Source organism: Amycolatopsis vastitatis (assembly GCF_002234595.1).
In the GTDB taxonomy this organism is placed as follows: domain Bacteria; phylum Actinomycetota; class Actinomycetes; order Mycobacteriales; family Pseudonocardiaceae; genus Amycolatopsis; species Amycolatopsis vastitatis.
This window is the reverse complement of the sequence record NZ_NMUL01000010.1, coordinates 173,015-270,701: the sequence shown is the minus strand read 5'-3', so window position 1 is coordinate 270,701 and position 97,687 is coordinate 173,015. Positions and strand designations below refer to the sequence as shown.

The window sequence follows — 97,687 nt, the reverse complement described above, 5'->3', positions numbered from 1 at the left end:
CCTACTGCTTCGAACTCGAACCGTGTGCTGTCCGCCGATCCGGCCCGCCTCGCAGAAGCGACGGTCCAGCAGCGAACCCCGGTGGCGCCGGCCACCGCGTTCCGGCCGGCGGCCGCGAACCCGGCCCCCTGTGCCGCAACGCCTGCACCACGACGAACGCACCGCGCACGTCGACCGCGAGGTACGGGTCTCCCGACGTCCGGCTGTCGATGGCGGTCATGCGGGTTTGACTGCCTCGATGTGCTCGTCGAGCCAGGTGCGGAAGGTCTGCAGCCGCGGGTTGAGCCTCCGCACCACGTCCAGGTCGCGCGCACCGACGAAGTCGCGCTCGCCTTCGACGTAGAACTGGAACATGTTGCCGAACTCGTCACCCGCAGGCAGGCCGAGCGAGCGGAACTCCTCGTGCGTGAGCGGCCGGTAGTCGACCGGTTCGCCCAGCGCGTCGGCGAACGCGGCGGCGTACTCGGCGCCGGTCAGGTGCTCGCCCGCGATGCTGACGGTCTTGCCCACGTACTCGTCGCCGGCGGCGAACACCCCGTAGGCGGTGCGGCCGATGTCCTCGGCCGCGATGCCGGACAGCATGGCCTCGCCCATCGGCAGGGTGAGCACGAGCCGGCCGTCCTCGCCGCGCATCGGCCCGGAGCCCTGGGTGAATCCTTCCCAGTAGAAGGTGCTCCGCAGGTAGGTCGTCGGGACACCCGAGTCGCGGAAGAACGTGTCCGCCTCGGCTTTGGCGTCGAAGTGCGGGACCGTGTAGCGGTCCTGCAGCACCGGGGCCCGCCGGGCGGACACGGGAATGACCGCGCGGGTGTCCTCCAGGGTCGACCAGACGACGTGGGCGACCCCGGCCGCCTTCGCGGCACGGGCGGCTGTGGCGGCTTGTGCCAGTTCGACGTCGGCGGACATGGACTCCCAGAAGTTGGTCACCACGTAGGCGCCGTGGGCGCCCTCGAACGCCTTGCGCAGCGACTCCTCGTCGTCCAGGGTCGCCTCCACCACCTCGGCGCCACGCTCGGCCAGCGCACGGGCCTTCGCCGAGGCCGCGTTCCTGGTGACGGCGCGCGCGGCGAACGGGCCGTCGGGATCGTCCAGAATCGCCCTGATCAGACCTCCTCCCTGAGCGCCCGTCGCACCCAGCACCGTAATGATCTTCTTGTCGCTCATGAGCAACTTCCTTTGTCGTGTCGCCGCAACCTGGCGGCAGCTTGCTTGGTCGAATCTCGCTTGAACTATCAGATCGACTTGAGGACCCGCACCCGGTCGGCGATGGCCCGCCGGGCGACGTCGGAGTCGAAGGCGATGGAGTCGAACTCGTGCGGGGCGCCCGGGTGGAGGTGGAATTCCACCGGCACGCCGGCCCGGCTGAGCTTGGTCGCGTAGGCGATGTCCTCGTCGCGGAAGACGTCGAGCTGCCCGACCTCGATGTAGGCCGGCGGCAGATCCGACGCGTCTTCGAGCCGGGCCGGGGCCGCCGTGGCCGGGACGTCCGGGCCGCCGGCGGTGTCGCCGAGCAGGGCAGGCCACGCGGTGAGGCTGTCGTCGTAGGACCAGAGCACGTACGGCGCGATGTGCGGGTCGGGGGTGGTGGTGCGGTCGTCGAGCATCGGCATGAGCAGGATCTGGCGGGCGATCTTCGGGCCGCCGCGTTCACGGGTGAGGATCGTCAGCGCAGCCGCCATGCCGCCGCCTGCGCTGTCGCCCAGCACGCCGATCCGCTCCGGATCGACGCCCAGTTCGGCGGCGTGCTCGTGCAGCCAGCGCAGCGCGGCGTAGGCGTCTTCGAGCGGCGTGGGATAAGGGTGCTCGGGGGCCCGGCGGTACTCGACCGACAGCATCGGCACGCCGCTGGCGGAGACGTAGCGGCTGACCGGTCCGTCGAACAGGTCGATGTGGCCGAAGATGTACCCGCCGCCGTGGAAGAACAGCACCGCCGGACCCGGCGTCGCACCGTCCTTGACGTACCAGCGCATCGTGATCTGCGCTCCGTCGTCCGCAGTCGCGTAGTACTCGCGCGTTTTGACGTCGGCCGGGATCGGCTGGGCCGTTCCCGCGGCGCCGATGATCGGCTCCCACATGGCGCGCCGCGCCTCGATGTCGCCCACCGCCGGCGGTGTGGCGTCCGCCATCGCGCCGGCCATCGGGGCCAGCGCCTCGGCGATTTCGGGATCCAAGCTCAGTGACATGGTCGCTGCCTTTCAGACTGGGTGGGGGGTCAGGCGGTGGGCGGGACGACGACGACCTTGCCGTGCACGGCGCCTTCGGCGGCGCGGGCGTGCAGCGCCGGCAGCTCGGCCAGCGGCACCCGCTCGGCGACCTCGACGCGCAGCTTCCCACCGTCCACCAGCGCCACCAGCTGCGACAGCTGCTCGGCGTCGCTGCGGACGAACAGGTCGATGCCCCGCACGCCCCGCTCCTCGTCGCTGGGGGCGGGCATCCACACCGTCGTGTTCACCACAGCGCCGCCGGCGCGGACGAGGGCGGCCAGCGCGGTGAGTGCGGCCGGGTCGACCGGGGCGAGGTTGAGCACGAGGTCGACCTGCTCGGTCACCGCCGCGGCCACGTCGGTGGTGGTGTGGTCGATGATTTCGTCGGCGCCGGCCGTTTTGACCGTCTCGCTGCTGCCCGGGCCGGCCGTGGCGATCACGTGGGCACCGGCGTTCTTGGCCAGCTGCACGGCGTAGCCGCCGACCGCGCCGCCGGCGCCGTTGATCAGCACCCGCTGCCCGGCCGCCAGCTTGCCGTGGTCGAACAGCGCCTGCCAGGCGGTCAGCCCCACCAGCGGCAACGCGGCGGCGTCGGACAGCGGAATGCTCGTGGGTGCCGGCGTCAGGATGCCGGCCGGCGCGAGAACGTACTCCGCGGACGCGCCATCGTCGGTCATCGGCAGGAAACCGATGACCGTGGCACCGACCTCGAGGCCGTCCACACCGTCACCCAGCGCGTCGACCGTGCCCGCGACGTCGCGGCCGGGAGTGTGCGGAAGCACCACCGGCATGGGGCCGCGCATGTTGCCCGCACGCACATTTGCGTCGATGCCGTTGAACGACGTCGCGGCGACGCGGATCCGGACCTGTCCGGATCCGGGAACCGCTTGCTCCACGTCCTCGTAGTGCAGGACGTCCGGGTTGCCGTACTCGTGGAAACGCACTGCCTTCATCGGTGGATCTCGCTTTCGCTTCCTGCGGGTTGCTTCGAAGTTGAAGCAACTAGAGACAAGGTATCTTTGATTCGAATTCAAAGCAAGTGAGGTCGCTCACCGCGCCCGGGAGATCAGCACCGCGGCGAACTCGGCGGCGGCTTGGTCGATGCGTCCGCGCAGCCGCGCGGCAACGCCGTGAGCCGGCGCCTCCCAGTCCTCAGGGCCGGCGACGACGACAGTGGCCACGGGTTCGGCGTGCAGGCCGGTGAGGCGTCCGCGCAGCACCTGCCCGATGTCGGGTGGCTGCCAGCGCGAGCCGCTGTTGGCCGCGAGAAGCACAGGCATGCCGGACAGGACCCCGCCCCGCAGGATGTCGAAGAACGAAGCGAAGACGTCGCTGGGGGAAGTGGCGACCACCGGTGTGGCCACCACGAGTCCATCGGCCGCCACGACCACCGCGATCGCCTCGCGCAGATCAAGGCTGGCCTGCCCCCGGGCGACGCGCTGGGCGAGGTCGGGCGCCAGCCGGCCCAGCTCCAGCACCTCCACCTCGACCTGCACTCCGCCGGCCGCGAGCACCCCGCAGACGGACTCCGTGATCCGGTCCGCGAGCCGGCGGGTGGGACGCGCGTAGCCGGCACCGGCACACAGGACGGCCAGCGAAACCGGGCTCCACACGGACCGGCTCACCGGGACTCGCGCGGGGCGTGATCCGCGTGGCGAACCATCTCTTCCGGACTGAACTCACTTTCCCCGATCCACTGGAGCTGCTGGTGGTCTTCCCGGTGCGCGAGGTACGGGATGCTCATGGCGGTCCCTCGATGTCCGCGGGCGGCGGCACCGCCCCGCTCCCCCGATCCTGCCCCGCACCCCTGCCCGGTCTCCACGTCCGGCACTGCTCACCCGGGCCCAGCACTGCCCACCGGACTCGAGGAGAAGGTTCAACCCTGCTGCCGTGGTGCGCGCTCACCCGCGTTCGCCGCCGCCTCGCTCGGCAGCGTCTCACCACGAACGCGGAGCGGCCCACGGAACGACCCGATGGCCGGCTGTTGCAGCAGCTGCTCGACGAGGCGTTCCTTGGCCAAGGCGAGGTGGCGCCGGTAGGTGCCGTAGGGCACCCCGAGTCGTCTGGCGGCGCCCTTGTGGGTGCGGGAAACCGCGATGTACCTGGTGGTGAGCGCCTCGTAGGCCTTGACGCCGACCGAGTCGACCTGCAGCGCCTCGAGCGCCGCCGTGATCGCGCCGCGCAGGTCCGCCACGGGATCGGCCGACCCCGGCGGCACGAGGTGCGAGCGCAGCAGGACGCTGGTCGCGAACTCCCGCGGCGTGTGCCACGTGCGCAACGCCTCGAGCAGGGCCGCCTCGAACGCGGCCCGCGGCAGCTCGTCACCCGAACCACCCGGCGACGGAGCCGCGGTCCACCCCACTTCGGGCACGACCCCGGCCCGGACCCGGTCCTCCACCCACTGCTCCACCGGTTGCCGCCGCCAGTCCCGGCCGAAGAGGTGCTGCCGGTGTCCGCCGACATCCACGGTCGCGACCTCCAGCAGCCCCGCGTGGGCGAGGTAACGCCGCCACCGCTCGCCGTCCTCGAAGACGGTGAAGGTCACCGCGCGTCCCCGGGTCCGCATCTCCTCGGCGATGGTGCGCCGGCTGACCAGGTCCATCGCGGGCGACGGCCGCTGGTGCCGGCCCGGTTGCACCGCGAACCGCCGGATGCCCAGGTGCTCACCCGGCCCCACCGAAGCGGTCGCTTCCACGTGGTCCCAGACCGCCGCGATCACCGGGTCACCGGCGCAGTCTTCCGGCAGCGGTGTCTCCAGCCGCAGCATGGCCATGAACGCCACCGGCGCGGTGGAGCCCGCGTAGCGGTAGACGCGGAAGGCCTCCGGCTGGCTGCGCACCCAGTGCGCGGCTGCGGCCGCCGAGGCCGGGCCCTCGGCCTCCTCGGCCATGCGCAGCACCTCGGGCACGTCACCTGGCTGGAGCGGGGTGTCCTCGACCTGGGGATGTGCCCGCCACTCGTAGGCGGTGCCCGCACTGCCCTGGTTCCGGAAGAGGAACATCCACTCCGCGACGCGCATCAGGGCGTCGTCCTCGGACGCGGAGCGCACCGCCTGCAGACAAGCGACCGAGATGCGGACGCGGACGTCGTCGTAGCGCTCGGGGTCCCGCCAGCGCAGGTCGGCTTCGAGCGTGGCACGCACGGCGTCGTGCGGGTGCAGTCCCTCGGGACTGGCTTCGATGTAGGGCTGCTGACGCAGCCAGGAGAACGTCGTCGCGGTGTCTTCGTCACCCAGTAGCGCGCGCAGAAGCGGCTCGCGGGTGACGTGGGCCTGCGCGACGACCTCGAGGGCGCGCCGATGAGCCGAGCCGGGCAGGTCCCCCACCAGCCGCTCGACCAGGGTCGTCAGCACGTCCCCGGTGGGCACCCACGGCGCGCCGGGTGCCGCGGTGGGCACGGAGGCGGCAAGGGAAAGGGCCAACGGGCTGCCTCCGGCAAAGGTGACGAAGGCACCGCGCTGTGGTGCCGGCACACCGCGGGCAGCGAGGAGGGCGTCGGATTGGGCGGCGTCGAGCGGCCGCACGGGCAGTGCGGTGAACAGCTGCTTCCAGCCGGGGTCCAGCGACCACTCGACATCGGGCGGAACCCTGCTGGCGAGCACCACGAGCGCACCCTCGGCGAGCCGCAGCAAGAAGGTGTCCCGCAGCCACGACTCCAGCCTCTGGCAGTGCTCGAAGGTGTCGATGAGCAGCACCGCGCCGGGCTCGGCGCACGCGACGGCGGCGGCCTCCTCGAGCCGCCGGGGATCGGCGTCGAGCAACCGGGCATCGACGGGCACCACGCGCCGGCCGGCGAGCTCCGCCTGCCCGGCTGCGTAGCGCACCAGCGCGGACTTGCCGATGCCGCCGGGGCCGTGCAGGTACGCCACGACCGGAGCGCCCGCCGAGCCCGAGAGCATCCGGTCCAGCTCCGCCCGCTCCGGTTCCCGGCCCACCAGCGCACCGGCTCGTGCCGCTGCCAGGCGGGCCGCCAGTCCCGTAGCGCTCACTCGAGCCTCCTGTTCATACAGTCCATTGTGGTGTACGACCCGATCGGAGTAAGCCGTCCGACGCGGGACAGCGCCGGGGCCGGACGACCATCCAGGACGCCGAACCGAGCAGCGGTGCGGGCGGCCGGCCCGCAACGCACGGGTCCGACTGCCGCACGCAGGCCGCCGGCTCGGCGAGTTCCGTCCCGCCGGAACCTACAAGCCCGCCGCGCGCCCTCCGGCAGCGGCGAGCTGTCCGCGGACCTTGTCGGTCACCCCGGCCGCCGGCAGCCTCGGCTCGTTCCCGGAGAAGCCCGTCGTCACGTCAGCGAGCCAGCAGGTCCCGGATCGCCGCCGCGATCTCGTCCGGTGCTTCCTCGGCCATGAAGTGCCCCGCGCGGGTCAGCCGGTGGTCCAGGTCCGGTGCCCACGCCTTCCACACCCCGGCGGCGTCGTACCCCAGCTGTGCGCCCCAGTCCTGCTGGACGACCGTTACCGGCATCGCCAGCTGCGAACCGGCGTCCAGGTCCGCCTGATCGTGTGTGACGTCGATCCCCGCCGAGGCCCGGTAGTCCGCGACGATCGACGGCACCGCAGCCGCGCTCGCCCGCAGGTATTCGGCACGCACCTCTTGAGGGATCGCGGCCGGGTCGTTGGCCCAGGCGTCGAGGAACGAGCCGAAGAACGCGTCCGCGCTGTTGGCGATCATCGTCTCCGGCAGGCCGGGCGGCTGCGCCATCAGGAAGAGGTGGTAGCCGACCGCCGCCGGGACGCCGTGCAGGACGTTCCACATGTCCAGTGTCGGGACGACGTCGAGGATGCCCAGGTGCGAGACGATCTCGGGGTGGTCCAAGCCCGCCCGGAAGGCGACCAGTGCGCCCCGGTCGTGGCCGACGAGGGCGAAGCGCTCGTGCCCGAGTGCCGCCGCCGAGGCCACGACGTCGGCGGCCATGGTGCGCTTGGCGTACACGTCCTCGCCGGTGGCCGTGGGCTTGTCGCTTGCGCCGTAACCGCGCAGGTCGGGGCAGATCACCGTGTGCTCACCGGCGAGCCGCTCGGCGACGTGCCGCCACATCAGGTGCGTCTGGGGGAAACCGTGCAGCAGGACCACCGGGCTGCCGCTGCCGCCGACCGCGGCGGCCAGCTCGGCGCCGCCGGCACCGGGCAGGCGGACGTGGTCGAAACCGGGAATGGAGAGTGTCATCGAAGGCCGTCTTCCGGGTCGGGAACTTGACCTGGCCAAGCGTGGGCGACGGCGATCAGCAACCGATCAGTGCGCCGAGGCGCACCCGGTCGCGGGCACGGATGATGGGCGCATGCGAATCGACGTGCTCGGCGCCGTGCGGGCCTTGGGCGACGACGGCACCCCGGCCGACCTCGGCGGTCCCCGCCACCGCGAAGTGCTTGCCCGGCTAGTCGCCGCCGAAGGGCGGATGGTCCCCACCGACGTCCTGGTCGGAGACATGTGGCTCGAGCCACCGGCCCGCGCGGTCGGGGCGCTGCGGACGTTCGTCGCCGCGCTGCGCCGCGCGCTCGAACCCGACCGGCCACCCCGCACGCCGCCGCGGGTGATCGTCACCGAAGGTCCCGGTTACGCGCTGCGCCTGCCCCGCGAGAACGTGGACGTCCACCGGTTCGAGGACGCCCTCGCCCGGACCCGCCGGTCCCCCGCCGCGGTCACCGACCTCGACGCGGCGCTCGCGTCCTGGCGCGGGCCCGCCTACGCCGACGTGCCCGACTCGCCGTGGGCGCAGCGTGAGCGGAACCGGCTGGAGGAGCTGAGACTGGCGGCGCTGGAACTGCGCGCCGGCATCCTCCTCGACTCGGGGGAAGGCGCCGATCTCGTCGCCGACCTCGGCGCGCACGTCGCCGAACACCCGTGGCGCGAGCCGGCCTGGGGACTGCTGGCCCGCGCCCTGCACCGCGCGGGCCGCCAGGCCGACGCCCTCGCCACCCTCCGCCGCGCCCGCCACCTGCTCGTCGACCAGCTCGGGCTCGACCCCGGAGCCGGCCTGCAACGCCTGGAGGCCGACCTTCTCGCCGGCCCCGCCGACGGCACACCGGCCGCGTGGACCGGCCCGGGGGCCCGGCTCGGCCCGCGCACCACCGTGGACCTGGCCCGCACGCTCGCGCTGGCCGGCGGCGACGCCCTCGTCCACTCCCGGCGCGACCGCCTCACCGCGATCCAGGCGGCCGAACGTACCGGAGACCGCTCACTGACCGCCCGGATCATCGGCGCCTACGACGTGCCCGCCCTCTGGAGCCGCGCCGACGACCCCGGACAGTCGCGGGCCGTCGTCGCGGCCGCCGAACGCACGCTCATCGCGCTCGGCCCGGACGGCCCGGCCGACCTGAGAGCGCGCCTGCTGGCCACGATCGCCGTCGAAAGCCGCAGCGCCGACCTGGGCGCAGCCGAGCTGAGCCGCGCCCGGCAGGCAGCAAGCCAGGCCGAGGCGCTGGCCCGGGAGCTGGCCGATCCCGCCCTGCTGGTGTTCGCGCTCAACGGCGTCTTCCTGCAGTCCTTCACCCGCCCCGGGCTCGCGACCACCCGAGACCGGATCGGCACCGAAATCCTCGCCCTGGCGACCCGCCACGACTTGCCGAACTTCGCCGTCCTCGGCCGGCTCGTCCGCCTGCAATCCGCCTCGGCCCGCGGCGACCTCGACGCCGCGGCCGCGCACGCCACAGCAGCCGAAGAACTCGCCGCCACCACGGAGGCTCCGCTCGTCGCCGTCCTCACCGCCTGGTTCCGGGCCCGGGTGACCGCCGCCCGCAGCACCGAACCCGGCGGACCGACGCCCGCCGCCGCGGCGGCGGAGTACCGCGCCGCCGAGGAGGCCCTTCGTTCCGCCGGAATGCCCGGACTGCACCGTGGCCTGTTCCCGGTGGCCCTGCTGGGATTGCGTCTGCTGCACGGCCGTCCCGCGCCCACCGACCACCACCTCGACTGGGGACCGTACCTACCCTGGGCCCGTCCCCACACACTGCTCGCCCAAGGCCGGGAAAAGGAAGCGCGCGCCGCCCTCGCGGCGGTGCCGGAACCACCGCACGACCACCTGCAGGAGGCGATGTGGTGCCTGACCGCCCACGCCGCGGCACGCCTCGGCGAACGCAGAGTCGCCGCGCAGGCCGCGACGGCCGTGCGGGACGCCCGCGCGGAAGACGCCGGCGCCGCCAGTGGAATGCTGACCCTGGGCCCCGTGGCGCGGTATCTGGCGCAGGCGGAGGAGGACCACAGCACGTAGCAGGGAGCAGAACGATCACGGCCGCCGCGGCCGGGTTCTCGGCCAGCTCCGCCACGGCCCCGCAACACCGGCGTGCCCAGCCGGCGCGTGGTGACAGGAACTCGTGACTGTTCCGGCCGGGCGCAACTTCGTCGGCGAGTTGCGGCCGGTTCCGGTCTTCGGCTCAGCTCACGCCGAAGTATCGCGTCGGCAGGGGAAGCCGCTCGAGGACTTCGATGGCGTCGCGCTGTGCCACGCGTTCCTGAGAAACCAATTCACCGTACATATCTTCAGCGAGTTCATAGCAGGTAGCCAGACTATTGGTTTGCTCACCACGCTCGGAACGCCGTTCCGCCAGGCGCGATTCCGGCAGATGGATGCTCAGGTCATCGATACGCTCCTGAAGCCGGACGACTGCCGCGTTTTTCGGCAATCGCTTCTCGATGAACGTCTCCATGAGACTACCGAATCGCCACAGGAGCCAGATCTCTTGAGATTCCGACAGGACATCACGAACAACCCGCTCTCGCACCGCCCAATCGGACCTCGTGAAGAACTCGTCGTTCGCCGCACCGCCGGCATACTCGATCGCAGGGCAGATCCACACCGGACGCTCACTCCCCGAAAAGAAGTCCCGGCGGTCTGCTTCGGCGAGTTCGACGAGATCGTCCTCGCCGAGCTCCACCCCTTCAGCGACCTGTGCGACCATCGCCAGGTCGTCGGCCATCAGCGGCGAGTAGATCAGGTTGAGCGCTCCGAGAACGGCCACGCGGGTCTCGTCCGAGTTCACAGCTTCTCCAGGAATTCCGTCGACGACTCGGAAACACTACCGGGTTGCTCAGTTAGGGTGGATCGTTCCATCCTGCCACGCTCTCTGAGGCACGGTACCGTCACTTTGTTCTGGCTCCGGCCGCTGACCCCGGGCGAGCACGATGGCGACGACCACCGTCCACACCATCGACAGGATCCGGCCGATGGGCAGCAAGGCGGTCGCGTAGGAGAACGCCAAGGACAGCACTGAGAGTGTCGCGAGGGTCCCGGCGACATAGCCGAACCAGCGGGACGGTGCACCGAGGAAACGGCCGCGGGCGAGCACGGACGCGGCAGCCAGGACGAACAGGCCCAGTGTGGCCACATTGGCGACCCCGCCGGCGTAGAAGCTGCCCAGCCGGAGCGTCTGGACGGTGGTCGAGGACGCCGAGGCAGCGTTGATCGCCAAGGTGAGGGAGAGGGCGCACGACACCAGCATGGCCATCACGGAGATCCCGGCGGTCCCGGCAAGCAGTCGTGCCTTGGCCGGTTCGGCGGTCGAAACCCGCACGATGGCGCGGGCGAATCCGGCAAAACCGAGGACGGAGACGGCCTGCAGCAGGGCGACGACCACCGCGGCCGCGAGATTGGCGGAGTAGTACGCCGCAACGTCGGCCGCCGGGGCGTCCGGAAGGGGCAGGCTCCGGTCGCTGAGTGCGCCGCCGACGAAACTCACCGACAGGTACGCGACCAGGAACACGATCGCTCCCATCAGGGCCCACCACGCCGGGGTGCGGCGGCGTGCCTGAACGTCGGATGCTGGTGTGGACGCCATGATCCCTGCTCCTTGGAAGGGTTGACAGTCTGCCGCGGACGACTTCCCGACTGTGCCGCAGATCTGGGTTTCCCGCGTCGGCACGAGAGCGACCATCGGCGATACGTACGCTGACGTATGGAGATGCGGCGCGGCCATGGCCGACGTGCTCCGCTTCGCGCAGCGGTGAGTGCACCCCACGCACGCTGAGGGACGTGGTCTCGGAGTCCTTGGTTGGTGGCCTGGAGACGCCTTGACGACCTGCCGCCGCGGCGGGACGACGCACGGGCCTGGATCTTCGGCATCGCCCGCGGATCATCCTCGACACCCACCGCGGTCCGGCTTGTGGCTAGCGCAGGGTGTGCTTGTAGAACACTGCAGAGTCTTCGTAGCCGAGGGCGAGGTAGAAGTGTCCTGCTCGTCGACTCGCGAGTGCGATAGAGGCGGCGTCGGGGGCCGTTCGCGAAGAACGTTCGGTGACTGTTGCCGAGGAGGTAGCCGATGATGTCGCCGTTGACGGTCTCCGCAACGAGTACCAGCGTGTGGGTAGCGGCCACCGCCTGTTGCCAAGTCGCGTCGAACGCCGTCCGCTCCGGCGTGAACGAAGTGGCGAATTCTCGGACAAGGGGCCAGACACCCTCGGCGTCCTCAGGCCGGGCTGGACGAATCAGCTCGTGATGCTCGGGCACCCGATCAGCGTGCCAGTCACCGGGTACAGGACGCCGGGCCGCACCCCGGATCACCCCGACGGCTGCGGGATGATCGCGGGCGCTGCCGCTACCGGCTGTAACATCGGCTCTCATGAGCTGGCTGCCTGACGACTTCGTCCACCCTGTGCACGTCCCGGTGCCCGACACCGCGCTGCACCTGCGGCCGATCCGGGAGGCGGACACCGCGCTCGACTATCCCGCCGTGATGGGCTCGCAGGAACGCCTGTGGACGGTCTTCGGTCCGGCTTGGGCCTGGCCGAAGAAGACGATGACTTACGAAGAGGACCGCGTCGACTTGCTGCGGCACGAGAAGGAGATAGCCGCGCACCAGTCGTTCAACTACGCGCTGCTGGACGAAGAGGAAACGGCGATCTTCGGCTGTGTCTACATCGACCCGCCCGAGCGCACCGGCGCCGACGGCGAGGTTTCCTGGTGGGTGGTGGACGATCTCGTCGGCGGCGAGGTGGAGCGGGCGCTCGACGCGCTGGTGCCGCAGTGGATCGCCGCCGACTGGCCGTTCCGGCAGCCCCGTTGCCCGGGCCGCGACATCACCTGGCAGGACTGGCTCGCGCTGCCGCGCGTTTCGTGACACCCGGGGTGTGCGGATTGCCGTCGCCGCGCGCGAACCGGAACGGGGTTGGCCAGGGAAATGCCCAATAGTCCGGGGCAGGGCCGTGGCGCCGCGGCAGTGCAAGACCGCCGGCGGGCATCGTGGGGACCGCCGTCCGCCAAGCCGCGGCCGGCTCAGCGGTTGAGGAGCGCGTAGATCTGCTTGGCGCCGTCGGCCACTTTGGCGATCGCGGCCGGTCCGGTGATCTCGTGCGAGGTGAGGCTTACCCGGACCATTGTGCGGCCGACGTGGAAGCAGACGGTGGCCCCGCCGGTCACAGTGTTCCCCCGCACACCGCAACTCACGTCGCCGACGGGCTGCGGCAGGGGGCTGTTGTCCTTTGTGGTCGCCTCGTAGGCGCACATGCGCTGGACGTCGTCGGCCGCGACGGCCGGGCCCTCCGCGTAGATCGTCTGCTGGACGGACAGGCTCGCCGGATCCCGTTCGGTCCGGTCGAGCAGGGACACGCGTTCGCAGGTGATCTCGATCGCGCGGTTGTTCACCACGTCGTGCTCGTCCACCCCGAACAAGTCCTTCTGGAGGCCGTCGGTCGGCAGGTCCGTGACCGCGGTGAAGACTTCGGGTGGCATGGCGTCGCACGGCTCGGCGGTCAGGCCGTAGGGCTCCGGGTAGCTGTGCTCGGGCATCGGCCGGGGGCCCGCGGCGATGTTCCTGGTGACGCCGTCGATGAGCTTGGCCAAGGCCTTTTCGCCGTCCGCGATCGCCGAGAAGTGGCGCAAGTTGAGGGTGAAGGCGTTGGCCGAGCCGTGACCGCCGTCGTCGAAGGCCACGGTGACTTCGTCGTCGCCGCGGTCCGGGAGACGGTGGTACCCGACGCCGTTGGCGGCTCCGGCCTTCTCCGCTTGCGGTGACGTGGCGAGACGCCAGGCGGATGGGCTGGAGAGCTTGGCGTTGAGCGTCGTGAGAATGACTTCCGGCTCGTCGCGGCCGGCGGCTCGTCGGAGGTAACCGCGGCAGGAGATGTCTTCGAACGTGGTGCCGGCCAGCTCGGGACGATCGGCGCCCGGGCTGAGGCGGGTGCCGCCGGCGAGAGTGTGGTCGGTGTACGCCAGCCCGGCGGCGGCGATGACGTCGTCGGTGAGCACGGCGCACGGGTAGTACACCGGCGTGCCCTCGTATTCGGCCGCCGGCTCGCTGCCGGGTTTCTCCACCAGGATGTTCGTCCGCAGGGCGCCCGATCCGGCCGGCTGAGCCTCCGGCGCGGGCCGGCAAGCGGAGAGCCCGAGCATCGTCACCAGAACGACAGCGGCCCGAAGACGCCGGTGGGTCATCCATGCCTCCCCAGAACGATGGTCGGCAAACTATGGCACCAGCGGACCTGCCTGAGAAACACGGGGTATGTCACCGACTCCGCGGCCGCAGCACCCGGAGTTGGCCCCTGGGACCGGAATCGAGCAGCTCACTGGTCTGGAGATCAGCGGTCCCGGGCCACCTGGCGTCCGTGACCTGGCACCGGGCTGCTTCAGCGTTCGGAGTCCGCCTGCGCCGGCAGGGCCGCGGAGAGGGCCCGCAGATCGTCGAAGGCTTGGCAGAGACGCGTATCCAACCCCTGCGCGGGGTCGTCGACCCATGCTTGCACCGCGTGCTGATAGGCGGCCCAGCCGGTCCGGGCAGCCAGGTCGGCCATCCCGGCGCCGACACCACGCTGCCGCAACGCCTCCGCGACAGCGTCGGTGAGCCGAGCATGCTTGGCCAGCTCCCGTTCGCGGAGCGCTGGTGTGACGGCGATGACCTTCCACCGTGGCTCGGAGAACGGGCGGTTGTCCTCCAGGTTCCGCGCGGATTTCCGGAACGCGCACAGCAGTGCGTCGAACGGCTCCAGACTCTCGGGCGCCTCGACCACCGCCTGGATCAGCGTCGCGCGCAGGTCGGCCTCGCCGTCGAAGAGCACCTCGCGCTTGTCGGGGAAGTGCCGGAAGAAGGTGCGCCCGTTGACCCCGGCCCTGGCGGCGATCTCCGCCGCCGTGGTCTGGTCGAATCCCCGTTCCCGGTACAGCTCCAAGGCCGCCTGTTGAAGACGGCGGCGCGCTTCCGCTCCGCTTCGTGGCACCGTCCGAGAATACCGCAATGCGTCAGTGACTGGCGTCACGTTGCGCCAGTGAGTGGCGCTACGCGTAGAGTCACTCACTGGCGCTAAGTAGCGCCAGTGAGTGGCGTTACCGGAGGTATTCCATGCGTGTTTTTGTCACCGGTGGTACCGGCCAGACCGGCCCCACCGTCGTCGCGGAGCTCGTCGCCGCCGGTCACACCGTGACGGGCCTGGCCCGCTCGGACGGCGCGGCCGCCCGGCTGAAGTCACTGGGCGCCACACCGCACCGCGGCAGTCTGGACGACCTCGGCAGCCTGCGCGACGGGGCCGAGCACGCCGACGGCGTCCTGCACATGGCCTATGGCGGCGACTACGCCGATCCGGATGACCTGATCCGCCGGGACCGCGCCGCGATCGAGGCGCTCGGCCGGCCCCTGGCCGGATCCGGCAAGCCGTTCGTCAGCACGTCGGGCACGTTGGTGACCACGGCCGGCCGGATCAGCACCGAGCAGGACGCGCCGGATCCCGGTTCCGTCGCCGCCTTCCGCATCGCGGGCGAGCAGGCCTGCCTGGCCTTCGCGGATCAGGGCGTGCGATCCAGCGTCGTGCGGCTTGCCCCGACCGTGCACGGACCAGGTGACCACGGTTTCGTTCCGGCTCTCATCGCAGCCGCGCGCAGAACGGGCGTCTCGGCCTACATCGGCGACGGCACCAACCGCTGGCCGGCGATCCATCGGTCCGACGCCGCCGTCCTTTTCCGGCTGGCGCTGGAGAAAGCCCCGGCCGGCGCCGTGCTGCACGGCGTGGGCGAAAGCGCTGTCACGATCAGGAGCATCGCCGAGCAGGTCGCCCGGACGCTCGACGTCCCGACGGCCTCGCTGACCGTCGAGCAGGCCTCCGAGCACCTGGGGAACCCCTTCCTGGCCCGGTTCTTCTCCCTCGACGTGCCCGTCTCGAGCGAGCACACCCAGGCACTGCTGGGCTGGGCGCCGACGCACGCGACGTTGCTCGAGGACCTCAAGACCGGCGACTACTTCACCCCGGAGGCCGGCATCCGCGCCGAGAAGATCTGGACGCCGCACCGGCGCGAGCGCAGCCAGGGCTGACGCCGACGTGGCAGGCTGCGCTCAAGGCCGTTCGCCCGCATCGGGTTCGGTGAACACGTCCTGGTTTCGCCGTCGGCCCAGCATCGTCAACGCGATGAGGGCGGCCGCCGCGGCGGCGATGCCGCACACCAGGTAGCCGATGGCGTAGGCGTGGGAGAGTGCGTGGAACGCGACGTCCTTGAGGGGGTTGAACGGGATCGGTGTGCCGTCGGGCCCCGGAACCTGCGCCGGGACGCCGTTCTGCCCGAGCGGGCCGGACTTCACCGCGTGGACGGCGGCTTCCACCGCCGGGCGTTGTGCGGCGGGGACGTGCTGCGGTGCGGCGTAGAAACTGTCCAGTGCGGACTTGAGGGACGGGGACGAGGCGATTTCGGCGTTGATCGCGTTCGCGGCGTTCGTCAGCGCGATCGCGCCCACGATGGCGGGCCCGAGCGTCAGGCCACCGTCGCGCAACATGCTCGTCGCCCCGCTGGCCATGCCGGCTTTGGACGTCGGGACGCTGTTCACGGCGACGACGGTGATCGAGGTGACGGCCAGCTTGAACCCGGCGCCGACGACCAGCAGCGGAGCCGCGACCGCCCCGATGGAGAGGTTCGTGGCCGGAATGGCGGCGAGCACGAAGTCGCCGATCCCGATGAGCGCCATGCCGGTCCCGAGCACGACGCCGGGGCTGAAGCGCTCGACGACCCGGGTGCTGACCGGGAACAGCACCACGCCCATCACGTTCAGGCAGAAGAAGCCGAGGGACGTCGCGAGCGGGGTGTACTCCTGGATGGCCGACAGCCGGATGCTCGTCGCGTACGCGGTGCCGAGGTAGGCGAACATGCCGACGACGGTCACCACCGCGGAGACCGTGAACATCCGGTTGCTGAACAGGTCCAGGCGGATCAGTGGCCGGTCCACCCGGCGCTCGATCGCCACGAACAGCGCCATGAACACGACGGCCACGACGAACCCGCCGATCACCGGAACGCTGCCCCAGCCGTCTTCGGCTCCCTGGATCACCGCGTACAGCAACGCGAACAGGGAGATCGCGATGGTGATCTGGCCCGGCCAGTCCAGGGACCGGCCCAGCGGCGCGGCGGAGTTCTGCGCACCCACCAGGGTGATCGCACAGCTGACCACGGCCAGGACCGCCATGGCGAGGAAGGCGTACCGCCAGCTCGCGTACTCACCGCCCGAATGGGGGATGCGGGCCAGCAGGCCCGCCAGCACCGGGGAGATGAAACCGGCGCCGGTGAGGGCGGCGGCCCAGATCGAGATGGAGTGCGCGCGCTGCCGGACGCTCTGCGTCCCCGCGGCGAGCATCGCTATCGACGTCGGGAAGATCGCCGCGGCTCCGATGCCGGAAACCACCTGACCGGTGATGAGCACGCCGGTACCGCCGCTGGGTGTGAAGAACCCGAGCAGCCCGCCCACGGCCATCAGCGCGGCGCCGGCGGCCAGCAGCCGCTTGCGTCCGAAGAGGTCACCGACCACGCCGAAGGACAGCTCGAGCAGCGTCACCGGAACCAGGAAGGCGTCGGAGATCCAGGTCAGCGTCGTCGACGTGGTGTGCAGGTCCTGGTTGATGAAGCCGTTGATGACGGCCGGGATGGACAGGCCGATCTGGGCGATGGCGACGGCCGCGGCCGCCGCCACCAAGGTGCCGCGCCGGAGTTCCACGGGCGCAGCCGGGCCGGAAGGGGCGACGGTCTCACTCACGATTGTGAAGCAAACCACACCGAAAACCAGATGTACAGGTTTCCTGACTATTGCCGGGCGGAGGGCTTCTACCGGGGATTTTCGTCCGCCGGGCGGGGTGGTGGGTCACTTTCGACCCGGTCCTCGAGCAAGGCGCGACGGCACAGTTCCAGCGAGCGTTGCAGTTCGACGGCCTGGCCGTCGGAAAGCAGCGAGAGCATGTGGTCCTGCAACGCGGCCACCTGCGGCCGGAGCCCGTCGAGCAGCCGCTGCCCGGCGGGCGTCAGGGCGATGACGAGGCGGCGGCGGTCGGCGGGGTCGCGATGGCGCTCGATCAGTCCCCGGTTCAGCAGCGTCGTCACCATGTCGGCCATGCTCTGGTCGGTGACGAACGAGTGCCGGGCCAGGCGCGCGGCGGTGAGGTCGGGGTGGCGTTCGAGGACGGTCAGGGCGGTGTACTGCAGCGTCGTGATGTCCGCCGGACGGACGAGCGCGTCGAGCCCGGCGCGCACGGACAGCTCGACCTGCTTCACCAGGTACAGCAAAGTCGACGGCGGCGACGCCGGATCGCCTGAACCGGCCCGGTGCGCCTGTGTGTCACCAGTCTTCATGGTCAGCCAGGACCTCCCTGGACAACCATCGTAGGCGTCTGCCCGGACCCGGACGGCGCGCCGAGCCTGCGATCGATGATCAGGACCGGCCTCGCGGTCCTCCGCATCGATCTGCCCCGCGCGGACCAATCCGTTGCGCGTCCGCGCCGTAGCCGACGCTCCCGCAGCCGAGGTCGGTTCCCCCCTCGTCATCCTGGAACCGGGCCTGGGCTTCGCCGCGCCGCAGTACACCACGATCGCAGAAAACCTCGCCTCGAGCGGCTACAGCGCGAATTTGACCGTCCTCGGCGGCGCGACGCGGGAAATCCGTGCGCGATCGACACCGACGATTCGCACACGGGAGCGGCACAAGCAGCGGGCGACAGGCTCGTCGAAGTCTGGGCCGGCGACGCACGCTTCGCCCGCCACTCAGGTCGCGGCACAGCCGAAGTTCGCCGGCCACGCCGACCTCGGCAAATCGTCTACATCGGACACTCTTTCGGGCGGCGCCGCTCAACCTCGACATCGGGCTGCCACTGACCGAGCTTCGGCCGGCCGTTCGCGACGCGCTGGCCGACGCCGGCTTCCAGAGCGAGCTGACGGTGAAGGCGATCAACCGCCGGGGCCGGCCCGCGGTCGTCCGGCTGCTGTGCAGCGCACCGCGTTCCGCCGGCGGCCAGAGCCAGGGCGCCCTGCTGCGCATGGAAGAGACTCCGGCCGCCTCCCAGCCGGTATCGCGGTGACTCGGCGGAGAGTAGCTTGAGGCGGTGGAAGCCCGACCTCGATCCGGCCCTGTCAGCAAGGGACCATGACCGGACGCCGTGACCGAAGTGTCACGCTGGAGCCCACAGCTCGGCTCGCCAGCACCCTGGTCACCGTTACCGGGGAACTCGACCTCTCCGGCTACGGGTTCCTGCGCGACGGCCTGCTGAAGGTCGCCGCCGACGGCCCACCCGGATTGATCGCCGACGTGGACGGGCTGCGCATCGGCGAACTGTCCCCGGCCGCCGTGTTCCCCCTGGTCGCACGCCGGATCGGCAACTGGCCCGGCATCCCCTTCTCCCTGGTCACCCGGCAGCCGGTCCACCTGGACACGTTCCACCGCTACGGCATCGACCAGTTCGTCGCCGTGCACGCCGACGTCGAGGCAGCCGAACGACGGCAGACGATCCCGGTCCGTCGCTGGGCCCTCCGGGTGTTCCCCCGCACCGACAGCGCGACGACGCTCGCCCGCGCGTTCCTCCGGGAGTTCATGACGGACTGGGACGTACCCGAGCTGGTCTACGACGGCACTCTGATCGTCGGAGAGCTCGTCGGCAACGCGCTTCAGCACACCACGTCCTCACCCGAGGTGCGCCTCGACCTCCGCCGAGGCCTGCTCACCATCGCGGTCGCCGACGACAGTCCCCGGCCCGCGACCCTCATCGAGCGCACCGACCTGCGCGATCCCGGACTCGGCCTGCGCATCATCGCCCAAACCGCCCAGGCTTGGGGCAGCAGCCGCCGCTGGTCCGGCGGCAAGGTCGTCTGGGCGACCCTCACCTCCAGCCACGCCTGAAACTCGCGCGGCGGCGTTCTCTCCCGCTCGGCCCAGGCAGGGTCGAGGGAGATCACGCGATGTGGTTGGTGTAGTTGGCCGCCGCGGGCAGCGAGGCGGCCTGGAACTACTGGACCAGCAGCTCCGGCGGCTCAGCCATCCGCGATCGGTCCGTCCCGTTGTCCGTCGACTTGGATCGATCGTTCCGTTCCCACGGACAACGATGCCGCGGCGCCACCGTGGGCGGGGCGTCGTCGAGAGTCCAGCCGAGCGCGGCAGCGGTTCGCAGAGCACAAGTGCGGCACGGGTCCTCGCCGTTCACGTCACACTCCGGCCCCGACCGCCGACCGGCGGGTGACGAGGTAGTCGCACAGGAACGCGGCGGCCAGACCGCCGACGAGCGGACCGGCGAGGTAGGCGAAAAGCTGCGACCATGCGGCACCCTCACCGGCGAGGGACAGCACCGCGTCCGGGCCGAACGTGCGGGCCAGGTTCACCGAGGCACCCGTGAGCGGACCGAACACCATGATCTGGGTGGCCAGCGCGAGCCCGATCCCGATCCCGGCCACGCCCCTGGGCGCGTTCGGCGCGACAGCCAGCGCGAACACCGCGGTGACCAGGATGAACGCGCCGATCGCCTCGGCCACCAGCGCTTGGATGTAGCCGGCACCGGTACCGAAGGTCGTGGCGCCCAGTCCCGCGGCGAGGGCTGTGTCGGCGTAGGTGGCATAGACCAGCGCGGCACCGAGCACGCCGCCGGCGAGCTGCGCGACCACGTACGCGGGGACCTCCCGCCAGGAGAACCGGCCACGCGCGGCCAGCGCGACGGTGACCGTCGGGTTGAAGTGCCCACCCGACACCGAACCGAAGGCGTAGATCGCGACGGCCAGTGCGAGCCCGTGCGCCAACGCGATGATCAGCAGACCGGGCCCACCCGCACGGGCCGCCGCGACAGACACCGCGGCGCCGATGCCGAACAGGCACAGGATGGCCGTGCCGGCGAGTTCCGCCAACAGGCGACGAACCAGAGACGTGTCCATGTACTCGTCCTTTCCTTGTGACACAAGGGAAAACGGGACGGCGGCACAGACAGACGTTAGAGACTCCGCACCTCGGGAGACACCGCCGACCGGCCTCCGTAAGCGAATGTTAAGAACCGGCGGCAAAATGAACTCGAACTATCCGTTCCAGGTTTGCAGGTGAGGCCTGGTCGGACATTCGCCGTACTCGCCTGACAAACGAAGAGCCCCGTTTGCAGAAAGCACAAACGGGACTCCTCGTCGGACGAAGCAGCTTACTACCACACAAAAGACCAGGTCAGAGCCCCCGGGTCAGCTCCGAGAGAAGTTCCCCGGCCTCGAGACGCCCGAACCTGCGGCTGCGTCGCACCGGCGAGTCGATGATCCGCACGCTTCAACGGGTGGTTGCCGGAACAGCGGGAGCCTCAGGACTTGTCCGCGGCGTCGGCGGTGAAGATGCCGGTTTCCAGGAAGGTTCGCCACTGGGCGGGTGATTCACTCTGCAGGGCTCGATATGCGGCAGCCTGGACCTGAGTGCCGGGCTTCGCTCTGGTCCAGATCTCGCGGACCAGGGGGCCCTCCTGGAGATACCTGGCGTACCCAGCGTCGATACCGACGACCGCGGCGGCGCGAACCTTGATGTTGTCCACCTTGTCCTTGGCCGCAGCCTCGAAGATGCCGGTGTCGATGAACGTTCGCCACTGCTCCGGCGTCCGGCTGGTGTAAGCCTGGTAATACACCTCGGAATCCCGAGGTGCCAGGCCGTGGAACCAGATGGCCTCCACGAAGTCCTTGTCCGTCAACTGCGCGGCCAGCGCCGGGTCCATGCCGACGACGGCGGCAGCCTTCACCCGTGCGTCACGAAGCTTCTTCTCGGCGGCTTCCTTCTCGGCCGCTTCCAGGTCACGCTGATGCTCGACGAAGATGCCGCGGAGGATGAACTCTTTCTGCTCCGCCGGCGTTCCGCTGTAAACGGCACCCGCGGCGGCCTTCACGAACGAACCCCCGGCGGCCCGCTCCCACAAGGCGAAGACGAAGTTCTTGTCGTCCTTGGCCAGCAGGATCGAGGTCAGCTCGAAGCCGAGCAGCGTGGCCGCGGGCTGCCGCTCCGTACGCCGCGCCTGGTACACCGCCTCGCGGTCCAGATCCCGCTGGTGTGCCTCGTAGATCCCCGCCGTGAGAAAATACGACGTCCTCTCGTAGAGGTAGGCGTCCAGCGCCTCGAACTGGACCTCCTGCGCGATTTCGCCCTGCTGCGTCGCGGCCCGGTAGATCTCGTAGACGAAATTGCTTTCGCTGATCCGCAGCAGTTCCGGAGTGACCGCGAGCCCCACGACGGCGGCGGCGTTGATGCGCAACTCGTCCGGCGTCTGCATCACCGCCGCCGGAGTCCCGGCCGAAGCGGCACTCGCCACCGGGGCGAGGACCCCGGTCATCACGGTCACCGCGGCGAGAACGGCGACAGAGGACGCCAGCAGGCCGCGAATTCTTGCGCTACCCATAGTTGTCATATGTTCGGTTGTCAGTTTCGTTCTGCTCGCCCGTGCGGTCGAGCACGAGGAACCCCACCCAGACGACAACCCGGTGCTCCCCAGCCATACACCATATATCCCCATGATCAGCGAACGTTACCGATCGCTGGGATGACTTCGCCGCCCCGGATCTTCCCGGCCGCGGCGAAGTCGCCGGCGGCGAGGTACCGGCGAGCGCGGCGTCCGTGCTTCAGTTCCGCCGCTCGGGTGGCACGTACTCGAAGGTCGGGCCCGCGGTCGTCGTCCCGTCGCCGGTGGGCAGCTTCATCAGCGCCAGCGCCTGCTTGCGCAGCCCGAACATCGTGCCGACGGCGTCCTTCAGCTGGTCCGGGCTGCCGTTGAAGGCTTCTTCCAGCTGGTAGAGCAGGAGGCTGTAGGTCTGGTTGAACGCCTCTTGGGCGACGCGGATGGGGCTGCCTTCCGGATAGTCGGCGGTCCGCGGGTTGGGCCGCATCGGCAGCACGCCGTCGAGGTCGACCGTGATCTCCTCGCCGGTCGGCCCGGACTGTGGCGTGTCGCCGGTCCGGTAGCGGCGGCCGAGCCGGAGCTCCTGGAAGCGGTAGAAGTGCGCGACCTCTTCCCGCTCGGGGTGGAAGACGTCGTGGTCGCCGTCCCACACGTCCGTGCGGGCGGCCCCTTCACCCTGTTCGATGATTTCCGCCAGCGCGGCCGACGCGGACTTCAGGTCGCGGACCGGCATCACCTCGCCGCCCCCGCCCCGGAGGTGGTACTCGCCGATCTGCCGGGCCGGGTCGCCGCTGAACACCTCGTCCTCGCCCAGCTTGTCGCACAGGGTGCGCAAGCCGGCCTCGACGGCGGCGTAGAACTGCCCGATCGTCCGGTATCCGTCGCCCTGGGGCGGGTCGTCCGCCGACGCGGGCTGTTCGATGCGCAAGAACAGCTCGAGCGCTTCGGGGCCGAACGGGACCAGGTGGACGTGCACGGACCGGTCGCCGTGCGGCAACGGATGCGGGTACGGCGGCAGCAGCTCCGGCGTGTCCAGCTTGGGCGTGCCGCCGACGGCGTTGAGCAGGTTCGCGGCCAGCGCCAGGTGGATCATCTCCTCGGCGAGGACCGTGCCCACGACTTGGGTGGCTTCGGGATTGCGGACGGGGTCCAGCGAGTACAGCGCGCACAGGTACGGGGGAATCGTCGCGTGCTCGAGTTCGATCGCCCACTGCAGGTGGCGGCGGAGATCGTCGATCGTCTCGATGGCGTGGGCGCCACTGGTGTCCATGCGGTACCTCGGTTCGTCAGGTCGGTGTCCCCAGCCAGGACAGGATGCCGCCGTGGTTTGTGACATCCGGGCTGTCACAAACGCGGTCCCCGCGTCACCCGACTCGGGCGTGAACACGCTGACCGAGGGGAACACCGTGCGCCTGCCGGACGCCCGCATCCAGCCATGGCGGCCGAAGACGTGGCCGCCGAGGTCGGCCGGGTCGCCGTCGGCACACCGCTGAACGGCGCGCGGCTCCCGCAACCGCGCGGACCAACCCGGAGATCGCCGCGGTGCCCACTGCGGGCAAGCTCGTCGAATGACACCCGGCCACGTGACCGGGACCCGCCGGCAGCCGATCTCGTAGAGTGGTGGGGTCGGGCGGCGCTCGCGAGACGACGAGGGGCGTGAGGTGGCGGATTCCGGGGTGGGTGCCGAACTCGGCGGCGCGGACGGTCTCGAGGCGGCCACGGCGGTGTTCACGCAGCTGCGGCCGCGTCTGTTCGGAATCGCCTACCGCATGCTCAGCAGCGTCACCGAGGCCGAGGACCTGGTGCAGGAGGTCTGGCTGCGGTGGCAGGCGTACGACCGGTCCACAGTGGCCAGTCCGGAGGCCTTCCTGGCGACCACCACCACCCGGCTGGCCATCAACGTCCTCCAGTCGGCGAGGAAACGGCGGGAGACCTACATCGGGCCGTGGCTGCCCGAACCGGTCGACACCGCCGCGGACCCGTACCTGGGCGCCGAGCGCGGTGAAGCGCTGGAGTTCGCGGCACTGCTGCTGATGGAGAAGCTCACCCCCGGCGAACGCGCGGCCTACGTGCTGCGGGAAGCCTTCGACTACTCCTACGCGGAAATCGCCGGCATCCTCTCCTCGACCCGAAGCCGCGGTGCGCCAGCTCGTCAGCCGGGCACGCAAGCACCTCACGAGCGAACGGCACGCGTCGGTGCCCGCGGCCGAGCAGCGGGAACTGCTCACCACGTTCCTCGCCGCCGCGCGGTCCGGCGACATGGCCGAGCTGGAGCGGCTCTTCACGCCGGACGTCACCAGCCTGTCCGACGGCAACGGCCGGAAAGGTGTCGCCCGCACGCCGGTGGTGGGCGCGGCGCGGGTGGCGAAGTTCCTGCAGGCGATCTCCACCTGGTTCTGGGACGAGGTCGACGTGCGGTGGGCGATCACGAACGGGCAGACCTCCGCCGTGCTCCTCCAGAACGGCGTCGTGTACGGCCTGCTCACGGTCGGCGCCACCACCGAGGGCATCGACCAGGTGCTGTGGCTGGTCAACCCGGAGAAGAACAAGGCGGTCTCCACCGCGGGCTGAGCCACCGGCGTCACAGACCCGCGGGCTACCCGGTCTTACCGGCGACCGCGCAAGAGAACGGGGCACCGTGTGCGCGAATCCCGTGCTCGGCACAACCAGGTCGTCCGCGGATTCGCCGACGCCTGCCGTCGGGGAGACGTCACCAGGCTGACCGCCGTCCTGGCCGTCGATGCCATCGTGACGTGCGACGGCGGCGGCCGGGTCCCCGGCCCGGCCGGACCGGTGCACGGCCGGGCAGCGGCCGCCCGGCTGGTCATGGCGGTGCTGTGCGGGCGAGCGGGTGCCGAGCTGACCGTCGAGTCCGTCAACGGTCAGCTCGGGCTCGCCCTGCGCCTCGCCTCGCGCGCCGTCGCGGTCGTGGGCGCCGAGACGGCCGGGCCCGAGATCACCGCACTCTGGATCGTGCTCAACCCGGCCAAGCTGAGCGGCTGGCACCGCGGTTGACCGGGCCCGCACCACGTCCGCCGTGCGGGCCCGGTCCCCTTCAGCGCGCCAGCCACTCCCGATAGGTGGTCTTCGCGATGACGGCCCCGTCCTGGGCGATGAGGGCGTCGCCGGAGGCGGCCGCGAACAGGCCGGCCTGGTCGTCGGTGACGACGGGGCGCCGGTCACCCTGGGCGGCGAGGGTGATCCTGCCCAGCTCGTCGAGCGTGAACACCTCGGGCCCGGCGATGTTCCGGGTACCGCGCAGCGGGGCACCCATGCTGACATCGGCCACCGCGCGGGCGACGTCGTCCGCGGCGATGGGCTGGACGCGCGTCGCGGGCAGGCGGACGGCGTTCTCGTCGGAGGTCCAGGACATCGTCGGGGCCATGAACTCGAAGAACTGCGTGGCGCGGACGATCGAGTACGGCACGGGCCCGGCCTTCAGGATGTCCTCCTGCAGCACCTTGGCGCGGTAGTAGACCAGGTCCGGCACCAGGTCCGCGCCCACGATCGAGAGGATGACCGCGTGGCCGACCCCGGCCGAGTCCGCCGCCTCGAGCAAGTTGTCCATGGTCCGGCGGAAGAACTCGGGCGAGGCGTCGTCGAACGTCGGCGAGTTCGTCAGGTTGACGACGACCTCGGCCCCGGCCAGCGCCTCGGGCAGGCCGTGCCCGCTGAGCAGGTCCAGCCCGGTCGACGGCGAATGCGGGACCGCTTCGTGCCCGCTCTTGGTCAAGATCGTGACCACCCGGGAGCCGATGAGCCCGGTCCCGCCGATGACGGCGATCTTCATTTCCTCGACCATCCTTTCGCCCGGAGTTCTTCTTCGGCCACGAGGTCGACCATCGGCCTGCCCGGTTCACAGAGCATGGTCACGGTGAACCGCACCGGGATGTCGGCGCGGTTGTTGCCGTCCTGGTAGTGGATGACGTCGCCACCCGGCTCCCAGAACGCCTCGCCGGCGCGCACGACACGCGGCGGCTCACCTTCGAGCTCGAACACCATCTCGCCCTCCAGCACGTAGCCGAAGGCCGGTCCGGGGTGGCGGTGCGGCGGGGTGCCGGGGTCGCCCGGCGGGTACTCGATGACGATCGTCATCGCATGCGCCCCCTCCGGGATGAAGGGCGGTTTCGCCTCCTGCAGCACGGTCAATGACATCGAAAGACCTCCTCGACGAACGCGTACACCCGCTAGGACCGGACAGCCGCGCGATTTGTGACTCCCGGGATTTCACACCGGGCTGTCACACGCCGCAGGGCTGTCCTGTCTTCACTCGCGCCGGGATCACCACGATGCCCGGCGGACAGGAGGTATGCCGTGACGACCGTGGTGACAGCCATCGCGGAGGCGGAGGCCGGGCACCCGTCGCCGGCCGACCCGAGCCGATACGGGCGCATGTTCCCCGGCCTCGCCCCGCTGGTCACCGACCCGCGGCTGCTGGCGCACGCGGGCGGTCATGGCGGGATCTGCGACGCGGCGGCAATCCCCGGACCGAGCGGCGACGACGCGGCCGAGTCCGCCGGGTGGCCGTTCTTCGGCCAGTTGATCGCGCACGACATCACCGCCGACCGCTCCCCCATCACCAGCGACCCGCACCCGGGAGCGCTGCGCAACGCCCGCACGCCGAAGCTCGACCTGGAGATGCTCTACTCCGACGGCCCCACCGGTTCGCCGTTCCTCTACGACACCGGGGATCCGGCGAAGTTCCTGCTCGGCCACCCCGACGGGTGCGACGTGCCCCGCAACCAGCAGGGGGTGGCCCTGATCGGCGACCCCCGCAACGACTCGCACCTGTTCGTGCTGACCCTGCACGCGGCGCTGCTGCGGGCGCACAACCGCATCGTGGATCTGTTGCGGGACGACGGTGTGACCGATGTTTTCGACCAGGCGCGGCAGGCACTCACCTGGCACTACCAGTGGATCGTGGTGCACGACTTCCTGCCGAGGCTCGTCGGGCTCCCCCTGGTCGAGCAGGTGCTCGCGACGGGCGGCCGGTGGTTCGCGCCGCCGCCGGGGCAGGCCTGCATCCCGCTGGAGTTCTCCCACGCGGCCTTCCGTTACGGCCATAGCCAGATCCGCCACACCTACCGGCTCGTCCACGGCGGTCCCGAACTGCCGCTCTTCCCCGACCTGGTCGGGTTCCGGCCGGTGCCCGCCGACCGGCGCCTCGATCTCGCAATGATCTTCGACCTGCCCGGTCACCCACCGGCGCAACGAGCGAAACGCATCGACGGTCGCCTGCCCGCGAGCCTCATCGCGCTGCCCGAGCAGGTCACCGGCACCGTCGACGCCGCCGCCCACCGGTCGCTCGCGGTCCGCGACCTCCTCCGCGGCGGGATCACCGGACTGCCCAGCGGCGAATCCGTCGCCCGCCACATCGGCGTGCCACCGTTGCCCCCGGACGAACGTTCCTGGCCGCACAGCACTCCACTGTGGATCTACATCCTCAACGAAGCCCAGCACCACGGCGGCGACCGCCTCGGCCCGGTCGGCGGCCGCATCGTCGCGGAAGTCCTGATCGGACTGCTGCGCGCCGACCCGGCGAGCTACCTGAACCGCGAACCGGGCCGGCGACCGACCCTGCCCGCCGCGGGACCGGCCTTCGGCCTGGCCGACCTGCTCACGCTGGCCCGCCACGCGCAGCCGGCAATCTGAGGTCATAGCGCAGGAGCAGACGAAGGGGCGCCCCTCCCCCTTTGTCGATGAATCAATACGCCACAGTACGCCGAAGCCATTTACGTGGGCGGTACCGAGATCCACTGCGCGTACATCTCCGGGTGGGTGAACATCGACGGCATCGTGTACGACGGCGACCTGCCCGGCGGCGAAAAGAAAGTCTGTTCCTGACCTCCCGCTTCTGGTGCGCCGTGATCGCGGCCACCAGGAGTGACAGACTCGCCGGATGGGGCGTAGAGCCCGGCAAGACGGGGGCGTCGTCGAAGCCGAGTGTTCGGCGGTCTTCGCGCACAGCGAGCCGTACGTACTGGACGGCTTACTCGCGGCGGTCGGACTCGATGTCGATATTCGCCGTGCCGTGCTTGCCCACCCGCTCCGGCGCCAGGACCAGCTCGAATAGCAGGTTCCGCCTGGCCGGCCACGCGTGCCGCGCTGAACGCACAGCGCACCGAAGAGACGGCAGCTACGAGAGGTCCCCTGTTCGCGCGGCAGGCCGGAGTATCGAACTCGCGCGACGAAAATTGACGGCGCAGTCGATCCAGGTCGCGTGGAAGCACTTCGACCAGGTTCGAAGGACCCTCCCAGCGCGTGGCGGTCTTGGCATACTCCACGTCCCGCACATCAATCTCGAAGGGGGCAAGATGAGAAAAGCACAAAGAACACTTGCCATGCTGCTGGTTGTTTTCGGGGCCTTGGCCGTCCTGGTGAACACCGCCACCGCCGACACCGCCGCGGCCCAACCCGCCACGAGGGGCTTGGCGCAGACGCCCGACCCCGGCTTCGCGCCGCAGGCTCTGGACTGTCCCTCGTCCAACCTCTGCGTCTGGCCGGTCACCGATGGCAGCCGCAACCGCTGCACCTGGCTGAACCGTGACAATGACTGGTGGAACACGCCTGTCGTGTGCAGCTGGTCGTCCAGCCAGACGGTGAAAGCCATCTACAACAGGGGCACCAGCTCGAGTTTCAGCGGTGTCTGCCTGTACGCCAACGCGAACTACAGCCACTGGCTGCACTACGTACCCCAAGGCCAATCGTATGTGCCCGGCACCCAATACATCGTCCGGTCCCACCGCTGGGTGAGTTCTGGCAACGAGTGCTTCAATTCCTAGTCGGCGCCGTGGAGGGCCATTCCGCCGCGCCGACAGAGTGCGCTCGACGCGGCGGGGTGGCCCTCGGTCGACACGGACGGGCCGGGCTCGACTCCACGTCGACCATGACATCGGATTGCCGGCCGATCTCCGGACGGAGGCGCTGCGACCGGGTCGACAGAAACGGCCTCGACGCACTGCTCCAGCATGTCCGCGCTACTGGGCCGCAGAGTCACCGGAGGGGCCCGAGGGCCCCATGCGCCGACAGCGGCCGGCCTCGCACAGCAAGAAGTAGAGGTCCGATGACCGGAACATCAGAGCGTGTGAATGCCCGATTAATACCATTTCTCCGAATGAATCATCCGATCAATCGTTGACAGTTCCTCATTACGCCCGTCAAACTCTGAACCGCCCAGAGCCTCCAACGAAGGACGGTCATCGGTGCGTACACGAGTCAAGGCGGCACTGTTCGCGAGCGGCCTCGCGCTGACGGCGACCGGGGCGCTGGTAACCCCGGCGACGTCCGCGCCGCAGCAGGTCGTCCACGTCGCGCCGAACGGCGACGACAGCCACGACGGCACGAGCGACGCGCAGTCCGTCCGGACACTGCAACGCGCCCAGCAGCTCGTGCGCGGGCTGATCCCGGGCATGACCGGCGACGTCTCCGTCAGCCTCGCCGGCGGCACCTACACGCTGAGCGCGCCGCTGCAGCTGACCGCCGCCGACTCCGGCACCAACGGCCACCGCGTGCTCTGGACCGCCGCGCCCGGCGCCCGGCCGGTCATCAGCGGCGGCGTCCCGATCACCGGCTGGAAAGTAGCCGACAGCAACAAGAACATCTGGTCCGCGCCCGCCCCCGCGACGCTGCGGACGCGCCAGCTCTACGTCAACGGTGCCCGCGTCCCGCGTGCGACCGGCACCCTTCCGGTGACGTTGACCAGGATCACCGGCGGCTACACGACGTCGTCGGCCGCGATGGACAACTGGCGCAACCCCAAGGACATCGACTTCGTCTACACCGGCGGCCTCGGCGCGTGGACGCAGCCGCGGTGCCCGGTGAACACGATCTCGCCGACGACGATCAAGATGGCGCAGCCGTGCTGGGACAACTCGACGAAACGCGTGATGCGCACCGACGACTCCGGCCGCACCGTGGAACTGGTCGGCCGCCAGGCCATCACCGAGCTGCCCACCGCGGTGGAGAATGCCTACGAGCTGCTCTCCGCCGGTGAGTGGTACCTCGACAACACCGCGCACACCGTCTTCTACGTGCCGAAGCCCGGTGAAGACATCACCAAGGAGACGGTGACCGCGCCCGCGCTGGAAACCCTGGTGTCCGGCATCGGCACGGCGTCGGCGCCAGTGCACGACATCACGTTCAACGGCCTCCAGTTCTCCTACGCCACCTGGAACTTCCCGAGCACACCCGAAGGATTCTCCGAGATCCAGGCGAACTACACGCTGACCGGCGCGCACGGCTTCGACCAGCAAGGGCTGTGCCAGTTCATCGACAGCGGGAAGTGCCCGTACGGCAACTGGACCAAGGAACCCGGCAACGTTTCCTTCGCCTATGACAAGAACATCAGCTTCACCCGGGACGCGTTCGTCCACCTGGGCGCAGCGGGACTCGACCTCGGCACCGGCTCGCAGAACGACCTGGTGCAGGGCAGCGTGTTCACCGACATCTCCGGCAACGGGCTGGAGCTCGGCGGCGTCGACATCACCCTGCCCACCGCGGCCGCGCAGCACACCAGCGGCAACCGGCTGCTCGACAACCACGTGTTCGCCACGTCGGTGGAGTACGCGGGGGGCATCGGGATGGACATCGGCTACACGGAGCACACTACGGTCTCGCACAACCAGATCGACCACGTCCCCTACAGCGGGATCTCGATCGGCTGGGGCGGCTGGCCGGACAAGGTGAAGATCAAGGCGGAACCCAACTACAGCAACAACAACACCCTTGCGGACAACCTGATCTTCGACCACATGCAGCTGCTCGCCGACGGCGCCGGGATCTACACCAACGGCAACACCGGCCCGAACATGGCCGGCGGCGAGAAGGTCACCGGCAACGTGATCCACGACCAGAAGGGCGCGGGCAAGGCCGTCTACACCGACAACGGCGCGGGGAACATCACGATCACCGGCAACGGCCTCTACAACGCCGATCTCGCGTGGGGCTCGAAGCACACCGACTACACGCTGAACAAGGGCACCTACGACCCGCTCGACATCGAGAACAACTACTGGGAGAACGGAAGCGCGGACTACAACCAGAAGTCCGTGGTGATCAAGAACAACCACGCGATCACCGACGCCGCCGGCATCCCGGCGAGCATCCGCACCAACGCGGGCCTGGAAGCGGCCTACGCCGACATCCTCAGCTGGACCCCGGCCGGCTGACTCGTGGACGAGCGGGGTCGGCCACGCCGGGAATCGCCGAGCGAGGCCGACGCCGTGCACGAGCTGGTGGATCAGCACACCGGCGCTACGAGCGGATAAGGCAGCCAGCATAGCTTCGAACCGTGCGGCCGGCATCGGTGGCCACGCGGCGCGCAGCTGATCGCCCGGCAGGACACGGTCGACAGGCCGTCGACGAGTTCGCTTTCGCCGGCGACCCGCGGACCGCCGCAGACCCAGTGGGAACTCCCCGTCCAGGTCACGTGAGTGGGCCACCCGCCGCATCGCAGGTGGCCCACTCGACCATGGTCAGCGGAGGCCGATCGCGGTGGTGAACGCGTCCTGGTCGTTGGCGATCGACGCGTTCGGCGCGCCGGCCTGGCAGGTGCGCGGCGGGGTGCCAGGCGTGCCGGTGCCGGGACAGAGGAACAGGTCCGGCGGACGGGTGTCCGACCAGACCGGGTACGCGGTGCGGGCGGTGACGGCGATTCCGGCGTAGTCACCGTAGAAGGTGCCGGTGAACTGGGTCGGCGGCGGCATGCTGCCCGACGTCGCCCGGGTGTGGGTGAACCCGGTGGAGACCGTGATGTCCGAGAACCCGGTGGTCTCGTCGGCGCCGTACTGGCGGTCGTAGTAGCTGACCGCGAAGGTGCCGTCCGGGCTGAACGCGGCGCCTTGCCAGAACTGGTCGGTGCGGGCCTGCCCCGCGGCAGTGGTCACCACCGGCAGCTGCCGAACGTCGGTGGTTCCGCCGGTGAACGAGGCCCCGGCGTTCGTCGATGCCGAGAGGACGATGTCGTTGTTGCAGCTGCCGTTCTTCACCCCGGTGTAGGTGTTGATGCCGGTGGCGGGGTTGAAACCGGTCGGCGTGCAGCCGTTGGCCTCGTTGGAGTTCCGGTTGATGTACGAGCCGTAGGTCACGAGGATCCGGCGCGGGTTCCGCGGGTCGACGCCACCGATCGGGTAGTTGCTCGCTCGGAACACCGAGTTCGCCGATGTTCCCTTCTCCGGAACGCAGGCGCGTCCCGGGTCCTGGCCGTTCTGGTAGGTCGCGCAGTCCGGCAGCTCGTGGTAGTTCCCGACCGGCACCGGCGTCGAGAAGCTCTGCCCGCCGTCGGCCGAGCGGGCCAGCAGGACCTGGTTGTGGTTGTCGGCCGCGTTCACGGTGGCGTTGTTGAAGTTGTTGAACACCACGTACAGCGCACCGTCGGGACCGACGAACGGCTGCGAGTCCTGGTTCTGGTTGCACCGGCCTCGCGGCGTCGGGAAGCCGAGGGCGTTGGCGCACAACGGGGCGTCGGAGCTGACGAGCACCGGAGCGGAGAACGTTTCGCCGTAGTCGGCGGAGTAGGCCTCGTAGATGTAGCCGGTGCCGTCGTCGGCGAAGGTCGTCCACGACACGTACACGCGGTCGCGGAACGGGCTGCGCGGATTGTTGTCGACGGTCAGCAGCTGCTTGTCCAGCAGGAAGTTCCCGGCACCGGCGGTGTCGTCGTGGGTGGCGACGGGACGACCTGGGAAGTTCCAGGACGCACCGTTGGTCCCCGTCGAGCGGAAGACGAGGAACGCGCTGGACTGGTCCGGGTTCGGCGACACGGCGCTGCCGCGGTTGAACACCTGGCACGACAGGTATACGTTGCCGCGCGAGTCCCACGCCACCGAGGTGTCACCACCGGACTGCCAGTATTCCCTTGGCACACCGCCGAAATCGGTGCCCCGGCTGAACCCGTTCGGCGTCGTCGCGTCCGCCCACGAACGCGCGCCGTCGAGGGAGTAGCTGACGCCGCAGGTGCCGTCGCCGCGGCGGTAGTCGTTGTAGCTGGCCACGATGTGGTCGGGGCGGTTCGGGTCGGCGGCCGCCCAGGTCTCGTTCTGCGCCTGGGCCCGGCCCTGCAGGTCCGCGTCGGTGAGGTTCAGGCAGTTCTGGTTGACCTTGACTCCTCCGCCGAACCGGTTCGGGCACGGCGACGCGGCCGAAGGGGTGACCCGGTTCGGCGCCAGTGTGCGAGCGGCGTTCGCCGGGTCTTCGCCGTTGAGTACCGTGGACAGCAGGCCGGAGACATGGCGCTGCTGCACCGGGTTGAGCTGCTGGTAGCCGAACGGCTGCGCCGTCGCCGGGGACACGGCGAACAGGCCGAGCGCGGCGGTGCTGAACACTGTCACACTGATTGCGGAAACAGTACGGGGACGCGACACTGCGTGCTCCCTTGGTTGACCGGGGTTTCCGGTGCGCGGCCAGCCACACGGCACATGCCGCGCCTTGGTCCGCCGCTGGGACCGTCGCCGCGACGCGCGGGATCGTTACCCACTTGTCAACTATCCATTCCGGACAAGGTAAGCGCACGGCCAACTCGTCCCCCACTCGGCTGCCGACGAACGTACTGGATCGGTCGAGCACGGCGCCGACCTGCGAAGGACAGGTCGTACCGGGAAATCACGCCGCCGAACTCGTCCCACATGCCGGCAGAACTGCCCATATCCGTCTCAATGAGACAGTTGATCAGCCGGTGGCCGGTCCCTCGCGGCGGGCTCCTCCACATGGCGGCTTTACGGCGCTCGATCCAAGTGGCTGGATCGACAGTCGTCATGGCCCGCAGTGGCGCCCCCGCTGCCCGCCTCGTTGCCGCACCCCTCAACGGAGAAGGTGACCGCGCCATGCCGCTGTCCCGAAGAATCGTCACCGCCGCCTTCCTGCCGGCCGTCGTGATCGGCGGACTCCTGGTCGGGGCGACGTCCGCGTCCGCGAACGTCGCCGTGACCCAGGTCAGCACCGATCCGTTCACCGACGCCCAAGCCCAGCACCGGACCGAAGTCGAACCCGACACGTTCACGTTCGGCTCCACGGTCGTCTCGGCCTTCCAGGTCGGCCGTGTGTCCGGCGGCGGCTCCTCCGACATCGGCTTCGCCACCTCCACCGATGGCGGCGCCACCTGGACCCAGGGTTTCCTGCCCGGCACCACCGCCAACACCGGTGGACCGTGCGGCCAGATCAGCGACGCCGCCGTCGCCTTCGACGCCAAGCACAACGTGTGGCTGATCTCCTCCCTCGGCGTCAACTGCCCGAGCGGCACCCCCGTGCTCACCAGCCGCTCCACCGACGGCGGCAAGACCTTCGGCAACCCCGTCACCACCGCCACCGGCTCGCTGGACAAGAACTGGATCGTCTGCGACAACACCGCGAGCAGCCCGTTCTTCGGCAACTGCTACACCCAGTACGACATCACCAGCTCCGGCGACTCCATCCGGATGAAAACCTCCAGCGACGGCGGCCTCACCTGGGGCCCCGCCCGCGCCCCCGCCGGCACCCACACCGGTCTCGGCGGCCAGCCCGTCGTGCAATCCAACGGCACCGTCGTCGTCCCCTACCTGTCGCTCAACGACCAGATCCGCAGCTTCCGCTCCACCAACGGCGGCGGCAGCTGGACCTCCACCGTCGCCGTCGCCACGATCAGCCACCACGACGCCGCCGGCGGCCTGCGCGAAGAAGCCCTGCCCACCGCCGAAACCGACAGCACCGGCACCGTCTACGTCGCCTGGTCGGACTGCCGGTTCCGCACCGGCTGCCCCAGCAACGACATCGTCCTGAGCAAATCCGCCAACGGCACCACCTGGACCACCCCGGCACGCGTGCCGATCGACGCCACCACCAGCACCGTCGACCACTTCGTCCCCGGCATCGGCGTCGACGCCTCGACCTCCGGCTCGAGCGCCCGGATCGGCCTGACGTACTACTTCTACCCCACCGCCAACTGCACCGCGGCGACCTGTCAGCTCGACGTCGGCTTCATCTCCTCGACCAACGGCGGCACCAGCTGGAGCACCGCCACCCAGGTCGCCGGGCCGATGAACCTGTCCTGGATCCCGAACACCTCCCAGGGCCGCATGTTCGGCGACTACATCTCCACGTCAGTCCGCCCCGGCGGCAACGCCTTCCCGGTCATCCCGATCGCCACCGCACCGAGCGGATCCACGTTCAACCAAGCCATGTTCACCCCGGCCGGCGGCCTGCCCGTCACCGGTGGCACCCGCCGCGCGACCGACACGCCGGAGCACACATCCGCGACGCAATCGGCCGCCGCCGTGACCGCCTTCTGAGATCGCACAACGAACACGCGAAGGGAAACAATGGGAGCACGCGGAGCCAAGCCGCTCGTTCAGACGCCACGGACCAGCGCCACAGAGCCGGCCGCCCAATTCGTGCCTGTTACGAAATAGGGCCGCCACGTCGCCGGCGATACCCCATCACCGGAGTCGAGGTCGGGGGCCAGGGTGACGTCTCTGGCTACCGAACCGATCGCGATACCACCCTGCCCACTGGCGGTTGTGGTACCGAATACGACGGTGCCACCTTCGACGCCGGCCGGCCGGGGACGCCTGTGGGCTTCTGCGAGCGCGGACTGCAGCCGGACAGCGAAGTCGTCGCCGGCTGCGGCTTTGTTCGGCGCTCCGCCGTCCAATACCCGCACGGCGTCCGCATAGCTCAAAGCTTTCGACATCGCTTCACCTCTACCACGTAATCGGAGGAGGACGGAGCGATGTTGCGCACTCGTTGCGGTTGGCGCCGGATGAGCTGTGGGCGCTGGCGGAGCCATCGATCCCGGTGTTCGAGCCGCGGCCGCACACCGCCGCTTCAAGCGTGGCTCCGTTGTCCCAGCCTCAACCTGGACTCATCCGCATGGCCACAGCGGCCTTGGACAACGGTGAACCTGATCGTTACACAAACTACGTCCAGCCGTAGGCAAACGTAACAACTCAAGATTCCTGGTCGACTGTCGTGCCGAGACGAACCGATGACGCACGCAGCCGAGGAGATCTACCAGGTGAACGCGGACAACGATTCAGAAAACCAGTCGTCGGACAAGAAGAGCCGTTCCACACATGCCGTCGTGACCGTGGTCGTCGCGGTGATCACGACCATCGGCGGTGTTACCACTGCGATCATCGCCAACTCGAAGGATTCGACAGGGAACTCCGGCAGCGCCACCTCGGCCGTCGTCACCCTCCCAGTTACCTCGTTGCCCTCCTCGACGCTGCCTGCGCCGCCAGCTGAATCAGTCGCTATCACGTCCCCGAAGCCGGGACAGAGCGTCGTTGGACGCCAAGGTGTTCAGCTCACAGGGACAGCTCAGAATCTCGATGGGAAACTGCTGAGGATCTTCGACCTCGCCGACGACCACAAGTACTATCTGATCACAGGCGTTCCCGTGCCTGTTGCCAACGGTCAATGGAGCTTCTTTGACCCCCAAGTCGGCTCGACAACGCCCGACGACGATGGACACGCCTTCACATTGACTGTCACCATGGCCGATGCCTCATGCAACGGAACGCTCGACACGGCGACGCCGAACGGTGAAGGCGATATCGTGTACCAAATCCTCCCTGCCGGCTGCCGGAAACTCGCATCGGTCGAGATCGTCAAACGAAGTTGATGGCCAGGTAGCTGACGCCCGCGGACTTCGTGACGTCGCCCTCGATCACGTCGTTGCGATCCTCGCTCGCCGCCCGCGACGGCTGTGCGTCCAGCTCGGTCTCGCCGAGTCCGTCGGCCGCTTCGACCGGGTCTGCCCCGAAGGACCCGCGTGGCTGCGGCTCGCGTTGACTGACAGCGGCAGTCGACGCCATGCATCTGGGATGCAGTCTGCGAGACGCCTCGATCCAATTGAATGTATACAGCGTAGACGAAGGCGTGTACGCTGTATACATGGTCGGAAACGAGACCGCCGGCCGCATAGCTGCGGCGGCATTGGCGATTCTCTCGGCGGAGGGCGCCGAGGCGGTGACCATGCGCCGGGTAGCGGCCGAGGCGGGGGTCACCGCGATGGCCACCTACCGTCACTATCCGAACCGGGAGGCGCTGCTGCGGCAGGTGGTTGACGACGCTGTCGCCGGCTTGACCCGGGATTGGGGAAAGCGGAACGAGACCGGCTCTTTCGAGGAGCGGATCGACGGGCTCACCGACGACTTCCTGAACTTCGCCCTGGGCAGCCCGAACCTGTACCGCTACCTGATCACCGACCGGCGCGAGGACGTGCGGCGCTTCCCGGAAGACTTCCGGACCGGCGGCTCGCCCACATTCATCCCGGTGCTCCGAGCCGTCGAGCAGGGCATGCGGGACGGCGCGCTGCGGCAGGACGACCCGCTCGAAACCACGCTGGCCGCCACCATGTCGGTCGTGGGCCTGGTCCAGCTCTACCACGGCGGCCGGATCAATCTGCCCGAAAAGGACTTTCGTGAGCTTTGCCGACGGACGATGGGGAGGGTTCTTGATGGACTCCGGCCGTGAACGGGCGAACCGCGCCCGCGGACTGGTGGCGGCCGCGCTGGTGGGGTCGGCGGTGCTGTTCTTCTTCGGCACCGGGCTCACGCCGGTCGCCACGTTGACCTGGCTGGCACCGCTGCCGGTGCTGCTCGTCGCGCCCAGGGTGTCCTGCCTGGCTGCCGTCACCGTCGCCTTCGTGGCCTTTCTGCTGGGCACAGCCAACAGCTGGGCGTTCCAGCTGCGATCGCACGACACCCCGCTGTGGCCGATCGGGCTCCTGATCGATGCCGGCCTGGCAGCGGTGTTCGCGGTCACCGTCGCGGCATTCCGGCTTCAGCTTCGCCGCGGGCGCGCGGTGCTCGCGACGGTCACGGCGCCGGCCGTCTGGACCGGGGTGCTCTACCTGGTGTCGATCACCAATCCGATGGGACTCGGCGGGACGATGTCCAACCTGCAGGGCGACGTGCCCGTGGTGCTGCAGGCCGCCGCGGCCACGGGCATGTGGGGTGTCGAGTTTCTCGTGCTGCTGGTGCCTTCCGCGCTTGCGGTGGTGCTCGCTCCCGGATTCCGTGCCGCCGCGCGGGTCCGGGCCGGGGCCCTCGCGGTGACGCTGCTCGTGGTCGGGCTGGGTGCTGGAGCGTTGCGGCTGGCGAGCGAGGATGCGGGGCCGGTGAGGCGCGTAGCCGCGATCGCAACCAACCAGCGGGCGTGGGCGCCCAATCTGGCTTCCCCGGCCGGCCGCGACCTCGTCGCTGCCTACGTCGACAGGATCGCCGCGCTGCCCGCCGGGGTTCAGACCATCGTGCTGCCCGAGCAGTCCTTCTCCTCGAGCGAGGCCCGTCCGGCCGCGTTGCTCGAACCGATGCGCCAGGCCGCCGCGGTCCGCCGGGCCGACATCGTGGTCGGGTTCGCTTACTCCGACGGCAAAGCCAAGTACAACTACGCCTTGGTCTTCCCTGCGGACGGCGGTGAGCCGCTGACGTACCTCAAGCACCACGACGCGGTCAGCCCGCCTGGCCACGATCTCGTGTTCGTTCCGGGCGGAGAAACCGGCGTCGAGATCTGCTTCGACGTCAACTTCCCGCGCCCGAGCCGTGACTACGCTCAGGCCGGCGCCCGGATATTGGCGATCCCGGCGTCCGACGAGGACGACAACGGCTGGCAGCACAGCCGGACCGCGTTGGTGCGTGGGGTGGAGAACGGCCAAGCCGTGATCTGGTCCGACCGGACCGGAACGGTGCTGATCTCCGACGGCTGGGGCCGCGTGCGGGCCGACGCGCACACAGGCGGCCCCGGGCCGTTCACCACACTGGTGGCCGACGTGCCCCTCGGTCCGGGCGCCACGCCGTACTCCCGTTTCGGGGACTGGTACGCCTGGCTGTGTCTGGCTGTCGCTCTCAGCGCGCTGGTCACGGCCTTCCCAGCCCGCAAAGGGAAGCCCCCGCGGGACGGCAGCCGGACAGCGCGTGCCGGTTCGGGTAACGCCGAACATGGTGTTTGACCCGCAGGCACACCACCGCCCGTGGGCGACGCGTCGAGGGCCACTCCCCACGCCGGGTTGTGCGTGATCAACCCACCCTGGACGCTCATCGCGCCCCTTTCAAGATCGCGTTTCGCGATTCGCTCGGAATGACCGCACTTGCATCCCAGGGGATCGAGCCATCAGCGGACAAGCGGACATCCGCGTGAGAGGGGGCACAGGTGCGTCCCGGCAACTGACGTCGACGGGTCGAACGCACTCCGACAGCCGTTCGGCCGACCGCATTCGTCGAGTCCGAGAGCCTCGCACGGGCGAACCGGCCGTTCTCGGGATCAGCACCGCGTCGGTCAATGTCTCGGCCAGGGTGCGGCGCTGGTCGAGGCTCAGACGGCCCTTCGTGGTGTTCACGGTGATGACGGTCATGCTTCCTCCTCGGCGAAGAAATCACGGAGTCCGGACGGACAGCGTGCGGCTCGAACAGCAGCTCGTCCGGCCCTTTCGCACTGGCGTAGTCCGCCGTGGCGTAGCGCCGGACGTCGGTGACCGACACCCCGAGCCCGCGCAGGCGTTCGACGAGCGCGTCGAGCTGGTCGTTCAAGGCTGAGCCGTCGGCTGACACGCCCTCACCAGGCGTGGGAGCCGTGCCGGCTGAGTCGGCCCGAACTCGTCGTCAAGAAGCCGGACGGGTGCCGATTACTTTCGCTCCGCGATCGCCTCTGTATGTGCAGGAGGTAGTCGCCGCGGCCGGAGCCGGGGGGGTACCGACGCGACCGGTCACCGACTTCATGCGCTGACATGAACAACAGGAAAGAGAAGGACATGTTGCTGGAAGGCAAGAACGTGGTCGTCTACGGCGCCGGCGGAGCGGTCGGCAGCGCGGTCGCCTGCGGGTTCGCCCAAGAAGGCGCCAGGGTCTTCCTGACCGGGCGAAATCCCGACGTCGTCGACACCGTCAGGAAGGAAATCTCCGCCGCGGGCGGGGCCGCCGAGAGCGCTGTGGTCGACGCACTGGACGAGAAGTCCGTCACCGGCCACCTCGACGCCGTCGTCGCCGACGCGGGCCGCATCGACGTGTCGTTCAACGCGATCGGAATCTCGCCGCGGGGGTTGCAGGGAATCCCGCTCGCCGAGCTACCGGTCGACGACTTCATGCGGCCGGTCACGACCTACGCCCAGGCGCACTTCGTGACCGCGCAGTCCGCCGCTCGGCACATGATCCCCCAAGGGTCGGGAGTGATCATGATGCACACTCCCGAACCCGCCCGGGTGAGCCTTCCCCTGGTCGGCGGCATGAGCGTCGGCTGGGCGGCGATGGAAGCCCTCAACCGCGCGCTGTCCGCGGAATGGGCCCAGCACGGCGTCCGATCGATCTGCCTGCGCACCACCGGCATGGTCGGCACGCCGGTCATCGACGTCGTGTACGGGCTGCACGCCGACGCGCTGGGCATCCCCGTCGACCAGTTCACCGCGGCCGCCGCCGCGATGACTCACCGCAAGCGCCCGACGGCTTTGGCCGAACTCACGGCGGTCGCGGTGTTCCTCGCCTCCGGCCAGGCTTCCGCGATGACCGGCACCGTCGCCAACCTGACCGGCGGACTCATCGTCGACTGACCACGACACGCCCCGAGAGAGGAGCAGAGCCATGAATGACCTACTCGCGACCGCGGTCGCCGCGCACGGTGGCCTGGATCGGTGGAACCGGATCCGCGCGATCCGCGTCGCCGCCACCATCACCGGGGCCTTCTGGCAGGTCAAGGGCAAGAGTGACGCGTTGAAGGAGGTCCGCTTCGAAGTGGACACCACGCGGGAACGGCTGACCATGGACTTCGCCGGGCAGAACCGGCGGTCGATCTTCGAGCCCGGCCGGGTCGTCCTGCAGCAACCCGACGGCACGCTCGTCGACGCGCGCGACGACCCGGAGCGGTCGTTCGACGGCCACCGGTTCCAGACGCCGTGGGACGACCTCCATCTCGCGTACTTCACCGGGGAAGCACTGTGGACGTACTTGACCACGCCGTTCCTGTTCACCTGGCCGGGGTTCGTCTGCGACGAGATCGCGCCCATCGAGGGCGAGGGTGAGACCTGGCGGCGGCTGAAGGTCACCTTCCCCGACCACATCAAGAGCCACACCCGCGAGCAGGTGTTCTGCTTCGGCCCGGACGGGCTGCTGCGCCGCCACGACTTCACCATCGACATCGTCGACCCGGACACCGAGGCCCAGCTCCACGCCACCGGCTACCGCGACATCGACGGCATCCTCATCCCGGCCACCCGACGGGCCTACACCGCCACAGGCGAGGACCGGATCGTCCTCGTCGCCATCGACATGGCCGACATCAGTTTCCGCTGAACCGGCCGGCCACCCACCGCCATCGACCGGAAGCGTGGATCATGCACTCTGTGACCGAGACCCAGAACGGCAACGAGGATTTCGGCCGGCTGAGCGAACCGTTCCGGCGCGAGCTGCTCGCCTACTGCTACCGGTTGCTCGGTTCGGTCGACGAGGCCGAAGAAGTGGTTCAGGACGTCTATCTCGACGCCTGGCGGGCCTACGGCGGGTTCGAGGGCCGATCGTCGTTGCGCACCTGGCTCTACCGCATCGCGACCCGGGCGTGTTTCAAGGCGCTGGAAAAGAGCAGACACAGGCCGCTGCCGGCCGATCTCGGCTCGCCCGAAACAAACCTGGAGGCCAGGCTGGTCGAGCCGGCCCAGGAGGTGCCGTGGCTTCAACCGGCACCCGACCTGCTGTTCGCCGCCACACCGGCCGACCCGGCAACCGTCGTGGTGCAGCGGCAGACCATGCGGCTCGCCCTGATCGGGGCACTCCAGCGGCTACCACCGCGCCAACGAGCCGTGCTGATCCTGCGCGACGTGCTGCAATGGCGGACCGCCGAGGTCGCGGAACTGCTGGAGATGACGACAGCGGCCGTCACCAGCGCGCTGCAGCGAGCGCGAGCCCAGGTTCCGCTCGAAGAGGGCAGCCTGGCCGAACCGGCCGAGCCGCGGCAGCGAGCCCTGCTCGACCGGTACGTCACCGCGTTCGAAACCGCGGACGTCGACCAGCTGGTCGCCGTGCTGACCCAAGACGCACGCTGGGAAATGCCGCCGATCACCACCTGGTTCGAAGGCCGTGACACCGTTCTCGCCTTCCTGGCCAAGCAGATGCCGATCATCGGCCCGGCCGAAGTGGTGGCCACCGCCGCCAACGGACAGCCCGCGTTCGCGGTGTACACCCGCGGCCACGACGGTGCGCGCCGTCCACACGCCCTGCACGTGTTGACGACGACCGCCGAGGGTGTCAGCCGCATCGTCGCGTTCCACGGCTCCGCGCTGTTTCCGCGGTTCGGGCTCTGACCGGGCACGGCCGGGAGAACCTCACCAAGCTGGTCTTGCGTGGCCACGGCGACAGGTTCAGGCCGGCCGGCTCGTCGGACCGGGAGCCGGGCCGCTCGGGTGGGCGAGGACGGCGTCGAGGCTTGTCAGGGGAAGGTTGGGCACGGTAGCTCGGGCCGTGTCGGCCGCGAGGGTCATATCGGTGGAGTCCATGATGATTCCGAAGCGGGCGAGTGCGGCGACAGCCGGTTTGATCGGGCGGAGGAGGGTCGCGACGGCCCTGAGCACGGGAAGGGGGACGTGGTTGATCTTCTCCGGGACGTTGTGGCGCGCCAGCAGTGTGCGGGACAGCTCGTTGAGGGTGAGGTTGCCCGGGCCGCCGATCTCGACGGTCGCGCCGGCGAGCTCGGGCGTGTGGGTGGCGCGCTCGACGAGTGCGGCGACGTCGTCCGCGCTGACGAAGTTGATCGGGTTGTCGCCGCGGCCGAACACGGTGGTCGCGCGCTTGGTCTCGATCATTTCGGTGAGGATGCCCAGCCAGGTCTCCAGATACACAGTGGGCCGGATGATGGTGGTCTCCAGCCGGCTACGCCGTGCCGTCGTCTCGGCCTGGTGCTTGACGCGCCGCAGATCCAGCGGGCTGTCCGGTGAGGCACCCACCGCGGAGATCAGGATGAACCGCCGCACGTCGGCGGCTTCCGCGGCGCGCAGCAGATTCTCGTTGCCGCCGAGGTCGACCGCGGTGGCGCCACCCGGGTCCAACCCTGCGAAGCCCTGCACGGCGGAGACGACGGTGGTCGCGCCGTGCATCGCCGGCACGAGGGTCGCCGGATCACGCACGTCGCCGACCGCGATCTCGACCCCGTCGGCGCGCAACGCCTTGGCGCGGTCGGCGTTGCGGGTCAGGACCCGCACCGGCGTGCCGCTCGCGGTGATCGCCCGCACGACCCGGGTTCCCAGGGTGCCGGTCCCGCCGGCCACGAGGATCATGACCGGACCTCCTGACTGTCGGTGGCGCCGATCAGACGCCGCACGGCGGCGTTGACCTCGTCCGCGGTGTCGTCGACTGGCTCGAGGTAGAACCGAGCCAGCGTCGCCCGCTCGCCGGACACCCGCAGAATGACCACTCCGCGCATCAGGAACGGCTCCCCGTCGCGCCGGTTGCCACTGAACTCCCACTCCGACCAGACCTCATCGCCCGACACCACGCTGTTGACGACCTCGGTTCGCACGTCGGGAACCCCGGCGAAGATCTGCTCCCAGTTCCGCCGCACCTGGTCGACGCCGCCGAAGCCGCGGGCCGGATGGATCGGCCACACGCTCTGGTATTCGCTGCTGAAGCAGGCCGCCAGCGCGTCGAGATCATGCTCGCTCGTGGCCCGGCAGATCCGTTCGGCGACGGCCATGGGGCCGACCTCCGTGCGGTCGCTTGTCATGCCGCCCACCTCCGTCCATACTTGGTTACAGCCATCTGTAACCGATACAGGAGTATGTACTCAAATATGACGCCGGTCAAGGCCAGCAGAAACTACGACTCCAGCCGACGACGCGTGCAGGCCCAGCAGAACCGTGACGCCATCCTCGAGGCCGCTCGCGGGCTGTTCCTGGCCGACGGGTACGCCGCCACCAAGATCAGCACCATCGCGGCGCAGGCCGGGGTGTCGGTCGAGACCGTCTACAAGGCGTTCGGCAACAAGCCCGGTCTGGTCCAAGCGATCGCCGACGCCGCACTGGCCGGACCCGACCTCGTGCCCACGGTCCGGCGATCGGACGAGATGGGCGCCCAGGAGACCGACCCGTATGCGATCGTCCGGCGATGGGCCAAGTTCGCCTCCGAGGTCTTCCCGCGCTTCGCGCCCGTGGTCCTGCTCATCCGCGCGGCCGCGGCCAGCTCACCCGAGATGACCGCCCTGCTCACCCGGCTCGACACCGAACGCCGCGATCGCATGGATCACCAGGCCCGCCTGCTCCACGACCGCGGATACCTGCGCCCGGACGTCGACGTCGCGCAGGCCGGCGACGTGATGTGGGCCTACACCGACCCCGCCCTCTACGAACTCCTCGTACTGCGCCAAACCTGGCCCCTCGAACGCTTCCGTGACTTCCTGGCCACCGCCCTCACCGCCGCGCTGCTGCCGCCCGCCGACCCCGCGCAAACCGAAGCCGGCCAGCGCGCGCACGCGCCAGTCGGGCATTTACATAAACCATGAATATAAAACTGCTATGCTTCGGGCATGAGTCGTCAAGACGCCGCTCGTGGCGCGTCCGCCGCCATCGGGGCGGCCCTCTACGGCCTGGCCACCAGGGCCGCGAGACGCCTGCCCCGTGACATGAGCCTGACGTCCGCCGCCACCTTGGCCACCCTGGACCGGACCGGCCCGCGGCGCATCACCGATCTGGCCGCGGTCGAGGGCGTCACCCAGCCCGCGATGACCGCCGTGGTCCGGGTGATGGAGGAGTCCGGCCTGGTCGAGCGGCGAGGCGACGCCGCCGACAAGCGGGTCACGCTGGTGTGCCTGACCGAGGCCGGCGCCTCCTATGTCCGGACGCGGCGCCAGGCGGGCGTCCACGCGTTCGAGCGGTTGATCGCCGAGCTCACCGGCGACGAGGTCGAGGCACTGGTGGCGGCGCTTCCGGCGCTGACGCACCTGGCAGAACTCGAAAGCCAGGACCGCGAAGGGCCGAAGCAGTGACGGAGCGCACCCTGGAGCGCTCCGAGGCGCGGCTGCTGGTCCCCGCCCTGATGTTCATCGCCCTGGTCGTGGCGGCGGTCGCCAGCCTCGGGACGCCGCTCATCACCAGCGTGGCGACCACGTTCCACGTCTCGCTCGACAGCGCGCAGTGGACGCTGACCATCGCCCTGCTCAGCGGCGCTGTCGCCACGCCCGTCCTCGGCCGGCTCGGAGCCGGTCCGCACCGGCGGGCCACGATCCTCGCCACGCTGGCGATCGTCGTCGCCGGCAGCGCGCTCACCGTGCTGCCGCTGCCGTTCGCCTGGCTGCTCATCGGCAGAGCGGCCCAAGGCGCCGGACTCGGTCTCACGGCGCTGATGATGGGCGTGGCCCGCGACCACCTTCCCGAGGAGCGCAGCGCGGCCACGATCGCCCTGATCTCGGTGGTCTCGATCATCGGCGCCGGCGTCGGCTACCCGTTGGCCGCGCTGCTCGCCGAGTTCGGCGGACTGCGGGCCGCCTACGGCCTCGGCCTGCTCGTCACCGCCATCGCCTTCGTGACCGCGTGGCGCTCCATGCCCGCAGCTCCCGAAGGCCGCTCCGCTCACGTGAACGTGACCAGTGCGCTCGTCCTGGCCGGTGGACTGCTCCTTGTGCTGTTCCTGGCCGGCGAGAGCAGCCTGTGGAGCCGGCACCTCGCCGTGGCGGTGACCCTTGCCGTCGCCGCCGTGCTCCTGCTGTGCGTCTGGACCGTTTCCGAGCTGCGCGGCAAGACGCCCCTGGTCGATGTCCGGGCGGTACGGCACCCGGCGGTCGCCGGGGCGAACATCGCCATGTTCGTCGGCGGGATCGGCATGTACCTCCTGCTCACCCTCATCACCCGGTACGCGCAGACGCCGCACGGCGCCGGCTACGGCTTCGGGCTGACGACCTTCGTCGCCGGGCTGGTCCTCATCCCGTTCTCTCTGCTGGGGTTCGTCGCAGGCAAGCTCACGCCCCGGGTCCGGAAGCGGATCGCCGACCCCCTGCTCCTGGCCGGCAGCGCCGTCGTGGTCGGCGGCGGGTTCGCCCTGTTCGCGGCGGCCCGGTCGGACCTGGCCGAACTGTTCGCCGCGATGGGCGTGCTCGGCTTCGGCGTCGGCGGCTTCTCGGCCGCGATGCCCGGCGTCATCCTGGCCGTCACCCCCAAGAGCGAGACGTCGAGCGCGATGAGCTTCAACTACGTCGTCCGCAGCGTCGGGTACTCCCTGGGCAGCGCCATCGGCGGCCTGATCCTCGCCGCGGGCACCGGCCCCGGCCACCTCTTCCCCGATGACAGCGCCTACACCACCGCGGCGCTGGTCGGCATCGGCGCCATGGCGATCACGACGCTGACAAGCCTCGCTCTCGCCCGCCGACGCTCGTCCGAGACCAACCCGTAAGTCAGATGTACATCCCCACACTGGAGGTTCCATGCCCAAGGGCTACTGGGTCAGCGTCTACCGCACCATTTCCGACCCTGAAAAGCTGGCTGCTTACAACAAGCTGGCCGCTCCGGCCGTCAAGGCCGGGGGCGGTCGGGTCCTCGTCCGTGGCGGTCGGGTCGTGGCGCACGACGCCGGAATCGCCGAGCGCACCATCCTGATCGAGTTCGACAGCTTCGAGCAGGCCGTCGCGGCGCGCGAAAGTGCGGCCTACCAGGAGGCGCTGGTCGCCCTGTCCGACGGCGTCGAGCGCGACTTCCGCATCGTCGAAGGCATCGACTGACCGCATCGCGGCGGCCACCGCGGAGGTGGAAGCCGAGCGCCTGCCGCGACTGGGCCGATCCGATCCGGGCGCTTATGACCCGCTGCGATAGGCCGCCTGTATCAGTTCCGACGCCCGCTCGGCGATGGCATAGACGGTGGCGTTGGTGTTGGCGGACACGATCGACGGCATCACCGAGGCGTCAGCGACCCGCAGCCCGAGGATGCCGTGGACACGCAGTTCAGGGTCGACCACGGCCATGGCGTCGGTTCCGATGCGGCAGGTGCCTACCGGGTGGTAGTAGGTGGACACCGATGCGGCGGCGTAGGCACGCAGCGCCGCGTCGCCGCCGACGTCGGGTCCGGGCACGACTTCCGTTGCGTACCAGGGCTTCGAGGCTGTGGTACGACAGATGTCCCGGGCGATCTCGAGGCCCTTGGCGATGGCCTCGAGGTCGCGGGAATCGGCCAGATAGCGTGGGACGACCACGGGAGCGACGGCCGGGTCGGCGCCGGCGAGGCGGACTGACCCGCGACTGAAGGGCTGCATCAGCGAGGTCAGGACCACGAGGATCGTCTCCGGCTCGCCGCCGTGCGAGGAGGGCACCGGGATGTCGCCGAACGCGACCTGCAGGTCCGGGCTGCCCACCTCCGGGTCGCTTCGGAGCAGCCCCAGTGCCTCCAGGCGATTGTTCCTGGCCATCGGCATCGGCTGACCGGGGAGATGGACGATGCTGACGGTCGGGTGGTCTTGCAGGTTTTCCCCGACGCCGGGCAAGTCCTCGACCACCGGGATGCCATGTGGACGGACCACGTCGGCAGCACCGATTCCGGAGCGCTGCAACAGTGGGGGCGAGCCGATGGCCCCCGCGGCGAGCACCACTTCGCCGGTGCACCTGGTTTGGACCAGTTCGGTGCCCACGCTGTACTCGACGCCGTCGCAGCGGCCTCGGTTGACCAGGAGACGGTGGACGAGGGCCCCCGTCACCACCCGAAGGTTGCGGCGGCCGGCGGCCGGCGCGAGGTAGGCGTCGACGGCGTTCTGGCGCCTGCCCGCGACAATGTTCAGGTCCGGCCAGCCGAAGCCTTCCTCCAGCCCGCCGCTGATATCGCCCGCCCGGCGATGGCCCGCTTCTTCGGCTGCTTCCAGACTGGCCTCGAACACCGGTCCCGGCGTACTCGCGGGAGCAACCGCGAGCGGCCCGGTCATGCCGCGGATCGCGGGATCGCGGCCCGGGGCGCTCTCGGTGCGCATGAAATACGGCAACAGGTCGGTGTACCCCCAGCCTGTGGCGCCTTCCTCGGCCCACCGGTCATAACTGGACCTGTGGCCGCGGGCGAAAATCATCCCGTTGATCGCCGAGGAACCGCCCAGCACCCGGCCCCGTGGGATCGGATCCGTGGAGCCGGCGATCGACTCGCCCTGCGCGACGCCGCCCGTAGCAGCCGAGGATCTCACGAGTGACAACCAAGCCTGCGGGTCGTCCGCGCCGATCGGCGGCGTAGCCGCGCCGGCCTCCAGCAGGAGCACCGAAACGCCGGGATCCTCGGACAGGCGGCCCGCCAGCACGCAGCCCGCCGTCCCGCCGCCCACGATCACAAAATCAAAGCTCTCCACACCAAACCCCTGCATCCGCATTCCCTTGAGGACAAATCGGCCCAGAGCCGCCGATCTTTCCCGACCGTCCACATGCGCCACCAGCCGGCTCGGCCGGCCCCGCGCTATTTTCTTCTGTCCACGGACAGCTCGCCGAGTTCGGCGATGAACGTCGGCGAGGGCGCCCCCAGTCCGGTGGCGTCGTCATAGCCGGGGGCCGCCTGCAGTACACCGTCCTCCCCTTCGGTGATCAGCGTGGCGTTGTCGGAAGACTGTTGCTCGGGGGCGCCGAACTCCACCGGTGGGTGGGCCGGGTCGACCGGCAGGATGTCGCGGATCGCCCCGGTGCCGCGCGCGCTGTACAGCAGCGGGTTGACGAAGCCCAGTGGATGTCCGGCTGCCTGGATGACATCGGCTTCGACGCCGGCCAGCAATGGCGCTGACAGGCTGGTGCCACCACCTTGGGCGGCTTCGCCGTACTGGCCCTCGGTGATCGACCCGGTGTAACCGACCAGGATCTGGATGCCCGCGTCGAGGGAGATGTCCGGGCCGGCGCGGCCGGGCCGCTGAATGCCGTCGAGAGTGCTCAGCGCGGCCGGCACCGCGGGCTTTTGGTAGTGCGGCTGCGCGTAGTGGGTGCTGACGCCACCGCCGGAGCCCTGGGAGAAGTCTCCCGGCGGCGGCTGCTCGTAGCCCGTTCCCGCCGCGTTCAACGGGGTGCGGTGCTGACCCCAGGCGTAGTCACCGACGATCGAGCCGTCGGCGCCGAGGGCCAGGCTGGTGCCACCGACCTGGGTGGCCCAGGGGTCGTCCGCGGGAAAGGGCACGTGAACCGGATTGCCGGTGAGAGCGTCACCGTTGTCGCCGGAGCTGAAATCGAAGCCGATTCCCTCCACGGCGCCCTGTTCCAGGATCGCGTCCCATACCAGCAGATCCGCCGGTCCGTAGTTTTCTTCGCCGAGGCTCCACGATCCCGACGCGACGTCCGCGAGCCGCTCGTCCACCACCTTGGTGACCCCGTCGAGGCCGTTGCGGAGAAAGTCGGACCCGGGCCCGGACGACGACGCCACACAGTCCATGCCGACGTAGACCAGTTTCGCGTCCGGCGCGGCCAGGTGCACCGCCTCGATGTCGATGGCCGATTCGACCCACTGCCCGACCAGGCCGCCAGGCCCGTTCGCGTGCGCGGGACCACGGGCGGACGAATCGAAACAATGGGACGACGACGGCGGGCTCACGTCCTCCTCGGTGTACTGGCCGGGGGCGAATCCGGGGAGGCCGTGGTCGGCGAAGAACCGGTTCGCGTCCCCGGGCAGGTCGGGATTGCGGTCGTCCAGAACGACGGCCACAGTGGCGCCCTTACCGGTGTACGGGCTCGTGTCCAGCCCGTAGGCGTGCCGGATCTGTTGCGGGGTGTACCCGCAGATCGGGGTGGGCGCGGTGGTTTGCCCGTACGCCTCGGGGATGGACACCGTGTGCTCTGCCCAGTAATGCGAACAAGGAGCGACCGGGGCGTTCACGGCCCGCGCGGTGCGCACGGCCGCGGAAGCGGCGGAACCGGTGGCCCGCGGCAGCGTCGTTTCGTTGAAGCCGGTGACGCTCAGGATGTCCGGCCCGAGTTCGGCGGGCACCGAGAGGTCACCGGTCAGGGCGACCCGGCGGTAGGGGCCACCGAACGGACGGGGTGTGTCGTATTCGCTGACCTGGGTGGCGAACGCATTGTCGAACGTGCCGGCGGTGGTGGTGACGGCGAGGTAGTGGGCGGTGCTCGCGGTGACGGTGATGCCCTGGCCGGTCAGCCAGTCGCGCACCGCGGTGACCTGGCCGGCAGCCGGCCCGAACAGCCGCTGGAACTCGTGCGGCGTGAGGTAGTGCCCGTATACCGGCGAATCCGGGTCGGACACGGCCGCCGCGAGGGGCGCGACACCGGGCCGGTCAGCCAGGTACACGCGGAGGTTGAGGACCTGTGCGGCGTCGAGCGGCTTGCTCGTGCCGGCCAGGTCTGCCGGGTTCGGGCTGGGCAACGTGACTCTGGACGGCACGGACGCCGCGCCGGCTCGTCCTCCGGCGGCGAGCAGCGCCATGGAGACGACCAGCGTCAACGCCGCCGCGTGCCGCCGTCGAAGCCGGCCTCGTGTTGCCGCGTGGGGAAGAATGGACATTCCGCTCCGATTCTGAAGTGGCTCGCGGTACTTCACGTGCACCGCCACCCAAACAGACCCTATCGCGAACCGGCAATAGAACGAGTATTCCTTACAGGTTCCTGACAAGTGGCTGGAGTGCGGATCTCACCACGGCGGGAAACCCGCGACTCCTGCCAACGGGATGCTCTGCGTGCCGGCGACGAACGAGTCCCCCTTGGTGCGTTCGGCGAGGCCCTTCGTCCAGCGCGGATCCTCGTGGAAACCGTGCCAGTTCGCGTCGGGGTCGCCGGTCCCGTGGTGTTCGACGACCCAATAGAGAACGCGGTCGTCGGTGGTCGACCACAGTCCGGCGATCCGCATTCCGTACTCGGCCATCAACGGGGCGGCGAGTTCCCGCAACGCGTCCTTGAGCAGAGCCATCTTCCCGGTCGCGGCTTCGTAGATCCGCAGCTCGTACGCGGTCATGGCTCAGACCGCCTCGTACGCCGGCTTGAAAACGTCCTCGCACCACTGGCGGAAGGTCGTGGGGGTCTCGAACGCCGGGTCCGCTTCGGCGGCGTTGTCCAGGCCCCCGTCCTTGGCGACCATCATGTCCGCCATGCCCTGGGCGAGCGGGACACCCATCCCGAACCCGGTCAGGCGTGACGTGAGGACTTGCGGGGTGATCTGCTCGAACCGGATCGGTTCGCCGACGACGTCGGAGACGACGGCGGCCATGTCCTCGAAGGACAGTTCCTCCGGGCCGAGAACGGCGACCTCTTCGAACCCGCTCCAGTCGCGCTCCACCAGCAGCCTGGCGGCAATCGCCGCGATGTCCCGCGAGGCGACCGTGGGCAGTTTCCGGTCGCCGGAGATCACCGACGTCAGCAGGCCCTGCGTCTTGATCGCCCGGACCGAGTTCAGCAGGTTTTCCATGAACGAAGGCATGACCAGCGCCCGGTAGTTCGTGCCCGTGCCGGCAATGAGGTCGTCCATGTGCAAGGAGCCGGTGACCAGACCGGCGTGCTCGGCGAGGTCCGTACCGCGGCCCAGTGCCGAGATGCCGACGACGTGACCGACGTCGTACTTGGCGATGGCTTCGGCAGCCGGCCGGCTGAAGCCGACGTAGGCGGCTTCGACACTGGGAGCATCCGGTGCGGGCGGGACGAGCCAGAACACCGCATCCGCGTCGGCGAAAGCCTCGGCGAGCACGTCCGGGTCTCCGTGCGACCCTCGGACGACTTCGACGTTCTCGCGAACGCCCGGGGAAAGCTTGGCGGGGTCGCGGACGATGACGCGCACGGGCTGGCCGGCGGCGAGCACATTGCCGACCACCTGACTGCCGATGGTGCCGGTGGGGGCGGTGACGACGATCAAGGGAATCTCCTGGTGAATTGCGGGAGGAAGTCAGGACATGTGCTGGGCGAACCAGGCCAGCACCGGTTCCGGGCGACGCTGGAATTCGAGGTAGCCGTCCCAGCGCCTGGTGGTGCCGGTGATCCACTGCAGCTTCTTGTCGGCGACCGGGATGTTGTCGAACATCGCCTGCACGTCCTCGGGAACGGTCAGGACGTCGTCGCGCACCTGATAGAGGAAGGCCGGGACGAGGACGCCCTTCGCCCATTCCTGCGGCACTCGCCGGGCGAACGGGATTCCGGTCCGCATGACCAGGCGCCGCTCGAACTCGTCGATGGCGGTGGCCGGCACGCCCAGAATTCCCATGCGCCGGGTCATGATGGTCTTCATGGTCACCGGCTGCGGGCCGACCAGGCAGCGCACCCCGGCGAACGCCCGCGGGTCCTGCGTCATGGCGGCGAACGTCGCGCTGCAGCCGAGGCACCGGCTGAACAGGCCGATCGGCATCCGTCGCGTGTCCGGGCGGTTCCTGATGTACTGCACCGAGCCGATCACGTCGCGTGCCTCGTAGATGCCGCTGGAAGCGATCCCGCCGTTCGCCGCGGCACTGAGGCCGTGGTTGCGCAGGTCGTAGGCGAGGACGTTGTACCCGGCGTCGTGCAGGATCCGGTAGTCCGGCATCAGGTCCACCGCGAAGTCGTTCCCGCTGGAGCTCCAGATGGACTTCCAGGGCTCGGTGTCGGCGGGCAGACCGGAGCGGGTGAATCCCATGGGGTGGTTGGCGATGACCACCTCGCCGGAGCCGGCCGCCGGGATGTACCAGCCTTCGAGCGCGGTTCCGTCGGTGGCCGGGAACGAGACGTCCTCGTAGTCCAGGCCGACGTCCGCGGGCGTGCGCAGCACCGGCGAACGGAGCTGCCCTCCGAACGCGTCGGCCAGCTGCTGCAGGATCCGGTCGATCTGCTCCGGATTCGTTTCGTCCATGGCACTTCCCCGTCGTCCGCGATCCAACATCTTCACTGTAGTAAACTTCTTGATACAGATCAACGTCTGATCGAGGATCAAGGTGCCGTACTCTTGACCATCGTGACCGAGGACTCAGCTGCCCAGAACCAGGAAGTGCTCAGCCGCGTGGTGTCTCTGCTGCGGCGCGCGGACTTGGCTTTGCAGGCCACGAAGGAGCCGCCCCTGCGCAAGCTCGGTGTCTCCGGGTCGCTGTACGCCGTACTGGCGAACCTCCAGGTCACACCGGGGCTGACCGGCGCCGAACTGGCCCGGGTCGTCGGCGTGACGCCCCAGGCGATCGCCGCACTGGTGAGCAAGCTCTCCGGCCGCGGCTGGATCGAGCGCCGATCGCACCCGCGACACGGCAACGTGCAGGAACTGCACCTCACCGACCGCGGCCGCGGTGAACTGGCCGGCGCCAACCGGCTCATGGCCGACCTCGACGGCTACCTCCAGCAGTCACTCGGCGACGAGAACTACCGGCAGCTCCGCCGCTTGCTGGGGGAAGTGGTCGAGCTGCTCCCGGGCTGGTCCCCGCCGGACACCGTGGCACCGTGAGCCGGGCGCGCGGGAAACCCGGGTTGCCGTCGAACACCACGACGGTCGAGGGGCCTTGAGTACCGCGGCGAAGCCCGTGGCCGGCTCGCTACCCGGTTTCGCTCCGAAGAGGTTCGACCGGCCGTGACCGCACGTACTCGTACACGACCGACGTGCGCACGTCGGCGACCTCCGGACGTTCGGTCAGCCGGTCGATCACGAAGGCGTAGAGCCCGTTGGTGTCGGAGACCCCGACGTGGATCAGGAAATCCTCGGTCCCGCTGGTCACGAACAGGCCGAGCACCTCAGGCAGCGTCAGAACCCAGTCCCGGAAGGCCTCGATCCGCTGCCGGGACGGCGGCCGGATCCGGATGGCGATCAGCGCCTGGACCGGCCGCCCGATCGCGGCCAAGTCCACCTCCGCGTGGAAGCCGGCGATCACCCCGCGCCCGACCAGGCCACGCACGCGGTCCAGCGACGTCGACGGTGCCACACCGGTACGGGCCGCGAGCTGCCGGTTGGTCAGCCGTGCATCGTTCTGCAGCAGACCCAGAAGCGACAGGTCGAGCGCATCAAGTTTCGAGATCTCCGAATTCACTGGTGAGAAGTTCGGCTGCTTGGGCATCCAGGGATCCTAGCGGCTAGCTTCGGATTACATGACCGCACGAATGAGTAGTACCGCCGCGCGGGGCGCGGCGGCAGTCCTGGGCGCCGCGGTTCTGTGGGGCACGGTCGGCCCGGCCCAGGTCCTGGCGGCTTCGAACGCCGGCCCACTCGCGCTCGGCGCCGCCCGCCTCGTTGTCGGCGGCGTCGTCCTGCTCGGCCTGGTCATCGCCCGCGGCCGCGGCGACCTCGGCCGATGGCGCGCGCTCGGCCACGGCCCCACCCTGGGCTGGCTCCTGCTCGCCGCGGCATCGACCGCGGCCTACCAGGCCGCCTTCCTCAGCTCCGTCGCCCGCACCGGAGCCGCGCTCTCCACCGTCGTCGCCCTGGGCGTCGCGCCGCCCGCCGTCGGCGTCCTGGCCCGGGTGGCCGGAGGCGAACGGCTCACCCGGCCCTGGCTGTTCGGAACCGTCGCGGCGGTCGCCGGCACCGCGCTCCTGCTGCTGCCGGGCGCGACCGTCCACATCGACGCCACCGGCGTGCTGCTCGGGATAGCCGGCGGGATCTGCTACGGCATCTACACCGTCGCGGCAAAACGGCTCATGGACAGCGCCGCGCCCATTCTGGTCGCGGTCTCCGCCACGCTCATCTCCGGCGGCGCGATGATCCTGCCCTTCACCGGCGACCTGTCCCGGCTCACCGAACCGAACACCCTCGCCCTGATCGGCTGGCTCGCGGTCCCGGCCACCGCATTCGGCTACCTGCTCTTCGTGTCGGGACTCCGGCACGTCACCGCGGCGACGGCCGGAACGCTGAGCCTGGCCGAGCCGCTCGTCGCGGCGGTACTGGGCCTCGCCTTCCTCGGCGAACACCTCCCGTGGCCCGCGGGTGCGGGTGCCGGTCTCCTGCTGGCGGGCCTGGCTGTGGCAACCGTGCCGGCCCCGCGTCGGTCATCGACGGCGCCTTCCGAAATCGCCGGCGACACCATCTCGGTAAGCGGGGCGGGAACCCACCGGTAAGACATCCGCAGGTTCGGACCGACATCCCCCACCGGACCGGCCCGCGAGACGGACTCGCGGGCCGGTCCCGGAGGAGTATCCCGATCAGCATTCTCCTTCGATCTGCGTCGCCGATCGCTACCAGGCGTTGTCCGTGCCGAGGAACAGCTCGGCGAGCCGCCACTCGCCTCCGGCGTGTTCGAGCCGGAAGGTGTAGAAGCCGGTCGCGATCACGCTCGAGTTCCCGCCCGCGTTCGACGTCAGCATGAGATAGGCGTGCACCAGCGCCGTGCCGGCGTCCGCACTGCGGAAGACCACGTTGACCAGGTTGTGCCGCCGCTGGTCGGTCTCCGCACCCCACGCGCCTCGCGCGAACTCCAGGATCGCTTCGCGTCCGGCGACGGGCCCGAGTTCGCTCTCACCGGCGATCATGAACGCCCACGTCGCGTCCTCGGTCAGGACGGCTGCCAGCGCCTCCGCGTCCTGCTGGTCCAGGGCAAAGGCATAGCGAGCCAGCGCCTGGTGGACGGCGAACTGCCCGGCCGGGTCGAGTGCCACCTCGCCCGGACGGATCGCCGGGAAGGAAGCGCTTCCCCAGCCGGGGGCGGCCTTCGCGCTCATGCGACCGTCAGCACGATCTTGCCCCGGAGGTGCCCCTGGGCAGCTCGCTCGTGCGCCGCCTGGGCGTCCTTGAGCGGGAAGGTGCTGTCGATCGCCACCTTGATCGTGCCGTCCGCGAGCAGGCGGCCGAGTTCGGCGAGCTGGGCGCCGTTCGAGCGGACCTGGGCGGCCGTGACCGTGATGCCCAGCTCGGCGTTCTCGTCGTCGTCGAACTCGCCGAAGTACACCGGGTAGAGAGACCCGCCGCGCTTGAGGGTGCGCAGGAAGCGCCTGCTGCCGGGGCCGCCGACCGTGTCGAGGACGAGGTCGAGGTCACGGACGACCTCCTCGGGGCGGACCCGGGTGTAATCGATGAACTCGTCGGCACCGAGCTCGCGCAGGAACGCCTCGTGGGCGCCGGAAGCCACCGCGATGACGCGGGCACCCTTCCACTTGGCCAGCTGCAGAGCGAGGTGACCCACGCCACCGGCCGCGCCGTTGACGAGGACCGTGGTCCCGCTGCCGAGTGCGATCGGGCGGTGCTGGGCTTCCTGGAACGGCGAGGGGTGGTCGTGCCCGAGCTCGATCAGGAACTGCCACGCGGTCAACCCCGACATGGGCAGGGCGGCGGCCCGCACGTGGTCGATGGCAGCCGGCTTGCGGGCGAAGTCCGACGCCGGCGCGGTGACGTACTCGGCGTACGCGCTGCCCTGGAGGGAAGTGGGGAAGCGCAGGAGACCGAACACTTCGTCCCCGACGGAGAAGCCGGCGACGTCGGCGGCGACGGCTTCCACGACCCCCGAGACGTCGGTTCCCGGGATCAGCGGGAGCTCGACCGGGGGCTTCAGCTCGGCAGGGACGTCGGGCATCCCTTCACGCGAGTACCAGTCCGGAGGGTTGATGCCGACCGCGTGCACGCGGACGAGCACCTCACCAGGCGCCGGTTCAGGGACGGGTGCCTCCTCGTGACGCAGCACCTCGGGGCCGCCGAACTCGTGCAGCCGGATCGCGTTCATGGTCTTCGCTGGCATAGCTGTCTCTCCTGCTTCTGTCGCCAGGTAAACTAAGTGAACCAGAGGTCCGTTTTTCCGGATCACTGATCCGACTATACGGGTCAGTGATCCGGATGTTCCAGGGAGGGCAGATGAGGGCGGATGCCCGGGCCAACCACGACCGTCTGCTGGACGTCGCCGGCGCCGTCATCACCGAACAGGGCGCCGAGGCGTCGATGCGCGACATCGCCCGCCAGGCCGGGGTCGGGCTGGCGACGCTGCTGCGTCATTTCCCGACGCGGGAGTCGCTGCTCGAGGCCCTGCTCCGCACGAGCTTCGACGAGCTGACCACACGGGCAGCCGAGGTCGAGACCACGAGCTCACCCGGGGACGCGCTGATGTTGTGGCTGCGCGACTTCGTCGCGTGCACCACGAACTACCGCGGCGTGGTGACGTCGATGATCAGGGCGATCGAGGATCCCCAATCCGCGCTCCACAACTCCTGCGTCACCATGCGCGCGGCCGGCACCCGGCTCCTCACCCGCGCCCAGGCCGCGGACGTGGCGCGCGCCGACCTCGACGGCGCCGACCTGTTCGCCCTGGCCTCCTCGCTCGCCTGGCTCGGCGACCAACCCGGGCTCGAGACGCGCGCCGAGCACCTCTTCGAGGTGGTGATGAGCGCGATCCTGACGGACCGAGCGGCATGAGGCGCAGGCAGCCCTGCCGACCCCAAGCCTGCCCGGACAACCCCGTCAGCTGAGACCACGGTCACGGGCACCACCCGTCATTGTGACGGTGGGTCGGTCAGGGGACGCGGGTGTTCATCCCACCACCCCGCGAGCCGTCGTGCGCTGGTGCTCAGCCGGGCGTCCGTGCACAGGTGGCGGAGAAGACGGTGGTGGCTGTCCGTGCCGATCGAGTACACGAGTCCGCGCACGATGTCCTCGTCCAGGGGTGACGGACGTGCGGTGCACAGGTTCAGCTGGCACTCGACGATCGACCGCCAGGTCGGCTCGTCGAGCCGGCCAGTGCTGTGGACCGAGGCCCACGCCGCGGCATGGCGGGCTCGGGGTGACAACGTCGCGTCCAGCAACAGGCTGCGGACGAAGACGCGGTGCTGCGGTGCTCGAAGCCGCGACACCAGGCGCAAACCCCGTTCCACGAAGAGCGCACGATCCTGGCCGCGGCTGCGGCTCAGCTCGTCGGCTATGGCCTTGGCCAGAGGCTGGCGGTAGGGCGTCGCCGCGATGAGAAACCCGGTGTAGAGGCGACGATCCGGGTTGTGATCGAACAGCGACTCCCGGATCAGCTCCGCGAAGAGGGTGTCTTCTTCGTGGACGTCCGCCGCGGCACCGGCCTGAGCGGTCAGACCCAGCCGCCGGCACACCGCCGCCTTTTCGGGGGCTACCGGTCGCCGCACGTCATGAGCGAGGACAGCTCGTACGTCTTCGACCAGCGGTGCGATCGTGGGGTGCGCCGAAGCCGCGGCCGGGTCCGACGTCGCGGCGGCCAGGTCGGCCAGCTGCGCGGGCGTGAAATGACCGCGTCGAGCCTTGGCGGCCGCCGCCAGCAGCGCTCCTTCCCACGCGGGCCAGCTCCGGGGCTGCCGGACCTGCTCGATCACGTAGCGGGCGGCAGTGGGCGACCGGCTGTTGTCCAGCAGGGAAATCGGGTCGATGACGACGGGGCTGTCCCGGGCGTCCGCCATGGCGATGCAGACCGCGGTGGCCGGGTCGGTGCCGGCCGGATGCTCGAGCAGCACACTCATCGCTTCCTGCCGGACCAGCCACGCGTCACCCTCGGCCACGGCCAGCTCGGTGAGCAGATGGTGAGCGATCGTTTCCCACAGGTGGAGGGGGTGCAGCACCAAACCCGGCCGGTCGCTGATCAACCGGGTCAGCCGGCGCCAGTCAGGACCGGTCATCGCCGCACCGCACGCGCGGTCGAGCAGGTCGTGCAAATCCCGCGGCCCGTCGGTGGACGGAGACCGCCGCACGGGTGTGTGCCCGAAGAACCGGCTGCTTGCCTCGTGAACAGCGGTCAAATGGTACCGAGGCAGCTGCAAGAGCGTCTCGTACCGCGCCACCGCCGCCTCGTCGACGGCGGTGTGGGCATTCTCCCACCGGCTGATCTGCGACGGCGCCAGGGCTTTCGCCGAGTCCGTGCGAAAAGCGTCGGCGAACCGGTGGGCGGAACGGAACTCCGGATCAGCGCCCAGCATCCTGTTTGTCCGCAACAACCAGGCCAGTCGCCGAGCACCCCGTTTTCCCATCCCGTGAACGATGCGCCCCGCACACCCGTGCCGCAATCAACCATTCAGTCGACTCGACGCTCACGTCAACCGGCCGTCCCGTGCACGAAAAGACCGGCGTGCACCAGCACCCGGAGCGAGCACATCCGGCACCTAACGTCGGCAACACCATCCCACGGCTATCCGGCCCGGAATCACTGCAGGAGTGCGGAATGAACACTGCACAGAGCTCCTCACCGCGGAAATTCGACCGGCAAGGCGGGCGCGCCCGCCTGACGCGGCGGATGGCGGCAGGCGCGGCCGCGATCGCGGCGGCCGGCGCCGTGAGCCTCGCGGGCGCGGGCACCGCTTCGGCGAGCGCCGGCCCCTGCTACAGCGGCATCGACTCGGGCACCACCAACTGGGCCTGGGGCTCGTGCACCGGAGTGAGCGGCTCCAGCCACTGGCGGCTCCACGTGTCGTGCACCTGGGGCGACACGCGGTACTCATCCTGGTTCTACGGCAACGGCCGCACCGACGTGCAGTGCCCGGTTCCCGAATCCGTCCGCGCCACCCAGATCGACATCATCTACTGACCACCCCGGGAGCGGCCGGTCTCGTCCGGGGAGGAACGAGGGGGAACAGCGCGCCACCAGTCCGGCTGGTGGCGCGCTGTCTGGCTTTACGCCTCCGGGCCGCGGATCGACAATGAGTAGCCACCGACTCATGACGTGCGCCACGCGTCCGTTCACGATGAGGCGACCTCGAGCGAAAGAAGGTTCCTCATGAATGTGAAGCGGCTCGGCGGCGCCCTTTCGGCGCTGCTCGTCGTCGGTGTTCTCAGTGGCCAAGGGGCCAGCGCGCAGGCGCAGCCTGCCGAGCGGAATCTCGGCCGGATCAGCGTCACGAACTGGATCAACGCCGACCTGCAGCTCTCCATGGTGGGCGTGTACGTAATCGGCGTCCAGGGAGCGCTGTTCGACCCCGAAGTCATTCCGCCGAGCGCCAAAGGGATCGTCGAAACGTTCATCCGGATTCCGGACGGCAATGCCCACCGCTACCGGTTGGACTGCCAGGTGCAGGGCGACGGGGCTCCCGGCACGACGGACTACCGGTTGACCGACCGGGACGGCACGATCAGCCGGACCAGCACCCAGGCGCGGGGTGCCGCCACCGTGTCGTTCCAAGTCGCCGTGGACTACGACGCTGCGACATGGCAGTACTGGATCCTGAACAACTCCAGCAACCAGAAGTGGATGTTCTTCGGCTGCGACGTGTTCGAGCTGCTCGCCTGACCAGCGGGAAGCCCGGCCGGCGAGGGTGCCTCGCCGGCCGGCGCCTCAGCGGACGGCGCGCAGTAGCGCGGCCAGTTCGGTCCGGTTGTCGATGCCGAGCTTGGTGTAGATGTGGTGGAGGTGGTTGCCGACTGTCCGGACGGAGATGACGAGCAGGTCGGCAATCTGCCGGTTGGAGAGCCCTCGGGCGACCAGTTCGGCGATTTCTCGCTCCCGTTCGCTGATCGCGGTGACCTGCGGCGTCGCCACGGTGCGCAGGAGCGCGGTCGATGCTCCCTCGCAATGGCTTGCCCACACCCGCGCTTTCCGCCGGGACTCGCGGGCGGCCCGGTCGTGTTCGTGGGCGAGGGCGGCCTCGGCGGCGGTTTCGGCCGCCAGCAGGAGGAAGCCGGCCGCCGCGAACCGCTCGGCGCAGGAGTCGAGCGACGGGCCGTCGGCGGCCGCTGCGTGGTCGGCGTAAAGCTTCACCAGCGGGCCGTCGGCCGGCGGCGCCGTCGGGACGTCCGGCTGCCCGAAGCGCAGCGCCTCGTGCAGGGCCCACGCCTGAGACGGCCGGTGTCCGAGGCCGGCGGCGTGGTCGGCTGCGGTCATGGCGAGCCGGCGAGCGGAGGTCCGTTCGCCACGGGCCGCGGCGGCCCACGCCCGGGCCAGCAGCAGCTCCGTGTCCACCACGCGGACAGCGGGGCGCAGGGTCTGCTGCCCGGCACTGGCGGCGCGCGTCGCTTTCTCCGCCTCACCGAGCAGCGCGTGGGCCATCGCCGCCGTGGCCAGGGAGGACGGTAGCTGGTTGACCACGTCGTGCCGGCGCAACCGCGTGGCCGCCTCCTGGCACAGCCGCAGCGCGCTCCGGGGTTTCCCCCGGGCCAAGGTCACCCGGGCCAGCTGCAACGCCCACAACCCGTCGAGCTCGTCCGGGCGGCGTGCGACGTCTTCGTAGGCGGGACGGACGAGATCTTCCATCGCGTCCAGATCGCCGAGCAGCCAGTACGCGGTCGCCTGTCCCGCCACCACGTACCCTCGGAACACCGGTTCGTCATCGGCCACCTGAGCCGCCATCGCCAAGCCTTCCCCGGCCGCGGCGACTGCGGTGTCAGCCCGGCCCAGGAGCGCCCAGGCCGGGATGGCGGCGACCAGCGCCCGGGCCCGCGCCACGTCGTCGTGGTCCGCCGAAGCCAGGATCGGCTCGGCCAAAGCCAGCGCTTCGGCGGCGCGTCCGTTGAACATCAGCAACGACGCCCAGTGCGCCGCGACCTGGGCGGAACCCCGATGGGCGGAAAGCACCTTGTCGGCCCGGTCGACCTCGCCCAGGCCCCAGAACAGGCAGGAGCCGGTGACGATGGCCTCCCACCCGCCCGCGTGCCCGGCCTCCGGCACCAGCTCGTCCAGGACACGGCCCGCTTCGGCGAACTTGTCCTGCCAGAACAGCGCGTCGGCGAGCTGGATCGCCGCCTCCCGGCCCGCGCCGGCGGTCAGCGCGGCGGCCGCCAGGCGCTCGGCCAGGCCGTGGTCGGACAACGCACGGGCCTGCCGCGCGCCCGCCAGCAACGCGCCGGGGGCCGCGCCACCGCCGTCGAGCCGCCACTTGGCCAGGCGCAGCACGTCGTCGTGCCGGCGGGCTCCGCACGCGGCGAGGGTGTCGGCCAGCCGCGTGTGCAGCGTGCGGCGGCGCACCGTGCCCATGCCCGCCCGCAATGTTTCCCCGTACAGCGGATGCGCCAGCCGCACGACGCAGCGGCGCCCCTCCATCGTCACGGTGACCAGGCCCCGGCGTTCCAGCGTTTCCAGCACCGCCGGATCGCCGCCCAGGAACGCCGGGCCGACGGGCTCGGCGAGCGCCAGGAGCTCCAAAACGTCCCGCTGTTCGCGGTCGACTTCGCCGACTCGTTGCCGGATCAGCTCGCCGAGACGTTCGCCGCACGCCAGTGCCCCCGTCCACGACCAAACTCCGCCGCGCACACCCAGCAGTCCCTGCTCCACCCCGGCCGACACCAGCTCCCTCAGGTACAGCGCGTTGCCCCTCGTGCTGCGCCACAGCCGGTACCCGGTCGCGGTGTCCACCTGCCCGCCGAGGACCTCGGTCAGCAGACGCGCCGTCTGCGAACGGGACAGCGACGGCAGATCGACGCGGGGGCCGAGGCCGTCCTTCCACAGCGCCACCACCGGATCCGGCGCCGGTTCGCCGGTACGCACAGTCGCCACCACAAACCCGAAGCCGTTCCGGGCAACGGTGTGGACCAGCGCCGCCGAGGAAGCGTCAAGCAGGTGGGCGTCGTCGACGCACAACACGAGTCCCGCCGAGCCGGCTCGCCGGGCCAGCTCGTCCACGGCCGTCCGCATGACCTGCACCGACGACGGCGCCTCCGCGCCGGAGGCCGGCAACAGATGCGCGATGGCCCCGAAAGCCATCGAGGCCATCGCTTTCGTCCCGGTCACCCAGCACGTCACCCGGCCGGACGCCCCGGCCTGTTCCGCGAACTCCTCGGCCAACCGGGTCTTGCCGACGCCGGCAGGCCCGGCCAGAACGACGGCGCGGGCGGCCAGGCCGGACAATGCGTCATGCAGCGCCGCGATTTCCCCGTCCCGCCCGACCAACGGCCACCGGCCCGTCATCCCCACGACGCTACTCCCCTGAATTGAGCGGGCCATTACCCAAGACGGGTGCCGCCGGCTGCCCGATGACGGCCGGATCAGGCTGAAGGACTTCACCGACGTTCTCGCGCTCGCAGGAGACAGCCACGTGCTCACGTCCGGCCATGCCGATGTGAGTGAGTCCCGGTGTCGGGTCACCGGGACTCACTCGGCCGCTGGTGTCAGCGGTTCATCAGAGCGAAGACGCCCCAGCCGAGGTACTCGCGTTGGTACCGGACGTGGCGTACCGGCGCGGCGGTGAGTTCCGCGCGCAGCTGCCCGGCCAGCTCGTCGTCAGGGTGTGCGTCCAGCCAGCGGCGCGTGTTGAGCCATTGAGCCGCGACGTAGCGGTCCCAGCTGTCCTCGTCGGCCAAGACCATCTCCACGACGTCACAACCCAGCTCCCCGAACTGTTCCAGCAGTTCCGGGAGCACGCGAAAGTCGTCTTCGCTGGTGGCGTGACAGCCTTCGACGGTCGCCTGGTCCGGGGGTTCCCTGCGCCAGTACGGTTCGCCGATCAGCATCACGCCGCCGGGGCGCAGGCTGCGTCGGAGCAGGTCCACGGTGCCGGCAACACCACCTCCGATCCAGGTCGCACCAACACACGCCCCGATGTCGACCGGTTCGTCGGCGACGTGGTCCGACGCGTCACCATGGGTGAAAGTGACCTGTTCGGCGACCTCCAGTTCGATCGCTCGTGCCCGGGCCTTGGCCAGGAACACGGTGCTGATGTCGACGCCGGTTCCGGTGATGCGGTGATCGCGGGCCCAGGTGCACAGCAGCTCGCCCGAGCCACAGGCCAGGTCGAGCACCCGAGTGCCGGGTGGTGGGTTCAGCGCCTCGCCCAGGACGGCCAGTTTCCGGCTGGTGAGCGGGTTGTGGATGCGGTGGCCGCTCTCGCGGATGGTGAAGCTACGGGGTAGATCCACTTCGGGGATTCCTTACGTCCAAAGGGTCGTTCACAGTGGTCAGCGCTGAGTCGGCCGTCGACGGCCGGGCTACCCGGACATTCATGAAATGCACCTCTTCGGACGGAAGGCCATACGGTTCGACGGAAGGCTAGGTGGGTCGCACGTGCCGGTCCACCGGTTATCGCATCGATCCCGAACGCGCCACTTGAAGACACCCCGGAGGAAAACCTGAGGCCGCGTCGACGCAGCGCGCGAGGCCGCCGATCCTCACACCGTGCCCCTCCGGCAACTCGGCGTCTACGTTCACACTTTCCGGCTACTCCGCCGAAGTGCTGTCTGAGCTGGCCGTCTGAGCGACGACACCCGGACGCCCGTTAGCTGATGCGGCGGCCAGCGCCTGCAGCAGGGCCGGTCGAACGTGCGATTGCGCTTCAGGACGGTAGCGGCCTCGACGTCGCGACTGATGGCGAGCCCCTCGGCCCCCGCAGCCAGCCGGAGCACTACGGCGTGCGGTCTGATTCGAAGCCTGCGCATGGGGCAGGCCGTCAAGCACGTCGCAACTTCGCTGGGCTATCACTCGACACAGCTGGAAGGGACGCGCCGGGCGGCGTCCTGGTCCTGGAACTGGCGCACCGCCACCCGCTGAGTTCCGGCAGAACAGACCTCAAAGGCAGCTGATTGCCAAGTCGCGCGGTGTTCCCCCTCCCGCTGCCTCACCTCTGCCCATAGGCAGCCCCCAGGTCAGACCGCATTGCAGCCCGGCTCGTGGTCGCCGTCGGCGCAGCGGGCAACCTCGGCGCCACCCGCGTCGATGGCGTGACGACCGAGAAATCAATCTCGGCCTTGCCAAACTTATTGACTGGAGCGCCGGCTTCACGACACCGCCAGACCCTGTCACAACTGCACTCAACACATTGCCGGCGACGGCACACGGATCCGATCTTCGGTGATCGTGGTACCGCGTGATCTTGCGCTCTTGGCGGGGCAGAACCAGACGCCTCACCTGATCGTCGGTCAAGTGCCGAACGCGGCCGGGAGACACGCCGGACCTCACCTCGCCGAGCCGCGGAGTTCACCACGCTGGAGCCGGGCGCGCAGGCGGTTCGCCTCAAGACTCCGGTGTTGGGCGCAGTACAGCTCCAGCGCTCCCTGCCACACCTCCCGCGCGCGGCCGTCAGCGCCGGCCGCAGCGTACGCGTCGCCCAGCTTGTCGAGCGTTTGGGCGACCTGGAACTGGTGGTCGAGATCCCGGTAGAGGTGCAGCGCCTCCCGGTAATACTCGACGGCCCGCCCGTGGCCGCCGGTGCGGTGGTGGCTGTACCCGAGGCTGTCGAGCGTCGCCGCCTCGCCGACGTGGTTGCCGTGGCGGCGGTGCAGTTCCAGCGCCTCTCCGCAGTGCCGACGTGCCGCGTCGTGGTCACCGACGCGGGCGGCGTACCACCCGGCGTCGTTGAGCGCGAACGCTTCCCACACAGGGTTGCCGAGCGTGCGGAACAGCGCGAGGGCCCGGGTGGCGTGCTCCAGCGCCCGCCGGTCGTCGTTCCGTCTCTCGTACACGCCCGCGAGGTCGTGGTGGGCGACCGCGGTCGCGACGGGGTCCGACCGCCGCTCGGCCAATTCCAGGGCGTGGTAGAGGTGGCGCACCGCCTCCTCGACCCGTTGGGTGGAAACGTAGGCGTTGCCCACGTAGCGGTACACGTCCGCACGCTCCTCGTCGTCCAAACAGTCGGCGACGGCCAACGCGGCCTCCCACGAGGCGATCCGGTGCGGAAGGTGACCGCGCCGGTACGTGTAGGTGTTGAGCAGCCAGGCCAGGCGCCACACCACGTCGTGCCACCCGCGTTCCAGCGCGACGCGCTGGTCGGCAAGCAGGCAGGGGTGCTCGTCGTCGAACCACGCGAGCGCGGCCGTGGCGTCGGCCGGCGGAGCGGGGTGGTGCGGAGTCGCCACGGAGAACCTCCGGGGCACTGGGCGGTGCGGGGCCAACAGGCGGTCCGCGGCGAACCCGGTCGCCAGGTGGAAGTCGACCAGGCGCCGCAACGCCGCCTCCGGCGTGCCCGGCAGACATGTCGCGGCGTACTGCCGCACGAGGTCGTGCATGGCGTACCGGTCGCGGGCGTTGCGCGTCACCAGTGACGCGTCCGTCAAGCCACGCAACGCCTTCCGCGCGCGGGCAGGGGTCAGCGCGGTCAAGTTGACCACCGCCGTCAGGTCGATGTCCGGGCCCGGGGCGATGCCGAGCAACGCGAAGACAAACCGCTCCTCGTCGGTGAGCGCCCGGCAGGACCACGACAGTACGGCAGGCAGACTGGCGGCCGCGTCATCGTCCTCGAGCGCGTCGAGGCCGAGGTCGCACAGTTCCGCGGCGAAGGCGGCGAGCGACACGCGTGGGTTGGCCGCGGCCCTCGCGGCGAACACCGCCAACGCCAACGGGAACCCGCCACACAACTTGATCAGCTCCCCCGTCGCGACGGGTTCGGCGGCCGGGCGTGGTCGGCCGAGGTGCCGTTCCAGCAGCTCACGGGCCTGATCATCAGGCAGTGGCTGAAGGGCCAGGTGATGCGCGCCGCACCCGGTGACCAGACCGGTCAGGACGCGGCGGCTGGTCACGACCACTGCGCACGCACCGGCGCCGGGCAGCAGCGGCGACACCTGCGCGGTATCGGACGCGTTGTCCAGCACGACGAGCACACGCCGATCGGCCAGAAGGCTGCGGTAGAGGCCCTGCCGCGCCGAGGGGTCGACCGGGACGTCGTCCGGTGCGACGCCCAGTGCCCGCAGGAAGCCCGTCACCACGACCTGCGGGTCCACCGGCGGGCCGTTCGGACCGAAGCCCTGCAGGTCCGCGAACAACTCTCCGTCCGGGAAACGGTGGGCGTTGCCGTGCGCCCAATGCAGCGCCAGCGACGTCTTGCCGATACCGCCGGCACCGGACAGAGCCGCGACGGCGGGCCCCGATCCGCCGAGGACCGCCCCCAGCTCCGCCAGTTCGGCGGCACGACCGGTGAACCGCCCCGGAGGGAGCGGCAGCTGGCGCGGTACCGGCACGACTCCCGCGGCAGCGCGGACCGGCGCTACCGGATGCCGCGGGTTCGCGAAGCCCAGCTCTGCGCTCCCGAGCAAGAGCGGATCGGCAGCGAGGATCTTGCGATGCAGTTCCTGGAGCGGCGGACTCGGATCCGCACCTAGTTCGTCGGCAAGCCGAAGTCGGCACTGTTCGTAGTTCCCGAGTGCCTCGGCCTGGCGGCCGCTGCGGTACAAGGCGAGTATCAGCTGCCCGGCGAGCCGTTCGTCCGACGGCCGTTCCTTGCCCAGTGCCGTCAGTTCCGGTAGCAGGGCCGCATGCCTGCCGCAGCGCAGTGCCACGTCGAAGTAGTCCAGTCTGGCGGCGAAGCGTTCTTGCGCCAGCACGCCCCTGGCCGCCGTCAGCCACGCGGTCTCGAGCCCGGCGAACGCATCCGGCATCTGCCACAGATCGAATGCCTGCTCGAACAGGCGCAGTGCGATTTCGTCACCGGCGGCCCGGGCGTCGACAGTCAGTTTGCGGAACCGGTGGAGGTCGATCGCAGCGTCGGGCAGGACAACCATGTAACCGCCGACCTGTTGCGCGATGCTGACCTGGTCCGCGCCCGAGAGTGCTTTGCGCAGCCGAGAAACGTAGCTGGGCAATGTACTGCGCACCCGGTGCGGCGGGCTCTCCCCCCAGACCCGATCGACGAGCTGGTCCCACAACACAACCCGGTTCGCCTCGAGCAGCAGCGCAACCAGCACGCACCGCTGCCGCGCCGGCCCGAGATCGACAAGCCGATCCCCGATCCGCGCCTCGACCGTCCCCAGCAAACGAAAGTCGACGTCCACTGATACCCCCTCCGCACCACTACCTGCGGAATGCCCCGGCCGTCTGCAACAGCCGACTCATCGACCCCGTGGATGCGGACACGGGGGTTGAGTCAATGCGGGTTCGAGTGTAGGCCGTTCGTGCTTCCCCGTGGGTGTGGCGACCGAACAGCGGACTCGGCGCCGTATGAGTGAACGCTTCAGCGGCAGGACGCCGAAGCGTTCACGTTCCGGTTCTCGCCCGAGGGCTACTGGGCAGCGGGAGTCGTGTCCAGGGACTTCCTGGACAGCCTCACCACGGCGACGGTCAGCAGCAGCGCGACGGCGCCCGCCAGGAATCCCCACTGTGCACGCGCGTTGTCGACGATCAGACCGGCAGCGGATGCCCCCAAAGCGCTGCCGAGATTGTTGGCGGTGTTGACCCAGCTACCGGCCTCGGTCCCCTGATTCTCCGGCGCCAGGTCGTCGGCGGCGACGTAAGACACGACGAACAAGGGTGCGATCGCGAGCCCGGCTATCGCAAGGGAGATGCCGATGACGATCAGACTGGTGGTCATGGACGCGAAAGCCATCCCCACGCCCAGAAACGCGATCAGCCGTGCCAGTTGGGTGGACCTGCTCGCGGCGATCTCCAGCCGGCCCCACACCAGGCCACCGACCACGCTGCCAAGCCCGATGGCGGCCTCGACGAACCCGGCCACAGCCGGTCTGCCCTGCCCGGATGCCGTGGCGGCCAGGCACGTGTAGGTCATGCTCAGGCCCAGTGCCGTCACCAGAATGGCGGCGACGACCAACCTCAGCCCAGGAGCACCGATCGGGCCTCGCGACAGCGTCCAGGGACCCGCAGGCGAAGTTTCGTGCACGCGGCACCGAGCCGGTGGCGCTGTGGCCATCCCCAGCGCACCGAGCAGCAAAAGGACGACGACGAGGAGCAGTGCCGCACGTGGCGACCAGACCACCAGCAGGACCCCGGCCACCAGGGGACCGCCGAGGTAGAGCGTTTCCTCACACGTCGAGTCGAGTGCATAAGCTCGGCGCTTGAGAGGGGTACCCCGGGTGAGCGACCGCCAGGACGACCTCATTGCCGGCCCGAGTGGTGGGGCCGCGATCCCGGCCGACGTTGCCAGAACGACCAGCAGGGCGGCGTTCGCCGGTGAGACCACGGCGATGACGGCCATCGGGACAGCGGCGCACACCGCCAGGACGGGCAATGTCCGTGCCTGGCTGTGCCGATCGATGAGGCCGGCCTTTACCGGCAGGAGGATGCCGGCGAACCCGTAGCCGGCAAGGGCGGTGCCGGCTGCCGTGAACGACCCCGCGAGGTCGTGTACGGCGAACAGGAGCGACAAAGGCAGCAACGCGTAGGCCGACCGGCCGACAAGCGCAGGAATGAAGGTGCGCAGAGCCGCAGGGAGGGCAAGTACGTCCCGGTAACGCGTGATTTCCGAGTCGATGGGCACAGCTTATCGCCCGCGCCCCGTGCCACAGCCGGCAGCCCGCTCGCTGCCTGCGGTGAGCTCCAGCGCCTCGGCCAGCAACTCGAAGGATCGCTGCCGCTCCCCGTAGTCGTGGGTGACGGTGTTGATCACCAGTTCATCGACGTTGTGCTCCTCGGCCAGAGTATGCAGTGCCGGAGCGACCTGCTCGGCGGTGCCGGACATCAGAGACAGGCGATGCACCGCCGCCCGCTCGCGTTCGGCACTCGTCCAACGGTGCCACCGCACGGTTTCCGCCGAGGGAAACAGAGAGTCCGCGTTGTCGTGGCTGCGGAACAGCAGGAACGCCTCGGCCAGCCGATCCGCGCGGGCGGCACTGTCGGCCACGATGACGTTGACGGCCAGGCCGCCTCGTGGTACCGGGCTCCCCGGACCACGCTCGAAGCCTTCCCGGTAGGCTTCGAGCGTCTCCTTACTCCCCTTCGGCGTGATGAAGTGCCCGAAGCAAAAACCGGCTCCGACACGGGCGGCTGTTCCCGCGACCAATGCGCCCATTCCGAGCAGCCACCACTCGGGTTGTGCGCCGGATCCGGTGCACAACTGCTTCCGGACAGCGTCGATCTGCTCGGCGTACAGTGCGACGGGCGCCCTCGACCGGCCAATCCCCAGATCCACCCTGGCCCCGTGCAAGTCGGTCAGCACCCGGAACGATTCCGTGACACGCCCGGGATCGCGGCACGGCATCAACACTCCCCCGGAGCCGATCCGTAGACGGCGGGTCTGTGCCAGCAAGCTCGCCATGAGGACTTCCGGCGCGCCGCCGGCGAACCGCTGCACGTCGTGGTGCTCGGACACCCAGTAGCGGGTGAAGTTCCATTGGTCGGCGCTGCGGGCAAGGTCGACGGTTGCCGACAGCGCGTCCGCGGCCGTGCCGCCTTCGACGACAGGCGACTGGTCGAGAATCGAGACACGCAACGTCATCAGCCACCGTTCCCGGAGTCGGACCAGGTGAAGACGAACCTCGCACGTCGGTAGTGCACGTGCAGCGTATCGAAACCCGGAGGGATGGCGACGAACGAGTGCCGCCAGTGGTTCGGCGGTGCCGACAGGCGGGACTCGAGAAGCACGTCATCAGCCAGCTGACAGCGGAAGAACAAATGCACGGCGTTCGCTCCACCCGGTGGGACCCGGACCGTCGCGTCGAACGCCGAGTTCTCGGTGCGTCCGAGGTCGTATGCGACCAACAGCGTTTCCTCGCCGAGGACGGCAGCCTGGCTCAGGTCCGTGGTGAACAGGTGCCGCCCGACGTGGTAACGCAGGTCGTCCATGATGGCGTCATAGCTGAACCGGTCATGGGACGCCGCCGAGAAGCTGCGTAGAAAGCGTTCCGTCACCGTCTCCACGACGTCCGACCGGACCGGCACGGCGTAGATCGACAACTTTGAGGGGATGAGACGCCGGACACTCGGGTGGCGCTGGAGGAAGTTGTGGGTCAGTTCGACGATGTTCTCCTCCGGGCCGAGTGCGCCGATGGTTTCGGTCACGACGACGTCCGGTGCGTCGACGCTGGCATGGAACACGTTCTCGTTGAGGATCAGCGCGTTCGACATGCCCGCCGCGCGGACCATCCGGTCGGCCAGAGCCGCCGCGGCCGGGAAGTACTCGATTCCGTACACCGCTCCGCGCGTGAGCGCGGCAGCGTAGCTGATGAGGACGCCCGTACCTGTTCCAGCATCCACCACGCGGTCACCGTCCCGGACCACGGCCCTCAAAGCCGCCTGGTAGGCCTCGAGGCGCGACCGGTCACCGACCATCGTGGCGTGATGCTGGACTTCGAAAGGCAGCATATCGAGATCGGTCATTCCCGCGCCCCTCGCGTGGCGGCTACGCCGGAGTCCAGCAATCGCAGGAAATTCTCGTCGACACCTCGTTTCACGATCGGTGGTACGTACAAAGTCGTGCCGTAGTCGATTGATCTGACTGCCTCGCTCAGTTTGCCGAGTGTTCCCCGCGAGACTCTCGGCCGCACGCCAGGCACGGTCTGCGACACGACCGCGTGGTATTCATGGTCCTCGCCGAACGTGTCGACCAGATATCGCTGAAGCAATTCGATCCGGTTCGTGATCCATGGCTCGCGATAGTCGGTCGTCGTCGTGCCGACGGCTGAGGCGTGGTAGACCAGCACCCCGGCTCGTGGATCGAGTTGCTGGCGAAGCAGAAGCAGCCGGTTGCTGTCTACGATGACGCACGTGCGTTCAAGCAGGTCGAGAGAGAGATCCATGGAGATCGTGTCGATGCTCGACACACCCGGTACGACCTCTACGTCGAGTTCGTCGTCCGTGGCAGCCATCGCGAGAAACCGCTGGGTGGCGGTGACGCCCAGGTTCGGATGACCTGGCACGAGGTAAGCCACGTCGCCGTTACGGCGCGCTGCGCCGACCACCGCGCCGACGATCGCAGTGTAGTTGTCGACGTCCTTGCCGCCGTCGGCGTAATGGTCGCAGATGTCTTCGATTCGGCTGAGCCCCAGCGATCCGAGCCAAGGGCGGAGATGCGGGAAACTGCTGTAGAGCACAACCTTGCTCGCCCGCAGTGCGGCCAGGCCGCCCGCTGTCAGGTCGCGTTGCGGCAACATGCCGATGCCCACCAGCCTGATTTTCGTCATGACACAGCCGCCTTCCGCCTGTTCTTGCCGGGAACCGGGACCCACGGGTGCCGGATTTCGATGCCGGTACCTCCGGCGCTCGCGGCCACGGCCCGGTTGAGCAGAACCAGGCCTTCGATATGCCGGGCGTATACCAACGGACCGACGTCCACGCCGGCGAACCCCATCTGGGCCGCCAGCGTCACCACGGCCGCTTTGGATCGCGGCTCGTCACCGGCTATGAGGACCGAGTAATCATGGCTCGTGTCGCCGGTGGACGCTGTAGCCACGATTTCGGGCGTCAGGGTGTTAAACGCCTTCACCACCGGCGTGTACGGGATGGCACGCGCGATCTCAACCGCCGCGCACGTTCCCGGCGCCGTCAACAAGTCATCATGCCGGTCAGTGAGCGGATTGGTCACGTCGATGACGATCTTGCCGTCGGCGAACGCGGGGAACCGCTGCGCGAGCCTCAACGCCACTTGGTATGGGACCGCCAGGACGATCGTGGCTGCTCGTTCGAAAGCCTCGGCCGCGGGCAAGGCCGAAATGGTCGTACCTTCGGCGACCTCGGCGGCACGGCACCGGTTCCGGGCGGCGAGCAGCACTTCACGGCCGGCAGCGGTGAACCGCCGGCACAGTGCCGAGCCCATGCGCCCGGCGCCCAGTACACAGATGGTGCCGAGGGGGTCATCGGCCGGCGCGAGCATCGATTTCTCCTCGTAGGTGACTGGCCGAGTATTGGACGACGATCAGGCAGATGTCGACTTCAGAGCGGTCGCGCGGGCCGTAGAGCAGGACCGTCCCCGCCGGCAAGTGGATCCCGGCGATGGGATGGGGTTCACCCCAGCCACGCTCGACCACAACCCGCGCTGCTCGCGGAGGCAGGGAGAGGTGCATCGAGCCGTCGTAGGACGGGTGCAGGTGGAAGAATTCCCGGCGCACCATAAACTCCCCGCGCGATGCGGCATCCGGCATCGACAACGCCCGTGCGCCCGGCACGGAAACGAGCGACGGGTGCGCCACTGTGCCTGCGAGGGCACAGCACTGCCGGTAGAGTTCTTGCTGCAGGTGAAATGGCGCCGTCTGGCTGAGCTGCTGGTGCGGTGGCGCGGCACTGGTGCTCGGCCGGTGACCACAGCGGTCCGGAATATCAAACAGCTGCATGTTCGTTTCCCTCCTGCTTCTGCTGCCGCCGGTGCCGGGCCAGACAGCGGACCGCGATGTCCTTGTCGCGGTCGTCAAGGCGGGCTGTGAGACTCGCGGCGTTCGTGCGAGCGTGACCCGGATCGCACGTTCCCGGGATCGCGACGATCGAGTCCGACAACCTCAGCAGAACCCGCACCACCAGCTGGGCCGGCGTGACCGACAGTTCGGCAGCCACGGCACGGATGCGTCCCGCGCCCAGCAGCGCCCCGTCCCCCAATGGCTGATATGCCAGATAGGGGATTCCCGCTTCCGCGCACATCGACACAACCTTCATCTCGGCCGCGTCGATCGTGATCAGGTTGAGCCGGTTCTGCACAGACGCGATCGGCCCCGCGCTCAGAGCCGCCGCTAGTTGACGGACGGACACGTTACAAACGCCGACCTGCCGTACGAGGCCTGCTCGCCTCAGGTCTTGCAGTACGCCCACCGAGTCCTCGATCGGGACGCCATCGCCGGGCGTATGCAACTGGAGCAGATCGATCGCCTCGACCCGCAGCCGGCGCGCGCTCGCCTCGGCGGCCCGGCGCAGATGACCGGGTGACACATCGACGATCCAATTGCCCGCGTTGTCCCGGAGCAGGCCGACCTTGGTTGCGACGACGGGCCTCGCAAGCGAATTCCACAACGTCCGGCCAATGATCGTCTCGGACCACCCCGGGCCGTAGGAGTCGGCCGTGTCGACGAGCGACACCCCGCTGTCGATCGCAGCCCTGAGTGTCGCGGCGCATCTCTCGGGGCACGACGACCTGCCGAAGGCACCGGGACCGCAGAACCGGTTGCCGCCGAGACCGATGCGCGAGACTTCACCGAGATCCCCGAGCTGGACGCTTGTCCGCAGCTGTGCGTCAGCGCCTCTCATGGCAGTACCACACCGAGCCGGGCGAGCCCGCGCCCGAGCAGGCGCGACTCCCAGCGAGCGGCCTCCTCGGCTGCGAGCTGCAAACCAGGAGCTACATCGACGAGAGTGCGCAGCATCACCGAGGCCTCGAGCCGGGCCAGCCCGGCACCCAGACAGTAGTGCGGACCGTGGGAAAAGGTGAGGTGAGGATTGGGGTGACGCCGGGCGTCGTAGCTGTCGGGGTCGTCGAACACCCGGCGATCGCGGTTGCACGCCCCGAGCAGGACCGCCACCCGGTCGCCGGGAACCAGTTCCGCGTCGCCGACCGCGAATGGCTCGACCACTTTGCGGAAGACGATGTGGGCCGGTGTGAACAACCGCAGCATCTCCTCCACCGCTGAATCGGCCAGGTCGGGGATATGGATGAGCTCCTCGTAACGCTCTCGGCGCCACAGCAGACCGAGCAGGAGATTGCCGAAGAAGTTGGCGCTCGTCTCGAACCCGGCAACGAGCAGCAGCGCGGCGGTGGTCACGACCTCGTCGGCAGTGAGCCGGTCGCCCGCGTGCCGCTCGCTCAATGCGTGCAGCAAACCACCGGCTTCCGCGTGGGGGATCTGGTCATGCAGAAAACGTTGGATCTCGATGGCGGCTCTGTCGAACTGCGTTGCCCCGCCCCTGCCGCCGAGCCCGCCGGACAATTCATGTCCCCACCGGGCGAGCCGGTCGGCGACCTCGGACGGAAGTCCGAGCAGGTCCGCAATCATCCGGCTGGCGACCGGGAAAGCGAGCGCCGACATCATCTCGGCATTCCGACCGGAAACCCCGGTCAGCCCCTCGCGTACGAGTCGCTCGACCGTGCTGGTCAACGTCTGCAGACGACGGTTGGTGAAGGCGAAGCTGACCAACCGTCGTAACCGGGCATGCTCGGCGCCGTCGGCGAAGATGAAAAACCGGCGAGCAAGCTCATCCCACGCCGAGTCGCGTCGGCGCAGGGATTCCCTGTCATCGCTGACAATGCACCGGGAGCTCAGCAGACGGGTTGCTTCGGGATGGCCCGCTACGGCCCAGATTCCCGACTTGGTACGGAAAACAGGCGGCATTTCCCTGATACGGTCATAGAACCGCTGGGCGAGCTGGTCCTGTGGCTCTCGCTCTGCCTGCCGCACATCGCTCACGACGGCCTCCTCGCAGTCAAGACATCCGTCGCGTGGTCGACGGCCAGCTGGGAAGCGGCGGCGTAGACGATCTGGTACCCGAACTGCTTCATCCAGTTGTCGCGCAGGTACGGCATCGCCATGGGTGGAAGATGTCCGGAATGGAAACCCAATCGGCCCGCCTCCTCCAGGAAGAAGTAGTGATTGAGCAGCATCTCCGCGGACTGGTAGGCCTCCAGCCCGTCGGCGGCGTACGGCGGATGCAGCTCCAGGTAGCGTCTGATCCCCCGTCGGCAGAAGGTCATCGCCGCCGCCTCGGACTCGACATAGTGCGCGAAGCCGAGGTTCACCGAGCGTCCGCTCTGCACTTCGTACAGGTAATGACCTACCTCGTGCAGGGTCGCCATCAGCGCGGGCATCGTCGGCATGTCGGGAGCGAAGATCACCAATGAACCGTCGACGAGGTCGAGATGTGCATTCGGATCGGGGATTTCACGGATCGCGTCGAGCACACCGGACGCGCATGCCGTCGGATCCAGCAGGCTCGGGAGAACGACCGACGGTGCGGCCGGAAGCCGGGGGACACCGAGTAAATCCTGACGCACCAAGGGGACGAATCGGCCTTCGTGGCGCTGCAGCAGTGTGAAGTCGCCCTGCCGTACAGCCGATTCGCTGTGCGGCACCTGCGCCTCGTAGGCACGCCTGAGGTCCGGCGGCAGCGGCAGTCGGCTGGCTGCTTGGCGGCGAGACATCTCCAGCCGCTGGCGCAGGTCGGCCGATGTCGCGATCTCGCGCACCGCGGCCCGATACCCCCTACCGTACAACTGCGCCGCTTCGTCCAGCGCCACAAACCGGAATGCCTGGTCGTTCATCAGCCCTCGCTCAGTTCGCGCGCTTGCGGACCACGAAACCCGTGACCGCGCAACGCAAGTGGTCACCGGCGGCCGCAGTGACCGGCGCGACCCGATGTTCGGCCGTCCCGGTCAGGACGACCAGACGGTCGGGCTTGGCCATGACGAAACGCCCGGTGCCGATGTCGGCCCGACGGGTTTCCGCACCGTCGCACTCGTAGTCCGGTCCGACCACAGACCCCGGCGAATCTGTCGCTGCCTTACGGAAACTGTTGGTCTCGGCTGCCGACAGTCCCTGGCCGAGCACGGAAGACCCGTCCATGACCATCAGTTCGCCGCCCCAGGTGGTGTGCCATTGCGGGTGGCAGTAGTAGATGTACGCGCCGATCTGCTCGCTGGCGTCGGCGTGCCACCGCAATCCCGCGCCACGTCCAAAGAGCACGATTCGGCCGGTCAGGTAGTGGTCCTCGGCGGTTGTGCCGTCTTGGAACAGCGCCGCGAGCGGTGAGGCCGGCTCGGTGAACCTGTCCATCAGGCGACCGACGTGTCCCAAGGTGGGTGGAGTCGTAGTCTTGTGCCCCCGCACGACCAGAGCGCTCTCGAAGATGGGACCACCCGGCACGCCGTACGCCTTCACCCACGCCTTGCCGTGCATCGGTGTGTACTCGGTGAACTGCACGGCCTCGGTGAACAGGCCGAATTCCCGCTCGCCGAGGTAGCCGTCGATCACCGAGATGTTCTGGTCCTTCAGCACCCTCTTCATGCGGGTCCTCCTGTCGGTTTGTCCATGGGGGTCTGGCGGCGATGCCGCGGGTGGTGAGCCAGGCCCGGTCACCCGCGGCACCGCCGGTCAGGTGCCGGCCAGCGGAGGCGCGGCGTTACTCGATGAGGTCCAGCACGTCGGCCGGAACGGCCGACAGGCACCGCGGCCAGCTGAGGATCTCCAGCTCCTGCTCGATCGTGGGAACGAACTCGCTCTTGGCCGACTGCGCCTGGTCCAGCAGACCATCGTGCTCACGCTGAGACGCCATGGTCATCTCCTTTCACTGATGGGGCGACCTCGTGCCACCCGTGCTTCACGGTGTGCCGGTTCGGGTGTGAAGGACAACGGCGACCAAGCCTCAGTCGCAAGACCCGTTCGCCCCGGTCCCTGGCGGCCCTCGCCCGACGTCGACCACTGTGCCGATCGGCTCTGGCAGAACCTTGCAGCGACTTGAAACGCAGCTCAACGGGATCCCGTCCAGGCCGTCCTGGGGCCGGAGAGCGCGCTCCGGCGGTCGTCGAACTCACGTCGTCCGGCCCGCTCTCGCTGAATACCTGGTAATCGCGGTCTCGACGACCGCCATGGGCGGCTCGGTTCCGTAGCGGCGCAGATACAGGCAAAGCCCGGTCCGGCCGTCGATCACCGTAGCGGCCGCTGACGTGGCAGGATCCGGCGCTCGGTCCAGCTGGGCACGCATCCGGGCGAGCACTTGTCACGGTCGGTGAAGTCAACGACGTCGGCCGGAAACTGCGTCGAGCCAGGTCGCCTGCCATTGGCCACCCCGGGCGCGACGTCGACGGCATCGGCCAGTGCGCGCCGATGCAACTCGGTCAGCTCGGGGCCGGGATCAATTCCCAGTTCGTCGGCGAGGGCCTTGCGAGTTCTGTGGTAAACCCACAGGGCCTCGGCCCGGCGGCCTGCCCTGTAGAGGGCAAGCATGAGCTGGGACACGAGCTGTTCGTCCAGGGGTTGCGCCGCCACATCCGCGGTCAGATCCGCGATCAGGTCCATGTGGCGTCCCAACCGCAGCATCAGCTCATTGCGCCTCAGCCTGGTGGCGCGCAGCTCCGCGTCCACCTGGCCGCGCAGTTCGCTGAGCCAGGCGGTATCCAGGCAGCCGAAGGCTTCCCCCCGTCGCAGGCTCAGGGCCTGCTCGAACCATTCGGCGGCGTCCTCCGCATCTTGGCTCAGACGTGCGAGCTCAACCAGGTGCCGGAACCTCCAGAGATCCACGACCATGGGATCGACAGTCAGTGTGTAGCCGCCTGACACGCGGACGATCTCAGCTTCCTCCGCATCGGCAAGTGCCTTTCTCAGCCGAGACAGATAACTGTAAAGCGTCGCGCGGTGGTCGGACGCTTCTCCCCAGACGCGAGACATCAGTTGATCGATCGGGACGACACAGTTCGCGTCGATCAGCAACGCCACCAGCACGCAGCGCTGGCGAGCCGGACCGAGGTCGACCGGGCGACCACCGATGTGCGCCTCGACAGCGCCGAACAGGCGGAACTCCACCGTAGGCGACTTTGTATCGCCTTTTGGCGATGCATCCAGGCTGGTGGCCCGGTCCAGGTCGCGGCCTGGCACCGGACTACTCGGCCGCTCCAACCGGACGATGTTTGCTGCCCGGCCTAGTTTTCCTGATCTCACTGGTCCCCCCGGCATCTCGCAGTCGCAAGCGTGCCGCTCACTCCCGCCCACCACGAATACATTGCCGGGCCATGTCTGCAGGATTCTTGTACATACTTTGAATGCGCTGCGTGAGAGCGGGTCGGCCGTCGTCTGCGGTGAACGGAGTCGAGGTGATCGACCGGCTTTGACGGGTAGCGGCAACGGTGTCCCGGCATTGACGGCCTGGCGCTGGGCGTCGGCGGCCTTGGATCCGGCACATCGGAGGGTCGACGGTCCCGTCAGTACCGAACGGAGAGCTGTTTCAGTGGCCGCGCTCCGGTGTTGCCGGACCGGGGATGTTGGTCTACGCGATCTGCGAACGACGTCGTGGTCGGATCCTGTATCCGTCCCGGTCCCATCTCTCCGGAGCTGGCGGCGTTGTTGACCAGAGCGTCCAGGTGTCCGCCTTGATGTTCGACAAGTTCCGCGGCCTCGGTGACGCTGCGGTCACTGGTGACGTCCAGCAGGACCGCGAACGCGTCCACCCCGGCGGCGTATCCGAGTCCTTTGTTCGCGCTGGTCACACCGCGAGCTTCATACCCACCTGGTATCACCGCAGTAAGGTGATGCGGTGAACACGCTGGAGACCCGCGAGCTGAGGTACTTCGTCGCCGTCGCCGAGGAACTGCACTTCAGCCGGGCAGCCGAGCGCCTCGGCATCGCTCAGCCGCCCTTGTCCCGGGCGATTCAGCAGCTCGAACGGCGTCTCGGTGTCACCCTGCTCGAACGCAACCGCCGCGGCGTCCTCCTCACCGACGCAGGTCGGGTGCTGCTCGGCGAGGCCCGCGCCATCCTCGAGGCCGCCGCCGCGGCCGCCCGGCGCACCCGGCGCGCCGCGGCCTCCGCGAACCGCCTCACGTTGGCGGCGAAGGCCGGCGCGAATCACGAGCTGTTGCGGAAGCTTCTCGATGCCCACGCCGCCGAACCCGGCGCAGCCGAAATCGAGGTGCTGCTGTGCGGGATGGGGGAACAGGCGGGGATGGTGCGAGACGGCCGCGCCGACGTGGCGCTCATGCAGCGGCCCGTCCACTCCCTCGCCGGGTTCGACACCGAAGACCTGCTCACCGAGGAGCAGGTCGCCATCCTGCCCGCGGGGCATCCCCTCGCCACGCGCACGTCTCTGACCATGGCCGACATCAGCGATCTGCCGGACCTCCCCCTCGCCCGCTGGCCTTGCAACGACGGCGCTTACCCACCCGGCCCGGGCCCCGAGATCCACGACCAGTCGCAGCTGGCGCAGCTGATCGCCCTCGGGCACACCGTCGCCGTCACGGGCGCCTCCGCCCGATCTTGGCTGTGGAGCGCACACGCTGCCGTTCCCCTGACCGGCGCATCTCCGGTCACCACCGTTCTTGCCTGGCCTGCGCACAGCCGCTCCCCGGCCGTCGCCGGGCTCGTCCGCACGGCAGCCCACCTGTAACCAAGGTCCACCCGGTACCAGGTCGCGACAGAGGTCACGAAGCAAGCCGGTGCGCCGCAGCAGGGCGCGCAGCTCGTCCAGCGCGAACGGCTTGACCCGGGAGTCGTCGGCCCCGGCGACCCGATCTTCGACCGGGTCCCGCGCGGTGAGCATGAGGATCGGCGTGCGGAACCCGCGGCGGCGCAGCCTCCGGCAGATCTCCAACCCATTCGGCTCCGGCAAAGGCCTCAGCCGACGGCGGTTCGCCGCGGTGGTGGTGCCGCCAGCAGGACGGTGATGCCGTCGACCAGGATCTCGCCGGTCTCGGCCCAGCCCGGGATGCCGGAACGGTTCCCGGCTTCGGCCAGTTCGGCTTCTCGTTCGGCGCAGGTGTGGATGATCGCGTGCCGGGCCATCGCCGACCGGGTGAGGATCGTGGGGCCGGCCGCGTCGCCGGCGTGGGCGGCCACCGCCAGCAGCGCCCGCTGCATGACGGGCGTCGACGTGGTGACCGACAGCGCCGGCGCGCGCAGGGCCGGGTCGCTGACGACGTGGGCGGCGAAGCGGGCGTAGTAGCTGGGCACCCCCAGCTCCGCGAGGTGCAGGGTCGTGGGCAGCACCAGTGCGGCCACGTGGTCGCGCAGCTCGGCCGAGCCCTCGGCCGCGTCCACCATCCCGGCGCGGATGCGGTCCATCGCCTCGCCGTGCCGACGCAGCACGGCGAGGATCACCTCCTCCATCGTGCCGACGTGGTAGGCGACCGCCGAGTTGTTGGCCTGCCCGGCTTCCTGCCCGAGCCGCCGGCTCGACACCTGGGCGACGCCGTCCTCGGCGATCAGCCGCTCCGCCGTCGCCAGCAGCCGGGCCCGGGTCGCCGCCGACCTCCCGCCCGGTTGCGGTCGCGGCACGGTCACCACCGGACCGGTACCCGGTCGATCCCGCCGACGATCAGTCCCTGCCGGGCGCGCAGGTCCGCGGCGTCCCCGACGAGCTCGAGGGTGGGGAGGCGGCGCAGCAGCACCTCGAGGACGGTCTGCAGTTCGACCCGCGCGAGCTGCTGGCCCACGCACGAATGCGGCCCGACGCCGAAGGCCAGGTGCGGGTTGGGCCGGCGGGCGAGGTCCATCTCGCCGGCGCCGTCGAACGCGTCGGGGTCGCGGTTGCCGGCGGCCATGCTGCACACCACCGTCGTGCCGCGCGGCAAGGTCGTGCCGCCGACCACTGTCTCTTCCGAGATGTAGCGCGGCATCCCGAATCCGGGGTTGGCGTCGAGCCGCAGCGCCTCTTCGACGGCGGAGGGCGCCAGCGACGGGTCGGCGAGCAGGCGTTCCCAGCGGTGCTCGCGGTCCGCGAGCAGCATCGCGACCATCTTGCCGATCATGTTGGCGGTGGTCTCGTGGCCGGCGACCGGCTCATGTTGAGCATGGTGTCGGACCAGCGCGCGAACCGGTCCCGATCGCCCCGCGGCACCCGAGCAGGTCGCAGATCACGAACACCGGCAGCGGGAACCCCAGTGCCGGGCCGAGGTCGGCGGGCGCGCCGGCCTCGACCATCTCGGGACCGCCGAGCATCGACGCGACCGGTTCGTCCGCCTCGCCGCCGGTCGATGCCGAAGGGCGGCTGAACACGCCGCCGTCGTCGCTGTCGGAGACCCGGGAGGCGTCGTCGGCGTCGAGCTGGCGGCTGAACCGGGCGTCCGACAGCATCGCCCGCACGTCGTCGTAGCGGGTCAGCAGCAGAGCTTCGTCGCCGCTGGCCAGTTCGATGCGGGCCACCGGGCACTGCGACCGCAGCCGCGCCCACTCCGGCGGTGGCTCCAGCGCCGTGGGGTTCGGAAACGGGTACGGCGGCAGTCCCTCCAGCGCCACCGCCGCGGCCGGGTCGTCGCCGTCGCTTACGTGCGCTCTGTCGTCGGGCATCACCGCCGCCTAGGTAAGACAGGTGCCTTAATCAAGGCAGCTGTCTTCGATACCGGCCCTACGAACCGAGCAGCCCGCGTTCGAACGCGACCGCGACGGCCGCCGCGCGGTCCTTCACGCCGAGCTTCGCGTAGACGTGGATCAGGTGCGTCTTGACCGTCGCTTCGCTGATGAAGAGCTTCTTCGCGGCTTCCTTGTTCGTCGTTCCGCGGGCGACCAGGGTGAGCACCTCGAGTTCGCGCTGGGACAACGGTTCCCGCGCGGGCCCGCGCATCCGGCCCATCAGCCGGCTGGCGACCGCGGGCGAGAGCACGGCCTCCCCGCGGGTGGCGGCCTCGACGGCGCGGAACAGGTCCTCCCGCGGAGCGTCCTTGAGCAGGTAGCCGGTCGCGCCGGCTTCGATGGCGGGCAGGACGTCGGAGTCGGTGTCGTACGTCGTGAGCACCAGGATCCGCGCCGGATTGCCGAGCCGGCCCAGTTCGGTGATCGCCGCGACGCCGTCGGTCCCCGGCATCCGCAGGTCCATCAGCACGACGTCGGGGCGCAGCCGCTCGGCCAGCGCCACGGCTTCGGCGCCGTTCGCCGCCTCGCCGACGACCTCGAAGCCGCGGCCGGTGAAGATGCCGCGGAGCCCGTCGCGGACGATCGGGTGGTCGTCGGCGATGAGCACGGTGATCGTCATGCGGAGGCCTCCGGCGGGAACGGGACGGCGGGCAGGATGGCCGAGATCGCGGTGCCGCCGCCGGGTTCCGACTCGACGGACAGCCTACCGGCGAGGCGCAGGACCCGGCGCCGCATCCCGGGCAGCCCGTACCCGGGCCCCGGCCCCGGGGTGAAGCCGGCGCCGTCGTCGCGGACGTCCAAGCTGACCTCGTCGTCCATGTAGGAGAGCGTGACGCCGACCCGGCTCGCCGCGGCGTGCTTGTCCACATTGGACAGAGCTTCCTGGGTGACCCGCAGGATGGTCGACTCGATCTCGGGGTGCAGCGGCCGCCGGTCGCCGGTGGTGGTGACCGCGGCGGGTACGCCGGTCCGCGCGCTCCACCGCGCCGCGACGCCGGCGAGCGCCTCGGGCAGCGCCGCGGCATCGAGGGGCTCCGGGTGCAGCGCGCGCACCGAACGCCGGGCGGCGGTGAGGTTCTCCCGCGCGAGCGCGGTCGCGGAGTCCAGGTGCCGCTGCCACTCCGCGGGCTCGTCCTTGGCCAGCGCGGCGGCTTCGAGCTGCGTGATGATGCCGGTGAAGCCCTGGGCGAGGGTGTCGTGGATCTCCTGGGCGAGCCGCTGCCGCTCGTCGAGGATCCCCGCTTCGCGGGCCTGGCTGAGCAGTTGCCGTTGCAGGCCTTCGTTTTCCGCCTGCGCGGTGGCGAGGTCGTCGAGCACGCGCCGTCGTTCCTCGTTCTGCCGGGCGACGGCCGCCGACAGCAGCCCGCCGCCGCCGATGGCCGCGGTCTGGACGACGACGATCGTGATCCACACGGCCGGCCGCTCCCGCAGGGCGTGCACCGGCCCGCCGTTGCCGAGAGTGTTGATCAGCAGCGACGTCACCGCCAGCGCGGCGAAGGCGAGCCACGTCGGACGCAGCCGCATGGCGGCGAGGAACCCGAAGATCATGAAGATGAGGAAGGTGACGTCCCGGCCTTCGAGGACGCCGCCCAGCCCGATGACGCCGAGGAACGTGAGCAGGGCGAAGGACGGCCGTCCGCGCAGCCGCGGCGGGGCGAAGATCACCGTGCCGAGCACCCAGAGCGCGGCCACGGCGACCAGGCCGCCGGTGATCGCCCACCAGCGGCCGTCGTGCCCGCCGACGCCGAGGCTGACCGCGGTCGCGACGGCGAGCAGCAGTCCGGGCAGGAACCGCTCGACCCGGTGCAGCCACGGTTGCCAGCCGACCGGGGTCCGCGCCGGCTCCGGCGGCCACATCGGCCGGTTCCAGTCGACCTTGAGGCTCACGCTCTCGTGTCCTCGGGCCGCGGCCGGATCGTCGCCCGGCTCCCGGTCCGGCCGGTGAGCTGCCGGACGATCGTCCATCATGCTCCTGTCCCCCGTGCGCGCCCGGTCTTCCCGCACCCTACGCGGGCGGGCCGGGCCGTACCGGGCGCTCACGTGTGGGTGTTCACCAGCTTCGGCCACAGCGCGGACCACGGCTCGGTCCGGCCGGTCGCCAGCCACAGCGGCACGCCGTCGAAGTAGCTCGGCTTCGCGGTGCCTGTGGTGACTTCGCCCAGCGGCCGGAGGCCGGTGAAGTGCCCGAGCAGCGGCCGCGGGTCGGCGCCGACGTACAGGACGTCGATCGCGCCTTCGGGTGGTACGACCAGCGTCGCGTACCCGCGGTTGCCGCTGGACGGCTCCGGCAGGCCGAGGTCGCGGCCGTAGCGGTCGAGCGCGCTCGCTTCCCAATACGTCTCCGTGAGCACCGCCGTGTGCGCCCGCCCGGGCAGCCGCGCGAACGCTTCGGCGACCGAGCGCGCGGCCTCGGGCGAGCCGATTTCGGCGAACGCGAACAGCGGTGCCGGCAGGGCGGGGTGCTCGGTCAGCCACGCCCGCGGCCACACCGGCAGCGCGACCGGCAGGACGAGCAGTGCGGCGAGCGCGTAGCACGGCCAGGTGGCGATCCACCGCCACCAGCGGGCGGCCTCCCGGCGCTCGAGCGCGACGGCGGCCATCGCCCAGCAGACCGGGTACATCCCGGCGACGTAGTAGAACCGGCCGTTGACCGCCACGAACACCACGGTCAGCAGCAGCGTCGTCCAGCCGAGGAACCGGAGTTCGCGGTCGCGCAGCAGCCGCCACAGGCCGTAGCACAGCAGGACGACGCCGACCGGCAGCCCGGCGGTGAGCAGGGCGGTCGGCAGGAACGTCAGCCGGCCACCCCAGGTGCCGCCGACCTCTCGTGAGATCGCCGCACCCATGCCCAGCTGTGGCCAGCCGTGCGCGGCCTGCCAGCCGAGCGTCGGCACCAGTGCGATCGCGGCGATCGCGGCGCCCGCCCACAACGCGGGCCGCCGCAACAGCTCCCGCGGCCCGCAGACGAGGGCCGCGATCCCGGCCGCAAGCCAGAAGCCGCCGATGAGGAACTTCGCGTAGAGCGCGACCGCGGTCGCGACGCCGGCCCAGACGAGCAGCCCGTCGGCGCGGGTGCGCAGCCAGCGGACCAGCAGCCACAGCACGAGGGTCCACAGCACCGGGTCCACTGTGGACGTGGCGAGGTAGTGGCCGCCCGCCAGGAACTGCGTCGACACGGCGAAGGTCCCCGCGGCCAGGGTCTGCGCCTTGGCCCCGCCCCCGAGCTCGCGGGTGATCAGTGCGGTCAGCGCGATCCCGGCGAGGGTGGCCAGCAGCGCCGGGATCCGCAGCACGAACGGCGAAGGCCCGAGCGCGTCCATCGCTTTGGCCAGCAACGGAAGCAGCGGCGGCTGGTCGACGTAGCCCCAGGCCAGGTGCCGTCCGGCGGCCAGGAAGTAGAGCTCGTCGCCGAAGTAGCCGTACCGGTTCGAGGTCAGCAGCAACGGGATCGCCGTCAGCGCGGCGACGATCGCCACCGGGACCACCGCAAGCGGCGCGACCGGCCGGACCCGGGCTGGGGCGGGCGTGGTCGTCACTCCCATCGGAACACCCGCGCCGCGATCGCGGTGCCGGCGACGGCGAAGGCCGCCATCGCGCCGAGCTGCAGCAGCTCCGGGGCGTCCCCGGCCCAGGTGGCGCGCAGCGCGTTGAGCGTCGCCCCCAGCGGCAGGACGTCGGCGACGTGCTGCAGGAACGGCGGGAGCTGCTCCTTCGGCACCCAGACCCCGCCGAGCGCCATCATCGGGAAGAGCAGCGCGCTGCCGATGCCGCTCGCCGCGCGGCCGGTCGGCGCCAGGGCCGCCACCACCAGGCCGGCGGAGAACAACGCCAGGGTGCCCAGGACGATCGACAGCAGGAAACCGCCCGGGTTGCCCGGCAACGGGATGCCGAGCGCGAGCCCGCCGACCCCGGCGATCACCAGGACCACGACGACGGCGACGGCCAGGTTGACCAGCAGCTGCGCGGCGAGCAGCCGGCTCGGCGGCACCGGGCTCGCGGAAAGCCGTTTGAGCAGGCCCTTTTCGCGGTAGGTGGCCATCGCGTTCGGGAACAGCGTCAGGGCGAGCATGGCCAGCAGGATCGTGACGGCCATCGGCGCGATGACCGTGGCCAGGGCGCTGTGCCCGCCGTACTTCGGGTCGGGCAGGTTCGCGCCGGGCATCAGCCCGAACACCAGCAGCAGGGCGAGCGGGATGCCTGCGACGACGGCCGGGGCGCCCGGGTCGCGCAGGAAGACCTTGGCCTCGGCGGCGGTCAGCTTGGTCAGGACGGACACGGTTTCCCCCTTCATTCCGGCCGGCGGCCGGTGAGTGCGACGAAGGCGTCGTCGAGGCCGGCCTGCTCGACGCGCAGGTCTCCGGCGATCACGCCTTCCCTGGCGAGCAGCGACGTCACCGCGTGCAGGACGTTGCCGTGGCCGCTGACCACGAGACGGTCGCCGCGGCGCTCGGCCTTCCGGACCTCGGGCAGCGCCTCGAGCAGCCCGGGCTCGAGCGGGGCCGACGGCCGGAACCGCACGACCTGCTCGTCGACCACCCGGGCGACGAGCCCGGCCGGCGAGTCGACGGCGACCACGCGGCCGGCGTCGATCACCGCGACCCGGTCGCAGAGCCGTTCGGCTTCTTCCATGAAGTGCGTGACGAGCAGGATCGTCACGCCCTGGGCGCGCACCGCCTCGATGAGCTGCCACGTGTCGCGGCGCGCCTGCGGGTCGAGGCCGGTGGTGAGCTCGTCGAGCACCGCGACCTCAGGGCTCCCGACCAGCGCGAGCGCGATCGACAGCCGCTGCTGCTGCCCACCGGAGAGCTTCCGGTACGTGGTGTTCCGGTGCTCGGTCAGGCCGAGCGTGGCGAGCAGCCCCCGCGGATCGGCGGGTGTGCGGTAGAACGCGGCGTAGAGGTCGAGCAGTTCGCCCACCCGCAGCCTGTCCTGCAGCCGGCCGTCCTGGAGCTGGACGCCGACGCGCTGGCGCAGCTCCGCCCGATCGTGGCGCGGATCGAGGCCCAACACCGAAATGGTGCCGCCGTCGGGGATCCGGAGGCCCTCCAGGCACTCGACGGTCGTGGTCTTGCCCGCGCCGTTCGGGCCGAGGATGCCGAAGATCTCGCCGCGCTCGACGGTGAAGGACACGTCGTCGACCGCGACCTTGTCCCCGTATTCCTTGTGGAGGTGCTCGACCTCGATGACCGGCATGCCGCCGTCCCCCTTCTCGCTCAGATTCGACGGATCGAGAATCCCGCGGGCAGGGGCTCCGGCGGATCGTCAGGACGGTTCGAACCCGGCTGTCCCGGTGGCGGACCCGGCATCAACCGATCGGCGGATGCGGGCGCCCAGCCCTCGAGGTCATGAGCCCGGGCGGCGTGCCAGGGACGCGAGGATGATGTCCTGTGCCGCGCCGACCGTGGCCGCGAAGGTGGCCGGGTCGCGGCTGATGCGTTCGGCACCCGCCCGCATGGCGCCGGACAGCAGCTCGACGGCGACTTGCACGTCGCCGACATCGCGGAACTCCCCCCGGGCGATGCCGTCGCGGACGACGTTCCGGACTTCGGCGACGATCGCGTGGAACGGGCCCTCCGGGCCTTTCGGCACCTCGGCGACCGGCAGCCCGGAACCCGGGCGGAACATCAGGTGCAGGGCCTGGTCCGTGCACGCCTTCAAGACTGCTTCGACGATGTCCCGCATCCGTTCGGCGGCCGGGTCCGCCGACCGGGCGGCGATCGCGGCCACCCGTTCGATCAACGGCAGGCACGCCCGCCGGGTCAACGCCAGGACGAGCGCGTTCTTGTCGCGGGCGTAGTTGTACAAGGTGTTGCGCGCGAGCCCGGCGTGGGCCGCGATGTGGCCCATGGTGATCGCGTCGAAGTCGTGGTCGAGCAGCAGCTGCCGAAGCGCTTCGGCCAGGTCGGCCCACACCATCTCGTGGTGCTCGTCGATGCTGGCTCCCCGGATCCGCGGCATCCGGTCATCCTCCCGCCGGCCCGGCGCCGTCCGCTCCCCGGGGTCGGTGGCCGGCGGTCACGGCGAGACCCGCCAGGTGCGGGTTCTCCTGGTACGTCGAGGTCAGCTTGACCCGGCTGAGGCGCCAGCCATCCGCCGTGCGGACCGCCTCGTTGTCGTAGAAACCGGCCACCAGCCAGCGGTGGGGCCCACCGTCGGCGAGTGTGTCCGGGACCCAGTGTTCGGCTCGGACGTGCGCGTGGATCTTCGCGGTGTCGTCGTCGATTTCGATGACGTGCCCGCTGATGACGTGGTGGGTTGCGGTGAAGGGCGCGAAGGAGGCCCGAAGGACTTCGACGTAGTCGCGCAACGGCGTGGTCATGGGCGGAATTCCGGCGACCGCCTCGAAGTCGAGGGTCACCGGGTCGGCGAAGACCAGGCCGGGCAGCTCGGTGTACTCCTTCAGGTCCGCGATGTCGGCATACCGGCCGAGCAGTTCGACGAGTTCGGCTCGGTCGGCGAGCGTGTCCATGGGCCAGCCCCTCTCCAGTCTTTACGACGTACTGTCGCAAAGATTACGACAGTACGTCGTAAACAGCAACCGCGATCACCCTCGACGCGGTCCGGTGTCCCCGGTCAGGGCGCGGCCGATGATCGAGGCGTACAGGCGCACCGACCACCGCCGGGGCAGCAGGTACTTGCCCATGAGGTCGGCCGCGCGGTTGACCGCGCCGGGGATGACGTGGGCGCGTTTGCCGAGGTTGTCCAGCGCGGTCCGCGCCACCCGCGCGGGGTCCATTTTGGACCCGGCGAGCCTGCCGAAGTCGATGCCGGCCGCGTTGTCCAGGCCTTCGGTCTGCGTCTGCCCGGGCGAGACGACCAGCACGTCGACGCCGTCCTTCTTCAGTTCGTGGTTCAACGCCTGGCCCAGTGACAGCACGTAGGCCTTCACCGCGGCGTAGTTGGCTTCGAAGGGCACGGGACTGGCGGCGATACTGGACGACACCAGGACGATGGCGCCGCGGCGCCGCTGCGCGAAGCCTCGGCCGAAGCGGTGCGCCAGCTGCAGGGGCACCGCCCCGTGGATGGTGAGGACGTCGAGCTCGTCGGCCAGCGAGTTGGCCACCAGCGGTCCGGCGAAGTAAAACCCCGCGTTGGCCACGACGATGCCCACGTCGAGGTCGGCGACCTGCTGGCACAGGTCGTCGACCGCTCCCGGCGTGAGCAGGTCCAGGGCGACGACTTTGGTGGTGGTGCCGTGCGCGCGCGACAGCTCCGCGGCCAGGGCCTCGAGGCGGTCCTTGCGGCGCGCCACCAGAACGACGTCGACCCCGGCGGCGGCCAGCCGGCGGGCGAACTGCTCGCCGATACCGGAGGACGCCCCGGTGACGACGGCGTACTGGCCGTATGCGGCGCGAAGATCCTTCATTCCGATTCCCGTCCGAGCGGGGAACGACTTTCATGCAAGCGTTCCAGAAGTAGAGAGACCGACCCTACGACTTCTTGAACAGGCAGTCAAGAAGTCGTAGGGTGGGCTCATGGCGAGGACGGGACGGCCCCGCGGGTTCGACCCCGCCGACGCGCTGGAACGGGCGCGCGGCATCTTCTGGGCGTCCGGATACGGCGGCACCTCGATCCAGGACCTGGTCGACGGCCTCGCCGTGGAACGCGGAAGCCTGTACGCGACCTTCGGCGACAAGCGGCAGCTCTACCTCGAGGCCGTCAAGTCGTACTGGGCCGACTACGAACGGGCTCTCGAGCCGGCGCTCGCCACGATCCCGCTGCTGCCCGCCCTGCGAGAGCTCCTGGTGATGCCGGCCCAGCTCGGAGCCGCGGCAGCCGACCCCCAGGCCCCGCACGGCTGCATGATGGGCAACACGGCCGCCGAGCTCGTGCCGCAGGACGACGAGGCGACCGCGATCGTCAGAGAGTCGTTCGCGCGCTTCGTGCGCATGATGGCCGACGCCCTCCGCGCGGCCCAGCACCGAGGTGAAGTGACGACGGCCTCCGCCCCCGAAGCGCAGGCTCAGCTCCTGCTCGTGGTCGCCGAAGGGACCTCGCTGCTGGCGCGAGCGGGAACGGACCCGGCAGCGGCCACCGCCGCGATCGACGTGGCTCTCGAGGGACTGCGTCAGGCCCCGTGACGACGAACCACCGGTTCAGCGTCACACGGACAACCCCCGCGGGACGGCCTCTGCGGATTCACCGTCCTCGAACTGCTCGTGGCCCAGCACGCCGAGCAGCTGCAGCTTCTCGAACGCCTCCGTACGTGGCGGCGCGGTCAGCACCAGCAACGCCTGCGACTGGTCCTCGGTGAACAACACCTGGCAATCCACCTCGATCTCCCCCAGTTGCGGGTGCACGAGCACCTTGTGGTCCTCGAACCGCTTCGCCACCTCGTGCCGTTCCCACAACCGTGAGAATTCCTCACTCTCCCGGCGCAGCGCCCGCACCAGCTCACCGGCCCGTGAATGCGGACCCATCGACCCGTGCGCGGCCCGCAGGTTCGCCACCAGCGCGCGGCTCTGCCGGTCGCGGTCGTGCTCCGGGTAGATCAGGCGCTGGCCGGGGTCGGTGAACCAGCGGTAGATCTCGCTGCGCGCGAGACCGGTGTGGTGGGAATTTCCGCCGTAGAGCGCTTCGGCGAGGCGGTTCTGCACCAGGACCTCGCCGAGGTTGGACAAGATCAGCGCGGGCGTGTCCGACAACCGGTCCAGCACCCGCAGCAACGCGGGCGCGACGTGCGCGGCGGTCGCCGCGGGAGACGGGGCGTTGCGGCCGGCCACCACGAACAGGTAGTTCCGCTCGTCGTCGCTCAGCCGCAGCGCCCGGGCGAGCGCGGCCAGCATCTGCTCGCTCGGCTGCGGACCGCGTTGCTGCTCCAGGCGCGTGTAGTAGTCCGTCGACATCGCGGCCAGCGACGCGACCTCCTCCCGCCGCAGCCCCGACGTCCGGCGGCGGGCTCCCGGCAGGAGACCGACGTCCTCCGGCTGCAACTGCTCCCTGCGCCGACGCAGGAAGGCCGCCAGTTCCGCTCGATCCATAACCCCAGTATCCCGCTCCGCCGAGCCCGAACCAGGGACAACCGATCCCCCGATAACCGATCTCTGCCGCCACCCCGGCCGGGACACCGAGACTCGGGGCATGGACATCACCGGAAACACCCTCTTCATCCCCGGCGCCACCAGCGGCATCGGCCTGGCCCTGGCGCTCGCCCTCCAGCAGCGGGGCAACACCGTGATCGTCGGCGGGCGCCGCACCGAACGGCTGGAGAAGATCGCGGCCGAGCACCCCGGCATCGACACGGTCCGGATCGACACCGCCGACACCGCGAGCGTCCAGGCCGCGGCGAAGGAGGTGCTCGCCCGCCACCCCGAGCTGAACGTGCTCGTGACCATGGCCGGCATCATGCGCGTCGAGGACTGGCACCAGCCCGAAACGTTCCTCGAGTCCGCCGAGAACGTCGTGACGACCAACGTGCTCGGTCCGATCCGCCTGATCGCCGCCTTCATCGAGCACCTGCGCACCCGGCCGGACGCCACCATCATGACCGTCTCTTCAGGACTGGCCTTCATCCCGCTCAAGGTGACCCCGAGCTACAACGCGTCCAAGGCGGCGATCCACATGCTCAGCGAGTCGCTGCGGCTGCAACTGGCCGACACGTCGGTGAGCGTCCTCGAGCTGGAACCGCCGTCCGTGCAGACCGACCTGCTCCCGGGCCAAGCCGAAAACGACCAGGCGATGCCGCTCGGCGAGTTCGTCGCCGAGGTGATGGGCATCCTCGAGACACAGCCGGAGGCCAAGGAAGTCCAGGTCGAACGGGTCAAGTTCCTCCGCTACGGCGAAGCCCGCGGCGAATACGCCCAGGTCGTCGCGGCACTCAACGGCACCGACCCGCACCGGGGCTGAGGCCGGGGGCCCGGTGCGCGTCGGACTGAGTTCGGCCGGTGCGGCCTGCTACCAGCCGGATGGCAGGCCGGTGATCGCCGGCGTCAGTTCCTCGAAGGTGCGGGCTCGCACTGCCACGTCCAGCCGGGTCTCGTACTCCCACAAGGTGAGTACGCCGCCGGCCATCGCGCGGTTCAGCCGGTCGAGCACGACCTGGCGGTGGGCCGGGGTGATCAGGTCGTCCGAGTGGGGATCCGGCTTGCGGTCGCTCAGTGGGTCATTGGCCGGCAACGGGAGGTCGACCACCAGCTTCGCCAGCTCACGGGTCGTTGTCGCCGACCAGACCCCGACGGTCCGGGCCGCGTGCTCACCCGGACCGAGTCGTTCCTCGGCCAACGCCTGTTCGAGGTACTTGGCGACCCGGGCCCGGTCGACGTCGAGCGCCGACGGGTCGGCGACCGCGGGCTCAGCCACGACGGCCGGCCTCACCACGACGGGCTCCGGCTCAACCGGCTCGACCACAACCGGCTCGACCACCACAACAGGGTCCGGCTCCAGCGGCTCAACCACCAAAACATACTCCGGCTCAGCCACGACAGCCGACCTGCCGGACTCCACCACGTGATCCCCACCGCGGCTGTCCGGCCGGCCGGTTTGTCGTGGGCCATCCCATGCCGCGCGCAACGTGTCAAGGCTCTCGCCTGAGGCCGCGCGTTCGAGGATGCTGTCGAACTCCGCTCTGGTCAGCCTGCGGCTCCCCCTGGCCTGGAGGGCTTCCTGCACGAAGGCGAGCCGCTCCAGGCCTGCCGCCAGCGCGGGATCGTTTCGCCGGGGCCGCAGGTGCGGCTCGATGTCCAGGAACAACACGAGCAAATCCGCCGCGGTTCGCGCCCGGGCCGCGAAGATCGTCCGCCACCTGCGATCCGCGCCGCTCAACGAGTCGTACTCGGCGGCGATGTCCAGGAGGGTGATCGCGAACTCGCGCTCGAGGTCGCCGACGGGCGTGGTGGCGGGCACCGTGTCCCACCTCGGCGCGGGCAGGTCGGCCACCATCGCCGGCAGATCGTGATAGGCCGCCTCCGACACCTCCTGCCGAAGCCCCTCGGAGCGGACCTGGTCCAGCCATCCGCACGCCACCGCGTAATCCACCACGGCCAACGCATGCTTCCGCCGAGCGGCCTTGCGTACCTGACGACTCCACCACTCGACCAATGAACCTTCGCAATCTCCCAGCACGCCCGGCCATGACGAGCCGGACACCCCGGCGACGAGTCTGACGCCGGCGCCGCCACAGATCAACACCTTGCCGTGAACTGGCCAGGCGCCCTCGGTTCGATTCGGTCACGGTCGTACCGACGCCGAACCCTGGAAGGCCCGCAGCGTGCGCTCCGGCGGCACCTTCGCTTCGGTGGTTCCCGCTCCCCCAAACGGATGGACGCCGTCCATGCGTGTACCGCATCGATTGATCGGATGCCGGTGTTGGACCGCGGTCGTCGGCTGCCACCAGACTCGTCGGTGAACCGTCGCTCGACGAGGAGACGAGGTACGCATGACCGGGATTTCGAGACGGGGCGCACTCGCGCTGGCCGCCGGTGCGGTCACGGCCCAGGTCGTGAGCACGGGTCCGCCCGCCGCCGCGGCGAGCCCGCCGGTGAGCCGCGGACAGAACCCGGTCCTGGGCGCCGACCTCATCACCACCGTGACACCGCGCGACAACTGGCGGGTCACCGCGGTCGCCGTCCGGTACGCCGATCCCGTCGACCTGCGGGGCGGCACCATCGCGCCGTCCGCGTTCGAGGTCGTCGCCACGGTCGGCGGCCAGAAGGCGTCCCGGACGGTCACCCGGGCCTACCCGAACACCGCGCCCGAGGTGGCCGAGCGGGGCCGGCCGGGCCAGTACGTGGTCATCGAGCTGGATCCGGCGGATCCCAACGCACGCGCCTCGGGCGCCGTCGACCCGCTGCCGCTCGACCGGGCGTATGCGATCCGGCAGGTCGAGGACCTGAAAACCCGCGGCGGTGCGGTCGTCCTCCCGGCGACCCCGTTCGCCGTCCGCAACGACGGCGTGCTCACCCCGGTCGTCGACGGCTTCACCGCGGGCTCGTTCGTCGACTCGACCGGGTTCGAGCTGAGGTTCCGGCTCCACCGGCCGGCAACGGGGAACAGCCGCCGCCCTCTCGTCGTCACCCTGCACGGCGGTGGCGAGGTCGCCGACAACGACCTGACCCAGCTGACCGGCAACCGGATCGCGGTCACGTTCGCGAAACCGGAACGGCAGCGCACGAACCCGGCGTTCGTCCTCGCTCCCCAGATCCCGCTCCCCCGCCCGATGGACGGCCCGGACGGCACCGACTGGACCGACGCCCGGGTCAACGCGGCGACCGCCGAGCTCATCGACACCTTCGCGGCCCGCGAACCCGTCGACCCCGACCGGATCTACCTCGTCGGCCTGTCCTCCGGCGGCCGCGGGATCTACCACCTGCTGCCGAAGTACCCCGGCAAGTTCGCCGCGGCCCTGGCCACCTCCGGCTGGGGCGAGGTGTCCGCGATGGAAAGGATCACCCACGTTCCACTGTGGACTGACCACTCGATCGACGACCCGGTGGTGCCCTACCGGGAGGGCCGGTTCGGCAAACCCGGTACCTGGACGCTGATGAACGCGCTGGAGGCCACCGGCACGAAGGTGACCCGCGGCGAGTGGGCCAACAACCTTCCCAAGGCCGAGTTCGAGGCCCGCTCGCGCGCACTGCTGCGCGAGGCCCGCGCCGCCGGCAGCCACGTGCTGTTCACGAGCTACACGGCGGGGACGACGACGCCCAGCCCGCACTTCGCGTGGGGGCAGACCTACGAGAACGACGTCGTCATCGACTGGCTGTTCGCCCAGTCACGCCGCGGGGCGTGACTCGGAGCTCCAGCGAGAGCAGGCGTGAGCTGAGGGACTTGCCGTGGGTGTCCAGGGCCAGCGACGTGGTGACGCCACCGTCGACGACCTGGTGGCAGACGAAGTGCAGCGCGCACAGGCCGGGCAGCTCGTGGCGGACGACGTCGCCCGCCACGTACTCGGCGAGGTGGGCGCGGACCCGGTGCGCCGTGAGGGTCCGCACCAGCAACTGGTAGTCGCCGTCGTCGCGGGGGAACACCGACAGGGTCGCCACGTTGCCCTTGTCCCCCGCGCGGCAGTGCGCCAGGTCATGCAGCAGCATCGGGTGCCTCCAGGAACGTCACAGCCGGGCGGACGGCGTCGCGCGGGATGAGGGTCGAGACGATTCCGATCACCTCGCCGACGTGCACGCGCACTCCCCCGCCGCCGGCGGGACCGTTGGTGTACAAGGACTCCACCTCGTCGCCGACGCGTTCGAGGACGTTCCGGTCGTGGCCGATCGCGGCCACCCGCAGCCGGCAGTCGGTCTCGCCGCCGAGTACTTCGGCACGCAGGGGCACGCCGGCCAACCGGGTGGTGACGACCTCGGCGGCGAGCGCGGCGCGGCGGGCGGCGTTCGGACCGGCATAGGAGATCTCAGCCTCCACTTTGGACCCCGCCCGGTAGCCGACGCTCACCTTGAGCGACCCCGGTCGCGGGGTCCCGCGCGCGCCCGCCACGCGCACCGCGTCGGCACCGGTCTCGGTGACCGACACACCGCGCACGTCCAGCGTCACGTCCGGGGTCAGGTAGGCGGCCGGGTCGGTGATCTCGTAGAGCAGCTGCTCGCGCACGGTCGCGCGGGACAGCCGTCCCCCGGTGCCGGGGAGCTTCCCGAACAGGGCGGTGCCGTCCGGTTCGACGTCCGCGAAGGGGAACCCCAACGCGGGCAGGTCCGGCACGTCCTGGAAGCCGGGGTCGGCGAAGTAGCCCCCGGTCAGCTGGCCCGCGCATTCGAGGAGGTGCCCGACGACCGTGCCCGCGGCGATCCTCGGCAGGTCGCCGACGTCCCAGCCGAGGCGGTCGGCGAGCGGCGCGACGAACAGCGAGGGGTCCGCCACCCGGCCCGTGATCACCACGTCGGCGGACAGTGCGGGGAGCAGCGCGTCGGCACCCAGGTACGCGTTCGCCGACACGATCTCGCCGTGCTCACGCAGCGGCTTCCCGGTCTCCCACGCCGGGGCGTCCAGGTCCAGGCCGGCGAGCACGTCGTCGCCGGTGACGACCGCGACCCGGCCACCGAGCCCGTGCGCGTCCAGGAGGTCCCGGGTGACCCGGCCCGCCGCGAGCGGGTTGGCCGCACCCATGTTCGTCACGATCCGCACGCCGTTGCGCAGCGCCGGGGGCAGCAGCCGGGAGAACCGGGCCGGCAACCGGCGTTCGTAGCCGAGTGCCGGGTCGGCCAGCCTGCGTTGCTGCGCGAGCGCGACCGTCCGTTCGCCGAGGCACTCCAGCACGATGTCGGCCAGGTCCCCCCGGCGCAGGAGGTCCTCCGCCGGCTCGATCCGGTCGCCGGAGAACCCCGCCCCGCTGCCGATCCTGGTGGTGGACAAGTGATCTCTCCCCGCTAGAACGAGATGGCGCCGGTCACGAGCGCGACGACGGTCATGACCAGCGTCGTGCCGAACGCCCATTTGAAGATGAACCGCTGATGGTCACCCAGGTCGACGCCGCTCATGCCGACCAGGATGAACGTGGACGCGGTCAACGGGCTGAGCGGGAACCCCGTGGTCATCTGCCCGAGGATGGCCGCCGTCCCGACCTCGGCCGCACTGCCGCCGAAGGCCGCCGAGGTCTCCGCCAGCACCGGCAGCACACCGAAGTAGTAGGCGTCCGGGGTGAACACCAGCGACAGCGGCATGCTCGTGACGGCCACGATCACCGGCAGCGCACCGCCCGCGCCGTGCGGGATGATGCCGACGAGCCACTTCGCCATCGCCCCGATCATGCCGGTGCCGCCGAGGATCCCGGTGAACACGCCGGCGGCGAAGATCATCGTGGTGACCAGCACGACGTTGGTGCCGTGCTGGGCGAACAGCTCCTGCTGCTGCTCCCACTTCGGCCGGTTCACGATCACCGCGATGACGAACGCGACCACGAACACGACCTCGAGCGGGAACCACTGGGCGAGCAGCACCACGATCAGCGCGAGGGTCAGGACCACGTTGAACCAGAACCGGACGCGAGCCCAGCCGGCGCGCGGCTCCGGCGCGGGCACGACCTCGGCCAGTTCGATGACACCGAGCCGCTGGCGTTCCGACCGTCCGATGAGGAACGCGGCGACCAGCACCCACAGGATGCCCGCGACCATCGCCGGGATCGCCGGCACGAAGATGTCGCCCGAGGTCAGGTGCAGCGCCGCCATGGCCCGGGCGGTCGGGCCGCCCCACGGGACCATGTTCATCACGCCGGCCCCGAGACAGACCACGCCGGCGAGGACGAGCCGCCGCATGCCGAGCCGTTCGTAGATCGGCACCAGCGCCGACGCGGTGATCAGGAACGTCGACGCGCCGTCGCCGTCGAGCGCGACCAGAAGCGTCAGCACCGCGGTGCCGACGGTGATCTTCAGCGGGTCACCCTTCGCCCAGCGCAGCACCCGCGCGACGGCCGGGTCGAACAGCCCGGCGTCGATCATCAGGCTGAAGTACAGCACCGCGAACGTGATCATGATCGCGACCGGGGCGACCTTGAGGAGACCGCCGCCGACCAGTGTGCCGAGGGCGCCGCCGTGCCCGGTGACCACCGCGACGAGGACCGGCAGCGCGGTCAACGCGATGAGCACCGAGACCCGGCGGGACAGCACAGCCACCAGGAACAGCGCGATCGTGACGAAGCCACTCGCGGCGAGCATCCTTGACCTCCTTCGAGTGTGCTCACCTTCCCCAGCCGCCACCCCGCGCGGCAAGCATCAATATCCGATAGATTGATGAGCTGTGCGCATGGATCTGACAGTGCAGCAGCTCCGCGTCGTGCTCGCCGTGCACGACGCCGGGAGCTTCACCGCGGCGGCGGAGGTGCTGCTGCAGGCACAGTCGTCACTGTCGAGGACCGTGCTCGAAGTGGAGCGGCGCCTGGGGGTGGCGATCTTCGAACGCACGACCAGACGGCTCGAACTGACCGCCGAAGGCCGCGAGTTCGTCGCGATCGCCCGCGTCACGGTCGCGTCGTTCGACGCGAACCTGCGCCACTTCACCGGCTTCCTCGACGGACAGCGCGGCCGGGTCCGCGTGGCGACTTTGCCTTCCCTGGCCGCGATCCTGCTGCCTGCCATCGTGTCCACCTACCACCGTGACCACCCCGGCGTCGTCCTGTCCATTGAGGACGCCCTCGCCACCGAGGTGCTCGATCGCGTCCGCGCCGGTGACGTCGACCTGGCCGTGACCGTGGTGTCCGCGACCACCGACCCCACCGACGACCTGCTGGTCACCCCCGTCGCGACCGACCGGTTCTGCTGCGTGTTCCCGAAAGGCCACCCCTTCGCCGAGGTCGCGGAGGTCACCTGGACCGACCTCGCGGCCGAGGCGTTCATCGCCTTCGACCGCACCACGAGCATCCGCCAGCACCTCGACCGGGCCTTCACCGAGGCAGGCGCCCGCCCGCGCAACACCATCGAGGCCCGCAACATCAGCGCGGTCGCCGGCCTCGTCGCCGCCGGCCTCGGCGTGACCGCCGTGCCGGGACTCGTCCTGCCGCTCATGACGTTCGCCGAACTCGGACACCGTCCACTCGGCGCCCCCCGCACCGAACGCACCATCGCCGTCGTCCGCGTCCCCCACCGGCCGCTGGCGCCCGCGGTCGTCGCCTTCCAGACCGCCATCACCGACGCGAGCCGCTCCGGCATCGACCTGCCCCAGGAGACGTCCTGGTTGCCATCGTGAACGGTGGAAC

At 70.0% G+C, this 97,687-nt stretch carries 93 protein-coding genes and 3 pseudogenes; 33 read left to right on the top strand and 63 right to left on the bottom strand.

Annotation, left to right across the window (positions count from 1 at the left end; translation table 11 throughout):
* Positions 1 to 216: 216 nt before the first annotated feature.
* The 6 genes from CF165_RS13695 to CF165_RS13670 form a co-directional block, all read right to left on the bottom strand.
* Positions 217 to 1,164, bottom strand: a complete 948-nt coding sequence (locus CF165_RS13695) for an NmrA family NAD(P)-binding protein (RefSeq protein WP_093947866.1) — start codon at positions 1,162 to 1,164, stop codon at positions 217 to 219.
* Between the two features lie 68 nt (positions 1,165 to 1,232).
* Entirely contained in the window at positions 1,233 to 2,183 is a 951-nt protein-coding gene (locus CF165_RS13690) for an alpha/beta hydrolase (protein ID WP_093947865.1), read from the bottom strand.
* A gap of 29 nt (positions 2,184 to 2,212) precedes the next feature.
* Positions 2,213 to 3,157 carry an NADP-dependent oxidoreductase gene (locus tag CF165_RS13685; RefSeq protein WP_093947864.1) on the bottom strand — a complete coding sequence of 315 codons (945 nt, stop codon included), beginning with the start codon at positions 3,155 to 3,157 and terminating at the stop codon, positions 2,213 to 2,215.
* 96 nt (positions 3,158 to 3,253) lie between these two features.
* Positions 3,254 to 3,829, bottom strand: a complete 576-nt coding sequence (locus CF165_RS13680; protein WP_093947863.1) for an NAD(P)H-dependent oxidoreductase — start codon at positions 3,827 to 3,829, stop codon at positions 3,254 to 3,256.
* A gap of 251 nt (positions 3,830 to 4,080) precedes the next feature.
* Positions 4,081 to 6,192 carry an ATP-binding protein gene (locus CF165_RS13675; protein ID WP_240521577.1) on the bottom strand — a complete coding sequence of 704 codons (2,112 nt, stop codon included), beginning with the start codon at positions 6,190 to 6,192 and terminating at the stop codon, positions 4,081 to 4,083.
* A 304-nt stretch (positions 6,193 to 6,496) separates the two neighbouring features.
* A complete protein-coding gene (locus CF165_RS13670; RefSeq protein ID WP_093947862.1) occupies positions 6,497 to 7,375 on the bottom strand; it encodes an alpha/beta fold hydrolase in 879 nt (292 codons plus the stop codon).
* Positions 7,376 to 7,487: 112 nt separating this feature from the next.
* Between CF165_RS13670 and CF165_RS13665 the strand changes: the two genes are divergently transcribed.
* Entirely contained in the window at positions 7,488 to 9,416 is a 1,929-nt protein-coding gene (locus CF165_RS13665; RefSeq protein ID WP_093947861.1) for an AfsR/SARP family transcriptional regulator, read from the top strand.
* A gap of 163 nt (positions 9,417 to 9,579) precedes the next feature.
* Here CF165_RS13665 and CF165_RS13660 read toward each other — a convergent pair whose 3' ends face one another.
* Entirely contained in the window at positions 9,580 to 10,185 is a 606-nt protein-coding gene (locus CF165_RS13660; protein ID WP_093947860.1) for a hypothetical protein, read from the bottom strand.
* A 48-nt stretch (positions 10,186 to 10,233) separates the two neighbouring features.
* A complete protein-coding gene (locus CF165_RS13655; protein WP_093947859.1) occupies positions 10,234 to 10,917 on the bottom strand; it encodes a hypothetical protein in 684 nt (227 codons plus the stop codon).
* Between the two features lie 518 nt (positions 10,918 to 11,435).
* Here CF165_RS13655 and CF165_RS51170 point away from each other — a divergent pair.
* Together CF165_RS51170 and CF165_RS13645 are read left to right on the top strand one after the other, a co-directional pair.
* On the top strand, positions 11,436 to 11,777 hold the full coding sequence (locus CF165_RS51170; RefSeq protein ID WP_158226778.1) for a hypothetical protein: 342 nt from the start codon (positions 11,436 to 11,438) through the stop codon (positions 11,775 to 11,777).
* Positions 11,761 to 12,258 carry a GNAT family N-acetyltransferase gene (locus CF165_RS13645; RefSeq protein WP_093947858.1) on the top strand — a complete coding sequence of 166 codons (498 nt, stop codon included), beginning with the start codon at positions 11,761 to 11,763 and terminating at the stop codon, positions 12,256 to 12,258. Before CF165_RS51170 ends, CF165_RS13645 begins: the two co-directional genes overlap by 17 nt.
* A gap of 155 nt (positions 12,259 to 12,413) precedes the next feature.
* Here the strand turns inward: CF165_RS13645 and CF165_RS13640 are convergent, their stop codons facing one another.
* A complete protein-coding gene (locus tag CF165_RS13640) occupies positions 12,414 to 13,571 on the bottom strand; it encodes a hypothetical protein (RefSeq protein ID WP_143268573.1) in 1,158 nt (385 codons plus the stop codon).
* Positions 13,572 to 13,762: 191 nt separating this feature from the next.
* Positions 13,763 to 14,350 (bottom strand): TetR family transcriptional regulator, encoded by a 588-nt coding sequence (locus tag CF165_RS13635; protein WP_093947856.1) that lies wholly within the window; start codon positions 14,348 to 14,350, stop codon positions 13,763 to 13,765.
* 122 nt (positions 14,351 to 14,472) lie between these two features.
* Between CF165_RS13635 and CF165_RS13630 the strand changes: the two genes are divergently transcribed.
* Positions 14,473 to 15,435 carry an SDR family oxidoreductase gene (locus CF165_RS13630; RefSeq protein ID WP_093947855.1) on the top strand — a complete coding sequence of 321 codons (963 nt, stop codon included), beginning with the start codon at positions 14,473 to 14,475 and terminating at the stop codon, positions 15,433 to 15,435.
* A gap of 21 nt (positions 15,436 to 15,456) precedes the next feature.
* Here the strand turns inward: CF165_RS13630 and CF165_RS13625 are convergent, their stop codons facing one another.
* Together CF165_RS13625 and CF165_RS13620 are read right to left on the bottom strand one after the other, a co-directional pair.
* Entirely contained in the window at positions 15,457 to 17,139 is a 1,683-nt protein-coding gene (locus CF165_RS13625; protein WP_240521576.1) for an MFS transporter, read from the bottom strand.
* A gap of 68 nt (positions 17,140 to 17,207) precedes the next feature.
* Entirely contained in the window at positions 17,208 to 17,729 is a 522-nt protein-coding gene (locus CF165_RS13620) for a MarR family winged helix-turn-helix transcriptional regulator (RefSeq protein ID WP_093947854.1), read from the bottom strand.
* A 581-nt stretch (positions 17,730 to 18,310) separates the two neighbouring features.
* On the opposite strand from CF165_RS13620, the gene CF165_RS52570 reads away from it, so the two are divergent.
* Positions 18,311 to 18,451, top strand: coding sequence for a hypothetical protein (locus CF165_RS52570; protein ID WP_240521575.1), 141 nt, complete (start codon positions 18,311 to 18,313; stop codon positions 18,449 to 18,451).
* A 65-nt stretch (positions 18,452 to 18,516) separates the two neighbouring features.
* Complete coding sequence (locus CF165_RS13605; RefSeq protein ID WP_093947853.1) at positions 18,517 to 19,266, top strand: ATP-binding protein; 750 nt, start codon at positions 18,517 to 18,519, stop codon at positions 19,264 to 19,266.
* Between the two features lie 302 nt (positions 19,267 to 19,568).
* Here the strand turns inward: CF165_RS13605 and CF165_RS13600 are convergent, their stop codons facing one another.
* From CF165_RS13600 to CF165_RS13590, 3 genes are all read right to left on the bottom strand, one after another.
* Positions 19,569 to 20,285, bottom strand: coding sequence for an MIP/aquaporin family protein (locus CF165_RS13600; RefSeq protein ID WP_093947852.1), 717 nt, complete (start codon positions 20,283 to 20,285; stop codon positions 19,569 to 19,571).
* Between the two features lie 404 nt (positions 20,286 to 20,689).
* Positions 20,690 to 21,844 carry an ALF repeat-containing protein gene (locus CF165_RS13595; protein ID WP_240521574.1) on the bottom strand — a complete coding sequence of 385 codons (1,155 nt, stop codon included), beginning with the start codon at positions 21,842 to 21,844 and terminating at the stop codon, positions 20,690 to 20,692.
* 142 nt (positions 21,845 to 21,986) lie between these two features.
* Positions 21,987 to 23,033, bottom strand: a complete 1,047-nt coding sequence (locus tag CF165_RS13590; RefSeq protein WP_093947851.1) for a ferritin-like domain-containing protein — start codon at positions 23,031 to 23,033, stop codon at positions 21,987 to 21,989.
* 499 nt (positions 23,034 to 23,532) lie between these two features.
* Between CF165_RS13590 and CF165_RS52565 the strand changes: the two are divergent.
* The 3 genes and pseudogenes from CF165_RS52565 to CF165_RS13580 all read left to right on the top strand — a co-directional run.
* Positions 23,533 to 23,838, top strand: a pseudogene (locus CF165_RS52565) (sigma factor); the annotation flags it as partial.
* 64 nt (positions 23,839 to 23,902) lie between these two features.
* Positions 23,903 to 24,334, top strand: coding sequence for a sigma-70 family RNA polymerase sigma factor family protein (locus CF165_RS52560; protein ID WP_240521573.1), 432 nt, complete (start codon positions 23,903 to 23,905; stop codon positions 24,332 to 24,334).
* Between the two features lie 69 nt (positions 24,335 to 24,403).
* Positions 24,404 to 24,778, top strand: a complete 375-nt coding sequence (locus CF165_RS13580) for a sigma-70 family RNA polymerase sigma factor family protein (RefSeq protein WP_093947850.1) — start codon at positions 24,404 to 24,406, stop codon at positions 24,776 to 24,778.
* A 40-nt stretch (positions 24,779 to 24,818) separates the two neighbouring features.
* On the opposite strand, the gene CF165_RS13575 is transcribed toward CF165_RS13580, so the two are convergent.
* Together CF165_RS13575 and CF165_RS13570 are read right to left on the bottom strand one after the other, a co-directional pair.
* Positions 24,819 to 25,553 (bottom strand): SDR family oxidoreductase, encoded by a 735-nt coding sequence (locus CF165_RS13575; protein ID WP_093947849.1) that lies wholly within the window; start codon positions 25,551 to 25,553, stop codon positions 24,819 to 24,821.
* Positions 25,550 to 25,918 (bottom strand): cupin domain-containing protein, encoded by a 369-nt coding sequence (locus CF165_RS13570; RefSeq protein WP_093947848.1) that lies wholly within the window; start codon positions 25,916 to 25,918, stop codon positions 25,550 to 25,552. The genes CF165_RS13575 and CF165_RS13570 overlap by 4 nt, the downstream gene beginning before the upstream one ends.
* A 159-nt stretch (positions 25,919 to 26,077) precedes the next feature.
* Between CF165_RS13570 and CF165_RS13565 the strand changes: the two genes are divergently transcribed.
* The 3 genes from CF165_RS13565 (at position 26,078) to CF165_RS13555 (ending at position 30,930) form a co-directional block, all read left to right on the top strand.
* Positions 26,078 to 27,415, top strand: coding sequence for a peroxidase family protein (locus tag CF165_RS13565; protein ID WP_205660842.1), 1,338 nt, complete (start codon positions 26,078 to 26,080; stop codon positions 27,413 to 27,415).
* Positions 27,416 to 28,077: 662 nt separating this feature from the next.
* A complete protein-coding gene (locus CF165_RS51165; protein WP_158226777.1) occupies positions 28,078 to 28,545 on the top strand; it encodes a peptidase inhibitor family I36 protein in 468 nt (155 codons plus the stop codon).
* 420 nt (positions 28,546 to 28,965) lie between these two features.
* Entirely contained in the window at positions 28,966 to 30,930 is a 1,965-nt protein-coding gene (locus CF165_RS13555; protein ID WP_093947846.1) for a right-handed parallel beta-helix repeat-containing protein, read from the top strand.
* Positions 30,931 to 31,236: 306 nt separating this feature from the next.
* On the opposite strand, the gene CF165_RS13550 is transcribed toward CF165_RS13555, so the two are convergent.
* A complete protein-coding gene (locus CF165_RS13550) occupies positions 31,237 to 33,090 on the bottom strand; it encodes a sialidase family protein (protein WP_240521572.1) in 1,854 nt (617 codons plus the stop codon).
* A 492-nt stretch (positions 33,091 to 33,582) separates the two neighbouring features.
* Here CF165_RS13550 and CF165_RS13545 point away from each other — a divergent pair, with 492 nt between their 5' ends.
* A complete protein-coding gene (locus CF165_RS13545; RefSeq protein WP_240521571.1) occupies positions 33,583 to 35,022 on the top strand; it encodes a sialidase family protein in 1,440 nt (479 codons plus the stop codon).
* Positions 35,023 to 35,081: 59 nt separating this feature from the next.
* On the opposite strand, the gene CF165_RS50170 is transcribed toward CF165_RS13545, so the two are convergent.
* Positions 35,082 to 35,423: a hypothetical protein gene (locus CF165_RS50170; RefSeq protein ID WP_143268570.1), complete on the bottom strand. Its 342-nt coding sequence runs from the start codon at positions 35,421 to 35,423 to the stop codon at positions 35,082 to 35,084.
* 294 nt (positions 35,424 to 35,717) lie between these two features.
* Here CF165_RS50170 and CF165_RS50165 point away from each other — a divergent pair, with 294 nt between their 5' ends.
* Positions 35,718 to 36,356 (top strand): hypothetical protein, encoded by a 639-nt coding sequence (locus tag CF165_RS50165; protein WP_143268568.1) that lies wholly within the window; start codon positions 35,718 to 35,720, stop codon positions 36,354 to 36,356.
* On the opposite strand, the gene CF165_RS51160 is transcribed toward CF165_RS50165, so the two are convergent.
* The gene (locus tag CF165_RS51160; protein ID WP_093947843.1) at positions 36,343 to 36,549 is read right to left on the bottom strand and encodes a hypothetical protein; all 207 of its coding nucleotides are present in this window, start codon (positions 36,547 to 36,549) and stop codon (positions 36,343 to 36,345) included. The two genes, CF165_RS50165 and CF165_RS51160, sit on opposite strands and share 14 nt — an antisense overlap.
* A gap of 79 nt (positions 36,550 to 36,628) precedes the next feature.
* On the opposite strand from CF165_RS51160, the gene CF165_RS13530 reads away from it, so the two are divergent.
* The 5 genes from CF165_RS13530 (at position 36,629) to CF165_RS13505 (ending at position 42,020) form a co-directional block, all read left to right on the top strand.
* Positions 36,629 to 37,210, top strand: a complete 582-nt coding sequence (locus tag CF165_RS13530; protein WP_093947883.1) for a TetR/AcrR family transcriptional regulator — start codon at positions 36,629 to 36,631, stop codon at positions 37,208 to 37,210.
* Positions 37,194 to 38,687: a nitrilase-related carbon-nitrogen hydrolase gene (locus tag CF165_RS13525; protein ID WP_093947842.1), complete on the top strand. Its 1,494-nt coding sequence runs from the start codon at positions 37,194 to 37,196 to the stop codon at positions 38,685 to 38,687. Before CF165_RS13530 ends, CF165_RS13525 begins: the two co-directional genes overlap by 17 nt.
* A gap of 774 nt (positions 38,688 to 39,461) precedes the next feature.
* Entirely contained in the window at positions 39,462 to 40,277 is an 816-nt protein-coding gene (locus CF165_RS13515) for an SDR family NAD(P)-dependent oxidoreductase (RefSeq protein ID WP_093947841.1), read from the top strand.
* A 31-nt stretch (positions 40,278 to 40,308) separates the two neighbouring features.
* Positions 40,309 to 41,016 (top strand): hypothetical protein, encoded by a 708-nt coding sequence (locus CF165_RS13510; RefSeq protein ID WP_093947840.1) that lies wholly within the window; start codon positions 40,309 to 40,311, stop codon positions 41,014 to 41,016.
* 50 nt (positions 41,017 to 41,066) lie between these two features.
* Positions 41,067 to 42,020: a sigma-70 family RNA polymerase sigma factor gene (locus CF165_RS13505; RefSeq protein ID WP_093947839.1), complete on the top strand. Its 954-nt coding sequence runs from the start codon at positions 41,067 to 41,069 to the stop codon at positions 42,018 to 42,020.
* A 57-nt stretch (positions 42,021 to 42,077) separates the two neighbouring features.
* Here the strand turns inward: CF165_RS13505 and CF165_RS13500 are convergent, their stop codons facing one another.
* Both CF165_RS13500 and CF165_RS13495 read right to left on the bottom strand, forming a co-directional pair.
* On the bottom strand, positions 42,078 to 42,989 hold the full coding sequence (locus CF165_RS13500) for an SDR family oxidoreductase (RefSeq protein ID WP_093947838.1): 912 nt from the start codon (positions 42,987 to 42,989) through the stop codon (positions 42,078 to 42,080).
* Positions 42,986 to 43,405 carry a nuclear transport factor 2 family protein gene (locus CF165_RS13495; protein ID WP_205660841.1) on the bottom strand — a complete coding sequence of 140 codons (420 nt, stop codon included), beginning with the start codon at positions 43,403 to 43,405 and terminating at the stop codon, positions 42,986 to 42,988. The genes CF165_RS13500 and CF165_RS13495 overlap by 4 nt, the downstream gene beginning before the upstream one ends.
* A 96-nt stretch (positions 43,406 to 43,501) precedes the next feature.
* Here CF165_RS13495 and CF165_RS13490 point away from each other — a divergent pair, with 96 nt between their 5' ends.
* Genes CF165_RS13490 through CF165_RS13475 form a run of 4 tightly spaced genes read left to right on the top strand, consistent with a single transcriptional unit; the run spans position 43,502 to position 46,417 of the window.
* Positions 43,502 to 44,209 (top strand): TetR/AcrR family transcriptional regulator, encoded by a 708-nt coding sequence (locus CF165_RS13490; protein ID WP_158226776.1) that lies wholly within the window; start codon positions 43,502 to 43,504, stop codon positions 44,207 to 44,209.
* A 24-nt stretch (positions 44,210 to 44,233) separates the two neighbouring features.
* Positions 44,234 to 44,692, top strand: coding sequence for a MarR family winged helix-turn-helix transcriptional regulator (locus CF165_RS13485; RefSeq protein ID WP_240521570.1), 459 nt, complete (start codon positions 44,234 to 44,236; stop codon positions 44,690 to 44,692).
* A complete protein-coding gene (locus CF165_RS13480) occupies positions 44,689 to 46,092 on the top strand; it encodes an MFS transporter (protein ID WP_093947835.1) in 1,404 nt (467 codons plus the stop codon). Before CF165_RS13485 ends, CF165_RS13480 begins: the two co-directional genes overlap by 4 nt.
* 31 nt (positions 46,093 to 46,123) lie before the next feature.
* Positions 46,124 to 46,417, top strand: a complete 294-nt coding sequence (locus CF165_RS13475; RefSeq protein WP_093947834.1) for a DUF1330 domain-containing protein — start codon at positions 46,124 to 46,126, stop codon at positions 46,415 to 46,417.
* Positions 46,418 to 46,489: 72 nt separating this feature from the next.
* Here CF165_RS13475 and CF165_RS13470 read toward each other — a convergent pair whose 3' ends face one another.
* The 5 genes from CF165_RS13470 to CF165_RS13450 all read right to left on the bottom strand — a co-directional run bounded on the left by CF165_RS13470 (position 46,490) and on the right by CF165_RS13450 (position 52,455).
* Entirely contained in the window at positions 46,490 to 48,034 is a 1,545-nt protein-coding gene (locus tag CF165_RS13470; RefSeq protein ID WP_093947833.1) for a GMC family oxidoreductase, read from the bottom strand.
* A gap of 83 nt (positions 48,035 to 48,117) precedes the next feature.
* A complete protein-coding gene (locus CF165_RS13465; RefSeq protein WP_093947832.1) occupies positions 48,118 to 50,154 on the bottom strand; it encodes a S53 family peptidase in 2,037 nt (678 codons plus the stop codon).
* 126 nt (positions 50,155 to 50,280) lie between these two features.
* Positions 50,281 to 50,601 carry an NIPSNAP family protein gene (locus CF165_RS13460; protein WP_093947831.1) on the bottom strand — a complete coding sequence of 107 codons (321 nt, stop codon included), beginning with the start codon at positions 50,599 to 50,601 and terminating at the stop codon, positions 50,281 to 50,283.
* A 3-nt stretch (positions 50,602 to 50,604) separates the two neighbouring features.
* Positions 50,605 to 51,492, bottom strand: a complete 888-nt coding sequence (locus tag CF165_RS13455; RefSeq protein WP_093947830.1) for an NmrA family NAD(P)-binding protein — start codon at positions 51,490 to 51,492, stop codon at positions 50,605 to 50,607.
* A 30-nt stretch (positions 51,493 to 51,522) separates the two neighbouring features.
* Positions 51,523 to 52,455, bottom strand: a complete 933-nt coding sequence (locus CF165_RS13450) for an alpha/beta hydrolase (RefSeq protein ID WP_093947829.1) — start codon at positions 52,453 to 52,455, stop codon at positions 51,523 to 51,525.
* A gap of 102 nt (positions 52,456 to 52,557) precedes the next feature.
* On the opposite strand from CF165_RS13450, the gene CF165_RS13445 reads away from it, so the two are divergent.
* Positions 52,558 to 53,034, top strand: coding sequence for a MarR family winged helix-turn-helix transcriptional regulator (locus CF165_RS13445; protein ID WP_240521580.1), 477 nt, complete (start codon positions 52,558 to 52,560; stop codon positions 53,032 to 53,034).
* A gap of 88 nt (positions 53,035 to 53,122) precedes the next feature.
* On the opposite strand, the gene CF165_RS13440 is transcribed toward CF165_RS13445, so the two are convergent.
* A complete protein-coding gene (locus tag CF165_RS13440) occupies positions 53,123 to 53,638 on the bottom strand; it encodes an Lrp/AsnC family transcriptional regulator (protein WP_093947828.1) in 516 nt (171 codons plus the stop codon).
* 43 nt (positions 53,639 to 53,681) lie between these two features.
* On the opposite strand from CF165_RS13440, the gene CF165_RS13435 reads away from it, so the two are divergent.
* Positions 53,682 to 54,635, top strand: coding sequence for a DMT family transporter (locus CF165_RS13435; protein ID WP_093947827.1), 954 nt, complete (start codon positions 53,682 to 53,684; stop codon positions 54,633 to 54,635).
* 117 nt (positions 54,636 to 54,752) lie between these two features.
* Here the strand turns inward: CF165_RS13435 and CF165_RS13430 are convergent, their stop codons facing one another.
* Entirely contained in the window at positions 54,753 to 55,235 is a 483-nt protein-coding gene (locus tag CF165_RS13430; RefSeq protein WP_093947826.1) for a nuclear transport factor 2 family protein, read from the bottom strand.
* A complete protein-coding gene (locus CF165_RS13425; protein ID WP_093947825.1) occupies positions 55,232 to 56,245 on the bottom strand; it encodes an NADP-dependent oxidoreductase in 1,014 nt (337 codons plus the stop codon). The genes CF165_RS13430 and CF165_RS13425 overlap by 4 nt, the downstream gene beginning before the upstream one ends.
* 113 nt (positions 56,246 to 56,358) lie before the next feature.
* On the opposite strand from CF165_RS13425, the gene CF165_RS13420 reads away from it, so the two are divergent.
* Positions 56,359 to 56,913 carry a TetR/AcrR family transcriptional regulator gene (locus CF165_RS13420; protein ID WP_093947824.1) on the top strand — a complete coding sequence of 185 codons (555 nt, stop codon included), beginning with the start codon at positions 56,359 to 56,361 and terminating at the stop codon, positions 56,911 to 56,913.
* Between the two features lie 77 nt (positions 56,914 to 56,990).
* Here CF165_RS13420 and CF165_RS13415 read toward each other — a convergent pair whose 3' ends face one another.
* Positions 56,991 to 58,427, bottom strand: a complete 1,437-nt coding sequence (locus CF165_RS13415; protein ID WP_093947823.1) for a hypothetical protein — start codon at positions 58,425 to 58,427, stop codon at positions 56,991 to 56,993.
* Between the two features lie 242 nt (positions 58,428 to 58,669).
* Here CF165_RS13415 and CF165_RS13410 point away from each other — a divergent pair, with 242 nt between their 5' ends.
* Positions 58,670 to 59,032 (top strand): hypothetical protein, encoded by a 363-nt coding sequence (locus tag CF165_RS13410; protein WP_093947822.1) that lies wholly within the window; start codon positions 58,670 to 58,672, stop codon positions 59,030 to 59,032.
* 195 nt (positions 59,033 to 59,227) lie between these two features.
* Positions 59,228 to 59,731 carry a hypothetical protein gene (locus CF165_RS13405; RefSeq protein WP_093947821.1) on the top strand — a complete coding sequence of 168 codons (504 nt, stop codon included), beginning with the start codon at positions 59,228 to 59,230 and terminating at the stop codon, positions 59,729 to 59,731.
* Positions 59,732 to 59,776: 45 nt separating this feature from the next.
* On the opposite strand, the gene CF165_RS13400 is transcribed toward CF165_RS13405, so the two are convergent.
* From CF165_RS13400 to CF165_RS52055, 16 genes are all read right to left on the bottom strand, one after another.
* A complete protein-coding gene (locus CF165_RS13400; protein WP_158226775.1) occupies positions 59,777 to 62,341 on the bottom strand; it encodes a LuxR C-terminal-related transcriptional regulator in 2,565 nt (854 codons plus the stop codon).
* A 200-nt stretch (positions 62,342 to 62,541) separates the two neighbouring features.
* Entirely contained in the window at positions 62,542 to 63,288 is a 747-nt protein-coding gene (locus CF165_RS13395; protein ID WP_093947819.1) for an SAM-dependent methyltransferase, read from the bottom strand.
* A gap of 1,032 nt (positions 63,289 to 64,320) precedes the next feature.
* Positions 64,321 to 67,128 (bottom strand): AfsR/SARP family transcriptional regulator, encoded by a 2,808-nt coding sequence (locus CF165_RS13385; RefSeq protein WP_093947818.1) that lies wholly within the window; start codon positions 67,126 to 67,128, stop codon positions 64,321 to 64,323.
* A 227-nt stretch (positions 67,129 to 67,355) separates the two neighbouring features.
* Complete coding sequence (locus CF165_RS13380) at positions 67,356 to 68,567, bottom strand: MFS transporter (RefSeq protein WP_093947817.1); 1,212 nt, start codon at positions 68,565 to 68,567, stop codon at positions 67,356 to 67,358.
* 3 nt (positions 68,568 to 68,570) lie between these two features.
* Positions 68,571 to 69,524, bottom strand: a complete 954-nt coding sequence (locus CF165_RS13375) for an LLM class flavin-dependent oxidoreductase (protein WP_093947816.1) — start codon at positions 69,522 to 69,524, stop codon at positions 68,571 to 68,573.
* Positions 69,524 to 70,405, bottom strand: a complete 882-nt coding sequence (locus CF165_RS13370) for an SAM-dependent methyltransferase (protein ID WP_143268566.1) — start codon at positions 70,403 to 70,405, stop codon at positions 69,524 to 69,526. The genes CF165_RS13375 and CF165_RS13370 overlap by 1 nt, the downstream gene beginning before the upstream one ends.
* On the bottom strand, positions 70,402 to 71,208 hold the full coding sequence (locus CF165_RS13365; protein WP_093947814.1) for an SAM-dependent methyltransferase: 807 nt from the start codon (positions 71,206 to 71,208) through the stop codon (positions 70,402 to 70,404). Before CF165_RS13365 ends, CF165_RS13370 begins: the two co-directional genes overlap by 4 nt.
* Entirely contained in the window at positions 71,205 to 71,897 is a 693-nt protein-coding gene (locus tag CF165_RS13360; protein ID WP_093947813.1) for an NADPH-dependent F420 reductase, read from the bottom strand. The genes CF165_RS13365 and CF165_RS13360 overlap by 4 nt, the downstream gene beginning before the upstream one ends.
* Positions 71,878 to 72,354 (bottom strand): luciferase domain-containing protein, encoded by a 477-nt coding sequence (locus tag CF165_RS13355; RefSeq protein WP_093947812.1) that lies wholly within the window; start codon positions 72,352 to 72,354, stop codon positions 71,878 to 71,880. The genes CF165_RS13360 and CF165_RS13355 overlap by 20 nt, the downstream gene beginning before the upstream one ends.
* Positions 72,341 to 73,255 (bottom strand): aldo/keto reductase, encoded by a 915-nt coding sequence (locus tag CF165_RS13350; protein WP_093947811.1) that lies wholly within the window; start codon positions 73,253 to 73,255, stop codon positions 72,341 to 72,343. Before CF165_RS13350 ends, CF165_RS13355 begins: the two co-directional genes overlap by 14 nt.
* Positions 73,252 to 74,409, bottom strand: a complete 1,158-nt coding sequence (locus tag CF165_RS13345) for a cytochrome P450 (protein WP_093947810.1) — start codon at positions 74,407 to 74,409, stop codon at positions 73,252 to 73,254. The genes CF165_RS13350 and CF165_RS13345 overlap by 4 nt, the downstream gene beginning before the upstream one ends.
* Positions 74,406 to 75,260 carry a hypothetical protein gene (locus tag CF165_RS13340; protein ID WP_093947809.1) on the bottom strand — a complete coding sequence of 285 codons (855 nt, stop codon included), beginning with the start codon at positions 75,258 to 75,260 and terminating at the stop codon, positions 74,406 to 74,408. Before CF165_RS13340 ends, CF165_RS13345 begins: the two co-directional genes overlap by 4 nt.
* 10 nt (positions 75,261 to 75,270) lie before the next feature.
* Positions 75,271 to 76,002, bottom strand: coding sequence for a 2OG-Fe(II) oxygenase (locus CF165_RS13335; protein WP_093947808.1), 732 nt, complete (start codon positions 76,000 to 76,002; stop codon positions 75,271 to 75,273).
* 115 nt (positions 76,003 to 76,117) lie between these two features.
* Positions 76,118 to 76,270, bottom strand: coding sequence for a hypothetical protein (locus CF165_RS51155; RefSeq protein ID WP_158226774.1), 153 nt, complete (start codon positions 76,268 to 76,270; stop codon positions 76,118 to 76,120).
* A gap of 371 nt (positions 76,271 to 76,641) precedes the next feature.
* The gene (locus tag CF165_RS13330; RefSeq protein WP_158226773.1) at positions 76,642 to 77,517 is read right to left on the bottom strand and encodes an AfsR/SARP family transcriptional regulator; all 876 of its coding nucleotides are present in this window, start codon (positions 77,515 to 77,517) and stop codon (positions 76,642 to 76,644) included.
* Positions 77,518 to 77,912: 395 nt separating this feature from the next.
* Positions 77,913 to 78,197, bottom strand: a complete 285-nt coding sequence (locus tag CF165_RS52055; RefSeq protein ID WP_205660840.1) for an SDR family oxidoreductase — start codon at positions 78,195 to 78,197, stop codon at positions 77,913 to 77,915.
* Positions 78,198 to 78,244: 47 nt separating this feature from the next.
* On the opposite strand from CF165_RS52055, the gene CF165_RS13320 reads away from it, so the two are divergent.
* Entirely contained in the window at positions 78,245 to 79,093 is an 849-nt protein-coding gene (locus tag CF165_RS13320) for a LysR family transcriptional regulator (protein ID WP_093947806.1), read from the top strand.
* 48 nt (positions 79,094 to 79,141) lie between these two features.
* Here CF165_RS13320 and CF165_RS52555 read toward each other — a convergent pair.
* From CF165_RS52555 to CF165_RS13265, 11 genes and pseudogenes are all read right to left on the bottom strand, one after another.
* Positions 79,142 to 79,315: pseudogene (locus CF165_RS52555) on the bottom strand (response regulator); the annotation flags it as partial.
* A gap of 5 nt (positions 79,316 to 79,320) precedes the next feature.
* Positions 79,321 to 79,986: a TetR/AcrR family transcriptional regulator gene (locus tag CF165_RS51150; protein ID WP_158226772.1), complete on the bottom strand. Its 666-nt coding sequence runs from the start codon at positions 79,984 to 79,986 to the stop codon at positions 79,321 to 79,323.
* Positions 79,983 to 80,991: pseudogene (locus CF165_RS13305) on the bottom strand (cytochrome P450). The gene CF165_RS51150 and the pseudogene CF165_RS13305 overlap by 4 nt, the downstream one beginning before the upstream one ends.
* A 58-nt stretch (positions 80,992 to 81,049) precedes the next feature.
* Complete coding sequence (locus CF165_RS13300; protein WP_093947804.1) at positions 81,050 to 81,673, bottom strand: response regulator; 624 nt, start codon at positions 81,671 to 81,673, stop codon at positions 81,050 to 81,052.
* The gene (locus CF165_RS13295) at positions 81,670 to 83,022 is read right to left on the bottom strand and encodes a sensor histidine kinase (protein WP_240521569.1); all 1,353 of its coding nucleotides are present in this window, start codon (positions 83,020 to 83,022) and stop codon (positions 81,670 to 81,672) included. Before CF165_RS13295 ends, CF165_RS13300 begins: the two co-directional genes overlap by 4 nt.
* A 68-nt stretch (positions 83,023 to 83,090) precedes the next feature.
* A complete protein-coding gene (locus CF165_RS13290; RefSeq protein WP_093947803.1) occupies positions 83,091 to 84,596 on the bottom strand; it encodes an ArnT family glycosyltransferase in 1,506 nt (501 codons plus the stop codon).
* A complete protein-coding gene (locus CF165_RS13285; protein ID WP_240521568.1) occupies positions 84,587 to 85,330 on the bottom strand; it encodes an ABC transporter permease in 744 nt (247 codons plus the stop codon). The genes CF165_RS13290 and CF165_RS13285 overlap by 10 nt, the downstream gene beginning before the upstream one ends.
* Positions 85,331 to 85,341: 11 nt before the next feature.
* Positions 85,342 to 86,247, bottom strand: coding sequence for an ABC transporter ATP-binding protein (locus CF165_RS13280; protein WP_093947801.1), 906 nt, complete (start codon positions 86,245 to 86,247; stop codon positions 85,342 to 85,344).
* Positions 86,248 to 86,397: 150 nt separating this feature from the next.
* Entirely contained in the window at positions 86,398 to 87,012 is a 615-nt protein-coding gene (locus CF165_RS13275) for a TetR/AcrR family transcriptional regulator (protein WP_093947800.1), read from the bottom strand.
* Between the two features lie 4 nt (positions 87,013 to 87,016).
* Complete coding sequence (locus tag CF165_RS13270; protein ID WP_093947799.1) at positions 87,017 to 87,523, bottom strand: nuclear transport factor 2 family protein; 507 nt, start codon at positions 87,521 to 87,523, stop codon at positions 87,017 to 87,019.
* Positions 87,524 to 87,598: 75 nt separating this feature from the next.
* Positions 87,599 to 88,420 carry an SDR family NAD(P)-dependent oxidoreductase gene (locus CF165_RS13265; RefSeq protein ID WP_093947798.1) on the bottom strand — a complete coding sequence of 274 codons (822 nt, stop codon included), beginning with the start codon at positions 88,418 to 88,420 and terminating at the stop codon, positions 87,599 to 87,601.
* Positions 88,421 to 88,529: 109 nt separating this feature from the next.
* Here CF165_RS13265 and CF165_RS13260 point away from each other — a divergent pair, with 109 nt between their 5' ends.
* Positions 88,530 to 89,135: a TetR/AcrR family transcriptional regulator gene (locus CF165_RS13260; RefSeq protein WP_093947797.1), complete on the top strand. Its 606-nt coding sequence runs from the start codon at positions 88,530 to 88,532 to the stop codon at positions 89,133 to 89,135.
* A 21-nt stretch (positions 89,136 to 89,156) separates the two neighbouring features.
* Here CF165_RS13260 and CF165_RS13255 read toward each other — a convergent pair whose 3' ends face one another.
* Positions 89,157 to 90,035: a helix-turn-helix transcriptional regulator gene (locus CF165_RS13255; RefSeq protein WP_093947796.1), complete on the bottom strand. Its 879-nt coding sequence runs from the start codon at positions 90,033 to 90,035 to the stop codon at positions 89,157 to 89,159.
* A 100-nt stretch (positions 90,036 to 90,135) separates the two neighbouring features.
* Here CF165_RS13255 and CF165_RS13250 point away from each other — a divergent pair, with 100 nt between their 5' ends.
* Positions 90,136 to 90,900, top strand: coding sequence for an SDR family oxidoreductase (locus tag CF165_RS13250; RefSeq protein ID WP_093947795.1), 765 nt, complete (start codon positions 90,136 to 90,138; stop codon positions 90,898 to 90,900).
* 48 nt (positions 90,901 to 90,948) lie between these two features.
* On the opposite strand, the gene CF165_RS13245 is transcribed toward CF165_RS13250, so the two are convergent.
* On the bottom strand, positions 90,949 to 92,091 hold the full coding sequence (locus CF165_RS13245; protein WP_143268564.1) for a DUF1707 SHOCT-like domain-containing protein: 1,143 nt from the start codon (positions 92,089 to 92,091) through the stop codon (positions 90,949 to 90,951).
* A gap of 337 nt (positions 92,092 to 92,428) precedes the next feature.
* Between CF165_RS13245 and CF165_RS13240 the strand changes: the two genes are divergently transcribed.
* Entirely contained in the window at positions 92,429 to 93,781 is a 1,353-nt protein-coding gene (locus tag CF165_RS13240) for an alpha/beta hydrolase-fold protein (RefSeq protein WP_093947793.1), read from the top strand.
* Here CF165_RS13240 and CF165_RS13235 read toward each other — a convergent pair.
* Genes CF165_RS13235 through CF165_RS13225 form a run of 3 tightly spaced genes read right to left on the bottom strand, consistent with a single transcriptional unit; the run spans position 93,741 to position 96,650 of the window.
* Positions 93,741 to 94,082: an AtuA-related protein gene (locus tag CF165_RS13235; protein WP_093947792.1), complete on the bottom strand. Its 342-nt coding sequence runs from the start codon at positions 94,080 to 94,082 to the stop codon at positions 93,741 to 93,743. The genes CF165_RS13240 and CF165_RS13235 overlap by 41 nt on opposite strands.
* On the bottom strand, positions 94,069 to 95,352 hold the full coding sequence (locus tag CF165_RS13230; protein WP_093947791.1) for an acyclic terpene utilization AtuA family protein: 1,284 nt from the start codon (positions 95,350 to 95,352) through the stop codon (positions 94,069 to 94,071). The genes CF165_RS13235 and CF165_RS13230 overlap by 14 nt, the downstream gene beginning before the upstream one ends.
* A 14-nt stretch (positions 95,353 to 95,366) precedes the next feature.
* The gene (locus CF165_RS13225) at positions 95,367 to 96,650 is read right to left on the bottom strand and encodes a CitMHS family transporter (RefSeq protein ID WP_093947790.1); all 1,284 of its coding nucleotides are present in this window, start codon (positions 96,648 to 96,650) and stop codon (positions 95,367 to 95,369) included.
* 88 nt (positions 96,651 to 96,738) lie between these two features.
* Here CF165_RS13225 and CF165_RS13220 point away from each other — a divergent pair, with 88 nt between their 5' ends.
* Complete coding sequence (locus CF165_RS13220) at positions 96,739 to 97,677, top strand: LysR family transcriptional regulator (protein WP_093947789.1); 939 nt, start codon at positions 96,739 to 96,741, stop codon at positions 97,675 to 97,677.
* Positions 97,678 to 97,687 lie beyond the last annotated feature (10 nt).

Bases quoted from the DNA above. Each gene is read 5' to 3' on its own strand.
- CF165_RS13695 (WP_093947866.1), bottom strand. From the start codon at position 1,164: ATGAGCGACAAGAAGATCATTACGGTGCTGGGTGCGACGGGCGCTCAG.
- CF165_RS13690 (WP_093947865.1), bottom strand. From the start codon at position 2,183: ATGTCACTGAGCTTGGATCCCGAAATCGCCGAGGCGCTGGCCCCGATG.
- CF165_RS13685 (WP_093947864.1), bottom strand. From the start codon at position 3,157: ATGAAGGCAGTGCGTTTCCACGAGTACGGCAACCCGGACGTCCTGCAC.
- CF165_RS13670 (WP_093947862.1), bottom strand. From the start codon at position 7,375: ATGACACTCTCCATTCCCGGTTTCGACCACGTCCGCCTGCCCGGTGCC.
- CF165_RS13665 (WP_093947861.1), top strand. From the start codon at position 7,488: ATGCGAATCGACGTGCTCGGCGCCGTGCGGGCCTTGGGCGACGACGGC.
- CF165_RS13655 (WP_093947859.1), bottom strand. From the start codon at position 10,917: ATGGGAGCGATCGTGTTCCTGGTCGCGTACCTGTCGGTGAGTTTCGTC.
- CF165_RS13645 (WP_093947858.1), top strand. From the start codon at position 11,761: ATGAGCTGGCTGCCTGACGACTTCGTCCACCCTGTGCACGTCCCGGTG.
- CF165_RS13640 (WP_143268573.1), bottom strand. From the start codon at position 13,571: ATGACCCACCGGCGTCTTCGGGCCGCTGTCGTTCTGGTGACGATGCTC.
- CF165_RS13630 (WP_093947855.1), top strand. From the start codon at position 14,473: ATGCGTGTTTTTGTCACCGGTGGTACCGGCCAGACCGGCCCCACCGTC.
- CF165_RS13620 (WP_093947854.1), bottom strand. From the start codon at position 17,729: ATGAAGACTGGTGACACACAGGCGCACCGGGCCGGTTCAGGCGATCCG.
- CF165_RS13605 (WP_093947853.1), top strand. From the start codon at position 18,517: ATGACCGGACGCCGTGACCGAAGTGTCACGCTGGAGCCCACAGCTCGG.
- CF165_RS13600 (WP_093947852.1), bottom strand. From the start codon at position 20,285: ATGGACACGTCTCTGGTTCGTCGCCTGTTGGCGGAACTCGCCGGCACG.
- CF165_RS13590 (WP_093947851.1), bottom strand. From the start codon at position 23,033: ATGGACACCAGTGGCGCCCACGCCATCGAGACGATCGACGATCTCCGC.
- CF165_RS13575 (WP_093947849.1), bottom strand. From the start codon at position 25,553: ATGAAGATCGCCGTCATCGGCGGGACCGGGCTCATCGGCTCCCGGGTG.
- CF165_RS13570 (WP_093947848.1), bottom strand. From the start codon at position 25,918: ATGTCATTGACCGTGCTGCAGGAGGCGAAACCGCCCTTCATCCCGGAG.
- CF165_RS51165 (WP_158226777.1), top strand. From the start codon at position 28,078: ATGAGAAAAGCACAAAGAACACTTGCCATGCTGCTGGTTGTTTTCGGG.
- CF165_RS13545 (WP_240521571.1), top strand. From the start codon at position 33,583: ATGCCGCTGTCCCGAAGAATCGTCACCGCCGCCTTCCTGCCGGCCGTC.
- CF165_RS50170 (WP_143268570.1), bottom strand. From the start codon at position 35,423: ATGTCGAAAGCTTTGAGCTATGCGGACGCCGTGCGGGTATTGGACGGC.
- CF165_RS50165 (WP_143268568.1), top strand. From the start codon at position 35,718: ATGACGCACGCAGCCGAGGAGATCTACCAGGTGAACGCGGACAACGAT.
- CF165_RS51160 (WP_093947843.1), bottom strand. From the start codon at position 36,549: ATGGCGTCGACTGCCGCTGTCAGTCAACGCGAGCCGCAGCCACGCGGG.
- CF165_RS13530 (WP_093947883.1), top strand. From the start codon at position 36,629: ATGGTCGGAAACGAGACCGCCGGCCGCATAGCTGCGGCGGCATTGGCG.
- CF165_RS13525 (WP_093947842.1), top strand. From the start codon at position 37,194: ATGGACTCCGGCCGTGAACGGGCGAACCGCGCCCGCGGACTGGTGGCG.
- CF165_RS13515 (WP_093947841.1), top strand. From the start codon at position 39,462: ATGAACAACAGGAAAGAGAAGGACATGTTGCTGGAAGGCAAGAACGTG.
- CF165_RS13510 (WP_093947840.1), top strand. From the start codon at position 40,309: ATGAATGACCTACTCGCGACCGCGGTCGCCGCGCACGGTGGCCTGGAT.
- CF165_RS13500 (WP_093947838.1), bottom strand. From the start codon at position 42,989: ATGATCCTCGTGGCCGGCGGGACCGGCACCCTGGGAACCCGGGTCGTG.
- CF165_RS13495 (WP_205660841.1), bottom strand. From the start codon at position 43,405: ATGGCCGTCGCCGAACGGATCTGCCGGGCCACGAGCGAGCATGATCTC.
- CF165_RS13490 (WP_158226776.1), top strand. From the start codon at position 43,502: ATGACGCCGGTCAAGGCCAGCAGAAACTACGACTCCAGCCGACGACGC.
- CF165_RS13485 (WP_240521570.1), top strand. From the start codon at position 44,234: ATGAGTCGTCAAGACGCCGCTCGTGGCGCGTCCGCCGCCATCGGGGCG.
- CF165_RS13475 (WP_093947834.1), top strand. From the start codon at position 46,124: ATGCCCAAGGGCTACTGGGTCAGCGTCTACCGCACCATTTCCGACCCT.
- CF165_RS13470 (WP_093947833.1), bottom strand. From the start codon at position 48,034: ATGCGGATGCAGGGGTTTGGTGTGGAGAGCTTTGATTTTGTGATCGTG.
- CF165_RS13465 (WP_093947832.1), bottom strand. From the start codon at position 50,154: ATGTCCATTCTTCCCCACGCGGCAACACGAGGCCGGCTTCGACGGCGG.
- CF165_RS13460 (WP_093947831.1), bottom strand. From the start codon at position 50,601: ATGACCGCGTACGAGCTGCGGATCTACGAAGCCGCGACCGGGAAGATG.
- CF165_RS13450 (WP_093947829.1), bottom strand. From the start codon at position 52,455: ATGGACGAAACGAATCCGGAGCAGATCGACCGGATCCTGCAGCAGCTG.
- CF165_RS13440 (WP_093947828.1), bottom strand. From the start codon at position 53,638: ATGCCCAAGCAGCCGAACTTCTCACCAGTGAATTCGGAGATCTCGAAA.
- CF165_RS13435 (WP_093947827.1), top strand. From the start codon at position 53,682: ATGAGTAGTACCGCCGCGCGGGGCGCGGCGGCAGTCCTGGGCGCCGCG.
- CF165_RS13430 (WP_093947826.1), bottom strand. From the start codon at position 55,235: ATGAGCGCGAAGGCCGCCCCCGGCTGGGGAAGCGCTTCCTTCCCGGCG.
- CF165_RS13425 (WP_093947825.1), bottom strand. From the start codon at position 56,245: ATGCCAGCGAAGACCATGAACGCGATCCGGCTGCACGAGTTCGGCGGC.
- CF165_RS13420 (WP_093947824.1), top strand. From the start codon at position 56,359: ATGAGGGCGGATGCCCGGGCCAACCACGACCGTCTGCTGGACGTCGCC.
- CF165_RS13415 (WP_093947823.1), bottom strand. From the start codon at position 58,427: ATGCTGGGCGCTGATCCGGAGTTCCGTTCCGCCCACCGGTTCGCCGAC.
- CF165_RS13410 (WP_093947822.1), top strand. From the start codon at position 58,670: ATGAACACTGCACAGAGCTCCTCACCGCGGAAATTCGACCGGCAAGGC.
- CF165_RS13400 (WP_158226775.1), bottom strand. From the start codon at position 62,341: ATGACGGGCCGGTGGCCGTTGGTCGGGCGGGACGGGGAAATCGCGGCG.
- CF165_RS13375 (WP_093947816.1), bottom strand. From the start codon at position 69,524: ATGACGTTGCGTGTCTCGATTCTCGACCAGTCGCCTGTCGTCGAAGGC.
- CF165_RS13370 (WP_143268566.1), bottom strand. From the start codon at position 70,405: ATGACCGATCTCGATATGCTGCCTTTCGAAGTCCAGCATCACGCCACG.
- CF165_RS13365 (WP_093947814.1), bottom strand. From the start codon at position 71,208: ATGACGAAAATCAGGCTGGTGGGCATCGGCATGTTGCCGCAACGCGAC.
- CF165_RS13360 (WP_093947813.1), bottom strand. From the start codon at position 71,897: ATGCTCGCGCCGGCCGATGACCCCCTCGGCACCATCTGTGTACTGGGC.
- CF165_RS13355 (WP_093947812.1), bottom strand. From the start codon at position 72,354: ATGCAGCTGTTTGATATTCCGGACCGCTGTGGTCACCGGCCGAGCACC.
- CF165_RS13350 (WP_093947811.1), bottom strand. From the start codon at position 73,255: ATGAGAGGCGCTGACGCACAGCTGCGGACAAGCGTCCAGCTCGGGGAT.
- CF165_RS13340 (WP_093947809.1), bottom strand. From the start codon at position 75,260: ATGAACGACCAGGCATTCCGGTTTGTGGCGCTGGACGAAGCGGCGCAG.
- CF165_RS13335 (WP_093947808.1), bottom strand. From the start codon at position 76,002: ATGAAGAGGGTGCTGAAGGACCAGAACATCTCGGTGATCGACGGCTAC.
- CF165_RS51155 (WP_158226774.1), bottom strand. From the start codon at position 76,270: ATGGCGTCTCAGCGTGAGCACGATGGTCTGCTGGACCAGGCGCAGTCG.
- CF165_RS13300 (WP_093947804.1), bottom strand. From the start codon at position 81,673: ATGACGATCACCGTGCTCATCGCCGACGACCACCCGATCGTCCGCGAC.
- CF165_RS13295 (WP_240521569.1), bottom strand. From the start codon at position 83,022: ATGATGGACGATCGTCCGGCAGCTCACCGGCCGGACCGGGAGCCGGGC.
- CF165_RS13290 (WP_093947803.1), bottom strand. From the start codon at position 84,596: ATGGGAGTGACGACCACGCCCGCCCCAGCCCGGGTCCGGCCGGTCGCG.
- CF165_RS13280 (WP_093947801.1), bottom strand. From the start codon at position 86,247: ATGCCGGTCATCGAGGTCGAGCACCTCCACAAGGAATACGGGGACAAG.
- CF165_RS13275 (WP_093947800.1), bottom strand. From the start codon at position 87,012: ATGCCGCGGATCCGGGGAGCCAGCATCGACGAGCACCACGAGATGGTG.
- CF165_RS13270 (WP_093947799.1), bottom strand. From the start codon at position 87,523: ATGGACACGCTCGCCGACCGAGCCGAACTCGTCGAACTGCTCGGCCGG.
- CF165_RS13265 (WP_093947798.1), bottom strand. From the start codon at position 88,420: ATGAAGGATCTTCGCGCCGCATACGGCCAGTACGCCGTCGTCACCGGG.
- CF165_RS13260 (WP_093947797.1), top strand. From the start codon at position 88,530: ATGGCGAGGACGGGACGGCCCCGCGGGTTCGACCCCGCCGACGCGCTG.
- CF165_RS13255 (WP_093947796.1), bottom strand. From the start codon at position 90,035: ATGGATCGAGCGGAACTGGCGGCCTTCCTGCGTCGGCGCAGGGAGCAG.
- CF165_RS13250 (WP_093947795.1), top strand. From the start codon at position 90,136: ATGGACATCACCGGAAACACCCTCTTCATCCCCGGCGCCACCAGCGGC.
- CF165_RS13240 (WP_093947793.1), top strand. From the start codon at position 92,429: ATGACCGGGATTTCGAGACGGGGCGCACTCGCGCTGGCCGCCGGTGCG.
- CF165_RS13235 (WP_093947792.1), bottom strand. From the start codon at position 94,082: ATGCTGCTGCATGACCTGGCGCACTGCCGCGCGGGGGACAAGGGCAAC.
- CF165_RS13225 (WP_093947790.1), bottom strand. From the start codon at position 96,650: ATGCTCGCCGCGAGTGGCTTCGTCACGATCGCGCTGTTCCTGGTGGCT.
- CF165_RS13220 (WP_093947789.1), top strand. From the start codon at position 96,739: ATGGATCTGACAGTGCAGCAGCTCCGCGTCGTGCTCGCCGTGCACGAC.